109 protein-coding genes, 1 tRNA gene and 2 pseudogenes (1 of these 112 cut by a window edge) are annotated in these 112,111 nt (G+C 70.6%); 38 read left to right on the forward strand and 74 right to left on the reverse strand.

What is annotated here, in order from left to right; translation table 11 throughout:
* Positions 1-598: 598 nt before the first annotated feature.
* Positions 599-1,597, forward strand: a complete 999-nt coding sequence (gene trpS / locus ABZ707_RS19435; RefSeq protein WP_360176033.1) for a tryptophan--tRNA ligase — start codon at positions 599-601, stop codon at positions 1,595-1,597.
* 48 nt (positions 1,598-1,645) lie between these two features.
* On the opposite strand, the gene proC is transcribed toward trpS, so the two are convergent.
* The 6 genes from proC to ABZ707_RS19465 all read right to left on the reverse strand — a co-directional run bounded on the left by proC (position 1,646) and on the right by ABZ707_RS19465 (position 5,947).
* On the reverse strand, positions 1,646-2,455 hold the full coding sequence (proC, locus tag ABZ707_RS19440) for a pyrroline-5-carboxylate reductase (protein ID WP_360176036.1): 810 nt from the start codon (positions 2,453-2,455) through the stop codon (positions 1,646-1,648).
* A gap of 138 nt (positions 2,456-2,593) precedes the next feature.
* Positions 2,594-3,349 carry an ABC transporter permease gene (locus tag ABZ707_RS19445; protein WP_360176039.1) on the reverse strand — a complete coding sequence of 252 codons (756 nt, stop codon included), beginning with the start codon at positions 3,347-3,349 and terminating at the stop codon, positions 2,594-2,596.
* The gene (locus tag ABZ707_RS19450) at positions 3,346-4,113 is read right to left on the reverse strand and encodes an ABC transporter ATP-binding protein (protein WP_360176042.1); all 768 of its coding nucleotides are present in this window, start codon (positions 4,111-4,113) and stop codon (positions 3,346-3,348) included. Before ABZ707_RS19450 ends, ABZ707_RS19445 begins: the two co-directional genes overlap by 4 nt.
* Before the next feature lie 75 nt (positions 4,114-4,188).
* Positions 4,189-4,953, reverse strand: a complete 765-nt coding sequence (locus ABZ707_RS19455) for a class I SAM-dependent methyltransferase (protein ID WP_360176045.1) — start codon at positions 4,951-4,953, stop codon at positions 4,189-4,191.
* 85 nt (positions 4,954-5,038) lie between these two features.
* The gene (locus ABZ707_RS19460; protein ID WP_360176768.1) at positions 5,039-5,503 is read right to left on the reverse strand and encodes a hypothetical protein; all 465 of its coding nucleotides are present in this window, start codon (positions 5,501-5,503) and stop codon (positions 5,039-5,041) included.
* A 129-nt stretch (positions 5,504-5,632) separates the two neighbouring features.
* Positions 5,633-5,947: a peptidase gene (locus ABZ707_RS19465; protein ID WP_360176048.1), complete on the reverse strand. Its 315-nt coding sequence runs from the start codon at positions 5,945-5,947 to the stop codon at positions 5,633-5,635.
* Positions 5,948-6,085: 138 nt separating this feature from the next.
* On the opposite strand from ABZ707_RS19465, the gene ABZ707_RS19470 reads away from it, so the two are divergent.
* Positions 6,086-8,248, forward strand: a complete 2,163-nt coding sequence (locus ABZ707_RS19470; RefSeq protein ID WP_360176771.1) for a serine/threonine-protein kinase — start codon at positions 6,086-6,088, stop codon at positions 8,246-8,248.
* Positions 8,249-8,314: 66 nt separating this feature from the next.
* On the opposite strand, the gene ilvD is transcribed toward ABZ707_RS19470, so the two are convergent.
* The 4 genes from ilvD to ABZ707_RS19490 form a co-directional block, all read right to left on the reverse strand.
* Positions 8,315-10,165 carry a dihydroxy-acid dehydratase gene (gene ilvD, locus ABZ707_RS19475; RefSeq protein WP_360176051.1) on the reverse strand — a complete coding sequence of 617 codons (1,851 nt, stop codon included), beginning with the start codon at positions 10,163-10,165 and terminating at the stop codon, positions 8,315-8,317.
* Between the two features lie 91 nt (positions 10,166-10,256).
* Positions 10,257-10,868: a TetR family transcriptional regulator gene (locus ABZ707_RS19480; RefSeq protein ID WP_360176054.1), complete on the reverse strand. Its 612-nt coding sequence runs from the start codon at positions 10,866-10,868 to the stop codon at positions 10,257-10,259.
* Between the two features lie 16 nt (positions 10,869-10,884).
* Positions 10,885-11,799, reverse strand: a complete 915-nt coding sequence (locus ABZ707_RS19485) for a sugar phosphate isomerase/epimerase (protein ID WP_360176057.1) — start codon at positions 11,797-11,799, stop codon at positions 10,885-10,887.
* A 175-nt stretch (positions 11,800-11,974) separates the two neighbouring features.
* Positions 11,975-12,907, reverse strand: coding sequence for a Ppx/GppA phosphatase family protein (locus tag ABZ707_RS19490; RefSeq protein WP_360176061.1), 933 nt, complete (start codon positions 12,905-12,907; stop codon positions 11,975-11,977).
* A 40-nt stretch (positions 12,908-12,947) separates the two neighbouring features.
* Here ABZ707_RS19490 and ABZ707_RS19495 point away from each other — a divergent pair, with 40 nt between their 5' ends.
* Entirely contained in the window at positions 12,948-13,820 is an 873-nt protein-coding gene (locus tag ABZ707_RS19495) for a hypothetical protein (protein WP_360176064.1), read from the forward strand.
* Positions 13,821-13,860: 40 nt separating this feature from the next.
* Here the strand turns inward: ABZ707_RS19495 and ABZ707_RS19500 are convergent, their stop codons facing one another.
* Positions 13,861-15,822 (reverse strand): hypothetical protein, encoded by a 1,962-nt coding sequence (locus ABZ707_RS19500; RefSeq protein WP_360176067.1) that lies wholly within the window; start codon positions 15,820-15,822, stop codon positions 13,861-13,863.
* A 177-nt stretch (positions 15,823-15,999) separates the two neighbouring features.
* Here ABZ707_RS19500 and radA point away from each other — a divergent pair, with 177 nt between their 5' ends.
* A complete protein-coding gene (radA, locus tag ABZ707_RS19505) occupies positions 16,000-17,409 on the forward strand; it encodes a DNA repair protein RadA (RefSeq protein WP_360176070.1) in 1,410 nt (469 codons plus the stop codon).
* A gap of 44 nt (positions 17,410-17,453) precedes the next feature.
* Positions 17,454-18,578 (forward strand): DNA integrity scanning diadenylate cyclase DisA, encoded by a 1,125-nt coding sequence (gene disA / locus ABZ707_RS19510; RefSeq protein WP_319679691.1) that lies wholly within the window; start codon positions 17,454-17,456, stop codon positions 18,576-18,578.
* Between the two features lie 129 nt (positions 18,579-18,707).
* On the opposite strand, the gene ABZ707_RS19515 is transcribed toward disA, so the two are convergent.
* The gene (locus ABZ707_RS19515; protein ID WP_360176073.1) at positions 18,708-19,544 is read right to left on the reverse strand and encodes a hypothetical protein; all 837 of its coding nucleotides are present in this window, start codon (positions 19,542-19,544) and stop codon (positions 18,708-18,710) included.
* 312 nt (positions 19,545-19,856) lie between these two features.
* Between ABZ707_RS19515 and ABZ707_RS19520 the strand changes: the two genes are divergently transcribed.
* The 5 genes from ABZ707_RS19520 to cseC all read left to right on the forward strand — a co-directional run bounded on the left by ABZ707_RS19520 (position 19,857) and on the right by cseC (position 24,247).
* Positions 19,857-20,780: an A/G-specific adenine glycosylase gene (locus ABZ707_RS19520; RefSeq protein WP_360176076.1), complete on the forward strand. Its 924-nt coding sequence runs from the start codon at positions 19,857-19,859 to the stop codon at positions 20,778-20,780.
* Positions 20,781-20,948: 168 nt separating this feature from the next.
* Positions 20,949-21,563, forward strand: coding sequence for a SigE family RNA polymerase sigma factor (locus ABZ707_RS19525; protein ID WP_360176079.1), 615 nt, complete (start codon positions 20,949-20,951; stop codon positions 21,561-21,563).
* Entirely contained in the window at positions 21,551-22,216 is a 666-nt protein-coding gene (locus tag ABZ707_RS19530) for a hypothetical protein (protein ID WP_360176082.1), read from the forward strand. Before ABZ707_RS19525 ends, ABZ707_RS19530 begins: the two co-directional genes overlap by 13 nt.
* A 10-nt stretch (positions 22,217-22,226) precedes the next feature.
* A complete protein-coding gene (gene cseB / locus ABZ707_RS19535; protein ID WP_360176085.1) occupies positions 22,227-22,931 on the forward strand; it encodes a two-component system response regulator CseB in 705 nt (234 codons plus the stop codon).
* Positions 22,928-24,247: a two-component system sensor histidine kinase CseC gene (gene cseC, locus ABZ707_RS19540; RefSeq protein WP_360176088.1), complete on the forward strand. Its 1,320-nt coding sequence runs from the start codon at positions 22,928-22,930 to the stop codon at positions 24,245-24,247. The genes cseB and cseC overlap by 4 nt, the downstream gene beginning before the upstream one ends.
* 95 nt (positions 24,248-24,342) lie before the next feature.
* Here the strand turns inward: cseC and ABZ707_RS19545 are convergent, their stop codons facing one another.
* Entirely contained in the window at positions 24,343-25,911 is a 1,569-nt protein-coding gene (locus tag ABZ707_RS19545; protein ID WP_360176774.1) for an MDR family MFS transporter, read from the reverse strand.
* 137 nt (positions 25,912-26,048) lie between these two features.
* Here ABZ707_RS19545 and ABZ707_RS19550 point away from each other — a divergent pair, with 137 nt between their 5' ends.
* Complete coding sequence (locus ABZ707_RS19550) at positions 26,049-26,627, forward strand: helix-turn-helix domain-containing protein (protein WP_360176091.1); 579 nt, start codon at positions 26,049-26,051, stop codon at positions 26,625-26,627.
* Here the strand turns inward: ABZ707_RS19550 and ABZ707_RS19555 are convergent.
* A complete protein-coding gene (locus ABZ707_RS19555; protein WP_360176094.1) occupies positions 26,617-27,351 on the reverse strand; it encodes a M23 family metallopeptidase in 735 nt (244 codons plus the stop codon). The two genes, ABZ707_RS19550 and ABZ707_RS19555, sit on opposite strands and share 11 nt — an antisense overlap.
* Positions 27,352-27,953: 602 nt before the next feature.
* Positions 27,954-30,476 carry an ATP-dependent Clp protease ATP-binding subunit gene (locus ABZ707_RS19560; protein WP_319679700.1) on the reverse strand — a complete coding sequence of 841 codons (2,523 nt, stop codon included), beginning with the start codon at positions 30,474-30,476 and terminating at the stop codon, positions 27,954-27,956.
* A gap of 433 nt (positions 30,477-30,909) precedes the next feature.
* On the opposite strand from ABZ707_RS19560, the gene ABZ707_RS19565 reads away from it, so the two are divergent.
* Complete coding sequence (locus ABZ707_RS19565) at positions 30,910-31,500, forward strand: SCO3374 family protein (RefSeq protein ID WP_360176097.1); 591 nt, start codon at positions 30,910-30,912, stop codon at positions 31,498-31,500.
* Here ABZ707_RS19565 and ABZ707_RS19570 read toward each other — a convergent pair.
* The 10 genes from ABZ707_RS19570 to ABZ707_RS19615 all read right to left on the reverse strand — a co-directional run bounded on the left by ABZ707_RS19570 (position 31,479) and on the right by ABZ707_RS19615 (position 39,924).
* A complete protein-coding gene (locus ABZ707_RS19570; RefSeq protein ID WP_319679702.1) occupies positions 31,479-31,814 on the reverse strand; it encodes an Lsr2 family protein in 336 nt (111 codons plus the stop codon). The genes ABZ707_RS19565 and ABZ707_RS19570 overlap by 22 nt on opposite strands.
* 143 nt (positions 31,815-31,957) lie before the next feature.
* Positions 31,958-32,497: an amino-acid N-acetyltransferase gene (locus ABZ707_RS19575; RefSeq protein WP_360176100.1), complete on the reverse strand. Its 540-nt coding sequence runs from the start codon at positions 32,495-32,497 to the stop codon at positions 31,958-31,960.
* A 9-nt stretch (positions 32,498-32,506) separates the two neighbouring features.
* Positions 32,507-33,010, reverse strand: coding sequence for a BlaI/MecI/CopY family transcriptional regulator (locus tag ABZ707_RS19580; RefSeq protein WP_360176103.1), 504 nt, complete (start codon positions 33,008-33,010; stop codon positions 32,507-32,509).
* Positions 33,011-33,140: 130 nt separating this feature from the next.
* On the reverse strand, positions 33,141-33,326 hold the full coding sequence (locus ABZ707_RS19585) for a hypothetical protein (RefSeq protein ID WP_360176106.1): 186 nt from the start codon (positions 33,324-33,326) through the stop codon (positions 33,141-33,143).
* A gap of 14 nt (positions 33,327-33,340) precedes the next feature.
* A complete protein-coding gene (locus ABZ707_RS19590; protein WP_360176777.1) occupies positions 33,341-33,952 on the reverse strand; it encodes a hypothetical protein in 612 nt (203 codons plus the stop codon).
* 208 nt (positions 33,953-34,160) lie between these two features.
* Positions 34,161-34,958, reverse strand: a complete 798-nt coding sequence (locus ABZ707_RS19595; protein ID WP_360176109.1) for a type III pantothenate kinase — start codon at positions 34,956-34,958, stop codon at positions 34,161-34,163.
* Positions 34,958-35,989: a carboxylating nicotinate-nucleotide diphosphorylase gene (gene nadC / locus ABZ707_RS19600; RefSeq protein WP_360176112.1), complete on the reverse strand. Its 1,032-nt coding sequence runs from the start codon at positions 35,987-35,989 to the stop codon at positions 34,958-34,960. The genes ABZ707_RS19595 and nadC overlap by 1 nt, the downstream gene beginning before the upstream one ends.
* Entirely contained in the window at positions 35,986-37,791 is a 1,806-nt protein-coding gene (locus ABZ707_RS19605; RefSeq protein WP_360176115.1) for an L-aspartate oxidase, read from the reverse strand. The genes nadC and ABZ707_RS19605 overlap by 4 nt, the downstream gene beginning before the upstream one ends.
* On the reverse strand, positions 37,788-38,813 hold the full coding sequence (panC, locus tag ABZ707_RS19610; RefSeq protein WP_360176118.1) for a pantoate--beta-alanine ligase: 1,026 nt from the start codon (positions 38,811-38,813) through the stop codon (positions 37,788-37,790). The genes ABZ707_RS19605 and panC overlap by 4 nt, the downstream gene beginning before the upstream one ends.
* Positions 38,814-38,973: 160 nt before the next feature.
* On the reverse strand, positions 38,974-39,924 hold the full coding sequence (locus ABZ707_RS19615) for a DUF2520 domain-containing protein (protein ID WP_360176121.1): 951 nt from the start codon (positions 39,922-39,924) through the stop codon (positions 38,974-38,976).
* A gap of 132 nt (positions 39,925-40,056) precedes the next feature.
* Here ABZ707_RS19615 and ABZ707_RS19620 point away from each other — a divergent pair, with 132 nt between their 5' ends.
* Complete coding sequence (locus ABZ707_RS19620; RefSeq protein ID WP_360176124.1) at positions 40,057-41,268, forward strand: beta-eliminating lyase-related protein; 1,212 nt, start codon at positions 40,057-40,059, stop codon at positions 41,266-41,268.
* Positions 41,269-41,308: 40 nt separating this feature from the next.
* Here the strand turns inward: ABZ707_RS19620 and ABZ707_RS19625 are convergent, their stop codons facing one another.
* Positions 41,309-41,977, reverse strand: a complete 669-nt coding sequence (locus ABZ707_RS19625; protein WP_360176127.1) for a response regulator transcription factor — start codon at positions 41,975-41,977, stop codon at positions 41,309-41,311.
* 75 nt (positions 41,978-42,052) lie between these two features.
* A complete protein-coding gene (locus tag ABZ707_RS19630; protein WP_360176130.1) occupies positions 42,053-43,252 on the reverse strand; it encodes a sensor histidine kinase in 1,200 nt (399 codons plus the stop codon).
* A gap of 186 nt (positions 43,253-43,438) precedes the next feature.
* Here ABZ707_RS19630 and ABZ707_RS19635 point away from each other — a divergent pair, with 186 nt between their 5' ends.
* Together ABZ707_RS19635 and ABZ707_RS19640 are read left to right on the forward strand one after the other, a co-directional pair.
* A complete protein-coding gene (locus tag ABZ707_RS19635) occupies positions 43,439-44,449 on the forward strand; it encodes an SAM-dependent methyltransferase (protein ID WP_360176780.1) in 1,011 nt (336 codons plus the stop codon).
* On the forward strand, positions 44,446-45,597 hold the full coding sequence (locus ABZ707_RS19640) for an NADH-quinone oxidoreductase subunit D (RefSeq protein WP_360176133.1): 1,152 nt from the start codon (positions 44,446-44,448) through the stop codon (positions 45,595-45,597). The genes ABZ707_RS19635 and ABZ707_RS19640 overlap by 4 nt, the downstream gene beginning before the upstream one ends.
* 86 nt (positions 45,598-45,683) lie before the next feature.
* On the opposite strand, the gene ABZ707_RS19645 is transcribed toward ABZ707_RS19640, so the two are convergent.
* The 4 genes from ABZ707_RS19645 to ABZ707_RS19660 all read right to left on the reverse strand — a co-directional run bounded on the left by ABZ707_RS19645 (position 45,684) and on the right by ABZ707_RS19660 (position 49,455).
* On the reverse strand, positions 45,684-46,757 hold the full coding sequence (locus ABZ707_RS19645; protein ID WP_360176136.1) for a hypothetical protein: 1,074 nt from the start codon (positions 46,755-46,757) through the stop codon (positions 45,684-45,686).
* A 167-nt stretch (positions 46,758-46,924) separates the two neighbouring features.
* Positions 46,925-47,893, reverse strand: a complete 969-nt coding sequence (locus tag ABZ707_RS19650) for an ABC transporter substrate-binding protein (protein WP_360176139.1) — start codon at positions 47,891-47,893, stop codon at positions 46,925-46,927.
* A 42-nt stretch (positions 47,894-47,935) separates the two neighbouring features.
* On the reverse strand, positions 47,936-48,709 hold the full coding sequence (locus ABZ707_RS19655; protein WP_360176142.1) for an ABC transporter permease: 774 nt from the start codon (positions 48,707-48,709) through the stop codon (positions 47,936-47,938).
* 2 nt (positions 48,710-48,711) lie between these two features.
* A complete protein-coding gene (locus ABZ707_RS19660; protein ID WP_360176145.1) occupies positions 48,712-49,455 on the reverse strand; it encodes an ABC transporter permease in 744 nt (247 codons plus the stop codon).
* A gap of 154 nt (positions 49,456-49,609) precedes the next feature.
* On the opposite strand from ABZ707_RS19660, the gene ABZ707_RS19665 reads away from it, so the two are divergent.
* Positions 49,610-50,776 carry a betaine/proline/choline family ABC transporter ATP-binding protein gene (locus ABZ707_RS19665; protein ID WP_360176148.1) on the forward strand — a complete coding sequence of 389 codons (1,167 nt, stop codon included), beginning with the start codon at positions 49,610-49,612 and terminating at the stop codon, positions 50,774-50,776.
* Here ABZ707_RS19665 and ABZ707_RS19670 read toward each other — a convergent pair.
* Positions 50,769-51,881 carry an alpha/beta hydrolase-fold protein gene (locus tag ABZ707_RS19670; RefSeq protein ID WP_360176151.1) on the reverse strand — a complete coding sequence of 371 codons (1,113 nt, stop codon included), beginning with the start codon at positions 51,879-51,881 and terminating at the stop codon, positions 50,769-50,771. The genes ABZ707_RS19665 and ABZ707_RS19670 overlap by 8 nt on opposite strands.
* A 147-nt stretch (positions 51,882-52,028) precedes the next feature.
* Between ABZ707_RS19670 and ABZ707_RS19675 the strand changes: the two genes are divergently transcribed.
* The 6 genes from ABZ707_RS19675 (at position 52,029) to ABZ707_RS19700 (ending at position 57,196) form a co-directional block, all read left to right on the forward strand.
* Positions 52,029-53,918: a phosphatidylglycerol lysyltransferase domain-containing protein gene (locus ABZ707_RS19675; RefSeq protein ID WP_360176154.1), complete on the forward strand. Its 1,890-nt coding sequence runs from the start codon at positions 52,029-52,031 to the stop codon at positions 53,916-53,918.
* A gap of 145 nt (positions 53,919-54,063) precedes the next feature.
* Complete coding sequence (folP, locus tag ABZ707_RS19680; protein WP_360176157.1) at positions 54,064-54,927, forward strand: dihydropteroate synthase; 864 nt, start codon at positions 54,064-54,066, stop codon at positions 54,925-54,927.
* Positions 54,924-55,382 (forward strand): nuclear transport factor 2 family protein, encoded by a 459-nt coding sequence (locus ABZ707_RS19685; RefSeq protein WP_360176160.1) that lies wholly within the window; start codon positions 54,924-54,926, stop codon positions 55,380-55,382. Before folP ends, ABZ707_RS19685 begins: the two co-directional genes overlap by 4 nt.
* Positions 55,383-55,559: 177 nt before the next feature.
* Positions 55,560-55,919: a dihydroneopterin aldolase gene (gene folB, locus ABZ707_RS19690; RefSeq protein ID WP_360176163.1), complete on the forward strand. Its 360-nt coding sequence runs from the start codon at positions 55,560-55,562 to the stop codon at positions 55,917-55,919.
* Positions 55,916-56,512 carry a 2-amino-4-hydroxy-6-hydroxymethyldihydropteridine diphosphokinase gene (gene folK, locus ABZ707_RS19695; RefSeq protein ID WP_360176166.1) on the forward strand — a complete coding sequence of 199 codons (597 nt, stop codon included), beginning with the start codon at positions 55,916-55,918 and terminating at the stop codon, positions 56,510-56,512. Before folB ends, folK begins: the two co-directional genes overlap by 4 nt.
* Positions 56,513-56,701: 189 nt before the next feature.
* Entirely contained in the window at positions 56,702-57,196 is a 495-nt protein-coding gene (locus ABZ707_RS19700) for a DUF3180 domain-containing protein (RefSeq protein ID WP_360176169.1), read from the forward strand.
* 96 nt (positions 57,197-57,292) lie between these two features.
* Here ABZ707_RS19700 and folE read toward each other — a convergent pair whose 3' ends face one another.
* From folE to dacB, 6 genes are all read right to left on the reverse strand, one after another.
* Entirely contained in the window at positions 57,293-57,898 is a 606-nt protein-coding gene (folE, locus tag ABZ707_RS19705; RefSeq protein WP_360176172.1) for a GTP cyclohydrolase I FolE, read from the reverse strand.
* 112 nt (positions 57,899-58,010) lie between these two features.
* Positions 58,011-60,038, reverse strand: a complete 2,028-nt coding sequence (gene ftsH, locus ABZ707_RS19710) for an ATP-dependent zinc metalloprotease FtsH (RefSeq protein WP_360176175.1) — start codon at positions 60,036-60,038, stop codon at positions 58,011-58,013.
* Positions 60,039-60,279: 241 nt separating this feature from the next.
* Positions 60,280-60,840 carry a hypoxanthine phosphoribosyltransferase gene (gene hpt / locus ABZ707_RS19715; RefSeq protein ID WP_030354476.1) on the reverse strand — a complete coding sequence of 187 codons (561 nt, stop codon included), beginning with the start codon at positions 60,838-60,840 and terminating at the stop codon, positions 60,280-60,282.
* Between the two features lie 68 nt (positions 60,841-60,908).
* Entirely contained in the window at positions 60,909-61,922 is a 1,014-nt protein-coding gene (gene tilS, locus ABZ707_RS19720) for a tRNA lysidine(34) synthetase TilS (RefSeq protein WP_360176179.1), read from the reverse strand.
* A gap of 185 nt (positions 61,923-62,107) precedes the next feature.
* Positions 62,108-63,238, reverse strand: coding sequence for a zinc-dependent metalloprotease (locus ABZ707_RS19725; protein WP_360176182.1), 1,131 nt, complete (start codon positions 63,236-63,238; stop codon positions 62,108-62,110).
* A gap of 151 nt (positions 63,239-63,389) precedes the next feature.
* Complete coding sequence (dacB, locus tag ABZ707_RS19730) at positions 63,390-64,769, reverse strand: D-alanyl-D-alanine carboxypeptidase/D-alanyl-D-alanine-endopeptidase (protein WP_360176185.1); 1,380 nt, start codon at positions 64,767-64,769, stop codon at positions 63,390-63,392.
* A 177-nt stretch (positions 64,770-64,946) separates the two neighbouring features.
* Between dacB and ABZ707_RS19735 the strand changes: the two genes are divergently transcribed.
* On the forward strand, positions 64,947-65,441 hold the full coding sequence (locus tag ABZ707_RS19735) for an inorganic diphosphatase (protein WP_319679733.1): 495 nt from the start codon (positions 64,947-64,949) through the stop codon (positions 65,439-65,441).
* A 212-nt stretch (positions 65,442-65,653) separates the two neighbouring features.
* Positions 65,654-67,330: a threonine/serine exporter family protein gene (locus tag ABZ707_RS19740; RefSeq protein WP_360176192.1), complete on the forward strand. Its 1,677-nt coding sequence runs from the start codon at positions 65,654-65,656 to the stop codon at positions 67,328-67,330.
* 58 nt (positions 67,331-67,388) lie between these two features.
* Here ABZ707_RS19740 and ABZ707_RS19745 read toward each other — a convergent pair whose 3' ends face one another.
* Positions 67,389-68,102 (reverse strand): VTT domain-containing protein, encoded by a 714-nt coding sequence (locus ABZ707_RS19745; protein WP_360176195.1) that lies wholly within the window; start codon positions 68,100-68,102, stop codon positions 67,389-67,391.
* Positions 68,103-68,312: 210 nt separating this feature from the next.
* Between ABZ707_RS19745 and ABZ707_RS19750 the strand changes: the two genes are divergently transcribed.
* Both ABZ707_RS19750 and ABZ707_RS19755 read left to right on the forward strand, forming a co-directional pair.
* A complete protein-coding gene (locus ABZ707_RS19750) occupies positions 68,313-68,678 on the forward strand; it encodes a YbjQ family protein (RefSeq protein WP_360176198.1) in 366 nt (121 codons plus the stop codon).
* Between the two features lie 203 nt (positions 68,679-68,881).
* Positions 68,882-70,330, forward strand: a complete 1,449-nt coding sequence (locus ABZ707_RS19755) for a glutamate decarboxylase (RefSeq protein WP_360176201.1) — start codon at positions 68,882-68,884, stop codon at positions 70,328-70,330.
* A 43-nt stretch (positions 70,331-70,373) separates the two neighbouring features.
* Here the strand turns inward: ABZ707_RS19755 and ABZ707_RS19760 are convergent, their stop codons facing one another.
* The 3 genes from ABZ707_RS19760 to ABZ707_RS19770 form a co-directional block, all read right to left on the reverse strand.
* Positions 70,374-71,015 carry a PadR family transcriptional regulator gene (locus tag ABZ707_RS19760; protein ID WP_360176204.1) on the reverse strand — a complete coding sequence of 214 codons (642 nt, stop codon included), beginning with the start codon at positions 71,013-71,015 and terminating at the stop codon, positions 70,374-70,376.
* Between the two features lie 106 nt (positions 71,016-71,121).
* On the reverse strand, positions 71,122-72,588 hold the full coding sequence (locus ABZ707_RS19765; protein WP_360176207.1) for an aldehyde dehydrogenase family protein: 1,467 nt from the start codon (positions 72,586-72,588) through the stop codon (positions 71,122-71,124).
* Between the two features lie 54 nt (positions 72,589-72,642).
* Entirely contained in the window at positions 72,643-73,524 is an 882-nt protein-coding gene (locus ABZ707_RS19770) for a helix-turn-helix transcriptional regulator (RefSeq protein WP_319679741.1), read from the reverse strand.
* A 315-nt stretch (positions 73,525-73,839) separates the two neighbouring features.
* On the opposite strand from ABZ707_RS19770, the gene ABZ707_RS19775 reads away from it, so the two are divergent.
* On the forward strand, positions 73,840-74,334 hold the full coding sequence (locus ABZ707_RS19775) for an ATP-binding protein (RefSeq protein WP_360176210.1): 495 nt from the start codon (positions 73,840-73,842) through the stop codon (positions 74,332-74,334).
* 208 nt (positions 74,335-74,542) lie between these two features.
* Here ABZ707_RS19775 and ABZ707_RS19780 read toward each other — a convergent pair whose 3' ends face one another.
* From ABZ707_RS19780 to rpmG, 5 genes are all read right to left on the reverse strand, one after another.
* Positions 74,543-74,785: a DUF397 domain-containing protein gene (locus tag ABZ707_RS19780; protein ID WP_360176214.1), complete on the reverse strand. Its 243-nt coding sequence runs from the start codon at positions 74,783-74,785 to the stop codon at positions 74,543-74,545.
* 363 nt (positions 74,786-75,148) lie between these two features.
* Positions 75,149-75,391: a 30S ribosomal protein S18 gene (gene rpsR / locus ABZ707_RS19785; RefSeq protein ID WP_360176217.1), complete on the reverse strand. Its 243-nt coding sequence runs from the start codon at positions 75,389-75,391 to the stop codon at positions 75,149-75,151.
* On the reverse strand, positions 75,391-76,578 hold the full coding sequence (locus tag ABZ707_RS19790) for a GTP-binding protein (protein ID WP_360176220.1): 1,188 nt from the start codon (positions 76,576-76,578) through the stop codon (positions 75,391-75,393). Before ABZ707_RS19790 ends, rpsR begins: the two co-directional genes overlap by 1 nt.
* Positions 76,578-76,835 carry a type B 50S ribosomal protein L31 gene (locus ABZ707_RS19795; protein WP_360176223.1) on the reverse strand — a complete coding sequence of 86 codons (258 nt, stop codon included), beginning with the start codon at positions 76,833-76,835 and terminating at the stop codon, positions 76,578-76,580. The genes ABZ707_RS19790 and ABZ707_RS19795 overlap by 1 nt, the downstream gene beginning before the upstream one ends.
* 109 nt (positions 76,836-76,944) lie before the next feature.
* A complete protein-coding gene (gene rpmG / locus ABZ707_RS19800) occupies positions 76,945-77,109 on the reverse strand; it encodes a 50S ribosomal protein L33 (RefSeq protein ID WP_360176226.1) in 165 nt (54 codons plus the stop codon).
* Between the two features lie 52 nt (positions 77,110-77,161).
* Here rpmG and rpmB point away from each other — a divergent pair, with 52 nt between their 5' ends.
* Genes rpmB through ABZ707_RS19815 form a run of 3 tightly spaced genes read left to right on the forward strand, consistent with a single transcriptional unit; the run spans position 77,162 to position 78,233 of the window.
* Complete coding sequence (gene rpmB / locus ABZ707_RS19805; RefSeq protein ID WP_360176229.1) at positions 77,162-77,398, forward strand: 50S ribosomal protein L28; 237 nt, start codon at positions 77,162-77,164, stop codon at positions 77,396-77,398.
* The gene (gene rpsN, locus ABZ707_RS19810) at positions 77,398-77,703 is read left to right on the forward strand and encodes a 30S ribosomal protein S14 (RefSeq protein WP_360176232.1); all 306 of its coding nucleotides are present in this window, start codon (positions 77,398-77,400) and stop codon (positions 77,701-77,703) included. The genes rpmB and rpsN overlap by 1 nt, the downstream gene beginning before the upstream one ends.
* Before the next feature lie 38 nt (positions 77,704-77,741).
* The gene (locus ABZ707_RS19815) at positions 77,742-78,233 is read left to right on the forward strand and encodes a hypothetical protein (protein WP_360176235.1); all 492 of its coding nucleotides are present in this window, start codon (positions 77,742-77,744) and stop codon (positions 78,231-78,233) included.
* A 46-nt stretch (positions 78,234-78,279) separates the two neighbouring features.
* Here ABZ707_RS19815 and ABZ707_RS19820 read toward each other — a convergent pair whose 3' ends face one another.
* Complete coding sequence (locus ABZ707_RS19820) at positions 78,280-79,485, reverse strand: DUF2786 domain-containing protein (protein WP_360176238.1); 1,206 nt, start codon at positions 79,483-79,485, stop codon at positions 78,280-78,282.
* 268 nt (positions 79,486-79,753) lie between these two features.
* Here ABZ707_RS19820 and ABZ707_RS19825 point away from each other — a divergent pair, with 268 nt between their 5' ends.
* Positions 79,754-80,320: a sugar O-acetyltransferase gene (locus ABZ707_RS19825; protein ID WP_360176241.1), complete on the forward strand. Its 567-nt coding sequence runs from the start codon at positions 79,754-79,756 to the stop codon at positions 80,318-80,320.
* A gap of 25 nt (positions 80,321-80,345) precedes the next feature.
* Here ABZ707_RS19825 and ABZ707_RS19830 read toward each other — a convergent pair whose 3' ends face one another.
* On the reverse strand, positions 80,346-80,828 hold the full coding sequence (locus tag ABZ707_RS19830) for an ATP-binding protein (protein WP_360176244.1): 483 nt from the start codon (positions 80,826-80,828) through the stop codon (positions 80,346-80,348).
* Positions 80,829-80,965: 137 nt separating this feature from the next.
* On the opposite strand from ABZ707_RS19830, the gene ABZ707_RS19835 reads away from it, so the two are divergent.
* The gene (locus ABZ707_RS19835; protein WP_360176247.1) at positions 80,966-82,666 is read left to right on the forward strand and encodes a bifunctional 3'-5' exonuclease/DNA polymerase; all 1,701 of its coding nucleotides are present in this window, start codon (positions 80,966-80,968) and stop codon (positions 82,664-82,666) included.
* 44 nt (positions 82,667-82,710) lie between these two features.
* Here the strand turns inward: ABZ707_RS19835 and ABZ707_RS19840 are convergent, their stop codons facing one another.
* Positions 82,711-83,418 (reverse strand): GntR family transcriptional regulator, encoded by a 708-nt coding sequence (locus ABZ707_RS19840; protein WP_360176250.1) that lies wholly within the window; start codon positions 83,416-83,418, stop codon positions 82,711-82,713.
* Between the two features lie 669 nt (positions 83,419-84,087).
* On the opposite strand from ABZ707_RS19840, the pseudogene ABZ707_RS19845 reads away from it, so the two are divergent.
* Positions 84,088-84,135 (forward strand): annotated as a pseudogene (locus ABZ707_RS19845) (hypothetical protein); the annotation flags it as partial.
* Positions 84,136-84,376: 241 nt separating this feature from the next.
* On the opposite strand, the gene ABZ707_RS19850 reads toward ABZ707_RS19845, so the two are convergent.
* The 11 genes from ABZ707_RS19850 to ABZ707_RS19900 all read right to left on the reverse strand — a co-directional run bounded on the left by ABZ707_RS19850 (position 84,377) and on the right by ABZ707_RS19900 (position 90,679).
* Positions 84,377-84,655, reverse strand: a complete 279-nt coding sequence (locus ABZ707_RS19850; RefSeq protein ID WP_360176253.1) for a gas vesicle protein K — start codon at positions 84,653-84,655, stop codon at positions 84,377-84,379.
* Positions 84,652-84,882: a gas vesicle protein gene (locus tag ABZ707_RS19855; protein ID WP_360176256.1), complete on the reverse strand. Its 231-nt coding sequence runs from the start codon at positions 84,880-84,882 to the stop codon at positions 84,652-84,654. Before ABZ707_RS19855 ends, ABZ707_RS19850 begins: the two co-directional genes overlap by 4 nt.
* Before the next feature lie 3 nt (positions 84,883-84,885).
* A complete protein-coding gene (locus ABZ707_RS19860; protein ID WP_360176259.1) occupies positions 84,886-85,698 on the reverse strand; it encodes a GvpL/GvpF family gas vesicle protein in 813 nt (270 codons plus the stop codon).
* Entirely contained in the window at positions 85,695-86,108 is a 414-nt protein-coding gene (locus tag ABZ707_RS19865; protein WP_360176261.1) for a gas vesicle protein, read from the reverse strand. The genes ABZ707_RS19860 and ABZ707_RS19865 overlap by 4 nt, the downstream gene beginning before the upstream one ends.
* The gene (locus ABZ707_RS19870; RefSeq protein WP_360176264.1) at positions 86,105-87,169 is read right to left on the reverse strand and encodes an SRPBCC family protein; all 1,065 of its coding nucleotides are present in this window, start codon (positions 87,167-87,169) and stop codon (positions 86,105-86,107) included. Before ABZ707_RS19870 ends, ABZ707_RS19865 begins: the two co-directional genes overlap by 4 nt.
* 6 nt (positions 87,170-87,175) lie before the next feature.
* Positions 87,176-88,084 (reverse strand): histone protein, encoded by a 909-nt coding sequence (locus tag ABZ707_RS19875; RefSeq protein WP_360176267.1) that lies wholly within the window; start codon positions 88,082-88,084, stop codon positions 87,176-87,178.
* On the reverse strand, positions 88,077-88,343 hold the full coding sequence (locus tag ABZ707_RS19880) for a gas vesicle protein GvpG (RefSeq protein ID WP_360176270.1): 267 nt from the start codon (positions 88,341-88,343) through the stop codon (positions 88,077-88,079). Before ABZ707_RS19880 ends, ABZ707_RS19875 begins: the two co-directional genes overlap by 8 nt.
* A gap of 1 nt (position 88,344) precedes the next feature.
* On the reverse strand, positions 88,345-89,142 hold the full coding sequence (locus tag ABZ707_RS19885) for a GvpL/GvpF family gas vesicle protein (RefSeq protein ID WP_360176273.1): 798 nt from the start codon (positions 89,140-89,142) through the stop codon (positions 88,345-88,347).
* Between the two features lie 3 nt (positions 89,143-89,145).
* Positions 89,146-89,595: a gas vesicle structural protein GvpA gene (locus ABZ707_RS19890; protein ID WP_360176276.1), complete on the reverse strand. Its 450-nt coding sequence runs from the start codon at positions 89,593-89,595 to the stop codon at positions 89,146-89,148.
* Positions 89,596-89,648: 53 nt separating this feature from the next.
* Positions 89,649-89,969: a gas vesicle protein gene (locus tag ABZ707_RS19895; RefSeq protein ID WP_360176279.1), complete on the reverse strand. Its 321-nt coding sequence runs from the start codon at positions 89,967-89,969 to the stop codon at positions 89,649-89,651.
* 284 nt (positions 89,970-90,253) lie between these two features.
* Entirely contained in the window at positions 90,254-90,679 is a 426-nt protein-coding gene (locus tag ABZ707_RS19900) for an Asp23/Gls24 family envelope stress response protein (RefSeq protein ID WP_360176282.1), read from the reverse strand.
* Between the two features lie 295 nt (positions 90,680-90,974).
* On the opposite strand from ABZ707_RS19900, the gene ABZ707_RS19905 reads away from it, so the two are divergent.
* Both ABZ707_RS19905 and ABZ707_RS19910 read left to right on the forward strand, forming a co-directional pair.
* Positions 90,975-91,799, forward strand: coding sequence for a helix-turn-helix transcriptional regulator (locus ABZ707_RS19905; protein WP_360176285.1), 825 nt, complete (start codon positions 90,975-90,977; stop codon positions 91,797-91,799).
* A gap of 146 nt (positions 91,800-91,945) precedes the next feature.
* Entirely contained in the window at positions 91,946-92,689 is a 744-nt protein-coding gene (locus ABZ707_RS19910) for an SDR family oxidoreductase (protein ID WP_360176288.1), read from the forward strand.
* Positions 92,690-92,750: 61 nt separating this feature from the next.
* Here the strand turns inward: ABZ707_RS19910 and ABZ707_RS19915 are convergent, their stop codons facing one another.
* A complete protein-coding gene (locus ABZ707_RS19915; protein ID WP_360176291.1) occupies positions 92,751-93,377 on the reverse strand; it encodes a TetR/AcrR family transcriptional regulator in 627 nt (208 codons plus the stop codon).
* 365 nt (positions 93,378-93,742) lie between these two features.
* Here ABZ707_RS19915 and ABZ707_RS19920 point away from each other — a divergent pair, with 365 nt between their 5' ends.
* Positions 93,743-96,505, forward strand: coding sequence for an AAA family ATPase (locus tag ABZ707_RS19920; protein WP_360176294.1), 2,763 nt, complete (start codon positions 93,743-93,745; stop codon positions 96,503-96,505).
* 142 nt (positions 96,506-96,647) lie between these two features.
* Positions 96,648-99,428 (forward strand): AAA family ATPase, encoded by a 2,781-nt coding sequence (locus ABZ707_RS19925; protein WP_360176297.1) that lies wholly within the window; start codon positions 96,648-96,650, stop codon positions 99,426-99,428.
* 90 nt (positions 99,429-99,518) lie between these two features.
* Here the strand turns inward: ABZ707_RS19925 and ABZ707_RS19930 are convergent, their stop codons facing one another.
* The 9 genes from ABZ707_RS19930 to ABZ707_RS19970 form a co-directional block, all read right to left on the reverse strand.
* The gene (locus tag ABZ707_RS19930) at positions 99,519-100,382 is read right to left on the reverse strand and encodes an alpha/beta hydrolase (RefSeq protein WP_360176300.1); all 864 of its coding nucleotides are present in this window, start codon (positions 100,380-100,382) and stop codon (positions 99,519-99,521) included.
* 95 nt (positions 100,383-100,477) lie between these two features.
* Entirely contained in the window at positions 100,478-101,539 is a 1,062-nt protein-coding gene (locus ABZ707_RS19935) for an alpha/beta hydrolase (protein WP_360176303.1), read from the reverse strand.
* Positions 101,540-101,598: 59 nt separating this feature from the next.
* Positions 101,599-102,405 (reverse strand): SDR family oxidoreductase, encoded by an 807-nt coding sequence (locus ABZ707_RS19940; protein ID WP_360176306.1) that lies wholly within the window; start codon positions 102,403-102,405, stop codon positions 101,599-101,601.
* Positions 102,402-103,211: an alpha/beta hydrolase gene (locus tag ABZ707_RS19945; protein ID WP_360176309.1), complete on the reverse strand. Its 810-nt coding sequence runs from the start codon at positions 103,209-103,211 to the stop codon at positions 102,402-102,404. The genes ABZ707_RS19940 and ABZ707_RS19945 overlap by 4 nt, the downstream gene beginning before the upstream one ends.
* Positions 103,212-103,293: 82 nt before the next feature.
* The gene (locus tag ABZ707_RS19950; RefSeq protein ID WP_360176312.1) at positions 103,294-104,382 is read right to left on the reverse strand and encodes an MBL fold metallo-hydrolase; all 1,089 of its coding nucleotides are present in this window, start codon (positions 104,380-104,382) and stop codon (positions 103,294-103,296) included.
* Between the two features lie 570 nt (positions 104,383-104,952).
* Positions 104,953-105,228 (reverse strand): hypothetical protein, encoded by a 276-nt coding sequence (locus ABZ707_RS19955; protein WP_360176315.1) that lies wholly within the window; start codon positions 105,226-105,228, stop codon positions 104,953-104,955.
* A gap of 9 nt (positions 105,229-105,237) precedes the next feature.
* A complete protein-coding gene (locus tag ABZ707_RS19960; protein ID WP_360176318.1) occupies positions 105,238-105,978 on the reverse strand; it encodes a DUF1775 domain-containing protein in 741 nt (246 codons plus the stop codon).
* 28 nt (positions 105,979-106,006) lie between these two features.
* A complete protein-coding gene (locus tag ABZ707_RS19965; RefSeq protein WP_360176321.1) occupies positions 106,007-107,548 on the reverse strand; it encodes a hypothetical protein in 1,542 nt (513 codons plus the stop codon).
* A gap of 758 nt (positions 107,549-108,306) precedes the next feature.
* Positions 108,307-108,801 (reverse strand): sigma-70 family RNA polymerase sigma factor, encoded by a 495-nt coding sequence (locus tag ABZ707_RS19970; RefSeq protein ID WP_360176324.1) that lies wholly within the window; start codon positions 108,799-108,801, stop codon positions 108,307-108,309.
* Positions 108,802-109,083: 282 nt separating this feature from the next.
* On the opposite strand from ABZ707_RS19970, the pseudogene ABZ707_RS19975 reads away from it, so the two are divergent.
* A pseudogene (locus ABZ707_RS19975) lies at positions 109,084-109,552 on the forward strand (transposase); the annotation flags it as partial.
* A 431-nt stretch (positions 109,553-109,983) separates the two neighbouring features.
* Here ABZ707_RS19975 and ABZ707_RS19980 read toward each other — a convergent pair.
* From ABZ707_RS19980 to ABZ707_RS19990, 3 genes are all read right to left on the reverse strand, one after another.
* Positions 109,984-110,057: transfer RNA gene (locus ABZ707_RS19980), tRNA-Thr, on the reverse strand.
* 97 nt (positions 110,058-110,154) lie between these two features.
* Positions 110,155-111,708, reverse strand: a complete 1,554-nt coding sequence (locus ABZ707_RS19985; protein WP_360176327.1) for an alpha/beta hydrolase — start codon at positions 111,706-111,708, stop codon at positions 110,155-110,157.
* A gap of 92 nt (positions 111,709-111,800) precedes the next feature.
* On the reverse strand, positions 111,801-112,111 hold the 3' portion of the coding sequence (locus ABZ707_RS19990) for a DNA polymerase III subunit delta' (protein ID WP_360176330.1). The gene runs 895 nt beyond the window's last position; only the last 311 of its 1,206 coding nucleotides appear in the window; the start codon falls outside the window, past its right edge — the gene reads right to left on this strand; it ends in the stop codon at positions 111,801-111,803.

A 112,111-nucleotide genomic window follows, 5' to 3' on the forward strand; every position in this document is an offset into this window, starting at 1 on the left:
TCATTTCATTCTGTACTTCGTGTTCCCGACTCTATCAGATGCTTTCGTATCCGATTTCCCCGGCCGGCGGGGCCGCCTTCCCGGTTCCCGCTTTCACGTTTCCCTTTCCAGCGATTCCGACTCTACCAGATCCTTTCGGACCTGATTCCCAGTCAGCGGGCCTGTCTTCCCGGCCACTCGGGCCGTTCCGACGAGTGAGACTTTAGCGGAATCTCCGGCTCCGACGCTAATCGGGGCCCTGTCCCTTCGGACTCTGATTCCTCATTTCGCAAAAGCACATGTAAAACAATGCGACCAACGGCCGCCTGCTTGTCGTGTGTCCTGCGGAATGGCTGTCCGGGGACCGGCCTGAGCCGGTGCTCACGTCGGACAGCTCGGAGAACATTACGGATCTGTGTTTGGCGTGTCAACTCGGGGGAACACCGGCTAGCCTGGGCTCATGACAACGCATGCGTGCATCCTTCAGTGGTGGGCCGCCTGACGGCGGCCGCCAGACACGCATGCACTTCACGGCCGCCGCTTCGGCGGCCGTTCGCGTTTCTCCCCCGAGGAGCCCGGCCGCAGGAGGCGGCGGCTCCCATCAGGAGGGCGAGAAGAGATGACGCGGATCTTCAGCGGGATCAAGCCGACGGGGCATCTGACCCTGGGCAACTACCTCGGGGCCGTACGGGGGTGGGTCGATGTCGATCAGCACCGGGCCGACGCGCTGTTCAGCGTGGTGGATCTGCACGCCCTGACCGTCGAGCACGATCCGGCCCGGGTGCGCAGACTCAGCCGGCAGGCCGCCACGCTGATGCTGGCGGCCGGACTCGATCCGGACCTCTGCACCGTATTCGTGCAGAGCCATGTGGATGAGCACGCGCGGCTCTCGTATCTGCTGGAGTGCACGGCCACGGACGGCGAGCTGCGGCGCATGATCCAGTACCGGGAGAAGAGCGCGCGGGCACAGGCGTCGGGCCAGAGCGTGCGCTTCTCGCTGCTCTCGTACCCGGTGCTGATGGCCGCGGACATCCTGGCCTATCGCGCCGATGAGGTGCCGGTCGGTGAGGACCAGACCCAGCATGTGGAGCTCACCAGGGATCTCGCGGTGCGGTTCAACCAGCGCTACGGGCACACGTTCGCCGTTCCGAGGGCCACCCGGCCGGCGGTGGCGGCTCGCGTCATGGATCTCCAGGATCCGATGTCGAAGATGGGGAAGTCGCACGAGTCGGGTGCCGGCATCGTCTACCTGCTCGACGACGCCGATGTGGTGCGGAAGAAGATCATGCGGGCCGTCACCGACAGCGGGCGAGAGGTCGAGTACGACCGGAAGGCCAAGCCGGGCGTGGCGAATCTGCTGGAGATTCTCGCGGCGTGCGAGAACGGGAACCCGGACGAGCTGGCCGGTGCGTATGACTCTTACGGCGCGCTGAAGAAGGACACCGCGGAGGCCGTGGTCGAGCTGCTCCGGCCGTTGCGGGAGCGGCACGCGGCCCTGGCCGCGGACCCCAGTTATGTCGACGGAGTGCTGAAGGAAGGTGCTGAGCGGGCCAGGGCCATGGCCCGCCCGGTGGTGGACGCGGCCTATCGGGCGATGGGGCTGCTGCCGGCCGGCTGAGCCGCCCGCGCCCTGTCTGACAAAGGGGGCGGCGGGCCCGCTTACGGGTCAGCCGTTTCCGGAGGCCAGGGCGCGGCTGCGGTCGCGGGCCGCTTCGATGGCCGCGATCAGTGCGGCTCGTACCCCGTGGTTCTCCAGCTCCCTGATGGCGCTGATGGTGGTGCCGGCCGGGGAGGTCACGGCCTCGCGGAGCTTCACGGGGTGTTCGCCGCTGTCGCGCAGCATCACGGCCGCGCCGATGGCGGCCTGGACGATCAGATCGGCGGCCTGTGCCCGGGGCAGGCCGAGGAGGATGCCGGCGTCGGTCATCGCCTCGACGAGGAAGTAGAAGTACGCCGGGCCCGATCCGGAGAGCGCGGTGGCCGCGTCCTGCTGGGACTCGGGGACGCGGAGGGTCTTGCCCACGCCGCCGAAGATCTGCTCGGCGTGGGCGAGATGTACGGCCAGGGCGTGGCTGCCGGCCGAGATGACGGACATGCCCTCGTCGACAAGAACGGGGGTGTTGGGCATGACGCGTACGACGGGGGTGCCGGCGGCCAGGCGTTCCTCGATGAACGCGGTGGTGATACCGGCGGCGGCGCTGATGATCAGGCGGCTGCTGGTGATGTGGGGCGCGAGTTCTTCAAGGAGCTTGCCCATGTCCTGCGGCTTGACGGCGAGGATGAGGATGTCGGCGCGCTTGGCGGCGTCGGCGTTGGTGACGGTTTCGACGCCGTAGCGGTCGCGGAGCTCTTTCGCCCGGTCGTCGCGGCGCGTGGTGGCCAGCAGGTCCCCGGGGCGCCAGCCGGCCCGCATCATGCCGCTGAGCAGGGCCTCGCCGATCTTGCCGGTGCCGAGGACTGCGACTGTCTGGGCCATTTCGTGGTCACCTCGCCGGTGGGGTGGTGCGGCTGCCGTACGCAACCCATCCTCGCACCGGGGGCGGTCGGCGGACGTGAGGTGTCCGAGGGGCGGTACGGCGCACCGTCCCTGGCCGTGCGTACCCGCGGCGCCGCCCTACGCGGTGCGGCGGCGCAGGGTCGCGGCACCCAGGCCGAGGACAAGGAGGGCGCAGCCGGCGACGATCAGCGCGTCGCGGACGAAGCCGGCCGTGATGTCGGGGTGGGTCAGGACTTCGTTCATCCCGTCGACGGCGTACGACATGGGCAGGAGGGTGGAGAGCGTCTCCAGGACGGGCTGCATGTTCGGGCGCGGTGTGAACAGCCCGCAGAGCAGGAGCTGGGGGAAGATCACGGCCGGCATGAACTGCACCGCCTGGAATTCGGATGCCGCGAAGGCCGAGACGAACAGGCCGAGCGCGGTGCCGAGCAGCGCGTCGAGAAGCGCGACCAGCAGAAGGAGCCAGGGGGATCCGGCCACATCCAGGCCGAGGGCCCAGAGCGCGAGCCCCGTGGCGAGCGCGGACTGGACGACGGCGAGCAGTCCGAAGGCGAGGGCGTAGCCGGCGATCAGGTCGGTCTTGCCCAGCGGCATGGCGAGAAGGCGTTCCAGGGTGCCGGAGGTGCGTTCGCGCAGGGTGGCGATCGAGGTCACCAGGAACATCGTGATCAGCGGGAAGATGCCGAGCAGTGACGCCCCGATGGAGTCGAAGGCGCGCGGGCTGCCGTCGAAGACGTACCGGAGCAGGAAGAGCATGACGCAGGGCACGAAGATCATCAGCGCGACGGAGCGGGGGTCGTGGCGGAGCTGGCGCAGTACGCGGGCGGTGGTGGCCAGGGTCCGGGCGGCGGAGGCCGTGGTCGCGGTGGTCATCGGGCGCTCTCCTGGAGTGCGTCGGCCTGGTCGATCAGATGCAGGAAGGCCGCTTCGACGGTGTCCGCGCCGGTACGGGCACGGAGGGCGTCCGGGGTGTCGTCGGCGAGGATCGCGCCCTCGCGCATGAGGAGGAGCCGGTGGCAGCGCTCGGCTTCGTCCATGACGTGCGAGGAGACAAGGATCGTCACCGCTCGGTCGGCGGCGAGGCGGTGGAAGAGGTCCCACAGGTCCCGGCGCAGGACGGGGTCGAGGCCGACGGTCGGCTCGTCGAGGACGAGGAGTTCGGGTGTCCCGAGCAGGGCCACGGCGAGGGAGACGCGGCTGCGCTGGCCGCCGGAGAGCCGGCCCGCCAGCGAGTCGGTGTGGGAGGCGAGGCCGACATCCTCGATGGCGCGGCTGACCGTTTCCCGGCGGGCGTCGCGGCGGGACCGGCCCGGGTCGAGCACGGCGGCGAAGTAGTCGAGATTCTGATGGACAGTCAGATCGTCATAGACGGAGGGGGCTTGGGTCACATAGCCGATCCGGGCGCGCAGCGCGGCGTCGCCGGCGGGCCGGCCGAGTACGTCGAGCGAGCCGGTGACCTTGGCCTGGGTGCCCACCACGGTCCGCATCAGGGTCGACTTGCCGCAGCCGGAAGGCCCCAGAAGGCCGGTGATCCGGCCCGGCGGCACGGCGAAGTCGAGGCCCCGCAGCACGGTGCGGTCACCGCGCAGGACGGTGAGGCCGTGGGCGCGGACGGCGGCCCCCGAGTAATTCATCATGTGATGAATAATGTGGGCCCGGAGCACCCCCGTCAAGGGCGTCCGGCCATAGGGGGAAGGGGATATGAGAGGGATTCACGGGGCGGGCGTGCTGGGCGCGCGGAGCACGACGGTGAGCTCCACGGCGTACGCCTCTTCCACTGTCCCGTCCGGGAAGAGCGCGAGCAGTTCGGCGCGCTCCCGCTCCAGGAAAGAGGCCGTGGCCTCCTCGCCGAGCACCCGGAAGACCGAGTGGCTGGCGAGATTGGCGAGGTGGAGGTCGAGCGGGACACGGCGGCTCCAGGGCACCCGGCGCTCCCTGGGGGCCAGTTCGGGCGGGAGGTTCCGGCCCCGGCCGGGGGCGCTGTGGGCGCCGTCGCCGACCTGGCGGCGCAGGCGTTCGTCCTGGGCCGCGATCCAGGGCACGCCGCCGTCCGAGACGTTCCACCAGAGGGCCAGCGCGCCGCCGGGCCCGAGCACCCGCAGGGCCTCGGGGACCGAGCGGCGCGGGTCGGTCCAGTGCCACGCCTGGGCATAGGTGATCAGGTCCGCGCTGCCGTCGGCCAGCGGGAGGGCGTCTCCGAGGCCCCGGACGAGCGGCACGCCGGGGAGTGAGCGACGCAGCCGGTCCGCCATACCGGGCCCCGGTTCGACGGCGGTGACACGGGCGCCGCGCTCACGCAGCAGCCGGGTGGCGATACCGGTACCGGCGCCGACATCGACGACACGGGAGCCTTCGAGGGCGCGGCCGGTCAGTTCCTCGACGGCGTCGAAGAGAGCGGGCGGATAGCCGGGGCGGGCGGTGTCGTACTGGTCGGCGACGGCGTCGAAGGAGAGGGCACGATTCGTCATACCTCTCATCCTGACCCCGGAGACCGGACGAGGGGCGGCCGGGTGCGCCGCGCCCGAGGCGCCGCTGTCCGAGGCGGCGCGCGCGGGCCTCTTCTCAGCCGCGCTTGGGCTTCCTGCCCCTGCCTCCGCGCCGGGCTGCGGGGTTGCCCGCGCGGGCGGTCCTGCGGCGCTCGTACTGGGTGACGGCCGTCTCGTACTCGCCGCGGCGCAGCCCCTCCCCGGGGGCCTCGGCGAACGAGCGCAGGAAGTACGCGATCAGCGAGCCTATGAATCCGATCATCTTGAGAGTGCGCAGGGACTCCTCACGACCGGGATCGGCCGGCCGGCGCACGAAGCCCTCCCACGTCCTGCGGAACGCGATGGCACTGCACACCGCGAACATCACCACGACCAGCACATCGACGAAGGAGCCCACCTCCGCGGTCTCCAGCCCCTCGTACGCGAAGCGGAGCACGAGGCAGGAGGCGAGGGCGGCGGCCAGCGAGCCGAGGGCGGCCCCGACCCGCCGGAGCCCGTAGCCGCCGTCGTGCGCGACCCAGGTCGTACCGAAGAAACGGATCGGCTCGGGCTCCGGGCCGCCGCGGCCACGACCGCTCTCGGCGGCCGTGGCCGCGGCGGCGTCGGACTGCTCGTTCTGCTCGGGATGCTCGCTCACGGGGTCGATTATCCCTGGCGGATCGCCGACGGGTCAGGAGCAGCGCACAGCGATGTAGCCATCACTGCCGGTGTGCACATAGGCGTCCGAGACGTACTGCCCGTTGGCGATGTTGTCCCAGAGGTTGGAGGTCCCGTACGGACCTGAGACCCACTCCCCCGGCTTCTGGCAGTTGACCGGGACGCTCGCGTCGTACGCCAGCACCCTGACGAGCTGGTAGTTCGTGCCGGGACCGCTGCGGACGTTCACGCGATAGCCCGGCGCGACCGGGTAGCGCGTGGCCGCCAGCGTCTCGACAGCCGGCTCCGCCACATCCCCCGTGGTGCTCTCGACTTCTTCGACCGACATTCGTTCCTCCCCCAGTGAAGGTGCGCGCTCTGCTGAAGGCGCGCACGCCGCGCAGGCTAGCAAGCGGTGGCTGGATCGCACGCATCATCGACTAGGCTCCGTGCGTCGCGCTTGCGCACGAATACACGGGGGTGGGCGGTGCCACCACTGCGCAATACCGGTCAGGCTCCGGAAGCGGAGTGTCCGGAATACGCCGGTCGCTATCTGCTCGAGTCTGACCTGGGTTCGGGCGGAATGGGCGTGGTCCATCTGGCCACGTCCGCCTCGGGGTTGCGCCTGGCCATCAAGGTCATTCATGCCCATCACGCCTCGGATCCCGAGTTCAGGGCCCGTTTCAGGCAGGAGATCGCAGCCGCTCGCCGGGTGAGCGGGGCGTTCACCGCGCCGGTCGTGGACGCCGATCCGGAGGCGGAACGGCCCTGGATGGCCACGCTGTTCATCGACGGTCCCACCCTGTCCGAGCGCGTGAAGCGGAACGGCCCGCTGACGCCCGGCGAACTGATCGGACTCGGGGCCGGGCTGGCCGAGGGGCTGCGGGACATCCACCGCGCCGGCGTGGTGCACCGCGATCTCAAGCCCAGCAATGTCCTGTTGGCGGCGGACGGCCCCAAGGTCATCGACTTCGGTATCTCCCGTCCGGCGGACAGTGATCTGCGCACCGAGACGGGCAAACTGATCGGCACCCCGCCGTTCATGGCACCGGAGCAGTTCCAGCGGCCCCGCGAAGTCGGGCCCGCGGCCGATGTGTTCGCCCTGGGCGCGTTGCTTGTCCACGCGGCGACCGGACGAGGCCCCTTCGACTCGGACAGCCCCTATATCGTCGCCTATCAAGTCGTGCACGACGAGCCGGACTTGGCCGGTGTGCCCGAGGATCTCGTCCCCCTGGTCTCACGGTGTCTGGCGAAGAATCCGGTGGACCGGCCGACTCCTGACGAGTTGATGGCCGCGCTGCGTCCGTCACGCCGGGGGACGACGGCCCTGGTCACGGCGCAGCGCGGGCCGGGCCCCACAGCCGGAAAGACTCCCGCCACCCACCCCGGAGCCGCTCGCCCTCGCGGTGAACGGCCCTGGAGGACGGTCCTGACCGGCCGTCGCCGGCCCGCCCGCCGGACGGTGATCGGTGCGGTGGTGGCGGCGCTGGCCCTGGGCGGCTTCGCCGGTGTACGCGCCACGGGGGACGGCGGGAGCGCCGGCGTGCCCAAGGGACCGCACACGGCCTCGACCAGCCAGGCGTTTCGTCCCTGGCACCTCGGCCTGGCCACCGGCAGGGGTGAGAACAGGATGCCCGCCTGCTCGGCCGGCGGGCAGGGCGTCTACTGCACGGCTCCGGGCGTCAAGGCCGCCAGGATCGATCCGGTGGACGGCCGCGTCGAATGGTCGGTGAAGGACGGCCGCGCCGTGGCGGACGCCGCCGAAAGCGCCACGCCGGTCCTCTCCGGAGGGCTGCTGCATGTCGTCGTACCCGGCGAGGCCCGGCTGGAGGCACTCGACCCCGTCTCGGGCGCCACGCGCTGGGACGTGGACATCTCCTCGTACGCCGCTGTCCGCCACACCACGGATTCGGTGCTGCTCGTCAGCTACGACGGGCTGGTGCGATCCCTGGACAGTTCGACGGGGGCCGAACGCTGGACGGGGCGGCGGGGCGGGACGGGCTCCCTCTGGGCGGTGGCCGGCGGCGCGGGTGCCCCGCTGTTCGCCGTGACGCCGTCGCCGGACGGCACAGCCACCGAGGTGAGTTCCATCGACCCGGCGAGCGGAGCCGTGTGGTGGAAGCGGCGACTGGTCGGCACCCTGACCCCGGCGGGCGCCTCGCGCGGGGCGCTGTTCCTGCTCTCCACCGGCACCGCTGATCTGACCGACGCGGTGGTACGTCTCGACACGTCGAGCCGGGCCGTACGGCGTGTCCCCCTGCCGGTGCCGGTCGACCAGGCCCAGGCCGCCGTGGCCGGCGACACGGTGTATGTCGTCGGATACACGGGGTCGCTTCTCGCCGTCGACATGCGCGAGACCGCGCCGGCGGGATCGGCCCAGCTCTGGCGGCTGGAGACGTCGGTCACCCGGTCGTCGCGCCCGGCGGCCGAGGGCAAGCGCCTCTATCTGAGCGCGGGGGACGGACGTCTGCTCGCCGTGGACGCCGAGCACGGCGTACTGCTGGGACAGACGAAGCCCCGGATGGACGACGGCCGTTACACGTTCACCGGGTCCCTGCCCGCGCCCGTGACCGCCCCCGGCAGGGTCTTCGCCACCGCGCCCGACGGATCCGTGTTCGCCGTCGACAGCCGGGACCCCGCGCGCTGGTGAGCGCGGGCCGGACAGCCGCGCGCCCCGGATCCCTCGACGGGTCCGGGGCGCTACGGGACGCGGAGGTCAGCCCAGGCGCGTGACGTCCCGGACCGCGCCCTTGTCGGCGCTCGTCGCCATCGCCGCGTACGCGCGCAGCGCCGCCGAGACCTTGCGGTCGCGGTCGGCGGGGGCGTAGGTGCCGTTCAGGGCTTCGCGACGGGCCGCCAGTTCGTCGTCGGGGACGAGGAGTTCGATCGCACGGTCCGGGATGTCGATCCGGATCCGGTCACCGTCGCGGACCAGCGCGATCGTGCCGCCCGAGGCCGCCTCCGGCGAGGCGTGGCCGATCGAGAGGCCCGAAGTGCCACCGGAGAAGCGGCCGTCCGTGACCAGCGCGCAGGACTTGCCGAGGCCCCGGCCCTTCAGGAAGGAGGTGGGGTAGAGCATCTCCTGCATACCGGGGCCGCCGCGCGGGCCCTCGTAGCGGATGACGACGACATCGCCCTCGGTGATCTCCTTGCGGAGGATCTTGTCGACGGCCTCCTCCTGCGACTCGCAGACGACGGCCGGGCCCTCGAAGGTCCAGATCGACTCGTCGACACCGGCCGTCTTCACCACACAGCCGTCGACGGCGAGATTGCCCTTGAGCACCGCCAGGCCGCCGTCCTTGGAGTAGGCGTGCGCCACATCGCGGATGCAGCCGCCCGCGGCGTCGGTGTCGAGGGTGTCCCACCTCTCGGACTGGGAGAAGGCCTCGGCGGAGCGGACACAGCCCGGCGCCGCGTGCCACAGCTCGACGGCCTCCTCGGACGGTGAGCCGCCGCGCACGTCCCAGGTCTCCAGCCAGTCCTTGATGCTCGGCGAGTGGACGGTGTGCACGTCCTCGTTGAGCAGACCGCCGCGGTACAGCTCGCCGAGGATCGCGGGGATGCCGCCGGCCCGGTGGACGTCCTCCATGTAGTACGTCCCGCCGGGCGCGACGTTCGGCGCGACCTTCGCCAGGCAGGGCACCCGGCGCGAGACGGCGTCGATGTCGCCGAGGCCGTAGTCCAGCTCGGCCTCCTGGGCCGCGGCGAGCAGATGCAGGATGGTGTTGGTGGAACCGCCCATGGCGATGTCGAGCGCCATGGCGTTGTCGAAGGCCGCGCGGGTGGCGATGGCACGCGGCAGGACCGAGTGGTCGTCCTGCTCGTAGTGGCGCTTGGTGATCTCGACGACCGTGCGGCCGGCGTTCTCGTACAGCGCCCTGCGGGCGGTGTGCGTGGCGAGCACCGAGCCGTTGCCCGGCAGCGAGAGGCCCATCGCCTCGGTCAGGCAGTTCATCGAGTTGGCCGTGAACATGCCGGAACAGGAGCCGCAGGTCGGACAGGCGTTCTCCTCGATCCGGAGGATGTCCTCGTCCGAGACGTTCTCGTTGACCGCGTCCGAGATCGCGTTGATCAGGTCGAGCTTGCGGACCGTGCCGTCCACGAGCGTCGCCTTCCCGGCCTCCATCGGGCCGCCGGAGACGAAGACCGTGGGGATGTTCAGGCGCAGCGCGGCCATCAGCATGCCGGGCGTGATCTTGTCGCAGTTGGAGATGCAGATCAGGGCGTCCGCGCAGTGCGCCTCGACCATGTACTCCACGGAGTCGGCGATCAGGTCGCGGGACGGCAGGGAGTAGAGCATCCCGCCGTGGCCCATCGCGATGCCGTCGTCGACGGCGATGGTGTTGAACTCGCGCGGCACGGCGCCCGCCGCCTTGATCGCCTCGGAGACGATCCGGCCGACCGGCGCGAGATGGGTGTGGCCGGGCACGAACTCGGTGAACGAGTTGGCCACCGCGACGATCGGCTTGCCGATGTCCTCGCTCGCTACGCCCGATGCCCGCATCAGGGCGCGCGCGCCCGCCATATTGCGGCCGTGGGTGACAGTGCGGGACCTCAGCTCGGGCATCGTCGCTCGCTCCTTCAGCAGAAATGACTTCTTCGAGCGTACGCCCCGCCTCCAAGATCTGGACACTACGTCCGGCATACGGGACAGGCGTTCAGCTTTCGGTCAGGTAGCGCTGGAGCGTCGGCGCGACGATGGTGATGATCTCCTCGGTGTCCGCGGAGGCCAGCGGCTCCGCCTTGATCACATAGCGCAGGAACGCGATCCCGATCATGTGTGAGGCGGCCAGCTCCGCGCGGAACGTCGGATCCGGTACGTCGAGGTCCTCCGCGATCCGCGCCAGCAGCCGCCGCAGCACAAACACCCGCAGCACCTTCGCCGCCGCCTCATGGGTCAGCGCGGAACGGATCACCGCCAGGAGCGGGGCCCTGGTCGCCGGGTTCTCCCAGACACCGATGAAGTACCGGGCGAGGCGCTCGCCGACACCGTCCGGATCACCGGCCAGCAGCGCGGGCGCCACCAGGGCCGGTTCGAAGGAGACCTCGATGGCGGCCGCGAAGACCTCGTCCTTCGTACCGAAGTAGTGGTGGACCAGCGCGGGATCGACACCCGCGGCCTTGGCGATGCCCCGGACGGACGCCTTGTCGTAGCCCCGCTCGGCGAATTCCGTACGGGCCGACGCCAGGATCTTCTCCCGGGCGCCCGGACCCGTGCCCGTGTCCCCGCGGGCGGGCCGGCCGCGGCGGCGCGGGGCCGGACTTGTCATCGGTGCGCCGCGGTGGTCATGACGGCCGCGCGCCCGACGGGTCGGCTCCGGGGCCCGCCGAGGAGCCGGAAGAGGCACCGGAGACGGGTGACACCCGGCCCGCCGGCGCGGTGCGGGGCGCGGTCCCCGCGGAGGCGAGGTGCAGCCGGGCGAAGGCCAGCGCCTCCGCGAGATCCGCCTCACGCTCGGCCGCGGACATCGCGCGCCGGGTGTTGACCTCGATCACGACATGGCCGTCGAACCCGCTGCCCGCCAGCCCCTCCAGCAGCTCGGCACACGGCTGGGTGCCCCGGCCAGGCACCAGGTGCTCGTCCTTCGCCGATCCCCTGCCGTCCGCGAGATGGACATGCCCCAGCCGGTCGCCCATCCGGTCGATCATGGCCATGGCGTCGGCGCGGGCGGTCGCGGTGTGCGAGAGATCGACCGTGAAGTGCCGGTAGTCGTCCTTGGTGACGTCCCAGTCGGGGGCGTACGCGAGCATCTCGCGGTCCCGGTAGCGCCACGGGTACATGTTCTCAACGGCGAAGCGCACATCCGTCTCGCCCGCCATCCGCCAGATGCCGCTGACGAAGTCACGCGCGTACTGCCGCTGCCAGCGGAAGGGCGGATGCACGACCACGGTCGAGGCGCCCAGCCGCTCGGCCGCCGCCCGCGCCCGCTGGAGCTTCACCCACGGGTCCGTCGACCACACCCGCTGTGTGATCAGCAGACATGGCGCGTGCACGGCGAGTATCGGGACCTCGTGATAGTCGGAGAGCCGGCGCAGCGCCTCGATGTCCTGGCTGACGGGATCGGTCCAGACCATGACCTCGACGCCGTCGTATCCCAGGCGAGCGGCGATCTCGAAAGCCGTCGCCGTGGACTCCGGATAGACCGAAGCCGTCGACAGGGCGACCTTCGCATCCGGGACGCGCGTCAATGGTTCTGCCACGGGGACAGGGTACGGGCCGCGCCCGGGACCTGTGCGGCGGATCTTCGTCGGCTCGGATCACCCGGCGCCGCGCCGTCCGGATGGCCCGGACATGTGCGGCATGTGGGCATCCGGCCCTCGTACGACGCGCCCTCCGGACGCGGCTCGCCCGGCTCCGGGGAACGCCGGAGGGACCTCAGGTGGCCGGGAGTTGGTCGAGCCGGCGCAGGATGATCCCCTCGCGCAGCGCCCAGGGACAGATCTCCAGCACCTCCACCCCGAACAGGTCCATCGCCGCCTCCGCGACCAGCGCTCCCGCCAGTAGCTGGGAGGAACGGCCCTCGGAGACACCGGGAAGTTCCGCGCGCCGGGCCGCGTTCATGGTGGCCAGCCTGGGCACCCACTCCTCCAGCGAGGCGCGGCTCAGCTCACGCTGTACGTACAGGCCCTCGGCGGAGCGGGCGGCGCCGCCGAGCCGCGCGAGCTGCTTGAAGGTCTTGGACGTCGCGACCACATGGTCCGGCCTGCCGAACCGCGTGAACTCCCCGACGGTACGCGCGATCTGAGCCCGCACATAGCGGCGCAGCGCCTTGACGTCGACCGGGTCGGGCGGGTCGCCCGGCAGCCGGCCCGCCGTCAGCCGGCCCGCGCCCAGTGGCAGCGACACGGCGGCGTCCGGCTCCTCGTCGAGTCCGTACGAGATCTCCAGTGAGCCGCCACCGATGTCCAGGACCAGGAGTTTCCCGGCCGACCAGCCGAACCAGCGGCGGGCCGCGAGAAAAGTGAGCCGGGCCTCCTGCTCGCCGGTGAGGACCTCCAGGCCGATCCCGGTCTCGCTCTTGACCCGCGCGAGGACCTGCTCGACATTGCCGGCCTCCCGCACGGCGGACGTGGCGAACGCGAGGACGTCCTCGCAGCCCTTGTCCTCCGCGGCCTGGAGCGCGTCGGCGACCGTTGAGACCAGCCGGTCGACGCCCTCGGGGCCGATCGAGCCGTCCATGTCGAGGAGTTCGGCGAGTCGCAGCTCCGCCTTGTGCGAATGCGCGGGCAGCGGACGCGCGCCGCGGTGGGCGTCGACGGCCAGCAGATGGACCGTGTTCGAACCGACATCGAGGACTCCGAGTCTCATGGACCGAACGCTACTGCGACCGCGCGCATACGCTGGAGCTGTGCCAAAGACGAAAAAGGCGAAGCCGGGCAAAGCCGATGGCCCGAACAAGCAGGACCAGCAGCGCGAGGCGCGCAAGGCCCGCGGCAGGGCCCCGGACATCTCCCGGACCCGAGGTGTACCCGACGAGAAGGGCCTGGACTTCGCCCGTGCCTGGGTCGAATTCCCCGACCCGGCCGACGACGAGCAGGTCTTCCGCTGCGATCTGACCTGGCTCACCTCACGGTGGGCCTGCATCTTCGGCAGTGGCTGCCAGGGCATCCAGGCGGGCCGCGCCGAGGACGGCTGCTGCACCCTGGGCGCGCACTTCTCCGACGAGGACGACGAGAAACGGGTCGCCGGACATGTGGCACGGCTCACTCCGGAGCTGTGGGAGTTCCATGAGGAGGGCACCACCACCGGCTGGACGCAGACCGACGAGGACGGCGAGCGCCAGACCCGCCGCTGGCAGGGTTCCTGCATCTTCCAGAACCGTCCGGGCTTCGCGGCGGGCGCGGGCTGCTCGCTGCACATCCTGGCGCTGCGGGAGGGGCGTGAGCCCCTGGAGACAAAGCCGGACGTCTGCTGGCAGCTTCCGGTCCGGCGTACCTACGACTGGATCGAGCGGCCCGACGACACGCGTGTGCTCCGGGTGTCGATCGGCGAGTACGACCGCCGCGGCTGGGGGCCGGGCGGCCACGACCTGCACTGGTGGTGCACCTCCGCGACCTCGGCGCACGGCGCGGGCGACCCGGTCTACCTCACCTACCGGCCGGAGCTGACCGAACTGATGGGCGCGAAGGGGTACGAACGGCTGGCGGAGCTGTGCGAGCGGCGGATGGCGAGTGAGCTTCCGCTGGTCGCCCCGCATCCGGCGGACCCCGCAGGGGTCTGACCGGACCGGGTGGTACGCCGCCCCCTTCCCGCGCGACCGGTCAGACCGCCGCCGGCGGTGTCCCGGGGACGTCCTGCGGGTCCGGCGGCGCATCCGGCGGAACGGGTTCCACGGGACCGGTGTCCGGAGGGGCCGGTTCCGAGGGGCCAGGCTCCGGGGTGGCCGGGCCGCCGGGGTCCTGGCCGGGGGCCGAGGGGCCGGGGCCGCCCGGATGCGACGGTGTCGGACGGCCGGGCCCGGACGAGCCCGGATCCGGCGGGCCGGGACGGGTCGGTCCGCCGGGATGGGGATGCCCCGGGCGGCCCGGGTGTCCCGGCCGGCCGGAGAGCGGCGGCCTGGGGCCGAAGCCGTCGATCCGCACCACCGATCCCGACGGGCGCAGCGCGATCCGCGCGCTCCAGGGCCCGGCCGGCTGGCGCCCTCGGTCGACAACGACACGGATCGTGACGGATTCGCCGGGGGCGAGCGTGCCGCGGGTGCGGCTCAGCCACAGCCAGGACGCCCTGGTCCCGGCGGACCAGGAGACCGGCGCCGCGCCGGACGCCCGGAGCGTGATCAGCGTCGTGTCACCGGTCGGCCGGGCCTCGACCGTGAGCCGGCCCCCGGCGGGCTGTCCCGGCCGGGCCGGCGGCACGGGCGTGCCGTCGCTGATGACCTCGACCAGCACATCGGGCGTGTCGCCGCCTTCGGTGAAGCGCGCCCCGGGGCCGTTCTGCGCGTTGCCCGCGTTGGCATAGCGCTCGTAGCGCTCGAACGGCCGCCCGCCCGGGGCATGCGGCCCCTCGGCCTCGCCCGCGCTGATCGAGGAGCCGTCGTGGCCCTCCCCCGTCTGCGGTGTGTCCCGGTAGGTCGCCCAGAGCGCGAGCACGGGCGCGGCGACGACGGTCGCCACGACGGTGGTGGTCACCGCCCGCGCCCGGATCCTGCTCCGGCGGGCCGCCCGGTCCTTGGGATCCATGGGGAAACCGTTTCGGCCGAAGCGCGGGGCGCTGCCGCGCGTCCGCCGGACCCCGGTCATCGCGCGGTAGGCGGCCTCCCTCGGCGCCCGGACAAGCGGCAGGACGGCGGACGGGGTGCGCGCGGCGGACGGCGCGGGCATGGCGCCCGGGTCGGCGGAGGCCGCCGAAGCGGAGGAAGCCTCCCCGCCGGGCGACGCGGCCGGGGTGCGCGCCGCCGCGCCCGCCCCGCCGCCCGAGGCCGCCCGTGTCCCGGGCCACGGCCCCGCCGCCTCGGCGCGCTCGGCGGCGCGGCGGCAGCGCGGGCAGTCGTCGACGTGCCGGACCAGTTCGCGCCGGAGGACGGCGGAGAGCAGCACCTGGTTGTCGCCGGTGAGCCGGGCGACGGACGGGCAGTCGCCGGTCTCGACCACGGCCAGCGCGGCGCGGGTGCGCTCCACCTCGCAGGCGGCGGAGGCGAGCAGCTCACGGGCCGAGTGCAGCTCCATCGACAGGACGGCGGCGACCTCACCGGGCCCGAGCTGATGGCGTACGGCCAGCTCCAGCACCTCGCGCTGCTCGGGGGTCGTACCGGCGGCCTCGGGCCAGGCCAGCAGCGCGAGTTCACGCCGGTGGCCCTCGGCGGCCTCCGGCGCCGCCGTGTTCGCCGCGGGTCCCGGCTCCCGGTGGCCCGCGTGCGCCCCCTGGCGGTCCCTGCGCAGCTCGGTGAGTCTGCGCAGGCAGGCCCAGCGCGCGAGCGCGTACAGCCACGCCTTGCGCTCTCCGGCCTCCGACGGACAACGTCCGTACTGGCGCTCGGAGATGGCGAGGACGTCACCGAGCACCTCGGTCGCCGCGTCGTGGTCGCACAGCACGGAGAGGCAGTAGGTGAACAGGCCGTCCAGATAGGGCTCGTAACGCGCGGGAGGGCGCTGCGCCGCCGCACGGGGCGCACGACGGGAAGCGCGGAGTGCGCCGGTGGTGTGCACGGAGGTCTCAGGACTGCTGCTTGTCACCCGGCGAAGGTAGACAGGACAGCCCACGCCCTTCGCGCCCCTTGAGCACATTTAATCCTTACGGGTGAAGTTATCCCTCATAAGGGGACACGATGAGCGACCTTGGGCGAGTTTCAACGCCCGCATCCGGGCCACACGCCCGCGCGACCACGGCGGCGGCCTCCTGATCGGCCGGGGGTGGCCTCCGCCGTGGTCGGCGCTGTCGGTGGGCCCCTATACGGTGACGACATGGCTGCCCGTACGAAATCCGCCAAGGACAGGCCGTCCTACCGCTGCACCGAATGCGGCTGGACGACCGCCAAATGGCTTGGCCGCTGCCCCGAATGCCAGGCCTGGGGCACGGTCGAGGAGTACGGCGCCCCGGCCGTGCGGACCACCTCGGCCGGCCGGGTCTCCACCGCCGCGCTGCCGATCGGCCAGGTCGACGTCCGTACCGCCACCGCGCGCTCCACCGGTGTCGACGAACTGGACCGCGTGCTCGGCGGCGGGCTCGTGCCCGGTGCCGTCGTGCTGCTCGCGGGCGAGCCGGGCGTCGGCAAGTCCACCCTGCTCCTCGATGTCGCGGCGAAGGCGGCCAGCGACGAGCACCGCACGCTCTATGTGACGGGCGAGGAGTCCGCGAGCCAGGTGCGGCTGCGCGCCGACCGGATCAAAGCCATCAACGACCATCTCTATCTGGCGGCGGAGACGGACCTGTCCGCCGTCCTCGGCCATCTCGACGCGGTCAAGCCGTCGCTGCTCGTCCTGGACTCCGTACAGACCGTGGCCTCGCCCGAGATCGACGGAGCGCCGGGCGGCATGGCCCAGGTCCGCGAGGTCGCGGGCGCGCTCATCCGGGCCTCCAAGGAGCGCGGGATGTCCACCCTGCTGGTGGGCCATGTCACCAAGGACGGGGCCATCGCGGGCCCCCGGCTGCTCGAACACCTCGTGGATGTCGTGCTGTCCTTCGAGGGGGACCGGCACGCCCGGCTGCGGCTCGTCCGCGGCATCAAGAACCGCTACGGCGCGACCGACGAGGTCGGCTGCTTCGAGCTGCACGACGAGGGGATCACCGGGCTCACCGACCCGTCCGGTCTGTTCCTCACCCGGCGTGACGAGCCCGTGCCGGGCACCTGCCTCACCGTCACCCTGGAGGGCCGCCGGCCGCTCGTCGCCGAGGTACAGGCGCTGACCGTCGACTCACAGATCCCCTCACCCCGGCGCACCACCTCCGGCCTGGAGACCTCCCGGGTCTCGATGATGCTCGCCGTGCTGGAGCAGCGCGGCCGGATCAGCGCGCTCGGCAAGCGCGACATCTACAGCGCGACGGTCGGCGGGGTGAAGCTCTCCGAGCCCGCCGCCGATCTGGCGATCGCCCTCGCACTGGCCTCGGCGGCCAGCGACACCCCGCTGCCGAAGAATCTGGTCGCGATCGGCGAGGTCGGCCTCGCGGGCGAGGTCAGACGGGTGACGGGGGTCCAGCGCCGGCTCGCCGAGGCCCATCGGCTCGGCTTCACCCAGGCGCTCGTCCCGAGCGATCCGGGCAGGATTCCCGCCGGTATGAAGGTCACGGAAGTCGCCGATATGGGTGAGGCCCTCAGGGTGCTCCCGCGCCGGGGTCGCGCGGACGCCCCACGGGACGACAGCGCTCGCCGGTAGACTTTGCCCTGGTCTCGCCCATCCGTACGAGCCGGAGGAGTGCAGTGGCAGCCAACGACCGGGCATCAGCGCCCGGAAAGTCCGGCGCGGGCTCCGGCAACGAAGCGCTGATGCGCGCCTCCCTGAGCGCTGTCGCGCCGGGGATGGCCCTGCGCGACGGGCTGGAGCGGATCCTGCGCGGCAACACCGGCGGTCTGATCGTCCTCGGCATGGACAAGACCGTCGAAGCGATGTGCACGGGCGGCTTCGTGCTGGACGTGGAGTTCACCGCGACCCGGCTGCGCGAGCTGTGCAAGCTGGACGGCGCGCTCATCCTCGACAAGGACATCACCAAGATCCTGCGGGCCGGCGTCCAGCTCGTCCCGGAGTCCTCCATCCCCACCGAGGAGACCGGCACCCGCCACCGCACCGCGGACCGGGTGTCCAAGCAGTGCGGCTTCCCCGTCGTCTCCGTGTCGCAGTCGATGCGGCTGATCGCGCTGTACGTGAACGGCGAGCGCCGGGTCCTGGAGGAGTCGGCGGCCATCCTGTCCCGGGCGAACCAGGCGCTGGCGACCCTGGAGCGCTACAAGCTCCGCCTCGACGAGGTGGCCGGCACGCTCTCCGCGCTGGAGATCGAGGACCTGGTGACGGTCCGGGATGTGACGGCGGTGGCGCAGCGGCTCGAAATGGTGCGCCGGATCGCCACGGAGATCGCCGAGTACGTGGTCGAGCTGGGGACCGACGGACGGCTTCTCTCGCTCCAGCTCGACGAGCTGATCGCGGGCGTGGAGCCGGAGCGGGACCTGGTCGCCCGCGACTATGTCCCCGAGCCGACCGCGAAGCGGTCCCGTACGGTCGACGAGGCGCTCGGCGACCTGGATTCCCTGAGCCACAGCGAGCTGCTGGAACTGCCCGTCGTCGCGAGGGCGCTGGGATACAGCGGTTCCCCCGAGACGCTCGACTCCGCTGTCTCGCCGCGCGGTTACCGGCTGCTGGCCAAGGTGCCGCGGCTGCCGGGCGCCATCATCGAGCGGCTGGTCGAGCACTTCGGCGGACTGCAGAAGCTGCTGGCGGCGAGCGTGGACGATCTGCAGACGGTGGACGGTGTCGGCGAGGCGCGGGCCCGCAGTGTGCGCGAGGGCCTGTCGCGGCTGGCGGAGTCGTCGATCCTGGAGCGGTACGTCTGAGGCGTCCCCGCGAGGCGCTCCCCGGGACGGCCGGTACCGAAGAGGCCGCCCGGACAAGCACACAGACAAGACACACGGACGAGACACACGGATGCCCCGGCCGCACGGCCGGGGCATCTCGTCCGTCGCTCAGTCCTCTTCCAGGCGGATGGACTTCTGGCCCTGCCGGACCGTGGCGCCCGACGCCTTGGCCTCCACCAGATAGGTCCCGGGGCCGACCGCCCGCGGCGCCTTGGGGCACTGCGGTGTGCTCTGCTCGCGGTCCCACTGGACGGTGCGGGTGATCGTGCCGCCCGCCGGTACCTCCAGCAGCAGCGTGTCGGTCTTCGGGCAGTCCTTGGAGGACCAGACCTGGTCGTCGTCGGCGTCGGTGACCGTCAGCACCACGGCCCTGGGGCCGAAGTCCGCCTTGCAGGCGGTGCTGGAGGTGTTCGTGGCGATCACCCGGAACGCGGGCTTCTCGCCCGGATCGTAGGCGACCTTCGTGGTGTCCAGGCGGAGGGTGAGGAAGCCGGGGACGCAGTTGGGAAGGCCGGAGCCGACCGGCACCTGACGGCCCGAGGTGGTGCTGCCGCCGCCGCTCGCCGTACCGCCGTCGACCGCGCCGCCACCGCTGCCACCGCTGCCACCGACTGACGCGCCGTCCGTACCTCCCTGACCGGCGCCGTCCGCGCCGCCGGAAGCCGCGCCGCCCGCGCCACCGGTGCCGGCGGGGTCGCCGTTCTTGCCGCCGTCGTCGCCCGTACCGGCGTTCTCCTCGCCGGACTCGCCCGACTCACCGGACCCGCCCGACTCGTCACGCCCGCCGGGCTGTTCGCTGATGGCGGGCCCCGACCCGGAAGGCCCGGGAGTGATCGAGGTCGCGGGATTGGCGCCGTCGGAGGTGTCGCCGCCCTTTTTACCGCCACCCCCGCCGAAACTGACGACCCATACGACCGCCAGCGCGAGCAGCGCGAGCAGCGTCACCGCTACAGCTCTCCGTCGCCAGTAGATGGGAGAGGGAAGCGGCCCGACCGGATTGCGCAAAGATCCCACGTCGCAAACTCTACGAGAGATCGGCGCCAACTCCCGACCCACATGCCGCCCATCTTCGCAAGTTTTAGCGATCATCATCCCGGCTCGACTTGCGAGATGCTCCTCGCCGTGGTTCCCCGGCCCGAACGGGGCCGCCGGAGGGGTCCTCGGGCCTCCCGCCTCGCCCCACCGCGCGACAACCTCCGGCGTACCCCCGCACGCTGCACGGTCCGCACGCCTGAACGTGCCAGGATCGGTGATGCCATGACTGCTATCTCCGCGAATTCAGCAACCACGACGTCCACGGCCGCCGGCGATCCGGCCGCCCTCCACACCCCTGTCATCGCGTGGTTCGAGTCGAACGCCCGCGATCTGCCCTGGCGCCGGCCCGAGGCCGGTGCCTGGGGTGTGATGGTCAGCGAGTTCATGCTCCAGCAGACCCCGGTGAACCGCGTGCTCCCGGTGTACGAGCAGTGGCTCGCCCGCTGGCCCCGCCCCGCCGACCTGGCCGCCGAGACCCCGGGCGAGGCGGTCCGCGCCTGGGGCCGGCTGGGCTATCCGCGCCGTGCCCTGCGGCTGCACGGGGCCGCGCAGGCGATAACGGAGCGGTACGGCGGAGACGTACCGCGCGAGCACGCCCAGTTGCTCGCGCTGCCCGGGATCGGTGAGTACACGGCCGCGGCCGTGGCGTCGTTCGCCTATGGACAGCGCCATGCCGTGCTCGACACGAATGTGCGCCGGGTGTTCGCGCGCGCCGTCACCGGCATCCAGTATCCGCCGAACGCGACCACGGCCGCCGAGCGCAAGCTGGCCCGGGCGCTGCTGCCCGAGGACGAGCGGACCGCGGCGCGCTGGGCGGCCTCCTCCATGGAGCTGGGCGCCCTGATCTGCACCGCGAAGAACGAGAGCTGCGCGCGCTGTCCGATCGCCACCCGGTGCGCCTGGCGGCTGGCCGGAAAACCGGTGCACGACGGTCCGCAGCGGCGCGGTCAGACCTACGCCGGTACCGACCGCCAGGTGCGGGGCAGGCTGCTCGCCGTCCTGCGCGAGGCGGTCGCGCCGGTGCCGCAGCGGGCGCTGGACGCGGTGTGGGACGAGCCGGTGCAGCGGGCCAGGGCGCTCGACGGACTGGTCGCCGACGGACTGGTCGAACCGCTGGAAAACGGGGTCTACCGGCTGCCGGGCTGATCCGGCGGCCTTCCGGCCTCGCCCGGCCGTCGCACCACCGCCGTTACACAACCGATGGACAGCCGTGCGTCCCCCGACGGCTGTCCCGCACAACTCCGTGACAAGCGCTCCGTAATTTCACTGCCGTAAGCGAATGGCAGGTTGGTCACGGGGTCGGAGGCGGTTGGCATGGCGCAGGGCGAGGTGCTCGGATTCGAGGAGTACGTACGTACCCGGCAGGAGGCTCTGCTGCGGAGCGCCCGGCGCCTCGTGCCCGACCCAGTGGACGCGCAGGACCTGTTGCAGACCGCCCTGGCCCGGACGTACGGCCGCTGGGACGGCATCGCCGACAAGTCCCTCGCCGACGCCTATCTGCGCCGCGTCATGATCAACACGCGTACGGAGTGGTGGCGCGCGCGCAAGCTCGACGAGATCCCCACCGAGCAGCTGCCCGACGCCCGGGTCGAGGACGGCACCGAGCAGCGCGCCGACCGCGCCCTGCTGATGGACGTCCTGGGGGTGCTGGCTCCCAAGCAGCGCAGTGTGGTGGTGCTGCGACACTGGGAGCAGATGAGTACGGAAGAGACGGCCGCGGCGCTCGGAATGTCGGCGGGTACGGTCAAGAGCACGCTGCACCGCGCGCTGGCCCGGCTCCGTCAGGAGCTGGAGAGCCGGGCACGGGACGCCCGCGCGTCGGAGCAGCCTGATGGTCGTCAGGGCAGGGGTGACGGTCGGGGCGGCCATGACCAGCACGGCGGCCGTGACGGTCGCGAGGAGCGGGGGCGGGAGAGGTGCGCGGCCTGACAGTCCCCCACCGGTCGGGGGGCGGATCCCGTGCGGCGCGCGGTTCCGCGGTGGCCGGGCTCGCCGCTCTCGGGCTGCTCGCGGCCGCGTGCTCGACGGGCGGGACGGGGGCCAGGGACGAGGGCGCCGCGCCGACGGCGCCGGTGGAGCGGACCCTGCCCACCGCGGCGTCGGCCGCGCCGCCCGCCAGGACCGTCGACCCGGTACGGCTGCTCCGGCAGGACCCGGCGGTCAGCGCCAGGATCAAGGAGGGTCTCCGGCCGTGCGACGAGGACACCTATCCGGTGGACACCTCGTACGGGAATCTCACCGGCGGCTCCGGGCCCGATGTGGTGATCAATGTGATGACCTGCGGTGATGCCATCGGCGTCGGGACGTATGTGTACCGGGAGAAGAACAAGGTGTACCAGAGCGTCTTCGCGACCGAGGAGCCCGCGGTGTACGCCACGATCGACCGCGGCGAGCTGGTCGTCACCCAGCAGGTGTACGCGAAGGGTGATCCGGTGTCGTACCCGTCGGGCGAGGACGTGGTGACCTACAGCTGGGGCGGCGGCAAGTTCACCGAGCGGTACCGGGTGCGCAACACGTACAGCAGAGCGGTGGGCAACGGGGACGGAACCGCGCCCGTGCCGACCGCGCCGAGCGAGAAGTGAGAGTCGCGGGATGGCCGAGACCCATGTCCTGTTCGTCGAGGACGACGATGTCATCCGCGAGGCCACTCAGCTCGCGCTGGAGCGCGACGGTTTCATGGTCACCGCCATGCCGGACGGGCTCTCCGGCCTCGCCGCGTTCCGCTCGGACCAGCCGGACATCGCCCTGCTCGATGTGATGGTGCCGGGCCTCGACGGCGTCAGCCTCTGCCGGCGTATCCGCGACGAGTCGACCGTGCCCGTGATCATGCTGTCGGCGCGCGCCGACTCGATCGATGTGGTGCTCGGCCTGGAGGCGGGCGCGGACGACTATGTGACCAAGCCCTTCGACGGGGCCGTGCTGGTCGCCCGGATCCGGGCCGTACTGCGCCGCTTCGGACACGCGGGACGGCCGGCGGGAGAGCCGGGCGGACAGGAACGGGCCGACAGCCGCGGTGTGCTGTCCTTCGGCGATGTGGAGATCGACACGGAGGGCATGGAGGTGCGCAGGGGCGGCGACCCGGTGGCGCTGACCCCGACGGAGATGCGGCTGCTGCTGGAGTTCTCGTCCGCGCCCGGCACCGTGCTCTCCCGCGACACGCTGCTGGAGCGGGTCTGGGACTACGGCTGGGGCGGCGACACCCGGGTGGTCGACGTCCATGTGCAGCGGTTGCGCACCAAGATCGGCCAGGACCGGATCGACACGGTCCGCGGCTTCGGTTACAAGCTCAAGGCATGAGGCGGCTCGCGCTGCGCACCGGCGTCAGATGGAAGATCAGCATCGCGATCGCGGCGGTCGGGGCGCTGGTCGCGGTGGCACTGAGCCTGGTGGTGCACAACGCGGCCCGGGTCTCGATGCTCGACAACGCGCGCGAGGTGCAGCTTGAGCGGCTGCTGTTCGCCCAGCGGGTCTACGACTCCACCAAGGAGCCGAAGTTCGGCACGAAGATCAATGACGCCGCGCTGCCGCGCGATCTCCAGGAGAGGATGCGGCTCGGCCGGCGCGCGACCTATGTGCAGGAGAACGCCGACGGTGTGCCGGACGTCTGGGCGGCGGTCCCGCTGGGCAACGGCACGGTCCTCTCGCTGCACGACCGGAGCACCGACCACAGCACCACGATCATGAAGGATCTGGACCGCGCGCTGATCATCGGCTCGGTCGCGGTGGTCTTCGGCGGCTGCGCCCTGGGCGTGCTGATCGGCGGGCAGCTCTCCCGGCGGCTGCGCCGGGCCGCCGCGGCGGCGGGCCGGGTGGCGCACGGCAATACGGAGGTACGGGTCGGGGACGCCGTCGGCGGCGTCGTACGCGACGAGACGGACGAGCTGGCCCGCGCCGTGGACGCGCTCACCGACGCGCTGAACGAGCGGATCGAGGCGGAGCGCCGGGTCACCGCGGACATCGCCCATGAGCTGCGGACCCCGGTGACCGGACTGCTCACGGCGGCCGAGCTGCTGCCGCCCGGACGCCCCACCGAGCTGGTACGGGACCGGGCGCAGGCCATGCGGACCCTGGTCGAGGACGTCCTGGAGGTGGCCCGGCTGGACAGCGCGTCCGAGCGTGCCGAGCTCCAGGAGATCGTGCTGGGCGATTTCGTCGAGCGGCGGGTCGCCCTGCTGGACCCGGAGATCAGGGTCCGGGTGGTGGACGAGTCCTGGGTCAGCACCGATCCGCGCCGGCTGGAACGCATCCTGGGCAATCTGCTGGCCAACGCCGCCAAGCACGGCGGGACCCCGGTCGAGATCACGGTCGAGGGCCGGGTGGTCCGGGTGCGCGACCACGGCCCCGGCTTCCCCGAGGCGCTGCTGCGCGAGGGCCCGAGCCGGTTCCGTACGGGCGCGAGCGACCGGGCGGGACACGGCCACGGTCTGGGTCTGACCATCGCGGCCGGCCAGGCGCGGGTCCTCGGGGCGCGGCTGACCTTCCGTAACGCGGCGCCGGAGGGGGTGGCGGGACGGGAGGGCACCGGCGGCGCGATCGCGGTCCTCTGGCTCCCGGAACACGCCCCGACGACGACCGGCAGCTTCCCGATCCTCAAGCTGCCGCGCCAGACATAGCCCTGCCTCCCGGGATCCGCTTCCGCGTCACCGCCCGCGGCGACAGCCCCCGGCGCGGATGGGCGCGCCGGGGGCCGTGGGGAGGCGGGCGATCGTCAGGCGGACTGCGGAATCTTGCTGTCGGCCACCAGGGCCGCGTCGGCGGCCTTCTGGGGGCCGGCGCCCCGCAGCGGGACCTCCTTGACGAAGAAGGCCGCGACAAAGCCGATCACCGCGACCGCCGCGCCCAGCGTGAAGGCCGCGTGCGTACCGGACGAGACCGCGTGCTGGTACGCCTCGCGCACCACGTCCGGCAGCTTGGCCAGGCTCGCGGCGTCGAGCTGCGCGGACTGCTGGGTCGCGGCCCCGCCGCGACCCAGCGCGCTCATCTCGTCCTGCACCCGGCTGGTGAACAGCGCGCCCATGATGGCGACACCGAACGAGCTGCCGAGCGTACGGAAGAGAGTGGTCGAGGAGGACGCGACGCCCATGTCCCTCATCTCGACGCTGTTCTGCGCGACGAGCATGGTGATCTGCATCAGGAAGCCCATGCCGGCGCCCAGGACCGCCATATAGATCCCGGAGGTCAGCCGCGAGGTGCCGGTGTCCATCTGGGCGAGCAGGAAGAGGCCGACGACCATCAGCCCGCCGCCGATGATCGGGAAGATCTTGTACTTGCCGCTGTTGGTGGTGACGCGGCCCGCGATCAGCGAGACGACCATCATCGACAGCAGCATCGGCAGCAGCAGCAGACCGGAGTTGGTGGCCGAGGCACCCTGCACGGACTGCTGGTACAGGGGGAGGAACAGCACCGCGCCGAACATCACGAAGCCGGTCAGAAAGCCGATCACCGACATCAGCGTGAAGTTGCGGTTCTTGAAGATGTGCAGCGGCATGATCGGCTCGGCCGCCTTGGTCTGCACGTATATGAAGCCCACCAGCGCGACGACGCCGATCGCGATCAGCTCCATGATCCGCGCGGAGCTCCAGGCGTACTCCGTACCGCCCCAGGTGGTGACCAGCACGATCGAGGTGATGCCGACGGTCAGCAGCGCGGCACCGAGATAGTCGACCTTGACCTGCGACCGGTCCTTGGCGGGCAGGTGCAGGACGATGGTGATCATGGCGAGGGCCACCGCGCCCAGCGGCAGGTTGATGTAGAAGCTCCAGCGCCAGCCCAGGTGGTCGGTGATGGTGCCGCCGACCAGCGGGCCGCCGATCATGGCGAGCGCCATCACGCCGGCCATCATGCCCTGGTACTTGCCGCGCTCGCGGGGCGGAATGAGATCACCGATGATCGCCATGACGCCGACCATCAGACCGCCGGCGCCCAGCCCCTGGACGGCCCGGAAGCCGATGAGCTGGCCCATGTCCTGGGCCATGCCGCTGAGCGCCGATCCGATCAGGAAGATCACGATCGACGCGAGGAAGACGCCCTTGCGCCCGTAGATGTCGCCGAGCTTGCCCCAGATCGGGGTCGAGGCGGCGGTCGCCAGGGTGTACGCGGTGACCACCCAGGACAGATGCTCCAGGCCGCCCAGCTCACCGACGATCGTCGGCATCGCCGTACCGACGATCATGTTGTCCAGCATGGCCAGCAGCATCGCGATCATCAGCGCCAGCAGCACCACGCGTACGCTGCGCGCCTGCGGCTCTGCCTTCTCGGGCTTGCCCGTCTTTCCCATTGGCTGCGCGGTCGAACTCATCTTCCCACTCCCCTGCACTCCCCTGGCACTTACTTGCCGCCCGGCAAGTTGACTACACTGGGGAAAGTAGACCTTTACTTGCCGGGCGTCAAGTAAGTTATTCCTCGGGAGAGCACATGGGCAGCACACAGCACCCGCGGCGGGGCAACACCCGCCAGCGCATCCAGGACGTCGCCCTGGAGCTCTTCGCCGAGCAGGGATACGAGAAGACGTCGCTGCGGGAGATCGCCGAGCGGCTGGATGTCACCAAGGCGGCGCTCTACTACCACTTCAAGACCAAGGAAGACATCCTGATCAGCCTCTTCCAGGATCTGACCCGCCCGATCGACGAGCTGATCGTCTGGGGCAGAAGCCGGCCGCACACCCTGGAGGCCAAGCAGGAGATCCTGCGCCGCTACAGCGACGCGCTGGCGAGTGCGACCCCGCTGTTCCGCTTCATGCAGGAGAACCAGGCGACGGTCCGCGATCTGAGCATCGGCGAGACCTTCAAGGGCCGCATGCTCGACATGCTCGAACTGATCCAGGAACCGGACGCGTCCATGAAGAACCGGGTCCGCTGCGCCAGCGCGCTCTTCACCATGCACGCCGGGGTGTTCGCCCTGAAGGACGTCGAGGGAGACCCCGAGGAGAAGCGTCAAGCCATCCTTGAGGTCTCCATCGATCTGATGAGCCAGGCTCACCGGGTCACACCTTGACGCCCATGTGGTGCAGGAACGGCACGGGGTTGATCGCCGAGCCGTAGTTCGGGGTGCTGCGGATCTCGAAGTGCAGATGCGGGCCGGTCGAGTTTCCGGTATTGCCGGACAGCGCGATCCGCTGGTCCGTCGTGACGTGCTCCCCTACGTACACCTTGACCTTCGACAGGTGGGCGTACTGCGAGTACGTCCCGTTCTTGTGCTTGATCACGATCGCGTTGCCGTACGCGGGGCCGTCACCGGCGCCGTTCGGGCCAGCCTTGACCACGGTGCCGCTGTGGGCGGCGTGGACGGCGGTGCCGATCGGCACCGCGAAGTCCTGGCCGGAGTGCTTGTGCGCCCACCGGCTGCCGTCTATGCCGAAGCCCGCGCTGAGCCGGTAGTGGTCGACCGGGTCGGTCCAGGAGGCGGCCTTCCTGGCGTTCGCCCTGGCCTTGGCCTTCGCGGCCTTGACCTTGGCCTGTTTCGCCTTGACCTTCTTCAGGTGGGCTTCATGGGCCTTCGCCGCGGCCCCCGCCTGCGCGGCGGCCTGCTTCTGGACGGCCGCGGCGGCAGAGGCGCCGGTCGAGGTGCTGACCGGGGCGGCGGGCGCTCCGCCGCTGGTCGCGGCCAACGCGGCCCCACCGCCGCACGCCATGGACACTCCGAGTCCGGCGGCTACGACGCCGGCCCGGGTACGCAGGACGGCCGGGCGGGGCAGACGGGACAGGTTGCGCAGCGACATACGGGAAACCTCCGGATGTGAATGGACCCGGCGCAGGGACGCCGGGCTTGCCACACCTTGGTAACCCGAACCCCATCTCCTGCCAAAACACCTATCTACGACAATCCGTCGTAGGGATCTTCGCGACAATCCACCCCCAGACCATCCACCACACCCCGGCGCAGCGCGTGGAAAATAGACCGATTCGTACAGGTTTAACCCCATGTGGAGTACCGGGGAGCAAGAGATCTGACCTGCGGCAGAGACATCCGGAGCACCGAACGGGCCGGGAGCGCGCCACGGCCCGGCCGGGCATGCCGGGGAATGCCCCGGTTTCTCACTATTCAGGCTAGTAGGGCGCTATGGGCGTGTGCGCCTTGTCACGACCACCGGGCCGGAATGCCTTCCGATTCAGGACCAACGTCCCGGCCGGACCGGGGGCCGCCGGGGGCCTTCCGCCGCCGCGGGCGGGCCGGAAGCCGCCGCGGACAGCCGCGGACGGCCCGCGGCGGCGCAGACGGAAAACCGGAAAAACGAAAAAAGGGGCTGCCCCGGACCGTATGAAACGGTCCGGGGCAGCCCCTCGGTCAGTCAGCCCGCGTGGCGCGGGCCTGCGGAGCCCGTCACACGTCCTTCGTCAGGTTCGGGCCGCCGCCGGCCGCCTGCTCGATGGGAGGCGCGTCCGGCAGAGCCGACTTCTCCTCGCCGCGGAAGGTGAACTTCTTCGCCTCACCCTCGCCCTCGGTGTCCACGACCACGATGTGACCGGGACGCAGCTCACCGAAGAGGATCTTCTCCGAGAGCATGTCCTCGATCTCGCGCTGAATCGTCCGGCGCAGCGGCCGGGCGCCCAGCACGGGGTCGTAGCCCTTCTTGGCGAGGAGCGACTTGGCGGCCGGGCTGAGCTCGAGGCCCATGTCCCGGTCCTTCAGACGCTCGTCCACCTTGGCGACCATGAGGTCGACGATCTGGATGATGTCTTCCTCGGTGAGCTGGTGGAAGACCACCGTGTCGTCGACACGGTTGAGGAACTCGGGGCGGAAGTGCTGCTTCAGCTCTTCGTTGACCTTGTTCTTCATCCGCTCGTAGCTGCTCTTGGCGTCGCCCTGGGCGGCGAAGCCCAGGTTGAACCCCTTCGAGATGTCCCGGGTCCCGAGGTTGGTCGTCATGATGATGACCGTGTTCTTGAAGTCCACGACCCGGCCCTGGGAGTCGGTCAGCCGACCGTCTTCCAGGATCTGGAGAAGGGAATTGAAGATATCGGGGTGGGCCTTCTCGACCTCGTCGAAGAGGACGACGGAGAACGGCTTCCTGCGCACCTTCTCGGTGAGCTGACCGCCCTCTTCGTAACCCACGTATCCGGGGGGAGAACCGAAGAGACGGGAAACCGTGTGCTTCTCGCTGAACTCCGACATGTCGAGAGCGATCAGCGCGTCCTCGTCGCCGAAGAGGAACTCGGCGAGCGTCTTGGAGAGCTCCGTCTTACCGACACCGGACGGGCCGGCGAAGATGAACGAACCACCGGGACGCTTGGGGTCCTTCAGACCCGCTCGCGTACGGCGGATCGCCTGCGAGAGCGCCTTGATGGCGTCCTTCTGGCCGATGACGCGCTTGTGGAGCTCGTCCTCCATGCGGAGCAGCCGCGAGGACTCCTCCTCGGTGAGCTTGAAGACCGGGATGCCCGTGGCCGTCGCCAGGACCTCGGCGATCAGCTCCTCGTCCACCTCGGCGACGACGTCCATGTCGCCGGCCTTCCACTCCTTCTCCCGCTTGGTCTTCGCGGCCAGAAGCTGCTTCTCCTTGTCACGGAGAGAAGCTGCCTTCTCGAAGTCCTGGGAGTCGATGGCCGACTCCTTGTCGCGGCGGACGCCCGCGATCTTCTCGTCGAACTCACGGAGGTCCGGCGGCGCGGTCATCCGGCGGATCCGCATCCGGGAGCCGGCCTCGTCGATCAGGTCGATCGCCTTGTCCGGCAGGAAGCGGTCCGAGATGTAGCGGTCGGCGAGCGTCGCGGCGGCGACCAGCGCGGAGTCCGTGATGGACACCCGGTGGTGCGCCTCGTAACGGTCGCGCAGACCCTTCAGGATCTCGATCGTGTGCGGCAGCGACGGCTCCGCGACCTGGATGGGCTGGAAGCGGCGCTCAAGGGCCGCGTCCTTCTCCAGGTGCTTGCGGTACTCGTCGAGGGTCGTCGCACCGATGGTCTGCAGCTCGCCGCGGGCCAGCATCGGCTTGAGGATGCTGGCGGCGTCGATCGCGCCCTCGGCGGCGCCCGCACCCACCAGGGTGTGGAGCTCGTCGATGAACAGGATGATGTCGCCGCGAGTGCGGATCTCCTTCAGGACCTTCTTCAGCCGCTCCTCGAAGTCACCGCGGTAGCGGGAACCTGCGACGAGCGCGCCGAGGTCGAGGGTGTAGAGGTGCTTGTCCTTGAGGGTTTCGGGCACCTCGCCCTTGACGATGGCCTGGGCCAGTCCCTCGACGACCGCAGTCTTGCCGACGCCGGGCTCGCCGATGAGGACCGGGTTGTTCTTCGTACGGCGGGACAGCACCTGCATGACCCGCTCGATCTCCTTCTCGCGCCCGATGACCGGGTCGAGCTTGGACTCACGAGCGGCCTGGGTGAGATTCCGGCCGAACTGGTCGAGGACCAGGGACGTGGAGGGCGTGCCCTCGGCAGGACCGCCGGCGGTGGCGGCCTCCTTGCCCTGGTAGCCGGAGAGCAGCTGGATGACCTGCTGCCGCACCCGGTTGAGATCGGCGCCCAGCTTCACGAGGACCTGGGCGGCGACACCCTCACCCTCGCGGATCAGGCCGAGCAGGATGTGCTCCGTGCCGATGTAGTTGTGGCCAAGCTGAAGAGCCTCGCGGAGCGACAGCTCCAGGACCTTCTTGGCACGGGGGGTGAAGGGGATGTGACCGGAAGGAGCCTGCTGCCCCTGCCCGATGATCTCCTCCACCTGCTGGCGGACCGCCTCGAGCGAAATCCCGAGGCTCTCCAGGGCCTTAGCGGCGACACCCTCACCCTCGTGGATAAGGCCCAGGAGGATGTGCTCGGTGCCGATGTAGTTGTGGTTGAGCATCCGGGCTTCTTCCTGAGCCAGGACGACAACCCGCCGCGCGCGGTCGGTGAACCTCTCGAACATCGTTAATCGCTCCTCAGAGCGGTCAGGCAGTAAAGGGGTCGGTCCCCTCCCTGTCCTTCCGCAGCTTAGTCCCGCAAGCGGGGACCGCTCATTCCAACTGCCGACACCTGTCCCAGGCCTCCATGCCCCGAACGCCGGACAACAGCTCCAACCCGATGGTGCGAGACGATGTTCCCGCAGGCCAGGCAGATACCCTCACCATCAGTACGCCGATGGCGAACGTGAGACGCCCGAAACCGCGTGTCGCCCCTCCCCACTAGGAATGTCTTACCCGTAAGCAGTGACACTCCATGCGGCGCACCCCGGTTCACTCAGCTACGGGCGAACATCGCCGCGCTCCCGGAAGCGCCCTGGCGCCCCCTGGACCGGCACTCCGCGCAACGGAGGGCCGACACAGCGTAACTCCGCGCCCTCCCGGGGAGTTTCTCCGGGCATGGTCTTCACTGTCCCGCCTCCCCGCGCCCCGCTCGACGACGGCTGCGCGCAGTGGTACGAGAACGAACTCGGCTGGGCGACGGTGCCCGGACCGCCGGTCCAGCTCGTGACCGGGCTCCGCTTCGACGTGCTGGAGCTGCCCGCCGAGGCGGGCGTGGCCGTGCTGCGGCGGATCGGCCCGACGGGGCCCGTGGCGCGCTGCGGGCGGCGGATGCGGCTGCTGGTGGCCGCCGGGAGCGCGGACGAGCTGCCGGGGCTGCTCGACTGGCTCGAATGGGGCGGGATCGCGCTCGGTCTGACCGCCGCGGGCGTGGACGGGCGGATGACGGCGCCCGCGCCGCCGGGCCTGCCCCGCACCAGCGCGCAGGGGGCCGCCGTATGGCTGCGACCCCCCAAGCCTGGACGCGAGGTGGAGCCGACACTGCCCGCGCTCACCCCGTTCGGGCGCGGAACCGGCACCGGGGGCAGTGGTGGGGATACCCCCGATCTCGTACGGCTCGTGGACGCGGCGGCGACTGAGTGCCACCGGGTCCGGTTGCTGCGCGGAAATACGCCGCGTTCGAATGCTCAGCCGTTGGCCTTCTCGTAGGCTTCGCGGATCTCGGCGGGAACACGGCCGCGGTCGTTGACGCTGTAGCCGTTCTCCTTGGCCCACTTGCGGATTTCCGCGGTGTCCTTGTTCCCGCCCGCGGCGACACGGCCCTTGCCGCGTCCGCCCGCCGCGCGGCCACCGGTACGCCGGCCACTCTTCGCGTACGGATCGAGCAGACCCCGGAGCTTGTCCGCATTGGCGGTAGTGAGGTCGATCTCGTAGGTCTTGCCGTCAAGAGCGAACGTCACGGTCTCGTCCGCCTCGCCGCCGTCGAGGTCATCGACAAGAAGGACCTGAACCTTCTGTGCCACCGGATTTCCTTTCATCGAAAATGCAGTACGCGGAAAGGAAACCGCTTTTCTCAGGAAAACACAAACCCCCGGGAGAGGTTCAGTCTCTCAAGAACACGGGAAACGTGCGCGATTCGGACATAGGGCTCGGTGGCTTCCGGCGATCACAGGTGCAGAAGCATCCGGCTGTTGCCCAAGGTGTTCGGCTTCACCCGTTCGAGACCAAGGAACTCCGCAACACCCTCGTCATAGGAACGGAGCAGCTCCCGGTAGACATCTCCGTCAACCGGCGTCTCACCGATCTCCACGAAGCCGCGCTTGGCGAAGAACTCGACTTCGAAGGTGAGGCAGAATACGCGCCGCACTCCGAGCCAGCGGGCCGTCTCCAGCAGCTTGTCCAGGAGTTGATGCCCCGCGCCCACGCCCCTGACCGCGGGATCCACGGCGAGTGTGCGCACTTCGGCGAGGTCTTCCCACATGACGTGCAAGGCGCCGCAGCCGATGACGGCCGCGTCCTCGTCGCGTTCCGCGACCCAGAACTCCTGGATGTCCTCGTAAAGCGTCACCGGGGCTTTGTCGAGCAGGATGCCTTCGCTCACGTAAGGGTCCACGAGACGGCGGAGAGCCGGTACATCCCTGGTCCTGGCCCGGCGGACTGTGATGGCATTTGCTGAGGCATTGGGAAGCGGAAGCACTGAGGGCATGACAGGACGCTATCGCCCCGCCTCCTCCCGGCCCCCGTCGCCCTCGGCCGGCTCTTCCACGCGGTTGTCCGGCGCGCGGTTGTCTTCCGGCGGGCCGCCTTCCGGCCGGCCTGCTTCCGCGGTCTCGTCTTCCTTGTGGTCACCTTCCGGACTGTCCGCGTGAACCAGCCGGACAGCACCCTCGAGAGACTGGCGCTGCTCGGGCGACATCATGCCGAAGAAGGCGACAAGTGCGGCGGCCGGGTTGTCGCTCTTCGACCAGGCTTCGTTCATCAGTGCCGCCGCGTAGGCGGCGCGGGTGGAGACCGCCGTATATCGATAGGCGCGGCCCTCGACTTCCCTGCGCACCCAGCCCTTCTGATGGAGATTGTCCATTACCGTCATGACGGTCGTGTAGGCGATGGACCGTTCCCGTTGAAGGTCTTCGAGGACTTCCCGGACGGTGACCGGACGGTTCCATTGCCAGACGCGCGTCATCACGGCGTCTTCCAGGTCTCCCAATTGGCGGGGCACATCGCCACCATAGTGCGAGATGTCCGTAATGGCCGCTTAATTACGTAACAAAAGGACGTACGACTGATTTCAGTCGTACGTCCAGGTCATACGCGGAAGACGGCCGTCCGCCGGTCTTCCGCGCGTCAGCTCAGACGGTGTGCGCGTCCGGGGTGCCGCTCTGCTGCTGGGCCTCAGCGCGGGCGATCGCCGCGTCGACGGCGGCGTCCTCCTTGGCCTTGTTCGGGCCGCCCTGGCTCTTGATGATCGTCCTGACCAGTCCGATGAAGAACGCGGCCATCACCACGGGGGGCACAAGCGCGGATACGTAGTCCATGCCGTTCAGAGTAGCTATCCGGCGGCGAGCCGCTCCGGCGGGGGCGTGGGACGGCGGCGCGGCGGGAAGACCTCGGACGGCTTGGGCATCGGACGGTCGGGCCCCGGGCGCGGCCGCCGGCCGGGCCTCCCCGGCTCCTGAGGCTCCTGTGGCCGCTGCGGTTCCTGCGGCTCTTCCGGCTTGCGGGGCTCCCGGCGCCTCGGCGGGTCGTCGGCGGCGCGCCCGCCGGGCAGCGCGAGCAGCCTGGCCGGGGCGCGTACGGTGAGGCGCGCGCGTACGGACCGCTCCGCGAGCCCCCGGCAGCGGTCGAGCAGGGCCGCCGCGGCCGGATTGCCCCGCAGGGCGCGCAGCGCCGCGAGATCGTCGGGCCCCGGCAGGTAGTCGGCGTCCAGGGCGCTGTGGAGCAGCTCCAGATAGCCGGCGACGGAGCCGGGAAGGGCCTCGCGGTACCGGCGGAGATCGGCCAGCAGAAACGCCCGCAGCCGCCCGGCCTCGCGTACCGCTTCATCCACGGACTCGGCGAGCCGCAGGCAGGCCCGGACGTCCTCGTCGGAGAGCGGGGCGGGATGAAGGGCGACGGCGAGGGCGCGTCGGAGCACACACAGCTCGTCAGCACCGAACGCCATGCCGCCGCGGGATCCGTATGGCGTGGGCATGCGGCGACACTACGCGCCAAAGGGACAAAATCCGCTTAACGTCTCCCTTCGGGCGCGGCCCGGGCGCCGAACGGGGGACCGCCCCGGTGGGGCGGCCCCGGGCCGGTCCCGGCGGGAGCCTGCCGGTCCCTCCGGGCGCGGTCCGGCCGCTCCCGGGGCCGTCACAGCCCGCGAGACGTCACATGCGCGAGACGTTCCGCTCGTAGACCAGGCGCAGGCCGATCAGCGTCAGCCAGGGCTCGTGTTCGTCGATCACGGACGCCTCGCCGAGGACCATGGGCGCGAGTCCGCCGGTCGCGATCACCGTCACCTCTTCCGGGTCCTCGGCCAGTTCGCGTGCCATCCGCGTCACCACGCCGTCGACCTGGCCCGCGAAGCCGTAGAGGATGCCGGACTGCATCGCCTCGACGGTGTTCTTGCCGATCACGCTGCGCGGCCGGGCCAGTTCGATCTTGCGGAGCTGGGCGCCCTTGACCCCGAGGGCCTCGACCGAGATCTCGATACCCGGGGCGATGACACCGCCCGCGTACTCGCCCCGCGCGCTGACCGCGTCGAAGGTCGTCGCCGTGCCGAAGTCGACGACGATCGCCGGGCCGCCGTACAGCTCGACCGCCGCCACCGCGTTGATGATGCGGTCGGCGCCGACCTCCTTCGGGTTGTCCACCAGGATCGGCACGCCCGTCTTGATGCCCGGCTCCACGAGGACGGCGGGGACGTCGCCGTAGTAGCGGCGGGTCACCTCGCGCAGCTCGTGCAGGACGGAGGGGACCGTCGAGCAGATCGCGATGCCCTCGATGCCGTCGCCCAGTTCCTCGCCGAGCAGCGGGTGCGTCCCCATCAAGCCCTGGAGGAGCACGGCGAGTTCGTCGGCGGTGCGGCGGGCGTCCGTGGAGATGCGCCAGTGCTCGACGATGTCCTCGCCGTCGAACAGCCCGAGGACCGTGTGGGTGTTGCCCACATCGATGGTGAGCAGCATCAGGCGGCGACCTCTCGCAGGTCCAGGCCGATGTCCAGGATCCGGGAGGAGTGGGTGAGCGCCCCGACCGCGAGGAAGTCGACACCCGTCTCGGCGTACTCCCGGGCGTTGCCGAGGACGAGCCGTCCCGAGGACTCCAGCAGCGCGCGGCCACCGACGAGGGCCACCGCCTCCGCCGTCTCGCCCGGGGTGAAGTTGTCCAGCAGGATCAGGTCCGCGCCCGCCTCCAGGACCTCGCGCACCTGCTGGAGGGTGTCCGCCTCCACCTCGATCGCCAGATCCGGGAAGTGGTTCCGCACGGCCTTGAACGCCTCGGCGACGCCGCCCGCGGCGACCACGTGGTTGTCCTTGACCAGCGCCGCGTCGGAGAGCGACATCCGGTGGTTGACGCCGCCGCCGCAGCGCACCGCGTACTTCTCCAGCGCGCGCAGCCCGGGTGTGGTCTTCCGGGTGTCGCGGACCTTGGCCCCGGTGCCTTCGAGCACATCGGCCCAGGCGCGCGTGGCGGTCGCGATACCGGACAGCCGGCACAGCAGATTGAGCGCGCTGCGCTCGGCGGTGAGCAGATCCCGGGTGCGCGCGGTGACGCTCAGCAGCTTCTGGCCGGCCTCGACCCGGTCGCCGTCCTCGACATGCCGCTCGACCTCGAACTCGTCGGTGCAGACGACGGACAGAACGGCCTCGGCGATGTGCAGGCCCGCGACCGTGCCCGCCTCACGGGCCGTGAAGTCACCGGTGGCGACGGCGTCCTCGGGGACGGTCGCGATCGTCGTCACGTCCACACCGCCGTCGAGGTCCTCCTCGACGGCCACATGCGCGATGTCCTCGACCTGGACCGGGTCCAGGCCCGCGTCGGCCAGCAGCCGCGCGAGGGACGGGTCGAGCCCGCACTCCAGGTCGTCGGGGCCGTACTCCTCCCCGCCGCCACAGCCGCAGCCGTCGCCGCAGCCGCCACCGGCCGCGGCCGGGGCGCCGATCTGGATCAGCGGTACGTCCACGGGCTCGGGGCGCGATTCTTCTGGCGTGCTCACGGTTGGGGCTCCCTGGGTGCGTCGGCGGCTACGGGTACGTTCACAAGTACGGGGTCCACGGGCGGGAAGGCGGCCGTCGCGGTACGGCGGAGCGCCGGCGCGCGGTCGGGCATCAGGCGGACGACGAGATGGCGGCGCCATTCGGCGTCGTCGCGCTCCGGCCGGTCCTCTCGCCAGTGGCAGCCCCGGGTCTCCTCGCGCTCCAGCGCGGCCGCGACCAGGGCACGGGCGACACAGAGGAGGTTCGACGTCTCCCAGGAGTCGACGCCGGGCACGGCCGGTTTGCCGGGGCCCCCGCCGTCCCGCCCCGTGGCCCCGACCGCGTCGGGCTCGGCCTGAAGGGCGTTCCGGTGCACGGCTTCCAGCGCCCGGGCGGCCTCTTCCAGACTGCGGGCCGACCTGAGCACCCCGGCCCCCTCGGACATGATGCGCTGGATGCCGGCGCGCGCGTCGGGCGATATGAGCGGCAGCCGGACGGTGCCGGTGTCCGCGGGCTCCGCGGGACCGCGGCGCCGCGCTGGCCCGGCCGGGCCGCCGCGCGGCGCCGCCCCGGGACCCGCGGCGATGTCCGCCGCGATGCGCTCGGCGAAGACAAGGCCCTCCAGCAGGGAGTTGGAGGCCAGCCGGTTCGCGCCGTGCACACCGGTGCAGGCGACCTCCCCGCACGCGTACAGCCCCGGCACGGTCGTCCGGCCGCGCAGATCCGTACGGACTCCGCCCGACGCGTAGTGGGCGGCCGGGGCCACCGGGATCGGCTCGGTGACCGGGTCGATGCCGTGCGCGCGGCAGGCGGCCAGGATCGTGGGGAAGCGGTCCTCCCACATGCGCGCGCCGAAGTGCCTGGCGTCCAGATACATGTGCTCGGCGCCCTGCTCCAGCATTCTGCGGGTGATCGCCTTGGCGACGATGTCGCGCGGCGCCAGCTCCGCCAGTTCGTGCTGGTCGAGCATGAAACGGACGCCGTCCGCGTCGACGAGATGGGCGCCCTCGCCGCGTACCGCCTCGGAGACCAGGGGCTGCTGGCCCTCGGCCCCGGCGCCCAGGAAGAGCACCGTCGGATGGAACTGCACGAACTCCAGGTCCGAGACCTCCGCGCCCGCCCGCATCGCCAGCGCCACCCCGTCACCGGTGGAGACCGCCGGATTGGTCGTCGCGGAGTAGACCTGGCCCATGCCGCCGGTGGCGAGGACCACCGCGGGAGCGTGGACGGCGCCGACACCGTCGTGCTGCCCCTCGCCCATCACATGGAGGGTGACACCGGACGTACGGCCGTGCTCGTCCGTCAGCAGATCCAGGACCAGCGCGTTCTCGACCGTGCTGAGCGCGGCGTCCCGGACCGCTTCGACCAGGGCGCGGGAGATCTCGGCGCCGGTCGCGTCGCCCCCGGCGTGCGCGATACGGCGGCGGTGGTGGCCGCCCTCACGGGCGAGCTGGAGTTCGCCGCTCGCCGCGGTGTCGAAGTGCGCGCCCGTGCCGATCAGCCGGCGGACGGCCCCCGGGCCCTCGGTGACCAGGGTGCGGACGGCGTCCTCGTCGCACAGGCCCGCGCCCGCGACCAGCGTGTCGTCGAGATGCTGCTCCGGGGTGTCGCCCTCGCCGAGCGCCGCGGCGATACCGCCCTGGGCCCAGCGGGTGGAGCCGTCGTCGAGCCGGGCCTTGGTGACGACGACCGTACGGAGCCCGGCGGCGGTGCAGCGCAGGGCCGTGGTCAGACCGGCGACACCGGAACCGACCACGACGACATCGGCTTCGACGGCCCAGCCGGGTGCGGGGGCGGTCAGCCGTATTCCGGTTCCGGTCATTTCGGGACTCCGAACGTCAGGGTGATGTTGTCGATCAGCCGGGTGGCACCGACTTTCGCGGCGACGGCGAGGATCGCCTCGCCGGCGTGGTCGTCGGGGACCTCGGTGAAGTCGGCGGGATCGACCAGAGCCAGATAGTCGAGCGTCAGCGGTGGCACCGCCCGGGCTGCCTCGGCGAGGACGAGCCCGGCCGCGGCCCGTACGGCGTCGGCCCCGGGGGGCCTGGCCGCCGCCGCGGGGTCGCATGCCGCGGCCACCGCGTGGGTGTCGGCCGCCGCGCGGGTCTCGCCGAGGGCGGACAGCGCGGCGGCGCGGGCGCCGGTCACGGGCTCCGACTCGGCGCGGGCCCGCAGGGCGTGCTGGGCACCGAGGCGGTCCCGGGCCGCGAACAGCGCGGCGGAGAGGGCGAGCGCGGTACGGCGCTCCGGCCGGGACAGATACCTGTTCCGGCTGGAGAGCGCGAGACCGTCGTCCTCGCGGACCGTCGGTACGCCGACGATCTCGCAGGGGAAGTTCAGATCGCGGACCATCCGGCGGATCAGCGCGAGCTGCTGGGCGTCCTTGCGGCCGAAGAAGGCCACGTCGGGCCGGGTGAGATGGAGCAGCTTGGCGACGACCGTGAGCATGCCGTCGAAGTGCCCCGGGCGGGAGGCGCCTTCCAGCCGCTCTCCCATGGGTCCCGCGGCGATCCGGACCTGCGGGGCCCCGGAGGGATAGACCTCGTCCACGGACGGCGCGAAGACGGCGTCGGCGCCCGCCTTCTCCGCCACCCGGAGATCGGCGTCCAGCGTGCGCGGATAGCGGTCGAGGTCCTCGCCCGCGCCGAACTGGAGCGGATTGACAAAGACGGTGACCACGACGAAGCCCGCCGGCCCGGCATGGGCGCGGGCGGCCCGTATCAGGCTCGCGTGCCCGTCGTGGAGGGCGCCCATGGTCATCACCACGGCGGTGGGACCGGGGCCGGCGCGCCCCTTCAGGAGGCGGTCGAGGTCCGCGCGCTGGGAGGCGAGTTCGAAGGTCATCGGATGGTCTCTGTCTCTGTGTGCGCGGGACGCGCGGTCTCTGTCTGCGCGGGACGCGCGGCGGGCGCGGGACGGTGCGCGGAGAGCGGGGCTCTGTCTTCCAGGATCGCCCCGTCCGCGCACAGCGCGCCGTCTCCGGCGGCCCCGCGCGCGGCCGTGGTCATCGGCCGCCCCCGGCGCCGCCGATGTCTCCGGGGCGGTCCCCGTCCGCGAGGACATCGAGCAGGTCCGCCGCCAGCTCCGGCTTGAGCAGGCCGTGCGCGAGCGCCCGGTCCGCCGTCGTACGGGCCATCGCGAGGTATCCCGCGACGGCGCCGGGCGCGTGCTCGCGCAGCTCCGCGACGTGTGCGGCGACCGTCCCGGCGTCGCCGCGCGCGACGGGCCCGGTGAGGGCGGCGTCGCCGGAGCGCAGGGCGTTGTCCAGGGCGGCGCCCAGCAGCGGGCCGAGCATCTTGTCCGGGGCCGCGACCCCGGCCGTACGCAGCAGCTCCATCGACTGCGCCACCAGCGTGACCAGGTGGTTCGCGCCCAGAGCCAGAGCCGCGTGGTAGAGCGGACGGGATTCCTCCGCGATCCACTCGGGCTCCCCGCCCATCTCGATGACCAGCGCCTCCGCCGCGAGGCGCAGTTCCTCGGGCGCGGTGACCCCGAAGGAGCAGCCGGCCAGCCGCTGGACGTCCACCGAATTCCCCGTGAAGGTCATGGCGGGGTGCAGGGCGAGCGGCAGGGCGCCGGCGCGCAGGGCCGGGTCCAGGACCTTGGTGCCATAGCGCCCCGAGGTGTGCACCAGAAGCTGTCCGGGCCGTACGGCGCCGGTCTCGGCGAGCCCCTCGACCAGGCCGGGCAGGGCGTCGTCCGGGACGGTCAGCAGGACCAGATCGGCGCGCGCCAGCACCTCGGCGGGAGTGACCAGCGGGATGTCGGGCAGCAGCGCGGCGGCCCTGCGCACCGAGGCGTCCGAGACTCCGGAGACGGCGACCGGACGGTGCCCGGCGAGCCGGAGGGACGCGGCCAGCGCGGGCCCCACCCGGCCGGCCCCGACGACGCCCACGGTGAGCCGGGCCGGGCGGTCCCGGGGATCGAAGGATTCCTGTGCTGATGCTGGGTTCACTCGGCGGAGCCTTCCGTTCCAGTCCGCGGCGGGTACCGGACGATTTCCCGCCATGCTACGCCAGCGTCCGGCCCCCCATGAGGTTGTCCGGGGGCCCTGGGCGGCGGACGGCGGGTGGGCGATGATCTGCGCATGGAAGAGACGAGCGAGCAGGCCGCCGAGGTGTCCGGCGAGACGGCGGCGAAGGTACGGGCGCGGGACGAGCGGCGCCGCCGGCTGGCCGCGTGGCGGGCGTCCGGGCGGCAGTTGTGGCGGGCCTCCGCCGACCACCGGCTGGGCGAGCGGCTGGCCGCTCTCGCGGCGGACGCGGAATCCGTCTACGACCTGACCGACTGGACCGATGTCTACGGGGACGGGGTCGTCGCCGAGCTGGAGCGGCGGGTCGCCGGGCTGCTCGGCTTCCCGGCCGCGGCCTTCTTCCCGACGGGCACGATGGCGCAGCAGGTGGCGCTGAGGTGCTGGGCGGGGCGTACGGGCAACACCACCGTGGCGCTGCATCCGCTCGCCCATCCCGAGGTGCACGAGGGCGGCGCGCTCTCGTCCGTCAGCGGACTGCGTACGGTGCATCCGACCGGCGAGCCGCGCCTTCCGTCCGCCGACGAGATCCACGATCTGGCCGATCCCTTCGGCACCCTGATGCTGGAACTGCCGCTCCGGGACGCGGGCTTCGTGCTGCCGACCTGGGACGAGCTGGTCGCGACCGTGGAGGCGGCGCGCGAACGGGACGCGGTGGTGCACTTCGACGGCGCGCGCCTCTGGGAGTGCGTCCCGCACTTCGGGCGTCCGCTGGCGGAGATCGCGGGCCTCGCGGACAGCGTGTACGTGTCCTTCTACAAGTCTCTCGACGGCCTGTCCGGGGCCGTGCTCGCCGGCCCGGCCGGAATGGTCGAGGAGGCCCGGGTCTGGCGCCACCGCTACGGGGGCCAGCTCTTCCAGCAGTACCCGGCGGCCCTCTCCGCCCTGCTGGGCCTGGAGCGCGAACTCCCGCGGCTGCCCTCGTACGTGGCGCACGCCCGGGTGGTGGCGACGGCGCTCGCCGAGGGCTTCGCGGCGTCCGGGGTGCCGTGGTTCCGCGTCCATCCGGAGCCGCCGCACACGCATCAGTTCCAGGTCTGGCTGCCGTACCCGCCCGAGGTGCTGAACGAGGCGGCGGTCCGGCAGTCGGAGGAGACAAAGGTGACGCTGTTCCGCCGCTGGTTCGCCTCGGGCTCCGGCCCGCCCGGCGTCTCGGTCACCGAGGTCACGGTGGCGGAGCCGGGCCTGGAGTGGACGGCCAAGGACGTCCGGGCCGCGGTCGGGGACTTCCTGAGCCGGGTCGCGGAGGAGCAGCGGTCCGGCGGGTGAGCGGGCGCGCGGTGCCGCGGTCACGGCGCCGGCGGAGGGGTCAGCCCCCGCCGCCGGCCCGTACCAGGCCGGTCTCGTAGGCGAGAACGACGACCTGCACCCGGTCGCGCAGACCGAGCTTGGTGAGGATCCGGCCGACATGGGTCTTCACGGTCGCCTCGGAGAGCACCAGCCGCCCGGCGATCTCTCCGTTCGACAGCCCCTGGGCGACCAGCAGCATCACCTCGCGCTCGCGCCCGGTCAGCCGGTCCACCTCCTTGTGCTGCGGCTCGCCGCCGGTCGGGAGCATGGCGGAGAAGCGGTCCAGCAGCCGCCGGGTGGTCGACGGCGCGACCACGGCGTCCCCGCTGTGCACCGAACGGATCGCGCTCAGCAGTTCGCCCGGCGGCACGTCCTTGAGCATGAACCCGCTGGCGCCGGCCTTGAGTCCGGAGAAGGCGTACTCGTCCAGATCGAAGGTGGTCAGTATGAGCACCTTGGGCGGGTCGGGCTGGGCGCAGATCCGCCGGGTCGCCTCGACGCCGTCGAGCCGGGGCATGCGCACATCCATCAGTACGACGTCGACGGCGGTGGAGCGGAGGGCGTCGATCGCCTCCGCGCCGTCCCCGGCCTCCGCGACGACCTCCATGTCCGGCTGCGCGGCCAGCACCATACGGAAACCGGTGCGCAGCAGCACCTGGTCGTCGACGAGCATCACGCGGATCGGCATCTGCGGGTCCTTCCTGTGGGTTGTCCCGTAATCCCTGGTGGATCAGCGAGCCCGCCGGGGATGACGGGACGGCCCTCAGTGTGCGGGCTTCAGCGGCAGCAGCGCGCTGATCCGGAAGCCGCCGCCGGGCCGCGGTCCGGCGTCCAGCGTTCCGCCGACCATGCCGATGCGCTCCCGCATACCGATGAGCCCATGGCCGCGGCCGTCGGCCCCGCCGTCCTCGTACAGCTCGTGGGACGCCCCCCGGCCGTCGTCCTCGACAAGCAGTCCGAGCCCGTCGTCGAAGTAGACCAGCCGCACACTCGCCCCGACGTCCGGGCCGCCGTGCTTACGGCTGTTGGTGAGGGCCTCCTGCACGATGCGGTACGCGGTCAGCTCGACCCCGCTGGGCAGCGGCCTCGGGGTGCCCTCGATCTTGAAGTCCACGGCGAGACCGGCCCGGCGCACCTGCTCGACCAGGTCCTCTATCTGCCCGACATCGGGCTGGGGCACATACTCGCCGGTCTCCTTGGCGTCGCCGGTGCGCAGCACGCCCAGCAGCCGGCGCATCTCAGCGAGGGCCAGCCGGCCGGTGTGCGAAATGGTCTCCAGGGCCTGCTTGGCCTGGTCGGGCGCGGCGTCCAGCACATAGGCAGCGCCGTCCGCCTGCACCACCATCACCGAGACATTGTGCGCGACGACGTCGTGCAGCTCCCGGGCGATCCGGGCGCGTTCGGCGGCGACCGCCACCTTGGCCTGCGCCTCGCGCTCCTTCTCCAGCCGGGTGGCGCGCTCCTCCAACTGGCTGAAGTAGGCGCGGCGGGTGCGCATGGAGTCGCCCAGCACCCACGCGAGCACGAACGGCACGCTCATGACGACGGTGAAGAAGATCCGTCCCGCGGTGCTGGCCTCGTCCACGGGCCAGCGCACCTGCGATATCGGCGCGGCGAACATTCCGCCTATCAGGGCGAGCAGGGACGCCCAGCGTGGGCCGCCCTGCGCGGCCACGGTATAGATGACGACCAGCATCGCGAAGTCGGCCGGGTTGACCTTGACGTCCAGCACGACCTGCGCCGCGCCCAGGGCCGCCACGAGCAGCAGCGTCTTCTCCGGAGCCAGCCGGCGCAGCGCCACGGACAGGCTGAGCAGCATGACGACGGCCAGGGCCACCAGTCGCGGTCCCACACCGGTGTTCTCCTCGATCGCCCACAGCAGCGAGAACCCGAAGAGCAGGACAGCCCAGAAGCTGTCGACGCCCGTCGGGTGTCTGCGGAGGAAGTCGTAGAAGAGCTGCACGTAACCCAGCGTAGGGAGGCGGAAAAGGGCGGAGGGTCAACCGGAGGGCCGATCCGGTCGGCGGAAGCGTACTCCCCAAGGTGGAGACTTGACGCCGTGGCGGATGAGACGTGTAGGCCGGCGGGGGCACGGGGCAGAGGGCAGGGCTCCGCCGCGCGCCGGTGGCGCCAGGCGGCGGAGGCGGCGCTGTACGGCCCCGGCGGTTTCTATCTGCGCCCGGAGGGACCCGCCGGGCATTTCCGCACCTCGGTGCACGCCTCTCCGCTCTTCGCCGCCGCCGTCGCCCGGCTGCTGGCCGGCACCGCCCGGTCGCTGGGCACGGACGAGGTGGCGTTCGTGGACATCGGCGCGGGCCGGGGCGAGCTGCTGACCGGAGTCCTGGCCGCGCTGCCGGACGGGCTGGTGGTGCGGCCGTACGCCGTCGAGCGCGCGCCCCGTCCGCCCGGTCTCGACCCGCGTATCGCATGGCGCGCGGAGCCGCCGGCCGGGGTCAGCGGACTGCTCTTCGCCAACGAATGGCTGGACAACGTCCCCGTGGACATCGCCGAGACGGATCCCGACGGGGTCGTGCGGTATGTCCTCGTCCGGCCGGACGGCACCGAGGAGCTGGGTGTTCCGGTCGACGGGCCGGACGCGGAGTGGCTCGCCCGCTGGTGGCCCTCCGCGGGACCGGGCAGCAGAGCGGAAATCGGCCGCCCCCGCGACGAGGCGTGGACCGCCGCCGTCGCGACCCTGGAGCGCGGGCTCGCGGTCGCTGTCGACTACGCCCATACACGCGACGCCCGGCCGCCCTTCGGCACGCTCACCGGTTTCCGGGCGGGCCGGGAGGTACGTCCCGTGCCGGACGGAAGCTGTGATCTCACCTCCCATGTGGCGCTGGACTCCTGTGCGCTGCCGGGCGCGGAACTGACCGTCCAGCGCGAGGCGCTGCACCGCCTGGGCGTGAGCGGCGGCCGGCCGCCGCTGTCCCTCGCCGCCGCCGACCCGGCCGCGTATCTCCGGGCGCTCGCGGCGGCGGGCGAGGCCGGTGAGCTGACGGCTCGTGGCGGGCTCGGCGACTTCGGCTGGCTGGCGCAGCCCGTCGGTGTCGCCCTGCCGGACCTCATCGCTCCTCCCGGAACGCCCGCGAGCGCCGCCCGGGACCCCGGCACCGCTCGCGACGACCCCGGCACCGCTCTGAGAGACTGTCGCCCATGACGGAGACCACCCGGACGACGGTCGGCATCGGCGGCGCGGCGGAGAGCACCGACATGGTGCTCAACATCGGGCCCCAGCACCCCTCCACCCACGGTGTGCTCCGCCTCCGTCTGGTGCTCGACGGAGAGGTCATCCGGCAGGCCGAGCCGGTCATCGGCTATATGCACCGGGGCGCCGAGAAGCTCTTCGAGGCACGGGACTACCGGCAGATCGTGATGCTCGCCAACCGCCACGACTGGCTGTCGGCGTTCTCCAACGAGCTGGGTGTGGTGCTGGCCGTGGAACGGATGCTCGGCATGGAGGTGCCCGAGCGCGCCGTCTGGACCAGGACACTGCTCGCCGAGTTGAACCGCGTGCTCAACCATCTGATGTTCCTGGGCTCCTATCCGCTCGAACTGGGCGGTATCACCCCGGTGTTCCACGCCTTCCGGGAGCGCGAGGAGCTGCAGAGCGTGATGGAGGAGATCTCCGGCGGCCGGATGCACTACATGTTCAACCGGGTCGGCGGTCTCAAGGAGGACCTCCCGGCGGGCTGGCAGGGCCGGGCCAGGCACGCGGTCGCCGAGGTGCGTTCGCGGATGGACGTGTACGACCGGCTGGTCCTCGGCAATGAGATCTTCCGGGGCCGTACCCGCGGCGTGGGTGTGCTGTCCCGGGACGCGGTCCATGCCTATGGCGTGTCCGGGCCCATCGCCCGTGCCTCCGGAGTCGACTTCGACCTGCGCCGCGACGAGCCGTATCTGGCGTACGGCGAGCTGCGGGACACGCTGACGGTCGTCACCCGCGAGGACGGTGACTGCCTGGCGCGTTTCGAGTGCCTGCTGGAGCAGACGCACAACGCGCTGGCGCTGGCGGACGCCTGTCTGGACCGGATCGCGGAGCTCCCGCCCGGGCCGATCAACCAGCGGCTGCCGAAGGTGCTGAAGGCGCCCGAGGGCCACACCTACGCCTGGACCGAGAATCCGCTCGGCATCAACGGCTACTACCTGGTCTCGAAGGGCGAGAAGACGCCGTACCGGCTGAAGCTCCGTTCCGCCTCGTTCAACAACATCCAGGCGCTGACGGAGTTGCTGCCCGGGACGCAGGTCGCGGACATGGTGGCGATCCTGGGATCGCTGTTCTTCGTCGTCGGCGACATCGACAAGTAAGGGATTCCGGCCCCCGGGCGGCAACCGCCCGCCGCCGTACCGGCAATGGCGGGCGGAGGCCCGGCCCCCGCCCGCCACCGCTCGCGTCAGGAACTGATCGCGTCGCGCAGTCCGCCCAGTTCGAGCGGCTCGGTCTCGTCGTGCACGGTCAGATCGATCACCTGTCCCACGGCGCGGCCGTCGGCCCTGCGGCGCTCGGCGAGGACTTCCTCCCCGACCACGTCCGCGAGGTCCTCGCGCTCCTCCACGCCCGCCAACGGGGCGCCCGGCGCGGCCTCTTCGGCACCGGTGACCGTCGTGTCCCGCTCGGCGGCCTGGCCCTGGCCCCGGTCGTCCTCGGCGTCCTGCGGCGCGCTCTGCGCGGCCTGCGTACCGAAGAAGTCGAACCCGCCCTCCGGCCGGCGCACCGGGCGTCGCTCCGGGGAGTAAGGGACGATCGCGGACGCGACGGGCACCCGTGTCGCGGGGAGAGTGGACGAAGGACGGCTGTGCTGCTCTCCTCCAGCGGCCGCCGCGTGCTTCCCCTGTGGCTCCTCCGCCTCCGCGGCCCGCTCGGCGAGATCACGCTCGCGGGCGGCCTCCACGGTGCGCTTCGCCTGCTGCGCCGCGGCGTTGCGGGGCAGGCTGTCCAGCGCCCGCGCGGCGTCGGCGTACGCCGATTCCATGGCCGTACCGCCCGCGGCGGGCAGCGCCCTGGACTCGCCGGCAGCCTCCAGGGCGAGCCGGCGCCGGCCCTCCAGCGCGGTCGCCCGCTCCGTCTCCGCCGTGGCGTACCGCCGCAGCAGCGCGGCGTGTTCGCCCCGCAGTCCGGCCAGCTCGGCCCGCTTCGCGCGCAGTTTGCCTTCGAGCTTGCGGCGCAGCTCGCGCGACTCCTCGACATCGGCCTCGAGCTCGGCGACGCGCTCCTCGGTCCGCCACTGGTCGCTCTCGCGCCCGCGCGTCAGCTCGGCCACGCGGCGGCCCGCGCTCCGGTCCCAACTGCGCATGAAGACCGCGCCGGTGACGGCCACGGCGCCCGTCACGGCGACCAGACCGCGGAGCACCACGGGATCCGTGAAGACCCAGGCGCCCGCGGCACAGAGAACCGCGGCTCCGGCGACCGATGTCGGCGGCAGAAGCTTGTGGAGGGGTGGGGAATGGCGGTGGCGTCCACGTGGCATGGCCTGAAATTTACCGTGCGTGGGGGCCATATGGGGGGCCGGTCGGACAATCTTTCCCGGCCCGTTGCCGACTCCCCTCCCTTTCTTCTCCCGTTCCTCTGCGGAACTCCGTTTTGTCTGAGTGTTGTCCGAGTGGGTCTTGTCAGGCTCTCGACGCCGCCGGACGGCTACTTCTTGACCAGACCTTTGGACTCCAGATACTCCTTGGCGACGTCCTCGGGCTTGGCGCGCTCGGCGTCGACCTTGAGGTTCAGCTTCGCGAGATCGTCCGTTGTCAGGGCGGCGGTCAGCTTGCCCAGGACATCGGCTATCTCCTGCGAACCGGCGTCCTTGGCATTGACCACCGGAAGGACGTTGTCGGCGTTCTGGAGCTTCTTGTCGTCCTCAAGCACGACGAGTCCGAAACTGTCCAGCGTGCCGTCGGTCGTGGTGCTGAGGACCACCTGGTCCACACCGTCCTTGACGGCCTGCTTGGCCTGCGGGGTGCCGACGCCCTTGGGGTCGATGCCCGTCACATTGATGCCGTAGGTCTTCTTCAGGCCCGGCACGCAGAACGGCCGCACCTCGCACTCGTCACCTGCGGCGATCTTGACCTTGATCTTCGAAGCACCAAGATCAGAAAGCGTCTTGAGGTTGTTCTTCTCCGCGAATTCCTTGGTGACCGCGAAGGCATTCTGGTCGACGGCCTGGCCGACCGGCAGCACCTTCAGCCCGCGCGGCTCGGCGAGCTTCTTCAGCTCGTTGACCGTGGCGGCCGCGTCGCTGGACGCGAGGGGCTTCGCGTCGGCGCCGTTCACCTTGGCATTGAGGAATTCCGTGATCGTCGCGGCGTATTCCGGTACGACGTCGATCTCGCCCTTCTCCAGGGAGGGTTCGTACAGCTCACGGTTCTTCACCGTGGTGACGGACGTGGAGTATCCGGCGTCGCCGAGGATCTGGGAGTACAGCTCCGCCAGCACCTTGGACTCCGTGAAGGCCGCCGCGCCGATCACCAGCGTGCCCTTGTCACCGGAGCCGGACGCGGCGGCCGAGCCGCCCTTGTCCTTCTCCAGGCTGTCGCCGCCGCACGCGGCCAGCGAAGCGGTCAGAGCCACCGCTCCGAGGACCGCACCCGCGATGCGCGAGGTCTTGCTCATGAGGTTCACCATCTCCAAGAGGGAAGAAAAGGGGGTCGGTCGTCACACGGTCGTACGGGAGGAGGGCGTGCCGCCGGAGGGGTTCCCGGCACCGGACGCGCCGGACACATCGGTGACACCGGTGACACCGGACGGTCCCGAGGGGCCCGAGGCGATGGACGGAGCCGGATCGATCATCCGGTCCAGCGCCACCAGGACCCCCTCGACGAGCAGCGCGAGCAGCGCGACAAGCAGCGCGCCCGCGACCACCTGCGGAGTGTTGTACGTGTTGAAGCCCGCCGTGATGATCCGGCCCAGGCCGCCCTGGCCCACCATCGCCGCGATCGTGGCCGTGGCCACCACCTGGACGGAGGCCGACCTGAGTCCGGTCATGATCAGCGGATAGGCGAGAGGCAGTTCCACCCGCAGGAAAAGCTGCCGTCCGGACATGCCCATTCCCCGGGCGGCCTCCACCACCGCGCTGTCGACCCCGCGCATCCCGACATAGGCGTTGGTCAGCAGCGGCGGAACGGCGAAGAGCACCAGGGCGATGATCGTGGGCACATAGCCCGCGTTGCGCAGCGGCGAGACCATGAAGAGGGCCAGCACCGCGAAGACCGGGATCGCCCGGCCCACATTGGAGATATTGATGGCGAGCGCCCCGCCCTTGCCCACATGCCCCAGCCAGAGGGCCACGGGCAGCGCGACCGCGCAGGCCAGCGCGAGGGCGACACCGCTGACGTAGACATGCTCTCCGAGCCGGTGCCACACGCCGCTGTCACCGGACCAGTTGGCGCCGGTCGTCAGCCAGCTCCAGGCTTCTCCCAGGACACCCATGGTCAGCTCACCGCCTTCGCAGCGTCGACCGGGCCGGCCGCACCGGCCCCGGGTGCCTTACGGCGCGGGGTGCGCGTCGCACGTATGCGGGTCCAGGGCGTCAGCAGCCGCTGCACCCCGAGGAGCAGCAGGTCCGCGACGACCGCCAGCAGGACACAGAGCACGGACGCCGTCAGCACCTGGGCCTTGAAGAAACTCGGCAGCGCGTCCTCGATGAGATTGCCGAGCCCGCCCCGGCCGACGATCGAACCGACCGTCGTCAGGGCGATCGTCGACACCGTCGCTATCCGCAGGCCGGCCATGAGCGCGGGCAGCGCCAGCGGCAGCTCGACCTCCCAGAGCAGCCGCCCCGGCCCGTATCCCATCCCGCGGGCCGCCTCCCGCGCCTCCTCCGGCACGGATTCCAGCCCCGCGATGATGTTCCGCACCAGAATGGTGAGCGAATACAGCACCAGGCCGGTGATCACAAGACCGGCCGACAGCCCGAAGAGCGGCAGCAGCAGCGAGAACATCGCCAGCGAGGGAATCGTGTAGAGCAGCGTCGTCAGACCGAGCACCGGCCCGGCGAAAGAGGGCCTGCTCCGCGCCAGCAGGGCCAGCGGAAAAGCGACCAGCAGCCCGATGGCGACCGAGATCGCGGTGATCCACACATGCTGGATCGTGGCGTCGGTGAGCTCCTGGGCCCGGGAGCGGAGGTATTCCCCGCAGATCCAGTCGTTCGCCGCCAGGCATCCTCGCGTGTTCATCCGTCCCCACCTCCCCCGTCTTCCCGGACGTATGTCTGGAACTCATGTCTGAAACCTTTGCCTCGCGACCCTAACCCCGAGCACTGACATTCGCGGAAGCCCGCCACATTCCAGCAACATGGCCTTCACACAACACGGCCCACAATGGGGAATCATGATCCGATTCGAGCACGTCACCAAGAGGTACCCGGACGGCACGACCGCCGTCGACGACCTCTCCTTCGAGGTGTCCCAGGGCGAACTGGTCACGCTCGTCGGACCGTCCGGCTGCGGCAAGACCACCACCATGAAAATGGTCAACCGCCTCATCGAGCCGACCGGCGGGCGAATATTCCTCGACGGCGAGGACATCTCCGCCGTCGATCCGGTCCAGCTCCGGCGCCGCATCGGCTACGTCATCCAGCAAGTAGGACTTTTCCCACACAAAACGGTCCTGGAGAACACCGCGACCGTCCCCCACCTGCTCGGCTGGCAGCGGCGCAAGGGCCGCGAGCGCGCCGCCGAACTCCTCGACCTGGTCGGACTCGACCCGTCCGTCTACGGCGACCGCTACCCGGAGCAGCTCTCCGGCGGCCAGCGCCAGCGCGTCGGCGTGGCCCGCGCCCTGGCCGCCGACCCGCCCGTGCTGCTGATGGACGAGCCCTTCGGCGCGGTCGACCCCGTCGTGCGCGAGCACCTCCAGAGCGAGTTCCTCCGGCTCCAGGCCGCGGTCCGCAAGACTGTGCTGTTCGTCACGCACGACATCGAGGAGGCCGTCCGGCTCGGCGACCGGATCGCCGTCTACGGGCAGGGCACTATCGAACAGTTCGACGCGCCGGCCGCCGTGCTCGGCGCCCCGGCCACTCCGTATGTCGCCGACTTCGTCGGTGCCGACCGCGGCCTCAAGCGGCTCTCCGTCACCCCCATCGAGGAGGGCGACCTCGAACAGCCGCCCGTCCTCCATCTCGACGACCCGCTGCGGAACGCCGCGGCGAAGCTCGCCGAGGAGGGCGCGCGCTGGGCCGTCGTCCTGGACTCCCAGGACAATCTGCACGGATGGATCTCCACCGAGCAGACCGCCTCGTCGGGGACCGTACGCGAACACGCCCGCCGGATGGAGGCGTGGCTGCCCGTCGGCGCCTCCCTCAAGCAGGCGTTCGCCACCATGCTCCAGCACGACGCCGGCTGGATCGCGGTGATCGACAAGGAGGAGACCGGGCGGTTCCTCGGGGTCCTCACCCCGGCCCGGCTGCACGAGGCGCTGCGCCGGTCGATCGACGCGGACGCCCAGGCCATCCCCCGTACCGAGGTCGAGCTGGAGAGCGTCAGCCAGGTCAGTTAGGCCGGAGCCTGCCGCCCATCCACTCCAGGACCGGAGAGACCTCCCGTCGCCAGGTGTTGAAGTTGTGCCCGCCGCTGTCCAGGATGATCGAGGACACCTTCGCGGGCGCCTTCACCTTGTCGATGAACTTCCGCGTGGCCTTGAGATTCCCCTCGCCCTTTCTGGAACTGGTCACAAGGAGGGACGACGCGCCCTGGGGCAGATGGTCCAGACTCCACATCAGATCGGCCCGGTTCCGCAGATCGCGGTTGCCGCGGAAGAGATCACCGGTCGTCGGGTCGACGGCCGCCTTGTAGTACGCGGAGAGACCGGCCGCCGCCGAGAACCGGTCCGGGTGGTGCAGGGCGATCTTCAGCGCGCAGTAACCGCCGGTGGAGTTGCCGATGAAGCCCCAGTTCCGCGGGGCCACCCCGACCCGGTACGCCCCCGACACCGCGCTGGGCAGATCCTTGGCGAAGAAGGTCTCGGTCTGCGGACCACCGGGCACGTCCACACACTCGGTGTCCCGCGGCGGCACCACCGTGGGCCTGAGCATCACCAGGATCATCGGCTGCATCCTGCCCTGCCTGGAGAGTTCCCAGGCCGTCTTCGGATAGCGGAGACCCGTGATCAGGTTCTCCGCCGTGCCCGGATAACCGGTGAGCACCACGGAGGCCGGGAAGGTCTTGCGCGCGTACTCCGGCCGGAAGTACTCGGGCGGCAGATAGACGAACGCGGTGCTGTCGATCCCCGACTTCCGGCCGCCGACGACGACCTTCTGGATCTGGCCCCCGGCCATCGGCCGCGAGCCGCCCGGCACCGGCGACCGCTGCTTCTCCACGATCTTGAGCTGTCTGCCGACGGTCGAGTGGTCCATGACCGCGCCGAGATCCTGCTGCCGTCCGAAGAGGTCGGCCCAGGAACCGTAGAAGAGAAACGAGTGGTTGGCGGCGAGGCCGACGGCGGCGAAGACGGCCAGTTGGGTGGCGAACAGCAGGCCGACCCGGCCGAACACCGCGCGTGACGTACGCCGGGACAGCCGCGGCCACAACCAGATGGTGGCGAAGAACAGCAGCGCGGCCAGCAGTACAGCCAAGGCCAGGACTTTACGACTGGTAAGACCCATGTCGACCGAGTTTTCTCCCGTGAGATTTCCCTGCAGGCTGAGGAACCCACTTCTCGAAAGCCCCGTCCTAGAGATCGCAAAATGTCCGGAGCCGAGAAGAAGAAGCGGACTCGGGCACCACGATCTCTCACCGAGCCACGGGAAGCGATGTCTGTGACGCTAGATGGGGATAAATCGTCATCGGTTCCTGTTTCGGCCTTGTCACCGGGGATATCGCCGGTCCGGCTGACACGCCGTCTGCTTCTCCGGACACAGCGTCTGTTCCACGGCCCCCGGGCCGAGTCCGTCCCCTCGCTGGTCGGCACCGCCTGCACTTTCATCGGTCTGATCGACATCGCCGCCGGTGTCTTCCCCCGCTTCCGCCACAGCCGGATGCACAGCCTCGCCGAGGTGCTGCCCGGAGCGCTCGGCCCCTTCGCCGCCGCGCTCTCGCTGAGCGCCGGCGTCCTCCTGCTGTTGCTCGCCCATGGCCTCAAACGCCGTAAACGACGCGCCTGGCGCGCGGCCGTCGTGCTGCTGCCGGCGGGCGCCGTGGCGCAGTTCGGCTACCGGCACTCACTCCTCGGCGCCGTGCTCTCGGCCGTCCTGCTCGCCCTTCTGCTGCGCCATCGCGGGGAGTTCGCGGCCCTGCCCGATCCGCGCAGCCGCTGGCGGGCCCTGGCGAACTTCGTCCTGATGGGCGCGGGATCCATCGGACTCGGCCTGGTCATCGTCAGCGCGCACCCCCACCGCACCGTCGGCAGCCCGGGTCTGACGGACCGGCTCGAACATGTGCTGTACGGCCTCTTCGGCATGGCGGGCCCCGTCGGCTACAGCGGCGGCGCCGACGGCGTCGTCGGTGACTCCCTCGGCGCGCTCGGCCTGCTCACCGCCCTCACCACCATCCGTCTCGCCCTGCGGCCCGAACACCCGGCGGCCCGCCTCACCGAGGAGGACGAGCGGCGGCTGCGCGCCCTGCTGGCCCGGCACGGCGGCCGGGACTCCCTCGGCCATTTCGCCCTCCGCCGCGACAAGGGCGTCGTGTTCTCTCCCAGCGGCAAGGCCGCCGTCTGCTACCGCGTCGTCGCCGGGGTGATGCTCGCCAGCGGCGACCCCATCGGCGATGTCGAGGCCTGGCCCGGCGCCATCGAACGGTTCATGGACGAGGCCGCCGCTCATTCCTGGACCCCGGCCGTGATGGGCTGCAGCGAAACCGGCGGCGAGGTCTGGACGCGCGAGACGGGACTCGACGCGCTGGAGCTGGGTGACGAGGCGGTGGTGGATGTGCCGGATTTCTCCCTGCACGGACGCGCCATGCGGAACGTACGCCAGATGGTGAAGCGCATCGAGCGCGGTGGCTACGAAACACGGGTAAGGCGCGTCCGTGACCTCTCCGGGGCCGAGCTGGAACGGATCCGGCGGGCCGCCGCAGACTGGCGCGGCACCGATACGGAACGGGGTTTCTCCATGGCTCTCGGCCGGATCGGCGACCCGGCCGACGGCGATTCGGTGATCGCCACCGCGCACGGGCCGGGCGAGGACGCGCCCGGCCCGTACGGCGACCTGAGGGCCGTCCTCCACTTCGTCCCGTGGGGGACCGACGGCATGTCGCTCGATCTGATGCGCCGCGACCGCTCCGCCGACCCCGGGATGAACGAGCTGCTGATCGTCGCCGCCCTGGGCGCCGCCCCCGGCCTGGGTGTGGCGCGGGTCTCGCTCAACTTCGCGATATTCCGCTCGGCCCTCGCCCGTGGTGAACGGCTGGGCGCGGGGCCGGTGCTGCGCTGCTGGCGGGGCCTGCTGGTCTTCCTCTCCCGCTGGTTCCAGATCGAATCGCTGTACCGCTTCAACGCCAAGTTCCGGCCACGCTGGGAGCCGCGTTACGTAATCTTCCGGAGCCCCCGCGAACTGCCCAGGATCGGCTACGCGGCGATGCGGGCGGAGGGCTTTGTGACGATGTCCCTGCCCCGCGTCGGGCGGGGCCGCCGCCCGCGTCCGTGCGCGCACCTCGGCCGGTCCTCCGGCGACCGCGAGGTCCGTACCGCCCGGCTGTCCTGAGCACGCACGCCGGTCACCGCGCCGCCGGTCACCCGCGGGGGTAGTGACCACGGCCGGAAATACCCGCCCCGGGGATCCGCGTCCGGTCCCGGCGAGGGCGTGCCGGGCCCGGCGGTATCCGTAAAGCAGGCCCTAGGGTGGGCGTATGAGTACGTTGCGCGGACGCGGCACGGTCGAGGGCCTGCCGGAGTGGGACCGGTGTGCGGTCATGGGCGTCGTCAATGTGACGCCCGACTCCTTCTCCGACGGCGGCCGCTGGTTCGACACCACCGCCGCCGTCAAACACGGCCTCGACCTGGTCACCGAGGGCGCCGACCTGGTCGACGTCGGCGGCGAGTCCACTCGTCCGGGTGCCTCCCGGGTCGACGAGGACGAGGAACTGAGACGGGTCGTACCGGTCGTGCGGGGGCTGGCGGCCGAAGGCGTCACGGTCTCCGTCGACACCATGCGCGCCGCCGTCGCCGAGCGCGCGGTCGCGGCCGGCGCCGTCCTGGTGAACGACGTGAGCGGCGGCCTCGCCGACCCTGCCATGGTGCCCACCGTCGCCGCCGCCGGGGTGCCGTTCGTGGTGATGCACTGGCGCGGTTTCAGCCAGGAGATGAACAGCCGCGCGGTCTACACGGACGTCGTCGCGGAGGTCGTGGCCGAGCTGCGCGAACGGATCGACGCCGTCGTCGCCGGCGGAATCGCGCCCGAGCGCCTGGTCATCGACCCGGGCCTCGGCTTCGCCAAGCAGGCCGAACACGACCTCGCCCTCCTCGCCCACCTGGCCGACCTGCGCGACCTGGGCCGCCCGCTGCTGGTCGCCGCCTCCCGCAAACGCTTCCTCGGCCGGGTCCTCGCGGGCGGCGAGGGCTCCCCGCCGCCCGCCCGCGAACGCGACGCGGCCACCGCGGCGGTCTCCGCGATCGCCGCCCATCAGGGCGCCTGGGCGGTCCGGGTCCACGAGGTACGGGCGACGGCGGACGCCGTACGGGTGGCGCGCGCGGTCGAGGGCGCCGGCCGGTGACCGCGCTGACGGACAACGAGCAGGTCGAGCTGGCCAACACCACCTTCTACGAGGCCGTGGAGCGCGGTGACCTGGATTCGCTGTCCGGACTCTGGCTGGACGGCGAGGAGTCCGGGGTCTCCTGTGTCCACCCCGGCTGGCCCGTGCTCACCGGCCGGGGCGAGGTGCTGCGCTCGTACGCCCTGATCATGGCGAACACCGAGTACATCCAGTTCTTTCTCACCGATGTGGTGGTGTCCGTCTCCGCCGACACCGCCCTGGTGACCTGCACGGAGAACATCCTCAGCGGCGGACCGGCCGAGAACGGCGGCGAGCTGGGGCCGCTGGTCGGCCAGCTCGTGGTCGCCAGCAATGTCTTCCGGCGCACGCCGGAGGGCTGGAAACTCTGGTCGCACCACGGTTCACCCGTACTGGCCGAAACCACCGAGGAAACGGACGACGAGACTCCCGAGTGAGCGACCCGGGTGATTGTTCCGCGGAGCCCCGGGGTAGGGGCGGCTACCAGCAGCCCCACCCCCCATGGCCCCCACAGAAGAGCAGCACCGGAGCCCGCAGGTAGATTCGAAGAGGGCACCGGGCCGCCCGTCGACAGCCGGGTGCCCCGACGACCAACGACAGCAGGAGTGATTCGCGTGGATCGTGTCGCGCTGCGCGGCCTCAAGGCCCGCGGGCACCATGGCGTCTTCCCCCGGGAGCGCGAAGAGGGTCAGACCTTCATCGTAGATCTGGTGCTCGGCCTCGACACCCGCCCCGCGGCCGCCGCCGACGACCTGGCGAAGACCGTGCATTACGGGGTCGTGGCCGAGGAGGTCGTGGACATCGTCCAGGGAGAGCCCGTCGATCTCATCGAAACGCTGGCGGAACGCATCGCCCAGCAGTGTCTCAAGCACGACGGCGTCCACGAGGTCGAGGTGATCGTCCACAAACCCGACGCCCCGATCACCGTGCCCTTCGACGATGTGACCGTCACCATCACCCGGAGCCGAGTATGAACACACAGAGCGACCCGACCGTCCAGCCGGTGCCCGCCTCCGTGGTCGCGCAGGTGGACGCCGCGGATGTGACCCTCTCCAATCCCCAACGGGCCGTGGTCTCCCTCGGTTCCAATCTCGGCAACCGGCTGGAGACGCTCCAGGGCGCCATCGACGCCCTGGAGGACACGCCGGGCCTGCGCGTCAAAGCGGTCTCCCCGGTGTACGAGACCGAGCCCTGGGGCGTCGAACCCGGCACCCAGCCGTCGTACTTCAACGCGGTCGTCGTGATCAAGACGACGCTGCCGCCGTCCTCCCTGCTGGAGCGCGGCCAGGCCATCGAGGAGGCCTTCGACCGGGTCCGCGACGAGCGCTGGGGACCGCGCACCATCGACGTCGACATCCTGGCCTACGCGGACGTCGTCTCGGACGACCCGCTGCTCACCCTGCCGCACCCCCGGGCCCATCAGCGCGCCTTCGTCCTCGCCCCGTGGCACGACGTCGATCCGGAGGCGCAGGTGCCGGGCCACGGTCCCGTGGCCGAACTGCTGGCCGATGTCGGCCAGGGCGGTGTCCACCCCCGGGGCGACCTGGAACTCCGCCTGCCCGAGTAGTCGTTAGGCTCTGCGGGTCGGTACGGCGGTGACCGCCGGCCGGCCCGCGCGGTACGGACCGCCGCGACAGAGGTCCACCCGGCACGGAACGACGCGGCGGACAGCGATGACGCAGGACACATCGATACGGGTACAGCACATGCCGGTACGGCGCCGGCCGGTACAGCGAGGCGAAGGGCGGCTTTCTCGGTGAAGCAGTTGAGGATCGGCGTGCTGGCCGGCCTGTTCGTGGTGGCCGGGGTGCTCTCCTGGGCCGGTGCCCGGCTGTGGGACTCCATGGGCACGCTGCCGAGTGTGCCGCTCGCCGCGCCCATCGTCCTCGCGGTGATCGCCGTCATCCTCACCGCCACCGCGCTCTCGCTGCGCTCCCGGCTGCGGGCCCAGCGGGAACGGCGTCAGGACGCCAAGGGCGTGGATCCGCTGATGGCCGCGCGCGCGGTGGTTTTCGGCCAGGCCAGCGCGCTGGTCGCGGCGCTGGTCTCCGGCGTGTACGGCGGCACGGGCGTCTTCCTGCTCGGCTCCCTCGACATCCCCGCCCGCCGCGACCAGGCCATCTACGCCGGCTTCTCGGTGCTGGCGGGCATCGCCGTGATCGTGGCGGCCTTCTTCCTGGAACGCGTCTGCAAACTGCCCGACGACTCGGACGACGACAAGAGCGGCGCGGCCCCCGCGGGTCCCGTCTGACAGCCGTCCCGTCCGACAGCCACCACGGCATACGCCGGCCGGCCGCCACCTCGGTGACGGCCGGCCGGTGCGTCGCGGGTCCTCGCTGACCAGGTGTCAGCGGGCGAGGATCAGACTCATCGCCTCGGCACGCGTCGCGGCGTCCCGCATCTGACCGCGCACCGCCGACGTGATCGTCTTCGCTCCCGGCTTTCGGACACCGCGCATCGTCATGCACATGTGCTCGCACTCCAGAACCACGATCACCCCGCGCGGCTCCAGGATCTGCATCAGGGAGTCGGCGATCTGCGTCGTCAGCCGCTCCTGCACCTGGGGCCTGCGCGCGTAGACGTCCACCAGCCGGGCCAGCTTCGACAGCCCGGTGATCTTGCCGTCGGCCGACGGGATGTAGCCGACGTGCGCGACCCCGACGAACGGTACGAGGTGGTGCTCGCAGGAGGACATCACCTCGATGTCCTTCACCAGGACCATCTCGTCGTGGCCGAGATCGAACGTCGTGGTCAGCACGTCCTCCGGTGTCTGCCACAGACCGGCGAATATCTCCTTGTACGCGCGCGCCACCCGGCCGGGGGTCGCTCGGAGTCCCTCACGGTCCGGATCCTCCCCCACCGCGATCAGGAGCTCGCGGACGGCGTTCTCGGCCCGCTTCTCGTCGAATTCACGGATCGGGCCTTCGCCGTCCAGCGTCACCGGGTCGGTCATATGTGCCTCGTTCCTGTGCCGTCCTTCTGGGCGGGCATACGAATGCCGCGCCCCCACAGGCTAAAACCTGGGAGGCGCGGCATCCATTCCGGGCCAGGTGAGGCGCCCGGGATCAGCTCTCGGGACGGTCCTCGGGCAGCGACTCGGTACCCGCGTCGCCGTTTGTCACCCCGGGCAGCCCGCCGTTCGAATTGATCGCGCCATTCGTCAGCGACAGCTCCTTGGGCGAGAGCACCGGCGGCCGCGTCGACGGTGTACGACGCGACGAACCGGTCCACGCCGGACGGGACGGACGCTTGACGATCGTCGAGAAGATCTCGGCGATCTGCTCCTTGTTGAGGGTTTCCTTCTCCAGGAGCGCGAGGACCAGGTTGTCGAGAACGTCGCGGTTCTCGACGAGGATCTCCCAGGCCTCGTTGTGCGCGGTCTCGATGAGCTTCTTGACCTCTTCGTCGACCAGCGCCGCGACCTCTTCCGAGTAGTCGCGCTGGTGCGCCATCTCACGGCCCAGGAACGGCTCGGTGTTGTCACCGCCGAACTTGATCGCGCCCAGCCGCTCGGTCATGCCGTACTGCGTGACCATCGCCCGCGCGGTGGCCGTGGCCTTCTCGATGTCGTTGGCCGCGCCCGTGGTCGGGTCGTGGAAGACCAGTTCCTCGGCCGCCCGCCCGCCCAGCATGTACGCGAGCTGGTCGAGCATCTCGTTACGCGTGGTCGAGTACTTGTCCTCGTCGGGCAGGACCATGGTGTACCCCAGGGCCCGGCCGCGCGACAGGATCGTGATCTTGTGCACCGGGTCGGAGTTCGGAGACGCGGCCGCGACGAGGGCGTGGCCGCCCTCGTGATACGCCGTGATCTTCTTTTCCTTCTCGGACATGATCCGGGTCCGCTTCTGCGGGCCCGCCACGACGCGGTCGATCGCCTCGTCCAGCGAGTGATTGTCGATCAGCTTCTTGTCGCTGCGCGCCGTTAGGAGCGCGGCTTCATTCAGCACGTTCGCCAGATCCGCGCCGGTGAAACCGGGCGTACGGCGGGCGACGGCACCCAGGTCCACGTCCGGGGCGACCGGCTTGCCCTTCTGGTGGACCTTGAGGATCTCCAGCCGGCCCTGCATGTCCGGGCGGTCGACGGCGATCTGCCGGTCGAACCGGCCCGGGCGCAGCAGCGCCGGGTCGAGGATGTCCGGCCGGTTGGTGGCGGCGATCAGAATGACGCCGCCCTTGACGTCGAAACCGTCCATCTCCACAAGGAGCTGGTTCAGCGTCTGCTCGCGCTCGTCGTGGCCGCCGCCGAGACCCGCACCGCGGTGCCGGCCGACGGCGTCGATCTCGTCGACGAAGACGATCGCCGGGGCGTTCGCCTTGGCCTGCTCGAAGAGGTCACGCACGCGGGAGGCACCAACACCGACGAACATCTCGACGAAGTCGGAACCGGAGATCGAGTAGAACGGGACCCCGGCCTCACCCGCGACAGCACGGGCGAGCAGCGTCTTGCCCGTACCGGGCGGACCGTAGAGCAGCACACCCTTCGGGATCTTGGCGCCGACGGCCTGGAACTTCGCCGGCTCCTGGAGGAACTCCTTGATCTCGTGGAGCTCCTCGACCGCCTCGTCGGACCCCGCCACATCGGCGAAGGTCGTCTTGGGGGTGTCCTTGGTGATCAGCTTGGCCTTGGACTTCCCGAACTGCATGACCCGGGAGCCGCCGCCCTGCATCTGATTCATCAGGAACAGGAAGACCACGACGATCAGGACGAAGGGCAGCAGCGAAAGCAGCACCGATACGAACGGGCTCTGCTTCGACGGCGAGACCGTGTATCCCTTGGTGATGTCGCCGTTCTGGAACTTCGTCTGCAGCGTCGAGGCCAGATTGGCGCCCTGGTCACCGATGTAGCTGGCCTGGATCTTGTCGCTGCCATTGATCTTCTGGCCGTCCTTGAGGTCGACCTTGATGATCTGTTCGTCGCCGGTGGTCAGTTTGACCTGTTCGGCGCGGTTCTTGTCGATCGCCTGGACAACCTGACCGGTGTCCACCGTCTTGTAGCCGCCCGACGAGCCGACGACCTGCATCAACACGACCACGGCGAGGACGGCCAGCACGATCCACATGACCGGCCCACGGAAGTATCGCTTCACGTCCATCCATACGGAGCGAAAACGCCCCGTCCCTCCTGCCCGTAGGTAAATGCTGCTATGAGAAAAGACTGTTCTTGGGACGGTACCCCAGCATTGTCACCCGCGACCGCAGTGGACTGGCGACAAACCCGTCTTCCCATGCTCCAACGCCGGGAGGGGTGCTGGGGTTCCCGTCGCGGCGAAGCCTTTCCCGGAGACTTCGCCGCTCCGCGCGGGCGCCCACGGGGCTTCCGGGGCACCGACACGCTCAGCCGCCGTAGACGTGCGGCGCGAGCGTGCCGACAAAAGGCATGTTGCGGTACTTCTCCGAGTAATCCAGGCCATATCCGACGACAAACTCATTCGGAATGTCAAAGCCGATCCACTTGACGTCGATCGCGACCTTCGCGGCATCCGGCTTGCGGAGCAGAGTGCAGACCTCCAGCGAGGCCGGCTCCCGGGAACCGAGATTCGAGAGCAGCCACGACAGGGTCAGACCCGAGTCGATAATGTCCTCGACGATCAGGACGTGCTTGCCCTTGATGTCGGTGTCCAGGTCCTTGAGGATCCGGACCACGCCGGAGGACTGGGTGCCGGCCCCGTAGGAGGAGACGGCCATCCAGTCCATCGTCACGGGGGTGGACAGCGCGCGCGCCAGGTCCGCCATGACCATCACGGCGCCCTTGAGGACCCCGACGAGAAGCAGATCCTTGCCCGCGTACTCCGCATCGATCTTCGCGGCCAGTTCGGCCAGCTTCGCGTCGATCTCTTCTTTGGTGATGAGCACCGACTGGAGGTCGTTGCCCATGTCCTTGTCGTCCACCCGCATCACTTTCGTTGTCGGCCAGGGGTCCGGGGCTTGTGGCCCGGGAGACACAGCCGTAGTGCTTGAGCGCTTCAGCCCTGCCGGACGACCAGTCTGCCACCCTGCCTCCTGGCCTCCACGCGGCCGGGCAGGTTGATGGCTCCCTGGCCGCGCCAGCCCGTGATCAGGCGGTCGACCTCTTCGATGTGCCGGGCGAACAGGGAACCCGCGGGGGCGCCCGCAGCGATGAGCGCGCGCCGCAGCACTCTGCGGCGGACCGCGGGCGGCAGCGCGTACAGCTTGGCGCACTCGAGCTGCCCCGCGCCGTCCCGTACGCGGCTGTCCGCCTCGGTGGCCCAGGCGTCCAGGGCGTCGGCGTCGTCGCGGGAGAGCTGGGCCGTACGGGCCAGGGCCTCCACGACGCCCTTGCCGAGCGCCTTCTCCAGGGCGGGCAGGCCCTCGTGCCGCAACCGCGAGCGGGTGTACGCGGGGTCGGCGTTGTGCGGGTCGTCCCAGACCGGGATCGACTGGACCAGGCATGCCTTGCGGGCGGTCTGCCGGTCGAGCTGGAGGAAGGGGCGGCGGTAGCGGCCGGCCGGTCCCGAGACGGCCGCCATCCCGGCCAGGGAGCGCGTGCCGGAGCCGCGCGCGAGCCCCAGCAGCACGGTCTCGGCCTGGTCGTCGCGGGTGTGCCCGAGCAGCACCGCGGCGGCACGGTGGCGCTCCGCGGCGGCGTCGAGAGCGGTGTAGCGGGCGTCGCGGGCGGCCGCCTCGGGCCCGCCCTCCCGGCCCACGGTCACGGCGACGGACTCGACGGGGTCGAGCCGCATGGCTCCGAGCCGGGCGACGACCTCGGCGGCGCGGAGCTCGGAGCCGGCCTGCAGGCCGTGGTCGACGGTGACGGCGCCGGCCAGCACGGAGAGTCTGGGGGCTTCGAAGGCCAGTGCGGAGGCGAGCGCCATGGAATCGGCGCCGCCGGAGCAGGCGACCAGCACGAGCGGCTGCCCGCCGGAGGCGGGGGGCGTCTCGGAACGCTCGGTGAGGATGTCGTGGAGTACGCGGCGTACCGCCAGGCGTATCGCCGCGACCGCAGGATGGGGACCCATATCCGGTGCCCTTCGTGATGTTTTTTGGGGGTGCCTCGGTCGGAGTCAGGACGGGGAGCGTCACTCAGAGTGCGTCGATGGTGACAGAACCGAGCCATTACCCGAGCATTGCACGCCTATCCCTCACTCACGGTCCCTCGGATGGGTGATACCTCCGGCGCTCTTCCGCCCCGGCCGGAACCCGCTCAGGAATCCGCCTTGCGGTGCACCCGCGCGATCCAGTCCGCCGGTTTGGCGATCTCCGCCTTGGTCGGGAGGGTGTTGGGCGAGGTCCAGACGCGGTTGAAGCCGTCCATGCCGACCTCCTCGACCACGGCCCGTACAAAACGCTCCCCGTCGCGGTACTGGCGCAGCTTGGCGTCCAGCCCGAGGAGCTTGCGCAGCGCCTGGTCGAGACGGCTGGCGCCGCGGGCCCTGCGCTGCTGGAACTTCTCCCGGATCTCGGCGACCGTGGGCACGACCTGGGGCCCCACCCCGTCCATCACATAATCGGCGTGGCCTTCGAGCAGGGACATCACGGCGGTCAGCCGGCCCAGGACCTCGCGCTGGCCCGGGGTCTGCACCAGTTCGACGATGCTCCGGCCCTTCTCGTCCTCCTCGCCCTCGGGACGGCCCCCGGAGAGCGACTGGGCGGCCTCGCGAAGGCGTTCGAGCACGGTCATCGGATCGACATCTGTCTCGTCGAGGAATGACTGGATTTCGCCCCGCAGATGGTCCCGCAGCCACGGCACACCGGTGAACTGCGTGCGGTGGGTCTCCTCGTGGAGTGCGACCCAGAGCCGGAAGTCGTGCGGGTCGACGTCCAGTTCGCGCTCGACGTGCACGATGTTGGGCGCGACGAGAAGGAGCCGGCCGCCGCCGGTCCCGGCGGACGGGAGATCGCCGCCCGCGGGCGCGAATGTCTCGTACTGGCCGAGCACCCGGGACGCCATGAAGGACAGCAGCATGCCCAGCTCCACGCCGGTCACCTTGCCGCCGACCGCTCCGAGCACGGCGCCGCCCGGCGTGGCCGAGCGGCGTTCCTGCATCTTCTCGAAGAGCGGCTTGAGCAGTTCGCGGAAGCCCGCGACGTTCGCCTTCACCCAGCCGGCCCGGTCGACGATCAGGACCGGGGTGTCCTGGGGCCGGTGGCCCTCGGGGATCATCCGCGTGTAGCCGCGGACGTGCAGCTCCGAGGACTTGGCGTGCCGTCGCAGCTCGGCGACGATCTCGCGCGCCTCGTCCCTGGTCACTTCAGGACCGGGCCGTACCAGCCGGGTCGCGGTCGCCACCGCGAGATTCCAGTCGACCATCTCGGCACCACCGATGCTCGTCATGCGTCAACCGTACGTGGTCGGCCCGGGATGCGGAGTGGTGGCGACGGCCCTGTTCCCGTCCCGTCCCGTCCTCCGGGCGCCCCGGGCGGCCCGGAGCCATGCGGCGGAAGCCCCCGGAGCGGCCCCGGGCGCGGTGGGCCGTCAGGGAACGTCAGGGAACGAGGGCCGCGGAGAGCCGGTCCAGGGCCGCCTGGGCGGCGTCGGGCGCGGGGGTGGCTCCGGCCATGAAGGCGAACGCCAGCAGCCGTCCTCTGGTGTCGACGACCGTACCGGCGAGCGTGTTCACCCCGGTGAGCGTGCCGGTCTTGGCCCGGACGAGTCCGGTGGCGGGCGCGGCGTCCGCGTACCGGCTCTGGAGGGTGCCGCTGAATCCGGCGACCGGCAGCCCGGTGAGGACGGAACGCAGCTCGGGCCTGGCCGGGTCGGCGGCGCGCGCCAGCAGCGCGGTGAGCAGCGCCGCGCTGGCCCTGTCCTTGCGGTCGAGACCGCTGCCGTCCGCGAAGCGGGCCCCGCCGAGCGGCAGTTTGAGCTTCTTGAGCCGCGCGGTGACGGCCCGTTCCGCGCCGGCGAAGCTCGCGGGTTCGCCCGCCGCGATGGCGGTCTGGCGGGCCAGGGCCTCCGCCGTGTCGTTGTCGCTGTCGGTCAACGCCCGTTCGACCAGGGCGGCGAGGGGGCGCGAGTACGTCCTGGCGACGGGCTTGGAGCCGTTCGCGGGCCGGTGCGGAGCGGAGGCGGCGGACGTCTTGATGCCGCGGTCGCGCAGCAGCCCGGCGAAGGCGTCGGCGGCGTCACCCGCCGGGTCGCCGCTGCGGGGCGCGGGCCCCCGGGTGGACTTGTCGAGACGGCCCTGTCCCGACATCAGCGCGGTGACGGGGGCGATGTTGTCGTTGGGTCCGATGGGATGCAGACGCGGTCCCGAGTAGAGGGAGACGTCGTAGCCGACCTTGACGGTGGTGACACCCCGGTCGCGCAGGGCCCGCGCGGTGTCGTCGGCCAGGGCGCGCAGTCCAGTCGCGTCGAGTGTGGCGTCGCCGCCGCCGACCAGGGTGACCGCCCGGCTGTCCCGGGCCGCCACGACCGTGGTGGCGATGCGGTGGTCGGGGCCGAGTGCGGAGAGCGCCGCGACCATGATCGCGATCTTGACCGTGGAGGCCGGTGTCATCGGGGTCCCGGCGCTCTTGCCGTACAGCTCCTTGCCCGTCGCGACATCGACGACCGAGGCCGTACGGGTACGGCCGAGCGCGGGGCTGTCCAGGAGCGGGCCGAGCTTCTTGCCGAGCCCGGCGGGCGCGGTGCCGGGAACGCCGACCGCGGCGAGCACCGCGGGCGCGCTGGGAGCGGCGTCCGGGGCGCCGGGGGCCGCCGTGTCGTGATGTGCGCCACCCGTGCGGCTCTGGACTGCCGCCCACTGCCGCTCGGCCCTACGCTGGCCGGAGTCCCACGGGCCGGCCGCGGCCACCGCGCCGGCGGCGAGCGTCAGACCGACAACGACGGCACCTGCCGTGAGCTGCCACACTTTCGGCTCAAGCACGGCTGAACAGCCCCTTTCGCGATCACACAGCTGCGTGGGGGACACTTAATCACTGCGCCTTGCCACGAGCATGGCACCCCGGTCGGCAGCGGGCCTGTCAGGCCGGGGTCCGGGGGGTCCTTCTCCACGGAGACGCAGCATCACCGGACATATGTGTTGATCATGGAGGAGCCTCCCGTGGAGTTCGACGTCACCATCGAGATCCCTAAGGGTTCGCGGAACAAGTATGAGGTGGACCACGAGACCGGTCGGATCCGACTTGACCGTCGTCTCTTCACCTCGACCAGCTACCCGGCCGACTACGGCTTCGTCGAGAACACCCTCGGCGAGGACGGCGACCCGCTGGACGCGCTGGTCATCCTGGACGAGCCGACCTTCCCGGGCTGCCTCATCAAGTGCCGCGCCATCGGCATGTTCCGGATGACGGACGAGGCCGGCGGCGACGACAAGCTGCTGTGTGTCCCGGCGTCCGACCCCCGGGTGGAGCACCTGCGTGACATCCACCATGTCTCGGAGTTCGACCGCCTGGAGATCCAGCACTTCTTCGAGGTCTACAAGGACCTGGAGCCCGGCAAGTCCGTCGAGGGCGCCGACTGGGTCGGCCGCGCCGAGGCCGAGGCCGAGATCGAGGCCTCGTACAAGCGCCTTGAGGCACAGGGCAACGCGCACTGAGCGCGTACCGCGTATGACCGGCGGACAGCCGGACGGACGACGGGCGGCGCACCCTTCCCGGAGGGTGGGCCGCCCGTCGTCCGTGTGGGTGCCCGCCCATGTCCGTGCCCATACTGGGCAGACGCGGACCCGGACGAAGATCGATCGCACGGACCGCTGATCGGGGCGGATGACTGACGGGGCCGGCACAGCAGGGAGTGAGGACGTGAACAGTGGTCGCCGAGCCGCACGGTGTTGAGGACCGCAAGCCGCTGTCGGACGAGGCACACAGCGCGTTCACTCCCCCGCTCGGGGTGGAGCGGCCCCCGGTCCCCGAGGACGACCGGCCGACGTCGGAGTTCGCGGTCCCGGACGGGCTGAACGCGGAGCCGTCGGCGGAGACCGAGAGGTCGGCGTTCGAGTCACCGGGCGGCGCGCGGACCGGCCACCCCTCCCGGCTGTCGCCTCCCGCGTTCACTCCCGCCCATGGCGTCCCTCTGGCCGGGCTGACCAACGAGGCCCCCTGGCAGGACCGGATGCGCACGCTGTTGCGGATGCCGGTCGGCGAACGCCCGGTGCCGGAGCCGGTGCAGCGGCACGACGACGAGGGGCCCGCGGTGCCCCGGGTGCTCGACCTGACGCTGCGTATCGGTGAGCTGCTGCTGGCCGGCGGCGAGGGCGCCGAGGACGTCGAGGCCGCGATGTTCGCGGTCAGCCGGGCGTACGGGCTGGACCGCTGCGAGCCGAACGTCACCTTCACCCTGCTGTCGATCTCCCATCAGCCGTCGCTGGTCGAGGACCCGGTGACCGCCAGCCGGACGGTACGCAGGCGGGGCACCGACTACACCCGGCTGTCCGCCGTCTACCGGCTCATCGACGACATCACCACCGAGGACACGGACGTCACCCTGGAGGAGGCGTACCGGCGGCTGGCGGAGATCCGCCGCAACCGGCATCCGTATCCCGGATGGGCGCTGACGGTGGCGAGCGGGGTCCTGGCCGGGTCCGCCTCCGTGCTGGTCGGTGGTGGCCTGGTGGTGTTCGTGGCCGCGGCACTCGGCGCGATGCTCGGGGACCGGCTGGCATGGGTGTTCGCCGGCCGCGGGATGCCGGAGTTCTATCAGTTCGTGGTGGCCGCGATGCCGCCCGCCGGGATGGGAGTGGCGCTGACGCTGCTGAGCGCCGCCGCGCAGTGGGAGGTGCGGCCCTCGGCGGTGATCACCGGCGGGCTCTTCGCGCTGCTGCCGGGACGGGCCCTGGTGGCCGGTGTGCAGGACGGTCTGACGGGCTACTACATCACCGCGTCCGCCCGGCTGCTGGAAGTCATGTACTTCTTCATCGCGATCGTCATCGGCGTGCTGATCGTGCTCTATCTGGGTGTGCAGCTCGACGCGCAGCTCAATCCGGACGCGGCCCTGCACACCGCCGAACGGCCCGTGGTGCAGATCCTCGCCGCGGTGGTGCTGAGTTTCGCCTTCGCGATCCTGCTCCAGCAGGAGCGTTCGACGGTGCTGATGGTGTCCCTCAACGGCGGCGTCGCCTGGACGGTCTACGCGGCGATGCATGACACGGGCGACATCTCGCCGGTGGCCGCGACGGCGGTCGCGGCCGGTCTGGTGGGGCTCTTCGGGCAGCTCTTCTCGCGCTACCAGTTCGCGTCGGCGCTGCCGTACGTCACGGCCGCGATCGGGCCGCTGCTGCCGGGATCCCCGACGTACTTCGGCCTGCTGGGCATCGCGCAGAACAATCTGGACCGCGGGCTCGCGTCGCTCTCCAAGGCCGCGGCGCTGGCCCTGGCCATCGCCGTGGGGGTGAATCTCGGTGGCGAGATCTCCAGGCTGTTCCTCAGGGTGCCCGGCGCGGGCCGGGCTTCGAGCCGCCGGGCGGCGAAGCGGACGCGCGGTTTCTGAGAGCCGTACGGCGAGCCGCGCGGCGGGGCCGGTACCGGCCCCGCCGGATTCGCCCGGGTCAGCGCTTGGCGTGACGTCCGCGCGGGCCGCCGGGCGGGGTCTCTGAGGACACGGACGTACCGTCGGCGCCGTCCGCCGTCCGCGCGGCCTTCTTGGACTTGGAGCGCGCCCGCAGGAATTCGATCACGATCGGCAGCACCGAGATCAGCACGATGGCGATCAGGATCATCTCGATGTTCTTGTGGACGAACTCGATCTTGCCCAGCGCGGCACCCAGCAGGGTGACGCCCACGCCCCAGAGCGTGCCGCCGACGATGTTGAAGATGATGAACGACCGGTAGTTCATCCGGCTCACACCGGCGATGATCGGCGTGAACGTCCGGACGACCGGCACGAAGCGCGCCAGGACCAGCGACTTGGGGCCGTACTTCTCGAAGAACTCGTGCGCCTTCTCGACGTTCTCCTGCTTGAAGAGCTTGGAGTCGGGCCGCTTGAAGAGCGACGGGCCGACCTTCCGGCCGAAGAGATAGCCGACCTGGTCACCGATGATCGCCGCGAGCGCCACCAGCGTGCAGACGAGCCAGAGCGGGGACTTCAGCGTGCCGGATGTCACCAGCAGGCCGGTGGTGAAGAGAAGGGAGTCACCCGGCAGGAAGAAGCCGATGAGGAGGCCGGACTCGGCGAAGACGATGACCAGGACACCGATCAGTCCGAAGGTCCCGATCAGATAGTCCGGATCCAGCCAGCTGGGGCCGAGCGCAAGGGTGGTCACGGGTTCCGGACTCCTGTGTCGATAGTCGGTCGATCGTCGATTCGGCGTGGTCGGCCGCCCACAAGCTATCAACGCCCGGCCGCCGCTCCAGGTTCCACCCGTCCCTTCGACATGGGCTCTACGCATACCGGTACAAAGCTTTGCGTCACCAGGCTTCGGGCGGCCGTCCGGCCCCCGGAGGGCACCGGTCCCCGGGGAAGGCGGACGCACATGGGCATCGAGGAGTACGGCGGCGGACAGCGGTCCTGGTCCGACGTTCTGGTCGTCACCACCAATGACGTTCCCGGCCATCAGGTGCTGAAGGTCATCGGTCAGGTCTTCGGCCTCAGCCTCCGGTCACGGCATCGGGGCGGCCAGCTCGGCGCCGGACTCAAGTCGATGATCGGGGGTGAGCTCAAGGGCGCCACGAAGACCCTCGTGGAGAGCCGCAATCAAGCGATGGAACGTCTGGTCGAGCAGGCACGCTCGCGCGGTGCCAACGCCGTGCTGATGATGCGCTTCGACGTGACCGAGGCGTCCGACGCGGGCACGGAGGTGTGCGCGTACGGCACGGCCGTCGTGATCAACGAGCCATAGCGGGCCCGGCCCGACCACCCCCGGCGCGACCACCCCCGGCCCGGCGCCGGACCGCTCACCCGGTCCGGCCCTACTGCGGCGGCGCCGCCGTGAGCCGAACGGCACACACCCCACGCACCCGGCGAGCCGATCACCCCATTTGTCCGTATCGTCAGCCTCGTCAGCGTGGCCAGCGTCGGACACGGAGCGAGGACGGGAAGCCGATGTCACTTCACCGAGGCGGGTACCGCGCCGCGAGCGGCTCCGCCGAAGAGTCCGAGAGCGAGCGCGCCGAGCGGCTCAGACTGTCGCTCAACCCCTTCTTCGGGGAGGCCGATCCGGTCAGCGGGATGGCTTCCGCCCCGCCCACGCACCGGCTTCCCGACGGCCCCATGCCGCCCGCCACGGCATATCAGCTCGTCCATGACGAGCTGATGCTCGACGGCAACGCCCGGCTCAACCTCGCCACGTTCGTGAGCACCTGGATGGAGCCCCAGGCCGAGCGGCTGATGTCGGAGTGCTGGGACAAGAACATGATCGACAAGGACGAGTATCCGCGCACCGCCGAACTGGAGCGGCGCTGTGTGGCGATGCTCGCCGACCTCTGGAAAGCTCCCGACCCGGCGGCGGCCGTGGGCTGTTCGACGACCGGCTCCAGCGAAGCCTGCATGCTCGCCGGAATGGCGCTCAAGCGCCGCTGGAGCAAGCGCAACGCGTCCCGCTATCCGGCGAGCGCCCGGCCCAATCTCGTCATGGGTGTCAATGTCCAGGTGTGCTGGGAGAAGTTCTGCGCCTTCTGGGAGGTCGAGGCGCGTCAACTGCCCATGGAGGGCGACCGCTTCCACCTCGACCCGGAGGCCGCCGCCGGCCTCTGCGACGAGAACACCATCGGGGTCGTGGCCGTGCTGGGCTCCACCTTCGACGGCTCGTACGAACCGGTCGCGGAGCTGTGCGCGGCGCTGGACGCGCTCCAGGAGCGCACGGGCCTCGACATCCCCGTCCATGTCGACGGGGCCTCCGGCGCCATGATCGCGCCGTTCCTCGACGAGGATCTGCTCTGGGACTTCCGGCTGCCGCGCGTCTCCTCCATCAACACCTCCGGGCACAAGTACGGGCTGGTCTATCCGGGCGTCGGCTGGGCGCTGTGGCGCTCGCAGGCCGAGCTCCCCGAGGAGCTCGTCTTCCGTGTGAACTACCTGGGCGGTGATCTGCCCACCTTCGCGCTGAACTTCTCCCGGCCGGGCGCACAGGTCGTCGCGCAGTACTACACCTTTCTGAGGCTCGGCCGGGACGGCTTCCGGGCCGTCCAGCAGACGGCCCGGGACATCGCGGGGAAGCTTGCCGCGCGGATCGAGGACCTGGGCGACTTCCGGCTCATCACCCGGGGCGGCGAACTGCCCGTGTTCGCCTTCACCACCGCGCCCGGCGTGCGGAACTACGACGTCTTCGACGTCTCCCGGCGGCTGCGCGAGCACGGCTGGCTGGTGCCCGCCTACGCCTTCCCCGCCAACCGCGAGGACCTCACCGTCCTCCGGGTGGTCTGCCGCAACGGCTTCTCCGCCGACCTGGCCGATCTGCTGGTGGCCGATCTGAGCCGGCTGCTGCCGGAACTGCGCCGCCAGCCGCGCCCGCTGAACCGGGACAAGTCCGTCGCCACCGCCTTCCACCACTGAACGGGCCCCCGCCCGGGGCTCCGCCCTGCGGGGGCAGGCGTGATCAGTGGTGATCCCCTTCATGGGGGATCCCGGTCGCGTACGGGTTCTCCTCGCCCTCGGCGAGCACACCCGCAAAGGTCTCGCCCTCCCCGGCGAAGGTGTACGCGCCACCCTCGATGCGCTTGATCAGGCCCCGCGTCCACGCCGCCCCGGCGTCCGCGGAATGGACCCACAGATTCATGATCTCGCCGATGTGCCCGAGCTGCTCCGGCCCTTCCTCGGGCACATAGTGCTCGGTGACCGAGGCCCGCCACGCCTCGATCGCGCGCACCCGCTCGCCGAGCAGCTCGACGGCCTCGGAACGCGGCAGATCGACGACGAAGCCGATCCCCGCCGACAGCACGTCCATCTTCTGGTCGTACGACGTCAGCGACTCACGCAGCAGCCTGAAGTACTCCTCGCGGCCCGCGTCGGTGACCTCGTACTCGGTCCTCGGCGGCCCGCCCGCCGTGCTCGGCGCGACCTCGTGCGCCAGCAGCACGCCCTGCTTCGCCATCTGCTTCAGCGCGTGGTAGATCGAGCCGGGCTTCGCGTTGGACCACTCATGGGCGCCCCAGTACTCCAGGTCGTTGCGGACCTGGTAGCCGTGGGCCCGCCCGTGCCGTCGGACCGCCCCGAGCACGAGCAAACGGATCGCTGACATTCCCCCAGGCTAAGGGCTGTCCCGGTCACGGCCCCCGGGCCTCTCGCCTCTCCGTGCTCTGGCGCGGCGCCCCCGCCTCACCCCCGGTGCGCCAGGGACGTACCGCTCAGAAGCGGAACTCCGTGCGGCCGTGCTGCACCGAGATCCACTTCTGGGTCGTGAAGGCCTCCACCGTCGAGTCCCCGTTGATCCGCCCGAGCCCCGAGAACTTCTCGCCGCCGAACGCCACCAGCGGCTCGTCCTGCACGGTCGAGTCGTTGACGTGCATCATGCCGGTGACGATCCGCCTGGCGAACCGCACGCCCCGCTCCACGTTCGAGGTGTGCACGGCCCCGCTCAGCCCGTACGGGGTGTCGTTCGCGAGCCGTACCGCCTCTTCCTCACCGTCGAACGGAATCAGCAGGACCACCGGCCCGAAGATCTCCTGGTGCATCAGCGGAGAGGTCTCGGGCAGCCCCGTGAGCACCGTCGGCTCCACGAGATTGCCGCGCGTGCGCCCCCGTACCAGCGCCGTCGCGCCCTCCGCGAGCGCCTGGTCCACCAGCGCCGTCAGCGCGTCGGCCTGGAACGTGTTGATGACCGGGCCGATCTGGGTCTCCGGGTCACGCGGGTCGCCGGTCCTGAGCGCCGCCACCTTGGCCACGAACTTCTCGGTGAACTCCCGCTCGACACTGCGGTCCACCAGGATCCGGTTGGCGGCCATACAGACCTGCCCCTGATAGATGAACCGGCTGACCACCGCCGCGTCCACCGCGTAGTCGATACCCGCCTCGTCGAGGTCGTCGAGGACCACCAGCGCGCTGTTGCCGCTGAGTTCGAGTATCGCCCGCTTGAAGTTGCCGCCCGCGACCGCGCCGACATGGCGGCCCACCCGGTCGGAGCCGGCGAACGAGATCACCTTGGGGACGGGATGCTCGATCAGCGCGTCGCCGATCTCCGCTATGTCCGTCACCAGGACGTTGAGCAGCCCGGCCGGCAGCTCCGCGTCCTCGAAGAGCTTGGCTATGAGCCCGCCGCCGACGACGGGCGCGTTCTGATTGGGCTTGACCACCACGGCGTTGCCGAGGGCCAGCGCCGGCGCCACCGCCTTGATCGTCACCAGGAAGGGGTAGTTGAAGGGGGTGATGACTCCGATGACACCGACCGGAAGCCGGTAGACCCGGTTCTCCCTGCCGTCGACCGCGGACGGCAGAATCCGGCCCTCGGGACGCAGCGCGAGCTGTATGGCCTCACGCAGGAAGTCCTGCGCGGCGTGGACCTCGTACAGCGCCTTGAGCCGCGTACCGCCCAGTTCGTCGACGATCGCCTCGACGATGTCTTCCTTGCGCTCGTCGATCAGCCTGAGCACCCGCTCGAAGACGAGCCTGCGGACATACGGATTGGTCTCGGCCCAGGCCCGCTGCGCACGCTCCGCCGCGCGATACGCCTCGTCGACCTCTTCGACGGTGGCGATCGTGATGGCGGCGAGCTTCTCCCCGTTGTAGGGATTGAAGTCGATGATGTCCCACGAGCCGCTGCCGGTCCGCCACTCGCCGTCGATGTACTGATGGGCCAGGTCGGTGAAGTAGGACATGCGATCCCTTACTGCAGGTGCAAACTCCTGATGCGAATTCATCGTACTGATGCCTCAGATAAGTTGGAGCAGGCCGCGGAGCACATCTCGGCTCTCCTCGGAACCCGGGCTGTCTCCTTGTAGTCGCTCCATCACCCGTTCGTACTGGGCGACCTCTTCGCGCTTGTCGAGATAGAGCGCGCTGGTGAGCTGCTCCAGATAAACGACATCGGAGAGATCCGACTCCGGGAAGCGGAGCATGGTGAACGCTCCGCTCTCGCCCGCGTGCCCTCCGAAACTGAACGGCATCACCTGAAGCGTGATGTTCGGCTGTTCCGAGATCTCGATCAAATGCTTCAACTGGCCCTGCATCACGGAGCGGTCGCCGTACGGCCGGCGCAGCGCCGCCTCGTCGAGGATGGCGTGGAAGCGGGGCGCCCGCTCGGACACGAGGACCTTCTGCCGCTCCAGACGGAGCGCGACCCGGCGGTCCACCTCGGCCTGGGGCGCGTCCGGAATCCCCCGGGTGACCACCGCGTGCGCGTACGCCTCGGTCTGCAACAGACCGTGCACGAACTGCACCTCATAGATACGAATCAACGAGGCGGCGCCTTCGAGACCGATATAGGTCTGGAACCAGCCGGGCAGCACATCGCCGTAGCTGTGCCACCAACCCGCGACATTGGCCTCCCGGGCGAGGCCGAGAAGGGCCCCGCGCTCGCCCTCGTCGGCGACACCGTAGAGGGTCAGCAGGTCCTCGATGTCTCTGGCCTTGAAGCTCACCCGTCCCAACTCCATACGGCTGATCTTGGACTCGGATGCGCGGATCGAGTAGCCGGCGGCCTCGCGTGTGATGCCGCGCGTCTCGCGCAGTCGCCTCAGCTGTGAGCCCAGCAGGATGCGCCGCACCACGGAACCGCCCGATTCGGCTGCGGTCACGTCTCCAACCCTCCCCATCGCATGTGGTTCTCCCAGGAGCACCCCCGAGCCCCAAGTGCCGGATTCTGCCACCAAAACGCTTCAGCCCGTACTCATTCGATTACGGAAATAAGAAGGCTTTGCGGAGGGAGCGAAACTGGTCACAGGGAGAAATGCGAAAGAAGCACCCAGGACGGTGCAGTCCGGGCGCGTGCACGTGCATCTGCCCTTGCATCTGCCCTACGCATTCGGAACCATGGTCCCCGCGCACCCGCGTGCTCGATCGTGATTGACGTGTTGTGACGCTGGACCATCGCAGTATCGCTACGGCCGCGAATCCTGGGAGTGCCTCGCATGGGGACGAATGGATCGACCATGCTCGAGCCGTTAAGGCAGGGGCTTCCCCCCATCGACGCCGCGGGCGCCGCCAGTTCGGCGTCGTGCGCGCTGCCGGCCCGCTACGAGGCGGTGCGTGGGGCACGACAGTTCACCAGGACCACACTGGGTCAGTGGGAGCTGAACGACCGCTTCGACGATGTCGCGCTGGTCGTCTCCGAGCTTGTGACCAACGCGCTGCGGCACGCCCTGCCGGCCGACACTCCGCGCGAGCCGCAGGAGCATCCGGTACGGCTGCATCTGATGCGGTGGACGTCCCGGCTGATCTGCGCGGTACGGGACCCCAGCCACTCGGGCCCGATGACGCGCCAGACGGACGAGGACTGCGCGGCGGAGTCCGGCCGGGGGCTGTTCCTGGTGGATTCCTTCAGTGACACCTGGGGCTGGCACCCCTTGACGGGGGCACTGTCCGGCAAGGTGGTCTGGGCGCTGTTCCAATTGCAAGGTGACTGATTCCGGCCGCTTCGAGGCCCCGCGCGAGCGTCCGGGGCCTCGAACAGCGCGCGTCCATTCAGCCATGATCTCGTAAAAATCGGCGTGAACTGTACGCTCCACAGGGCCGCACACCGAGAAAAAGCACCGGGGCGGCAGATTGACGCCACTCCGCCGCCCTAGGTCCGCGCGCGGTCCGCCCGACACCGGCCGTCCGGTGGGAGCGCGCTCAGCCGCCCGCCGTCAGATGGTCGAACTCCCCGTCCTTGACGCCCAGCAGCATGGCTTCGATCTCGGCCGTGGTGTAGACGAGAGCAGGGCCGTCGGGGTGGCGTGAATTCCGCACCGCCACCTCCCCGCCCGGCAGTTTGGCGAACTCCACACAGGACCCCTGGGAGTTGCTGTGCCTGCTCTTCTGCCAGACAACTCCGTGAAGCTCTGTGGCCGTTATGCCGTTGTACACGTGGTGCACAGGTCGCTCCCCGAGTTGCAAGGTGCAGGTGTCAACTTTCCCGGATCATAGCTGTGTTCATGTGCCAATGCATGAGCAGATGCACGTGCACGCGGGGTGTTCCCTTGGTTACAGACACTCGGACCGGCTGAATGTCCCGGCTTGGATCCCCCCGTGCCTAAAGAGAGACGCATTCCGCGGTCTTTTGGCTCCAGTGTCCAGGCAATGGTCGTGTCCCCGGCATCCGGGCCCGTACACAACCCGCCTTGTCCGTTTCTCCCGCCGGGCCCCGCCGCGCGTACGCCGACAGCCAGAAGACTCCCGTCCGTCACGCGGGGGGAGTCTTCTGGCTGTCGGGGCGCGGCCCGCCGTAACGCCCGGCGGTCAGCGCGGCGCCGAGCGATACGGCAGCAGAGCCATCTCGCGGGCGTTCTTTATCGCGCGCGCCAGCCGCCGCTGCTGCCGCACGCTCACACGCGTCACCCGGCGGCTGCGTATCTTGCCGCGGTCCGAGATGAACTTCCGCAGCAGATCGGTGTCCTTGTAGTCGATATAGGTGATACCCGCGCGGTCCAGCGGATTGGCACGGGCGGCGGGCGGCTTGCGGTCCTCACGGCGGGCGGACATCAGACCTCCAGAAGGGAGTCGAAGGCGGGCGGCAGACGCTTCCAGGCCGCGCGGCCCCCGGCGTACTCGGCATCGGTCAGCAGGCAGGAGTCGAGGAGCCGTTCGATCCCCTCACGGTCGAGGCCCGGCGAGATGAAGACCAGGTGCTGGCAGCGGTCGCCGTGCTCGGGATGCCAGTCCAGGGCGGCGGCGGCCCGGCGCAGCGGCGGGACCGTCTCCCAGTCGGCGTCCGGCAGCGACGCCAGCCAGGGGCCCGCGCCCTCCACACAGAGGGCGCCGCCCGCCGCGTCCCAGGCCAGCAGGGTGTCGGGCCGGTCGGCGAGCCAGAAACGACCGCGGCTGCGCGCCGCCGAGCAGGTCAGATCCTCCAGCGCGCGGTAGAGCCGCTCCGGGTGGAAGGGGCGGGCGCGGTGCCAGACATACGTACCGACTCCGCATGCGTCGGCCTCCTGGGGCAGCAGCGCGCAGGCCGGATGCTGCCGCGCGGCCGCGGCCTCCACGTCGAAGCCGGCGAGCGCGGCGGCGGCCAGCTCCGCGGCGCCGTCGATCGGCACCTGCCGCGCCGTCGGGTGCAGTTGGGCCAGCAGCGCGCGGTCCTCGTCGTCCGCGAGCGGGCTGTCGGCCACGGCGAGGACCGACGCGTACTCCAGTTGCCGCGCCCAGGTGTCGGCGATCGTCCGCCGGTCGGACGCGGCGGCGGCGAGCCCGGCGTCCGCGAGGTCGTCGCCGTTGCCGAGATACGCCAGCGTGAGGGCCGGGTCGACCGCGGTCAGCACCGATGTGACGGTCAGCCGCTCGCCGTACGCGGCGACGACCTCGGCCATCCCCCTCGGCTCGACGGAGTCCCACAGCTCGACGATCGCGAGCCGGGTCAGTCCGTCGTCCGCGAGCCGCTCCAGCTCGGGCACCAGGTCTTCGCGCAGCGCGCAGCAGGCACAGTCGTTGACCAGCGGCGCCTCGCCGTGGCTGAGCACTTCGGTGGCGTCGCGGACCGTGCGTACGACGGTGCCGCGCTCCGCCGTCGACAGGTCGTGGTGGAGCGCGACGCTGCCGGGCACGGTGGCGAGCAGGCGCCGCACGGTCGCCTCGCGGGCCTCGGAGTGCAGCCCGCCGACGATCGCGACGGGCAGTCCGCCGCGCGTGGCGTACGGCTCTGCCGGGTCGTACGGATCGTCCGCGCCGGCCATCAACGGGCCTCGGGCCGGCGGCCGTAGCGGCGCTCGAAGCGCTCCACGCGGCCGGCGGTGTCCAGGACGCGGGCGGTGCCCGTGTAGAAGGGGTGGCTCGCCGAGGAGATCTCCACGTCGACCACGGGATAGGTGGCGCCGTCCTCCCACTCGACCGTCTTCTCGCTGGTGGCCGTCGAACGCGTCAGGAACGCGAAGTCGGCGGCCCTGTCGCGGAAGACGACGGGCCGGTACGCGGGGTGGATTCCGGGCTTCATCTCGGTCCTCCTGGTCCTCTTTGTTCGTCTGTCTCGGTTGTGCTCGGTTGTGCTCGGTTGTGCTCGGTTGTCTCGGTTGTTCTCGGTGCCGGCGGGTGCGCCGGGCCGGTCAGCGTTCTTCGCGGAAGTCGACATGCCGGCGCGCGACCGGGTCGTACTTGCGCAGGGTCATGCGGTCGGGGTCGTTCCGGCGGTTCTTGCGGGTCACATACGTGTAGCCGGTCCCCGCCGTGGACCGGAGCTTGACGATCGGGCGTAGTTCATTGCGAGCCATGGGGCTAGTATATGGAAATGATTTCCATTACCAAAGTGAAGGGTGCCCATCCATGTCCGCTCACTGCCAACTGACCGGCGCCAGACCCGGCTTCGGCAACCGGATCTCCCACTCCCACCGGCGCACGTCCCGCCGCTTCGACCCGAACATCCAGCGCAAGCGCTACTGGGTGCCGAGCGAGGGCAGGCATGTCCGCCTCACGCTCAGCGCCAAAGCGGTCAAGACCATCGACACCATCGGCATCGAGGCCGCCCTCGCCCGCATCCGTGCTCGCGGGGTGAGGGTCTGATGGCGAAGAAGAGCAAGATCGCCCGCAATGAGCGGCGCAAGGAGGTCGTCGAGCGGTACGCGGCGCGGCGGGCCGAACTGAAGGAGCTCCTGCGACGCCCGGACACTCCGGAGGACCAGCGGACCGCGGCGCGGCGGGAGCTGGGGCGCCAGCCGCGCGACGCGAGCGCCACCCGGATACGGAACAGGGACAGCGTGGACGGCCGTCCGCGCGGGCATCTCAGGAAATTCGGGCTGTCCAGGGTCCGGCTGCGTGAGCAGGCGCACGCCGGATTCCTTCCCGGGGTGCGCAAGTCCTCCTGGTAGCTTGGCGCTGCTCCGGCAACCGACAGGGGGACTCGAACGTGCGCAGGCTGGTACGGACCACCGTCACCGCGGCCGGGCTGGTCGCCGCGCTCGCACTGACCGGCTGCGGCGCCGGCGACAGCGGTGACGGCTCGGGCAAGGCACCGGGTGGCGACGCCGCCTCGGGCGGGGCCACGACCGGTGCCCCGGACTCCGGCGCCGGTTCCGGCGGGGACGCCGCGAGCGGCGCCATCGACGGGACATGGGCCGCGCTGACCGACGGCAAGGCCGTCGCGCTGTCGGTCAAGGACGGCAAGGTCGCGCTCGTCGCGGACCAGCATGTCTGCCAGGGCTCGGTGGAGGACATGGGCGAGCCCATGCTCTCCCTCACATGCGCCGACGGAAACGCCGACCGCGCGATGGGCACGATCGAGTCCAACGACGGCAAGACCCTGGTGATCTCCTGGGGCTCCGGCAGGAAGGACACCCTGACGAAGACCGTGGACGGCAAGCTGCCGGGCGGGCTGCCGACCAGCGTCCCCTCGCTCTGAGCGCGGGCCGGGACCGGCGCGCCGTCCTCCCGGCGGCCCGGTCCCGTCAGCCCGCGGGGCGGATCCGGCCGCGGCGGTCACCGGCGGCCGGACCGCCCGGCACCCGCGCCGAGTCCGCCGCCGAGACGCCGTGCCGCCACCCCTCGGCGTCCGTCACGCCCCGCACCCGGGTCGCCACCGTCTCGGGGAACATCCGGTCCGTGCGGTCGGCCACCGCCACGTCCCTCGCGGCGAGCACCGGCAGCAGACCGCCGCTGGCCCCGTCCGCCGCCATCCGCCCGGTCGCCTGTTCCGCCGCCGTGGCCAGGCGCTCACCGATCCGGTGGGCGTAGGCCATCAGGAACGACTGCCGGAAGGTCTTCGTCCGCTTGCGGCCGCCCGCGCGCTGGCCGGCCTCCGCCCTGGTCATCGCCGCCGTGCCCTGCACCAGCAGGGAGGTGTGGAGCAGCTCGACCGCCTCCAGGTCCGGTTCGAAGCCGATGACCGTCGAGAATCCGTACGCGCTGTTCCACACCGCGCGGCAGCGGTTCGCGGAGGCGACGGCGTCCAGCAGGATCGCCTTCGCGGTCTCGTACGGAGCGTCCACGCCGATCCGGCACGCGCCGGGCACATCGCCCCGGTGCGTGCGGTCGGCGAGCAGGGCCTCGTCGATGCTGTGCCGCGCCATCAACTCCTGCGCCTTGGCCGTGAGCGCCTCCGCCTCCTGCGGATAACCGGTCCCCTCCGCCTTGGCGAGCAGCGCGCGGATCCGGCTGAGCATGCGCGGTTCGCCGTCGACCGGAGGCAGATGCACGGGCGTGCCCGGCACCGGCCCCACCGGCTCGAGCGCGGGCAGCCGGATCAGCAGGACATACAGCTCCAGCACGGTGGTCGCGGCCGAGAAACGGTCGGTCCCGGCCGGTCCGGACCGTGGCTCCGGCTCGGCGGCCAGCTCCGCGAGCTGGGCGGCCCAGCGCGGGGCGAGCCGCTCGTACCGGCGCGCCTCCGCCGTTATCAGCTCGGCCACCAGCCGCACATGCGGGACGCCGAGGTCACGGCGGACGAGCCGGACGACATCGGCGGGCTGCCAGCCCCGCTCCCAGGCCAGACGTATGAGCTGCTCGCCGCGCCGCCGCAGCGCGGCGTCGGCGGCCGGATCGGCGGCGAGCAGGGAGGCGCCGAGGTCGATCCCGTCCGCTTCCGTGGACAGTACGGCCGCGAGAGCCCGCTCGACGGTGCGGGAACCGGGGTCGGCGCCGCTCGCGTCAGTCATGCCGCGACCGCCGTGTGCTGCGCGGGCCGGGTGGGCTCTGCGGGCTGTGTGCGCCGCACATACATGCGCGTGCCTCCTGAGACGTACTCCCTGTCACGCGTCCGATGATCCCAGGTCCGGCCGGGCGGTCCCGGCGGTCGCACACGGGAATCAGTCGTCCACAGCCTGTGGATATCGAACTCCCGCTCTGCCTGGGCGAGCGGGATTCTGTCCACAGGGGAGGATGCCCGACTACCGTGGCTGCCCCGGCGCGGAGGAGAGGACGTCCATGGGCGAAAACGGAAACAAGGAGCGCATGCTGGCCGGCGAGTGGTACATCGCCGACGACGAGGAACTGGCCGCGGACACCGAACGCCGCTTCTCGCTCTGCGCCGCGTACAACGCGCACGGCGGCGCCGCCCCGGCCGAGCGGTCCGGGATCCTCGCGGAGCTGCTCGGCTCGGTGGGCGAGGACGTCCGCGTCAGGCCGCCGTTCCAGTGCGACTTCGGCAGCTACATCAGCATCGGGGACCGAACGTTCGTCAACTTCAACGCGGTCTTCCTCGACTCGGCGCCGATCACCATCGGTTCCGATGTGCAGATCGGCCCGAACGTCCAGCTCCTCACCCCGCTCCATGAACTCGACACCGAGCGCCGCCGCGCCGGCTGGGAGAAGGCCGCGCCCGTGACGATCGGGGACAACGTCTGGCTGGGCGGCGGGGTGATCGTCTGCCCGGGGGTGACCATCGGCGAGAACACGGTGGTCGGCGCGGGCTCGGTGGTGACGAGGGACCTTCCGGCGGGCGTCCTGGCGGTGGGAAATCCCGCCCGGGTGATCCGGACGCTGACGGACTGAGCGGGGCCGGCCCGGTGCGCGGCCCTCAGCCGAGGCGGTCAGCGGCCGGGACCGTGAATTCGCACCACACCACTTTTCCCCGCGGCCGCCGCGCGTGGTCTCCCCAGTCCGCCGCGAGGCTCGTGACCAGCAGCAGCCCGCGCCCCTCCTCCGTCTCCGCGTCGACCGACTCCACCCCCGTCGGCCATCTCGGCGGCGTACGGGACGGGTCCGCCACCTCGACCCGCAGCCGGCCGCCCGTCCCCATCAGGGCCAGGGACACCGCGCCACGGGTGCAGCCGCAGAGGCATACGCCGTGCCGCACCGCGTTGGTGACCAGCTCGCTGACCACCAGCTCGACGGAGGCGGCCAGGTCGCCCTCCACCCCCAGGGCGGCGAGGACCTCGCGGACGTGGCCGCGCGCTCTCGGGGCCGCCTCCGGCTTGTGCGGGAGCGGGACACGGGTGAGCGGGAGCCAGGCCCGGCCCAGGGCGTCGACATCGTGCGCACGTCCATGGTCAGTGAGCATCGTTACTCTCAGGTATCAGTAGGTCACTGAAAGCAACCCATGGTGCCCGAGAGGAGCCCTGTTGTGCCACACCGCCGTCCCCCGGCCGTGCCGGATCCGCCCGGCCGTTGTCAGACTCCCCTGCGACACTCGCCATCATGACCGAACGATGGGCTCTGGCCCCCGCGGAGGGCGCCGGTGCGCTGCTGGCTCCGCTGCGCCCGGACGGGGCGCCCTCGGGGCCGGTCCTGAAGGAGCCCGATCTGGTCGAGGCGGTCCGGGCGCGGCTGCCGGACGTCGTGCGCTGGGTGTGGCGCTCCACCGCCGAGATGTATCCCCGGCTGCTCTCGGCGGGGGTGCGGATCGAGCGGTGTTACGACATCGAGGCGGCGGAGCTGCTGCTGCTCGGCCATGAGGGACGGCTGGGCGAGCCGCGGTCGGCCGCCGCGGCCCTGGCCCGGCTGCGGCACGGCCCTGTGCCGCCCGATCCGCCGCAGCGATCGGCGGTGCCGGGCTCGCAGTCCTCGCTGTTCGAGCCGCACGCGGGGACGGAGGTGCCGTTCGAGGGGCTGCTGGAGGTGTACGCGGAGCAGCAGCGACGGCATACGGCGGCCGAGCACCCCGGCCGGATGCGGCTGCTCACCGCGTCCGAGTCGGCGGGGATGCTGGTGGCCGCCGAGATGCACCGGGCGGGGCTGCCGTGGCGGGCGGACGTCCACCGGGAGGTGCTGGGCGAGTTGCTCGGAGAGCGCTACGCGGGCGGTGGCGAGCCACGGCGGCTGGCAGAGCTGGCGGACGCGGTGTCGGAGGCGTTCGGGCGGCGGGTGCGGCCCGATCTGCCGGCGGATGTCGTGAAGGCGTTCGCGGGGGCCGGCATCAAGGTGAGATCGACCCGGCGCTGGGAGCTGGCGGAGATCGACCACCCGGCCGTGAAGCCGCTGATCGCGTACAAGAAGCTGTACCGGATCTGGACGGCGCACGGCTGGAGCTGGCTTCAGGACTGGGTGCGGGAGGGGCGCTTCCGGCCCGAGTATCTGCCGGGAGGCACGGTCTCGGGCCGGTGGACGACCAATGGCGGCGGCGCCCTGCAGATCCCCCGGGTGATCCGCCGGGCGGTCGTCGCCGACGAGGGCTGGCGGCTGGTGGTGGCGGACGCCGATCAGATGGAGCCCCGGGTGCTGGCCGCGATCTCCCGCGACCCGGGGCTGATGGAGGTCGCCGGGCACGACGGCGATCTCTACACCGCGCTGTCCGACCGGGCGTTCTCCGGCGACCGCGACCACGCGAAGGTCGCGCTGCTGGGCGCGATCTACGGTCAGACCTCCGGTGACGGGCTGAAGAATCTGGCGGCGCTGCGCCGCAGGTTCCCCCGGGCCGTGGCGTATGTGGACGAGGCGGCCCGGGCGGGCGAGGAGGGACGGCTCGTACGGACCTGGCTGGGGCGGACCAGCCCCCGCGCGGCCGGGGCGGAGGACGACGACGAGGCCGGGCTTCCGCAGGAGACGGCGGAGGGACCGGACGGACCCGCCACCGGCGGCGAGTTCACGCCGGGTTACGCGTCGTCCAACGGCCGGGCCCGGGGCCGCTTCACCCGGAACTTCGTTGTCCAGGGCAGCGCGGCCGACTGGGCGCTGCTGATGCTGGCCGCCCTGCGGCGGGCGACCTCCGGGATGCGGGCGGAGCTGGTCTTCTTCCAGCACGACGAGGTGATCGTGCACTGCCCGGAGGAGGAGGCCGAGGAGGTGGCCGAGGCGATCCGCGCCGCCGGGGAGCTGGCCGGCCGGATCGCCTTCGGGGAGACACCGGTGCGGTTCCCCTTCACCACGGCCACGGTCGAGCGGTATTCCGACGCGAAGTGAGGACGCCGGCCCGCCGGGTCACCTTCGGGGTGACCGGGCGGGACTCATTCCTCAGGCCGGTTGCGCTGGCGCTCCAGGCTGCGCCGCAGGTGTTCCGTCATCGCCTCGGCGGCCCGATCCGCGTTGCGGCGCAGGATGGCCCGGAGAATGCGGTCGTGTTCGGCGAGCGTGAGAGGGCCGGCGCTCGGGAGGCTGCTCAGCCGGAAGATGTGCAGATGGGAGTGGAGACGGCTGACCGCCTCCGCGAGCAGCGGCCGGCCGGCCGCTGCGGTGATCGCTTCGTGGAACCGCTGGTCGGTGGCGGCGAACTCGCTGTACAGGACATACGTTTCGCCGGATCCGGGGCGCTCCCGCATCTCCTCGACAAAGCTCTCGATGCGGTCGAGCTGCGCCTCGTCCGCGTTGGCCGCGGCCAGGGCCGCCGCTCGCGGTTCCAGCAGCAGCCGCATCTCGAAGAGCTCTTCAAGTCCCTGGGGCGTGAGCAGTTCGGTGGCCCGGTAGCCCGCCAGCGAGCGCTTGGTGACCAGATCTTCGGACTCCAGCCGGGCCAGCGCCTCCCGTACCGGAGTCGGTGACACATCGAGCGTGCGGGCGAGGGCCTCGATACCGACCCGGGCGCCCGGCTGGATCTCATGGTCCATGACCATCGCCTTGATGGCCTCGTACACGCTGTCGGCCAGGACCTGCCGAGGCGGCTTCGGGACGCCGCCGTCGTACGGGCTTCCGAGCTGATCGGCAGGGGTGTCCGACAACGTCCGGCCTCCTCTGACCCGTCCGGTCCGGCCGGTCCGGAATTCGCGAGCCGTTGCCCCGCATTCTATAGGGCCGTTATCAACGGGTCTGGCCGGATACGGGCACCCGGTGCCCCGCCCCGCTCCCTGACACGGACCTGCCCTATCGGCGCCCACCGGCCTCCTGGGCCCGCCCGGGGACCGGCTCCCAGCAGGGGCCCGCCAGCTTCCACCGTGAAAACCTATAGGAAAACCAGAAATCTAAGAATCTCCTCCCCCGCCGTCATGGCCCAGCCGAGCGTGGGGATTCGGAAAAACCATGGCTCCGACCGCTTGACGGTCGACCGGGGAGCATGACTAACCTCCAGACGTCTCAGATTTCCTATAGGAAAATCCGGCTGTCCTGGAGGCGTGCCATGGCCGACCCCGCCCTGCCCACCAGCACCCCGGCGCGTCCGGCCGCCGGGGAACCGGCCGCCGCGCCTCCGCCCCTCCCCCGGTTCGTCAAGGCCGTCGCCGTGCTCGGCGGCATGGCCGGACTGCTCTACGGCTACGACTCCGGCGCCATCGCCACGGCGCTGCCCTTCGCGACCGAGCGTTTCGGCCTGTCCTCGACCGAACAGGGCCTGGTCACCAGCCTGATCCTGCTCGGCGCGCGAGCCGCTCGACATCGCCTGGTTCGAGGAGCCGCTGCCGGCCGAGGACGTCGCCGGCCACACCCGGCTCGCGCGGTCCACCACCGTGCCCGTCGCCGTGGGCGAATCGGTCTACAGCGTGGGGCACTTCGCCGAATACCTTCCGCGGGCTCGGAGCCATCACCCGCAGCGCGCTGGTGATCAGGGACGGCTGCGTGGTGCCGCCGGAGAGCGCCGGGCTGGGCATCGAGTGGGACGAGGCGGCCATCGCGGACCTGCGCGTCGCCTGAGACGCGCCGCCGTCCTGGTACCGCGCGGGTACCGCGCGTCCGTCGCGCCGTGCGTCAGTCGCGGGGCAGCAGTGTGCCCAGCGGGCCGAGATCAAGATTGAGGTCTTCGGCGGTGAGCCCATGCTGTTCGCAGAGTTCACTCATCCGCTCGTCCAGCAGCATCAGCGTCGTACCGATCCGGTCCACCTGGTCGTCCGTGAGGTCGCCCTGGTCGATGCGGCGGATCGCCTGCCGCTCCATGAGCTGGCGCAGCAGCTCCACCACCGTCAGGACCAGCGCGACAAGGTCCCGGCCCGTCTGATCGCGGTCCACATCGAATCGTGTGCCGGTCACAGCGGGCCCCCGTCCGCCCAGGGAGCCGGGACGCGTTCGTTGACCGAGGACAGCAGCGCGTGCAGCGACAGCCGTACCAGGGGCACCTCGGCGATCGCGATGACAAGATCACCACTCACCACCACACCGGTCCCCAGCACCCGGTCGAGAAGATCGACCAGGGGCACTCCGATGGGACCGGCCAGCGGCTCCGGTGAGTCCCACGGAACTGTCTCGTGTGCTGTCATCGCTCACACCTCGCCCGCGAAGGAGTAGGGCACCCACGGTCCTGACATCTCGATGTGCGCCCCGGTCAGCCGGCGCAGGGAGCGCACCGCACCGGTGATCTCTTCGGTCCGGTCCGCGGCGACCAGATAGGCGGCGTTGAGCACCTGCGCGCCCCGGGCCCCCGTCGATTCCTGGCCATGGGTGCGCAGCCGCCGGGACGCCGCGGCCAGCGCGCGCAGCGCCGTGTCGACGGTGTCGGCGGTACGAAGCGCCTCGTCGTGCTGGTGTTCGCGCCGTCGCTGAAGACCTCGTTTACGGTCCAGATAGGCGCGGCCCGCGCCAGGACCGGGCCCGCTGCCGCCCGCCGGCGCGAGTGGTGGTGCGGCAGGCGCGGGGGGCGCCGTCGCCGCGTACACCTTCACTCCCCACTCGACGCGTCCCTCGATACGCCGCAGAGCGGTGTGGAAACGGTCGGCGTCCTCCTGAAGTGCCTGGCCGGCCCGTTCGTCACCACGGTAGAGAGTGGCCAGCGCGAGCGGCACCGTCGGCCCGCAGGCGGCGGCCGCGGACACCACCTGGTGATGCGCCCGCGCGCAGCGCTCCAGCTCGTACTCGTCCGACAGGCGTTCCTGCCAGGCTTCCGCGGTGAAGAGTGCGGCCTCGACATGCTGGACGACGGCCGTGAGCGGCCCGAAGCGCAGAGCGCGCACGGGCGTGTTTCCGGTGAGACCGGGCAGGGCCGTCAGGACGGCCGGATCGAGCTCGCGGCACACGGCGAACACATAGGTGGCGATGGTGTCCGGGGCGCCGGGCGGATCGGAGTCGAGCGTGCTCATGCCCCTTGTCTCTCCTTTGTCCGGGCCCGGCGCGGAGCCGGCTCCGTGTCCTCGCCGGAGCGCGAAGCCTCCGTGCCGTCAGGAGCGGATTCGGGGCCGGACCCGGATTCGAGGGCGTCCAGGCGCTCGCGCAGCCGATGGTTCTCGTCCTCCAGGGCGCTGCGCGCGGCCCGGGAGCTGAGGGCCGGGTCCGTCTCCCACCAGTCGATACCGGCCTTCTTGGCGGTGTCCACGGACGCCACGAACAGCCGCAGCCGGATCGTCAGCAGCTCGATGTCGAGCAGGTCGATCTTGATGTCACCGGCGATCACGATGCCCTTGTCGAGGACGCGTTCGAGGATGTCGGCGAGGTTGGTGGTGCTCGGGCCGGGAACGAACGTGCCGTCCCGTCTGAAGTCGACATCGGTCACTTGGCCACTCGCTCCTCTTCGGCGTCCTCGGCGTCTTCGGCGTCTTCAGCTTCCTCGCCGTCCTCGGCCTCCTCGCCGTCCTCCTCTTCGTCCTCGTACTCCCACTCGCCGTCTTCGGCGTCCTCGGCGTCTTCGGCGTCTTCAGCCTCCTCGCCGTCCTCCTCTTCGGAGTACGCGTCCTCGGCGTCCTCGGCGCCGTCTTCGGCCTCGTAGCCCTCTTCCTCCTCCTGCGCCGCCTCTTCCTCCTCCATCGCCTCCTCGTGGGTACGGACGACCTCGCCGTCGCGGATCTCTCCGCGCCACGCCTCCGGCTCCTCGTTGGTGAGCGTGACGTGCCGCTGGAAGTGCTTGAAGTCCAGGCGCAGCCGGCGGCCCTGGGCTCGCCACAGGTTGCCGGTCTTCTCGAAGAATCCGGACGGGTAGTACTCGACCACCAGGACGATGCGGGTCAGCGTCGGTCCGAGTTCGTGGAAGCTGACGGCCCCTCGCGTCGTGCCCTTGGCACCTTCCGAGGTCCATACGATGCGTTCGTCCGGCACCTGTTCCTGAACGGTCGCCTTGAAGCCACGAGTCGACGGGCCGACCTTGGCCTTCCAGTCGCTCGTCATCTCGTCGCTCTGCGACACGTTGCGCACGCCCTTGGTGAAGCTGCTGAACTTGTCGTACTGCGTCCAGTGGTCGTACACGGTGCGCAGCGGCAGACCCACATCGAGGACCTCGATGATGTTCGTGACCTTGGTGTCGCCGCCCTTGCGTCCGCTCTTGCCCTTCCCGAAGACGCCCTTGACCTTGTCCACGACGTTGTCCTTGATGCCCTTCGCCTTCTCGGAGAAGAAAGCCTTCATGGGCGACTCGCCCTTGAGGACGCGGGCGCCGATCGCGGGCAGTTGTCCGCCGTTCTCCGCGATGCCGGTGAGATGCCCGGTGACATCGGTCAGTTTGTCGCCGGCCTTCCCGGCCAGACGTTCCACCTGCGCGCTGAGGTAGTGGGTGAGTTCCTCGCGCAGCCGGCCGACGCCCGATTCAGGAGCGTCGGCGGTGTCCTGTTCTTTCCCTGCCATGACTGGCTACCTCCGGCGATCAGCGCGCGTGGATGGCCTCTTGGCCGCCCTCTTCGATGGTGAAGCCGTTTTCTTCGCAGCCGTTTTCTTGGCCGGAGCGCTCTTCTTGGCCGGAGCGCTCTTCTTGGCGGCGGTCTTCTTGGCCGGAGCCGTCTTCTTGGCCGCGCTCTTCGCGGGCGGGGCCGACTTCTTGGCGGGGGCGGACTTCTTGGCGGGCGCCGGGCGCTTCGCCGGTGTCTTCTTGGCCCTCTCGGCGGGAGGCGTCCTCTTCTCCGCCGTCTTGCGCGGCCCTTGCCCGGGAGCGCGCTCCCCGGAGCCCCTGCGGCGGCGCCGTGGCGGCTCTTCCTCTTCCGGCTCTTCTTCCTCCTCCGGCTCCTCTTCCTCCTCTTCCTCCTCTTCCTCGTATTCGTCCTCGGCCTCCTCGGGCTCGGGCTCCTCCTCGTCCTCTTCTTCGTCGTCGTACTCGTCCTCGGCCTCCTCGGGCCCCCCCTCTTCCTCGTCCTCTTCTTCCTCGTCGTACTCGTCCTCAGCCTCCTCGGGCCCTGCCTCCTCCTCGTCCTCGTCGTACTCGTCCTCGTCTTCGTCCTTGGCCTTCTTGCCCTTGGCGCCGAGGCTGAGCGTGCGATCGCTGATCGCGTCGGCGAGGGAGCCCATGCCGCGGTTGGCGACGGACGACAGCGCGTTGCGGGCCGCGTCGAGACCTTCGGACCTGAGCTGCTCCTGGAGTTCCGCGACCTGCGGGACCTCACCGAGCTTGCGCACGCCCGCGGCGACCAACTGCTTGGGTTCGAGACCGAAGCTCTTGCCCGCCAGATAGGTCGCGACGCTCAGGGCGAACCGGCCTTTCTTCGTACGTCCCAGCACATAGCCGCCGATGACTGCGGCGGCCAGAGCCACCTTGGTTTGCTCATTCATGAGTGCGCCACCTTTGATCGCTCGTCCGGTCCGGCCGGCCTTCGTAGAGCCGGTCGAGTAGTCGTTCCTCCTCGGCCTCGAAGGCATCGAGGCTGAGATGTCCGTCTTCGAATTCCTCGTTCAGCGCCGCCAGTTGCGACCGGATCACGGCCGGGTCGTGCACCTGACGGTCCGCGGCGTCCAGGAGTTGCTCGGCGACCCAGGTCACTCCGCGTACCGGCGCCAGCGGCAGGGTGAGGATTCCACTGATCAGTCCCATGTCAGGCCCCCGCGCTCACGAGCGGGCCCGGGCCCTCGGGCGTGACGAAGCTGTAGCAGGGCAGCGGTCCCGCGACACGCAGCTCGACATGATCACGCCGGAGCTCGGCAAAGTCCCGCGCCGCCGTCCGGAACCGGTCGCTGGCCGCCCTGTCCACGAGAAAGGACGTGTTGAGCACGCAACCGGAGACCTCCGGCCCGGCGGCGACGGCGCGGGCCAGAGGTGTCAGCTCCAGTACGGCGCGGCGGCCGGCCTCCGCCGCCCTGCGCGACAGCGCCGTGACAACCGCTTCGCCCAGGCGCAGATTCGCCTCGTACCCGGGGTGCCGCCTTGCGGCCCGCAGGAGTTGCTGAATCATGTCGTCTTCCCGCACCAGGCCGGCCAGCGCGTCGGACGGCGGGAGCGCCTTCAGATTGAGCTCGACCCGGTCCGCCAGCCGCTCCAGCGCCTTCAGATGGCGGGCGCCGGCGGCGGCCAGTTGTGCGCGGACCGTCGCCTCGTCCGGCGCGACCATGCCGAACCGCATGGGCAGGACAGGCCCGCTCTCCGAGAGACGGAGCAGGAGTTCCTGGTGCGCGAGCAGGTCCCGGCGCCGGGCCCGCAGCCTGGGCGGGGCCTCGCTGACGACGGCCGCGACCGGTCCCTCCGTCAGCACACGGACGGACGCGGGCGGGTTTCCCACGCCGCCGATCCCGGCCGGCGGCTGCTGCCCGGCCGGGACGACGGCGTAGACGTACACGCCGTCGTCGCAGGCGCTGTCCTGGTACGCGCGGCCCGGGTACGCACCGCCGGCGGACACCGCTCAGTCCTCCGAGCGACGGCGGCGGGCGCCGCTACGGGCCGGGGCACGCCGTGCCGGGCGCGCCTCCTCTTCCTCTTCGTCCTGGTCGTCGGAGTCGCCTCCGCCACCGACCGCCTGGCGCACCGTGGATCCGATGGACTCGGCCGCGCTCTTCACCTTGCGCTTGCCGACGGACCTGGCCATCCCGCCACCGATCAGCTCGGGGACGGTGGTGCTGCCCGAATCCCGCTCCAGGTCCAGCCGGTTGCACGCCTCGGCGAACCGCAGGTAGGTGTCGACACTCGCCACCACGATACGGGCGTCGATCTTGAGGATCTCGATGCCGACCAGGGAGACCCGGATGAATACATCGATCACCATGCCCCGGTCCAGGATGAGTTCCAGCACGTCGTACAACGTGCCGGCGCGCGGCGGGCACACGACCTCGTCGGAGTAGGTGGTCGTTCTCATGGAGCGGTCCTCTCAGTCGCCTTGCCACGGTCGGTGCCGGTCGACTCGCCACTTCACTCGTCGGCGGCGCCTCTTCGATAGCGGCGGATCCTGCGGTACTCCAGGAGTTCGCCGTCCTGAGTGAGCTGCACCTCGTACGAAGCGAGCAGGCTCGTCGTGTCCGGAATACGGGGGACCTCCAGGACATCGACGACAACGCACCATCCGTCGTCGGTGCGCCGTACCCCCGACACGCCCTCCGGACGGTGGCCGATCAGGCCGGCCAGCCGCTCACAGGCAGCACGCGCGGCGCGCTCCGGCCCCCGCTCCGAAGGGGCGCGCCGACGGGTCGTCGTAGAGGTGGGCCGAGGCCGCGTTCGACGTTCTTCTGCCATACGACAAGTCTGATCACTATCGCGCCGGCCGCATCCGGAGCGGGCCTCTCGACGTACCCGCCGCGAGCCTCTCGCACGGGATGATTCCCGTGCTGAAAGCGCTTGTTGGGCGCTGGGCTGTCCGAGGCCGGGCGGCCCGGGGAAGCCGTTCACGGGACCCGGCGCGGGCCGCGCTCGGTCCCACGGAAATCGGGCTCTTCAGGACGCCGTGCCTCGGGGGAACACACACCGGAGCCGCCGCGGGAGAGCCGATCCTGAGTCTCCGCACGGCGGTCGCACCGGAGTCACCGCACGCGGCTCTCGCCCGGCGAACTCTCCTTGCTTCCCTCGTCGGGTCCCGGCACATGGACGTCGAGGACGCTCACATTGGCCTCCACGACTTCCAGTCCCGTCATGCTCTGCACCGTGTCGGAGACATTGGACCGGATGTTCCCGGCCGCTTCGGCGATCGGCGTTCCGTACTCGACGACGATCTCCAGATCGATCGCCGCCTGCTTCTCGCCCACTTCGACCTTCACGCCCCGCGTGGCATCCTCCGAACTGGACACCTTGTCGCGCATGGAACCCAGGGTGCGGGCCATGCCCCCGCCCATCGCGTAGACGCCGGACGTCTCGCGGGCCGCGATACCGGCGATGGTGGAGACGACCGAGTCGGAAATGGTCGTCTTTCCCTTGACCGAACTGTTTCCGCCGGTAGCTGCGGATGTCATCGTGGATTCATTGGCTGCCATGAGGGATTTCCCTTCCAGAAGAAGAACTTTCGCCCAGGCTCCTGCTGAGGGAAGCGGAAGCGAAAATGCGCCGGGCCGCGAGAACGCGCTGCTCACGGCGGTGTCCCCTTCTCCCACTCTGCCCGGCATGCCCCCGTGACGCCATTCGAGTGAGTCGCGGCCCGGAAACCGGCTGTCGGGCTTTTGACGCGACGCGCACCGCCCGCTTTCCCGGCACAACCCGGGCTCTGGCGGGGCCGGGTGGTGACCGGGCCGCGCTCGGTAGAATTTCGGCATGTCCGGTACGAACAGCAACAAGCTCGGGGAGTTTCTCCGCGCCCACCGCGCGCGCCTCGATCCCGCCGAAGCGGGGCTGGCCGGCGGCGGAAACCGCCGGGTCGCCGGGCTGCGGCGGGAGGAGGTCGCCGTTCTCTCCGGCGTCAGCGCCGACTACTACGCCAGGCTGGAGCAGGGCCGGGAACGAAACCCCTCGGCTCAGGTGCTCAGCGCGATCGGCAGGGCCCTGCGCCTCGACGCCGATGCCCGGGGCCATGTCCACCGGCTGGCCGGGCTGACTCCCGGCCTGAGCCCCGGCGGCCCCCGCGATGTGGTCCACCCGGCGCTGCTGAGCCTGCTGGACTCATTTCCCTCCGCCGCCGCCTATGTCCTCAGCCCGGCGTTCGACGTACTGGCGACCAATACCGTCGCGGCGGCGCTGCTGGCCCCTTTCAAAGGGACCGACAACATGATCCGGGTGCTGTTCGAGCATCCCGCCGCGCGGACCGTGTTCGTCGAATGGGACGCGGTGGTGGCGAATACGGTCCACGCGCTGCGCCTGAACGCCGGATACAGCCCGGCCGACCCGGCGATCCAGGGGCTTGTCGAGGAATTCCTGGCCTCGTCCGACGAATTCCGCCGGCTCTGGAACGACCAGACCGTGGGCGGCCTGACCCGGGCCTACAAGGTCTTCGCCCATCCTCGGGCCGGCCGGATCGAGTTGACGTACCAGACCTTCGACGTACGGGACGCTCCCGGCCAGCAGCTCCTGGTAGGCACGCCCGAGCCGGGCTCGCCGAGCGCCGAAGCGGTCGCCCTCCTCCGCTCCCGCGACGCGGCCTGAGATCTCCGGCCGCGCGGGTACGGGCCGCTCCGCCGTTCCTGGGTGCCGCACACCCAGGAAGTCTCGGCCTTCCGCCGGGTCACCGGGGGTCGCACGCTGGTCGAGGCGATGAACGGCGTCGCCGGAACCACCGGAGCGGAACACATATGTCGAACTTCACCAGCGGTGACCCCAAGATCGTCCTGATCACCGGAGCGAGCAGCGGAATCGGCGAGGCCACGGCCCGGGTCGCCGCCGCGGCGGGCCACCATGTCGTCCTGGGCGCACGGCGCACCGAACGCCTCGCCGCCCTCGAACGGGAGATCCGCGGCGCGGGCGGCCGGGCCGATCACCAGCGGCTCGATGTGACGGACCTGGCAAGCGTGCGAGCGTTCGTCGACCATGCCCACCGGCTCCACGGCCGTGTGGACGTACTCGTCAACAACGCGGGCGTCATGCCGCTCTCACCGCTGCACGCGCTGCGCGTCGACGAGTGGAACCAGATGATCGATGTGAACCTGCGCGGCACGCTCAACGGCATCGCCGCCGTACTGCCCCTGATGCGGGAGCGCGGCGCGGGGCACGTCGTCAACGTCGCCTCCACCTCGGCGCACCGGGTGGACCCGACGGCGGCCGTGTACTGCGCGACCAAGTACGCGGTCCGGGCCCTTTCCGAGGGGCTCCGGCAGGAGAACAGCGACATCCGTGTGACTGTCGTCAGTCCCGGCTTCACCACGAGCGAGCTGACCCACCGGGGAGGAGACGCCGAGGCCCAGGCGGCCGCCCGCGCCGCCGCCGACGTACTCGCCATCCCCGCCGAGGCGATCGGAGAGGCGATCGTCTACGCGATCGGCCAGCCGGACGCCGTCGATGTCAATGAGCTCGTCATCCGTCCCACCGCCCAGGGATGACGATCCCCCGGCCGGCATCGTGGCTCCGGGCACCCGGCCGGTGAGCCCTGTGCGGCGCCGCTCAGCCCTGTGCGGCTCCACCGGATTCCCGGCTCTGCTGGTCGACGATGGCCCGCGCGGTGCGGGCGGCCCGTTCCTCGGTGGCCGGCAGGGACGTCTCCGCCGCGCCGAAGACGCCCTGCTGGAGGAAGAGCGCCAGACCGTGGGCGGCCGAGGCGACGCGTACCAGCAGGTCGAAGGCGGCGGTCCGGTCGGGGTCGACGCGGCTGGTGACGGGCATGAGGGTGTCGAAGAGTGAGGTCCCCGCCGCCACCAGCTCGGGGTAACGGGACTTGTCCAGGCCCGCGTTGAACGTGACGTCGAACAGCGCGCGCTCCTCGGCGGCGAAACGTACATACGCCGCGGCGAAGGCGGCCAGTTGCCCGGCGGGGTCCTCGCTCGACAGGACGGCGGCGCTGAAGCGCCGGTGCTGCTCGCGGTAGCCCTTCTCGGCCAGCGAGGCGAGCAGGGCGTCACGGTCGGCGAAGTGCTTGTACGGCGCGGAGACGCTCACCCCGGCCCGGCGGCACGCCTCGGCGAGCGTGAAGCCGTGCGGGCCACGCTCCGACACAAGCGTGAGGGCCGCTTCCTCCAGGGCGTTGCGCAAGTCGCCGTGGTGCTGCCCGCTGGGGCGTCGTTTGACAGTCACACCCTCGAAGTTAACACTGCTCACCATGGCAGGGGCGGCGAGACCTACCTGTGGTGTCGCGGGGTGCCGACCCATGACGTCTCCGCTGATCGGAGCAGGTGCGACGGACCGGGCCGAGCCGGCCCGCGGTGCACCGTCCACCGACGTCTGTCCACCTGCTGTCCACCGACCGGGGGGCCACGCCCGCCGCATGGTGACCCTCTGCTGACTCCCCGGCACCACGGGTGGCTCGTCTAGCTGGATCACCGTCATATGACGCTCGATGACGACATCACCGCACGCCTAGCGTCTTCTCCCGTCAGGGTCTCGATGACAGGGGATTTTCCATGGTGTGGCGCGGGTCTCGTTCCGGGACGGTACGGCCGATGGTCGGCCGCTTCGCCGAACGCGAAGCGATCGGACAACTGCTGGACGCGACCCGGGAGGGACTCAGCGGCGTACTGGTGCTCGTGGGCGAAGCCGGGATCGGCAAGACACGGCTGCTGGAACACGCGGCGGCCCGAGCCAGCGGTGTCGGGCTGACGAGGCTGGTTGGCGTCGAAGCCGAGCAACCCCTGGGCTACGGCGCGCTGCACCGGCTCCTGCGACCGCACCTCAACCGCATCGACCGCCTTCCCGCCCGGCAACAGGACGCGTTGAACGCCGCGTTCGGCCTGGCCGACACCTCGCACTCGGACCGCTACCTCGTCGGTCTGGCGACCCTGGCGCTGCTGTCCTCCGCGGCGTCGGAGCTGCCGATGCTGTGCCTGATCGACGACGTCCACTGGCTCGACCGGGAGTCGGCCGAGACATTGGCCTTCGTCGCCCGGCGGCTGCACGCCGACTCGGTGGGCTTGATCTTCGCGGCCAGGGACGACCTCGGCGACCACAGACTGTTCGACGCCCTGCCTTCCCTGCGCGTCGACGGACTGACCGCCGCCGACGCGAGGGAGCTGCTGTCCCACGCCGTTGCCGGGCACCTGGACACGGCGGTCGCGGACCGCATCGTGGCCGGCACCGGGGGCAATCCGCTGGCGCTCATCGAACTGTCGGCGCATCTCGGCGCCGAGCGGCTGGCCGGGGTCGCGCCGATGCCCGAGCCGCTGCCGGTGAGCAGGCTCCTGGAGGAGCACTTCCGGCAGTCGGTGGCCGCGCTGCCGCCGGACACCCGGATGCTGCTCCTTCTCATGGCCGCGGCACCGACCGACGACATGGCGGTCGTCTGGCACGCGGCGGGCGTGCTGGGCCTGTCGGCCGCGTCCGCCGCCGCGGCGGTCGACGCCGGGATCCTGGACCACGGTGCCGGCCTCGGATTCCGGCATCCGCTCATCCGGTCGTCGGTCTACGCGGCGGCTTCCGGGAACGACCGGCGGCGGATCCACGCCGCCCTGGAGGCGGCCAGCGATCCGGCCCGTGTCCCCGACCGGCGGGCCTGGCATCGTGCCCAGGCGGCCCTCGGCCCCGACGACGCGGCGGCCGCGGACCTGGACGCGGCGTCGGACTGGGCCCGGGCCAGGGGTGGATATTCCGCTCAGGCGCTGTTCCTGTCCAAGGCCGCGGAACTCACCATCGAGCCGGCCAAACGCGCGGAGCGCTACCTCGCCGCGGCCCAGGCCCACCTGACCTCCGGCGACCACGCCGCGGTGCACCCCCTGCTCGACCTCGCCGTACCCGGCCTCCAGCAGCCCGCCGCCCGCGCCCTCGCGCTCCGGATCCGGGCCTCGGCAGAGCTGTTCAACACCGGCAACGACCGCGTCCCCGCCATGATGCTCGACGCCGTGGCCGAACTCACCGACGCGAATCCCGGCATGACCTGGGAACTGCTCTACGAGGCCATGCACGCCGCCGTCATCGCCCGGGACCCCATACATCGCACGACCTTGGCGGACGTGGCCAAGGTCACGATCGCCACCCCGCACCGCCCGGACGCCCCGGCCTGGAGCCCCGACGAGCTGATCAAGGGCCTGGCTCTCCGTACGGCCCACGGCTACGAGAGCAGCGTGAGGACCATCCAGGAAGCCCTGGCGAAGCTGCGCGCCTCAGCCGAACTGCACGACATGGCGAGCCCGTTCAGCATCATCGTGAGCATCGCGGCGGACGACGTGTGGGACATCGAGGCATTCGTCGAGATCGTCGGCCGGCTCGCTGCCGCGGACCGCGGCCAGGGAGCGCTGTACGGCCTCAGCCTGTCCTTGTCGGTCCTGGCGTACACCGAGATCTGGAACGGGCGGCTCACCGAGGCCGACGCGCTCTTCGCCGAGGCCCATGACTACGCCACGGCCATCGGACTGACAACGCAGGGAGATCTCAACCGGGCCCTGCTGTACGCGTGGATGGGCAGGGAGAGCGATGTGCGCGCCGTGGTGGCGATGATGGACGTCGTCGCCACGACCTACGGCCTCGGCATGCTGCGCCAGCTCGCACTCCACGCCCTCTGCATTCTCGACCTGGGCAGGGGGCGCTATGACGAGGCGCTGCGCCACGCGCTGCCCACCTACGAGGAGGACATGCCGTCGCAGGGCAATCTCGTACTGCCGCTTCTCGTGGAAGCCGCCGTCCGCGCGGGCGACCGAGACACGGCGGCCCTTGCGCTGAAGCGGCTCGAAGACCGCGCTCAGCTCGCCGGAACGCCCTGGGCGCTGGGCCTCCTGGCCCGGTGCCGGGCCCTGATGGACGAGACCGCCGACGCCGAGAACTGGTACCGGGAGTCGCTCGACCTGCTGGCATCCGTCCCCCTCGCCGCAGAACACGCCCGGTCTCGCCTGTTGTTCGGCGAGTGGCTCCGCCGGCGCAAGCGCCGGTCCGAGGCCAGGGTCCAGCTACGCGCCGCGTATGAGTCCTTCGACGCCTGGGGCGCGTCGCTGTTCGCCGAACGAGCCCGGATCGAGCTGCTCGCGACAGGGGAGACAGCGCGCAGACGCGTCCCAGAGACCAGATTCGATCTCACGCCCCAGGAACGGCAGGTGGCCCTGCTGGCGGCCTCGGGACTGACCAACGCCGAGATCGCCTCCCGGCTGTTCATCACGACCTCGACGGTCGAGTTCCACCTGAACAAGGTGTTCCGCAAACTCGGCCTCACCTCGCGGAGGCAGATCGCCGCCGCACTCGGCCGGCTGGGATTCGACGGCGGTCCCGCAACGTCCGGATAGGGGCTGTCCCGCAATGACGTCCGGATAGGGGTTGTCCCGTCATTCGCGAGCCCGCCAGAACTCGCGAGCCCGCCGGGCGTTACGGGACAGCCCTTAAGGATCCTTGGTGGACAGCGGGCACTGTCGATCAGATGATCGTTTCGTGAGCACCACCAATGGCCCGCGTCTCGTCGGGCGCCGCGACGAGCTGCGATCCCTGTTCGGATACCTGGACGAGGTCGATTCCCGGGGGCGCGCGATCGGGCTCTTCGGAGAACCCGGGGTGGGCAAGAGCGCTTTGCAGGCGGAGGTCGTGGAGCACGCGCGGTCTGCCGGATTCACCGTGCTCACCGCGCGGGGCAGTCAGTCCGAGACGCGCCTCCCGTTCGCCGGCCTCCATCAGTTGCTGCGGCCCCTGCTGCCCCGCGTCGACCGGCTTCCGGCCGTGCAGCGCGACGCGCTCTTCGCCTGCTTCGCGATGAGCGATTCGACCGAGGTGCAGCCGTTCTTCACCTCCCTGGCGGTTCTGGAGCTGCTCGTCGACGCCGCGGGTCAGACGCCGGTCCTCGTGTGCCTCGACGACCTCCACTGGATGGACCAGCCGTCGATCGACGCGCTGGCCTTCGTCAGCCGTCGCATCGCCAGTGAGCGGGTGATCGTGCTGTGCACATCGCGACCCGCGTCGCTGCCGTTCACCGACGCCCACACGATCGAGTGGGTGGAGCTGGCAGGCATCGACGAGGCCGCGTCGGCCTCGTTGCTGAACGCGCGGGCGCCGCACCTGGCTCCGACCGTGCGCGATCGCGTACTGCGGGAGGCCCGCGGCAATCCGCTCGCCCTGCTCGAATTCGCCAGTGCGCTGGAGTCGGGGCGGTACTCGTGGACCGAGTTCGACGAGGACCTGCCCATGACCACACGCCTTGAACGCACGTTCGCCACGCATGCGGAGCATCTCGCCCCGGCCGTGCGCGCGGTGCTGACCGTTGCCGCGGTCGACGACGGCGACGACCTCAACGATGTCCTCGCGGCCGCGGGGATACTGTTCGGTTCGCCGGTCGACCTCGTCATGGCGCAGCCGGCCCTCGACCACGGGCTCCTGACCGTGCTCGGCGAGCGGTACCGGATTGCCCACCCGCTGGTCGGTTCTGCCCTTCGGCAGGGCATGCCGCTGGCCACACGCCTGCGGGCGCACGCGGCGCTCGCACATGTCCTGGCCGATCATCCGGATCGCGCGACGTGGCACCGGGCCTCCTCGGTGTCAGGACGCGACGAACACATCGCGGCCGAATTGGAACGGGCGGCCGAGAACGCCCAGCGCCGCGGTGCGGTCGCCTCGGCCGCCGCGTGGCTAGAGCGAGCGGCCGCGCTGAGTCCGGACCCGCGGTCACAGGCCGCGCGTCTGATCAGCGCCGCGGAACTCGGGTATCAGCTGGGCCGGTTCCGCCAGGTCGAGCAGATCAAGGCGCAGGTCACGGGCATGACGCTCCGGCACCGCGATCAGTCGAGGCTGGCCGCGCTCGAGGGCGTCTTCCACGACGGCTCCACCGGTGAGCCCGCGGAAGTACGTCACCTGGTCGGCCTGGCGGAGCACGCCGGCGGCGCACAGGACATCGGCCTTGCCATGCACCTGCTGATCGGCGCGGCCCGGAGGGCGTGGTGGCGCGATCCCGGTGCGGAGGTGCGGCATGAGATCGTCCGGGCCGCCCAACAGATGGGTGTACCCTCCAGCGACCCAGGGCTGCTGGCCGTTTACGCGCTTTCCCAGTCCGACGAGCAGAGGCCGGAGGTCATCGAGCAGCTCGCGCGGTGGCCGGCGGACGCCGGCGGACGACCGGATCAGGCCGGCCTGCTGGGCATCGCCGCGTTTTGCACGGGCGATTTCCGCCATGCCGTCGCCTTCCTGTCCACCCCCGTCCGGGAGCTCCGCGCGCAGGGCCGTATGAGTCTGCTTGCCGAGGCGCTCGCGATACGGGCCTGGGCCGAGGTCTACCTGGGGGTCTTCGACGCGGCACGCTCGGCCGACGAGGCCATGCGGCTCGCGGACGAGACGGGCCAGTCGCTGTGGGCCGCCACCGCACGCATCGCCGTGGCGTTGATCGACGCGGTCCGCGGAGGTCCGGACACCCGCCACGATCTGCTCTCGGAGGCCGAACACGTGGCGCTGCGGACCCCGAATGCCGCGTCGTCCCTGCTGGCCGGCGTGCAACTGACCCGTGGTGTCACCGAGTTGGGCGCGAACCGGCACGAGCGGGCGTACGGCGAGCTTCGTCGGATGTTCGTGCCCGGCGACCCCGCGTTCCAACGGGTGCAGCAGGTGTGGGCGCTCAGCTACTTGGCCGAAGCCGCCGTCCGCGCCAATCACCGGGCCGAGGCGAGATCCCTGTTGACGTCCATCGAGCAGATCGCGGGTGCTCGCCCTTCCACCGGTTCGGTCATCGCGCTGGAGTACTCCAGGGCGGTGCTGGCCGACCGCGGCTCGGCGGAGTCGCTCTTCCAGGCAGCCATGGCCGGCGCGGCTCGCGAGCTCCCCTGGCACCGGGCGCGCATCGAGCTGGCTCACGGCTCGTGGCTGCGTCGGCAACGGCGCGTCGTCGAGTCCCGTGGGCCGCTGCGGGCGGCGAGGGCCACGTTCGACGCCGTGGGTGCTCGCACCTGGGCGCGGCGAGCCGACCAGGAGCTCCGTGCGACGGGCGAACGCGGGTGGCAGCCGACGTCGAACCCGCGCGAGCTGCTTTCGCCGCAGGAGACCCAGATCGCCGAGCTGGCGGCGCAGGGGTTGTCCAACCGCGAGATAGGACAGCATCTGTTCCTGTCGCACCGGACGGTCAGCTCGCACCTGTACCGGATGTTCCCGAAACTCGGAATCGCCTCCCGCAATCAGCTCGCTGCCGCGCTGACCCGGCACGGCGGTCAGTCCGCGCCACGGCCGCCTTCGGTCGGTTGACGTCACTTCTCGGGCGGGGTCGTTCTCCTTCCTGACGGAGTCGGCGGGACCGCGCGTTGCCGTGTGGTCCCGCCGACCGGTGTCACCGGGTCACCCGGTGGCCCGCGCCGCCGCCCCGACGAGGTCTGCGACGGCTTCCGGGTGAGAGACCGACACGGCGTGCGAGGCGCCCGGAACGGTCACGGTGTGCGCATGGGCGCGCCGGGCCATGGCCCGCTCGGCCGCCGGCGGGATGGCTTGGTCGGCGGCGGCGACCAGGTACCAGGACGGGATGGTCCGCCAGGCCGGTGCGCTGCTGGGCGCTGCCAACGCGGCCACCGCGACCGGGCGTTGCCCGGCCGCCAGGAGGCGGGCCTCGCGGGCCGGCACGTCGGCGGCGAAGACCTTCCGGAAGGCTGACGGGTCGATGTAGGCGTCCTGGCCGCCGGGGAACGGCCGCACCACGAGGGACGACGGCAGTTGGCTGCCCGGATACTCCCCGGTGATTCCCAGGCTGCTCTCGCCCTGGTCGGGCGCGAAGGCCGCTATGTAGACCAGTGCCCTGACGTTGGCGTGTCCCGCGGCGGCGTTGGTGATGACCGCGCCCCCATAGGAGTGCCCCACCAGGACGACGGGCCCGGGAATGGTGTCCAGGACGCTGGACAGGTAGGCGGCGTCGCCGGCCAGGTCGCGCAGCGGGTTCGCCACGCCGAGGACGGGGTAGCCCTCGCGCTCCAGCCGGGCCACGACGCCGTCCCAACTGGAGGAGTCGGCGAAGGCGCCGTGCACCAGGACGATCGTCGGCTTGGCCGCCTTCACGGCGCCGGCCGCCGGGCCCGCCGGGTTCACGGCGGCCACGGAGCTCGCCGGGATGGCGAGCAGGGCCGCGGCCACCAGCGCGGGGATCACAACGCGCGTGCGCCGCAGCAGGGCCCGGGCGGACGGCGCGGACGGCGCGGACTTGGTGTATGTCATGTCGGCCTCCTTCAAGGTCTCGGGGTCTCGGGGGTCCGTCACAGCGCCGGGGGCGGCACTTCTGATCATGACTGTTCCCAGCAAAGTCGTTCGGTTCAGGGGCGGTTGAGGAAGTCGAGCAGCATGGCGGTCAGCTCCTCGGGGTGTTCTTCGTAGATCCAGTGACCGGAGTCGGGGATGACCGCGCCCGTGACGTCCGAGGCGTACTGCTCGGCCTGGTCTCCCACCGTTCGGCCGAGGCTGCCCGAGGCGCCGATGGCGAGCACCGGCATCCGGAGCGGGGTCTTCTGGAACCGCGCGTTGTCGCGTATGTCCTCCGGGAACACCCGGAACCAGCCCAGGCTCGCCTTCAGGTGGGCGGGGTCGCGCAGGTAGTGGGCGTACACCCGGATGTCGGCCGGGGTCACCGCGCCCGGGACACGCTCGAACCCGCCGATGAAGCCGGCGGTCCAGGCGACCTCACGCCCCCTGATCATGTTTTCCGGCAGGCCGTCGGTCAGGTTGAAGAACCCGAAGTTCCAGACGCCGGGCCCCTGCGCGGTCAGCGAGGGGATGCTGTAGATACTCAGGTCCGGGATCGGCGCCTCGCTCAGGACGAGTTTGGTGACGGTGGCCGGGTACTGGGCGGCGTAGGAGTAGGCCACCATCGTGCCGATGTCATGGCCGACGATCCGTACGTCGTCGTCCTTGTCGAGCGATGCCAGGAGCGCGTGCAGTTCGGCGGCCATCGTCTTCTTGTCGTAGCCGGAGGCCGGGGCATCACTCTGTCCGGCGCCGGGCAGATCGGGGGCGATGACCGTGTAGTGCTCGGCGAGGGCGGGCATGATGCGGTGCCACTCGTACCAGGTCTGGGGATAGCCGTGCAGGAGCAGCAGCGTCGGTCCGCGGCCGCCGATGACGTAGTGCAGGCCGATGCCGGCCACGCGGGTCTTGTGCTCGCTGAATCCCTTGGGCACCCGCTCGCCGGCGGACGATGCCGACGCGGGGACAGCGGGGGCAGCGGGAGCAGCGGGGGCAGCGGGAGCAGCAAGGGTTGCGGGGGCAGCGGGAGTCGCTGCCGCGGTGATCGTGGTCGCGCCCACGGCGACGGCCAGGGCAGCGGCCAGGGCGACGGCCACGCCGAGCACGCGGCGGTTTTCGGGCAGGGGGTAGCGCATTCGGTGCTCCAGTTTCAGGGACGGGTGACGATCCGGCGGGGCGGGACGACGTGCCGGGATCAGAGGGTGTCGGTCATGCCGCCGTCGATGACGAAGTCGGCGCCGGTGACGTTGCCCGAACGTCGGCCGGCCAGGAACACGACCAGGTCGGCCACTTCGGCCGGCAGGGTGAAACGGCCGGTGACCGCGTCGGCCGCGGCGGTCTCGGCGACGGTGCGCGGATCGACGCCCAGGCCGGCGCCGACGGTCGCGGCCACCCCGGCCGCGCCCTTCCACAGCGGGGTCTCGACCGGGCCCGGGCTCACCGAATTGACGCGCACACCCTGCGGACCCACCTGCTTGGACAGCGCTTTGCAGAAGTTGGACAGGGCCGCCTTCGCGGCGCTGTAGTCGATGACCAGCGGGTCGGGAAGCCGGGCGTTGACCGAGGAGACGGTGACGATCCGGCCGTCGCCGGTGGCGATCAGGTGGGGCAGGGCGCTGCGGGTGGCCCGTACGGCGGCCATCACGTTGATCGTGAACGTCCACTCCCAGTCCGCGTCGGTCGTGGCCAGGAAACCGTCGACCCGGGGACGCACCGCGCCGACGTTGTTCACCAGGACATCGAGGCCGCCGTGCAGCTCGGCCGCGGCGGCGACGAGCGAACCCGGGCCGTCGGGGGTGGCCAGGTCGACCTCCATGACCGTCAGGTCGGCGCCCCCCTTGACCAGGTCGTCGAGTGCCTCGGTACGGTCTCTCGTCCCGGCGACGACGCGGGCGCCGGCTGCCAGCAGACCCTCGGTGACCGCCAGGCCGATGCCCCGGCCGGCGCCGGTCACCACGGCACGCTGACCGGCCAGGCCGTGGTCCCATGCGGAGACGGTCACCGCGTCAGCTCCAGGCTCTGCCGCCGCAGCCAGGCCAGGGCCGCGTCCGCGACCTCGCGCCAGCCGCCGTCGATCGTCAGGGAGTGCCCGCGGTCGGGGAAGGTCATGAAGTCGGTGACGGCCTGGGAGTGCCGGTACTGCTTGAGCGTGGCGCGCGTGACGGTCTCCGGGACGGTGTGGTCCTTGCCGCCGGACATCAGCAGCATCGGCCCACGCCCGGAATTCGCGGTGTCGACCCTCGCCGGCGAATGGGGGTTGAAGTTCGCCGCGGCGGCCTCGAACAGCGGCTTGCCCGGCGCGGGAATGGTCCACCGCTCGTACAGCGCGTCGGACTCCTCCTGGGTCAGGGCGTTGCCGAACGCGAAGCGGAACTGCTCTGCGGTCAGGGACACGGCGCGGTGCTTGTTCGCCGGGTTCTTGAACACCGGCAGCGTCGACCGCAGCGCGGACAGCGGCAATGGCAGCACCCCCTTGATCTGGGCCGCGTCGATCGCCACGGCGGCCGCGGCCAGATCCAGGCCGAGGAGCTTCTGGGCGATCATGCCGCCGAAGGAGTGGCCGATGAGGATCGGGGGCGTCTCCATGCCCCGGATGATGTCCGTGTAGTGCTCGACGACGTCGTCGATGCCGTGGTCGGCGATGCTCTCCGGGCTCTCCCGCGCCTCCTCCACGGTATCGGGGTCGCCGGGCCAGCCCGGCGCGGACGGGGCGTAGCCCTCCTGCTGGAACAGGTCGATCCACGGCTGCCAGGAGGTGCTGTGCAGCCACAGACCGTGGATGAAGAGGACTGGGGTGGGCCTGGTCATGACGGTGGAGCCTTTCTCGCACGTCTCGTGAACGACATCAAGGGATGGGGGCAGGAAGGTAGAGATATGGAGGTCACGGGGTTCAGGGGCGGGGGTTCAGGGGGGGGGTGCCGAACGGACCGAGCAGCCCGGCGTCGATGCGGAACGACTCGACCAAGGTCGCCGCGTTGTCGAGGGTGAAGACATCGGCGGCGGCGAGTACGCCGGTGTATTTCGCGGCCACCGGCGCGGCGGCCTGCACCGCCACCGCGTCGAGGTACGTCTTGAAGATCGCCCACGCGTTGCCCTGCGGGCCGTACTTGTCGAAGTAGGGCGTGGGGTCCAGGTTCATCGACGCCCGCGTGGAGGCTTCGAGGTCGGCCATGTAGGCACGCTGGAGGTCGCCGTCCGCGCGCACGCCGAGCCGGCCGAGATGCCCGCCGACCAGGGTCCGCCAGGGGTACCCCATGGCGATGTCCTGGGCCCGGAGCCAGGCCGGAATGTCCTGGGAGACAGCGATGTTCTTGAACGGCACCCAGCCCGGGTACAGGATGTCGACAACCATCAGGGTCTTGTGCTCCGGGGCATGGATGAAGATGTTGTCCGGGCTGTGGTTGGGGCCGTGGTAGGCCAGTTCCAGGCGCTCGCCGCCGACCAGGAGCGTGTAGCGGTCCTCGAACGTGACGGAAGGTGCCGGACGGTTCGGGTCGTTGGCGCGCAGCAGCAGGCGCCGGCATTCGGCATGGCCGATGCGCACGACGTCCCTACCGAAGATCGACGAGGCCCCGATGTGGTCGGCGTGCGAGTGCGAGTAGACCAGGTGCGTCACCTTCGCCGGACGGCCGTTGGCCCGCGTCACCTCGGCGATCGCCCGCAGGAGGTTGTGCCCGATCGTCGGCGGCGCGTCGACCAGGACGACGCCTTCCCGGGTGCTGAGGAACATCGCCTGGTAGAAGCCGTCGGTCACCCAGTGGAGGTTGCCGTTGATCCGGCCGACGAAGTAGCCCGCCTCGTTGGGTACCGGCCCCTTCGCCGCGTCCGGGACCGGTGCGAAGTCGGGAAGACCGGAGGCGTCGGCCGCCGCGGCCGTACCCTGCAGGGCGCCGCCGACGACGACGGCGACGGGCAGCGCGGCGGCCGAGCGCAGCACAGTCCGGCGGTACTGCGGGGTGTTCCAGGGCATCGGTTTCATGGAGCTGCCTTTCCGGGTCAGAGGTGCGGCGCCCAGGGGTTCAGGCACTCGCGGCGGACCGCCCGCCGCGCCGAGCCGATCGCGCCACCGCGGGCCAGGCCGCTGTGAGGCCCACCACGGGCGTCGATGTCGTCGGTGCTCCACTGGACTGCCGACAGGACAACATCCGGCCCGGTCCGTTCGAACCGGGGTCACACCCCTGTCCTGGCACGCCGCGGCCGCGTGGCACCGCTGGGGATCTGCCCCGGTGCGAGCCGAGGCGGGCTGTGGTGCGGTGATCCTGACCCGCGCCGGGCGGCGCGCCGCATCGGCCCCGGCGCGCACCCGGAGAGGGGAAGGGGGACCGATGTCCCTGTCCCAGGTCGAGGGGGGTCTGAGTGCTCCCAGCCCTCGTACCGAAGGTCCTTACGGAAATCCGCCCACTTGCCGACGACGTTCGAGGGCATGGGCGGCGGAGGCACAGTCGGGACGTCTACCGGCCTGAAGGCGTAAACGGGCTGGAGCTTACGGGTGTCGTAGGCGGTCTTGACCAACTTGCCGAGAGCAGCGGCTGCCTGAGCGGCACGCAGTTCACCCCACTCGTGCTCCTGCCGTCAGCAGTGCACCGGCTCCTGCCAGGAACTCACGTACAACGCGTTCGGTTGCTCGGGATTCGGCAAGGGTCTCCTCTTCGTAACCGCTGTTCCAGATCCACCCACAGTGATCGTTGCGGAGCTCGGAGATCGAGATGAACTTCTGGGTGGCGTCAACCGATTCGGCTGCCGTCACGAACGTGCCCACCTTGCTGTCCAAACCACGCTGGGCATCGACCGCCAAACGGTCGAACCCGGTGCGCAAATCCGTCACGGTCTCACGTTATGGGCGCAATGTCCTATTGTGCCTGCGCCGGCGGCGCAATACTGCAGCGCTGATCGCGGCCACCACGACCATTCCTCCTCCGATCGCTGCCAACATCCCAGCGGATGATGCCGTCTGTGCAGCGTCGGCGAACGTTCCGGTGACGGATGGGGTGGGGATGGCCCCGGAGCCGGGCTCGGGGGGCTGCGTAGTGGTTGGCTGCCTCGGTGCTCCGGACCGGACGGGTGATGCCGGGGCGTCAGGGTTGATGACGAGGACCGGTGCGGGGTAGGGCGGTTCTTCGCTGCCGGTCTGCCTCTGATCCCAGGTGGCGATCGTCCCGTTGGAGTAAGTCTGCTCGGTGTCGAAGCTGACGGATCGCTGGTTGGGCAGAGGGCCCACCCGTACCGTGAAGCTCAAGTGATTGTCGGGCTTGATCTCGTGCCCTGGCTTCGCCGTCCAGATCAATTGGGTGACCTGCTTGGCGGACCCCGCGATAGTTTTCTCGGTCCACCCGTCGAGCAGAGGAACCGCAGTGACGGACAGATCGGACGGAATGGCGACGGCGACCCGCACGGTGGTGGCGTCGGCCAGCTCACTGGGGACGCGGAACTGGAGGGTGGCGGGTTGTCCGGGCCTGGCCTCAGCGATGACCCGTACGTGAGCCGAGGCAGGTCCGGCGAGAAGAAGGACTGCTCCCGCCGCATTTGCGGTGGCAGTGAAGAAGGTGGCGAGGTGCCGTCGAGTGCGGCGGGGCATGAATGGTCCTCTCAGCTCGGCGTCGGAGTCAGCAGCAGTCGCAGTACACGAGATCAGCGATCTGGACCGCATGGCCGTGCATGCTGCCCTGGTTAGCGAGTGCGGCCGTCTGGACGGGAGTTGCGGCGCCCTTGGCTGAGATGGAGACGCTCTGGCCGTCGAAGGCGCTGAAGCCGAGCACCATGGGAGCGTTGCCGTTCGCGTCGGTAGTGAAGGAAAGTGCCGGGGTCTTCCGGCCGTCGGCGGCGACGGAGTACGCCTGGTAGACAGTGCTGGGACTGAGACGGCGTGCCTGGAGCTGGATCATGTCCAGTCCGCCCACAGGACGGATGGTGGCTTCCAGAACGCGGCCCTTTACCGGGTCCAGGGTCTCGCCGGCGGTGCCATCCGGCAGGGTGGTGGGAACGTTGTGGGCTTGCTGGTCGAGCCCCTGGCGGCCGAGATTGGAGGCATCGCCGGCAGCGGCCGCCCTGGGTGCGTAGACGACAGCCTGCGGTTCCTGCCCTGTCTTGATCGTGTTGGTCACTTTGTTGGTAGCGGTGTCGATGACGTCCACCGCATCGGACTTCTCCAGGCCGACGTACAGCCGGGAGCCGTCGCCGCTGGCCCAGGCACCGTGCGGGGCGTGCCCGCTGTTTTTGATCTTGGCTACCAGGACCGGTGCACTGTTGTTGAGACGGTATGCCCAGGTCTCGTCCAGCCCGCCCATGGTCACGTAGGCGTAGTTCCCGGTGGAGGTATCGGCGAACTGGGGGTGGTTGGTGTCAGGTCCGGTGGCGAGGACGGTGGCAACTTTGTGGTGGACCAGGTCCACCACGGAGACCTTGCCGGCACGTTTGTGCGCCGCCCACAGTTCCTTGCCGTCAGGCGAGATCGCCTGGTCGGAGGAGAAGTCGTCGCCGAGACCAGTGATGCGGTCCTCTACCTTGCGGGATGCCACGTCGATCACGGTGATTTCCGGCATGCTGATGTGGTTCACGTACGCATGCTTGCCGTCGGGGCTCATCACCACTTTTGACGGACCCTGGCCGACGGGGACATTGGCGACGACCCCGCCGTGTACGGCATCGACGATGGTGACCGTGTTCCGGCCCCGGTTCGCCACCCAGAACTGCTTGCCGTCGGCGGTGAAGCTGCCCTCGTGGGAAGCGCGGCCGACATCGGTCGTGCTGGCGACCTTGTTGGTGGTTGTGTCGACGATGTCGACCGTGTTGCTCGTGACGCTCACCACCGCCAGGCGCTGACGGTCCGGTGAAAACGCCAGGCCGTGCACGCCGACATCACCGAGGTACTGGGGACTCAGGGTGCCGCCGATCCGCTGGTCGCCAAGCTTGATCGTGCCCAGTGTCCTGTTGGAGGAAGGATCTATCACCGAGACCGTGTTGGATGTCTGATCGGCCGTGTACACGCGATCCTGGCCCGAGATGGGAATCGTCTCGTGGCGGGTGGCCGAAGCGGTTGCGGCTGCGGGCTCGGGGCTGGCCTGCGCCAGGGACGTGGCAGCCAGCGTTCCACCTCCGACCCCCAGTGTGGCGATCAGCACCCAGGTGGCACGACGTACAGAAGACATTTTTTCTCTCCATGATTATTATTTTTCGGGCATGGCGGATCGCCTGATCGCCCGAGGGAACTAAGCGGCAGGAAGTGTTGGTGTCAGCTTTCAGACAGACGGGGGTGGTGTCACGGGAATGCGAGCCACGACCCGGCCCTCCTGGTTTTCTACGATCAGAGCCGTGATGGTGTCGCGACGCATTGCGGTCACCATGCGGGTGGAGACCTGCTTGTCACTCACGGCCCGAACGCTGCCCCCAGAGGCACGTACACCGGCAGCGTTGACGGTCATCATGCGGTAGACCTTTCCCGACTGGAGCCCGGACAAGGCCACCGGCACCTCAGTGCCTCCGGGGCGAGTGACCATTTGGCCCTGGCGGACCAGTGCCACGGCTTCGGCAGGCGCTTGGTCCTGTTTCGTCGCGAGCGGTACGACCACTGCAGCGGCGGCAAGGAAGGCCGTAGCCACGCTCAGGGTGATCCGCCTTCGGATCCTGGGCCGCGCAGCTTGCCCCCCGGCAATGTCTTTGGCGATGTCTCCGCGAATTCGGTTTCCGAGATCTTTGGATGGCCGTCCATCGGTTGCTGCCGGGTGTGCGCCTGCACACTCGGAAAGTGAGTCTGCCCGACGTAGTGTCCGCAGCACATCACCGAACTCGGACAGCTCGCGAGTGCACTCTGCACACCGGTCGAGATGCCAGGCCGACTCCCCAGTCAGGGGAATTCCGAGAAGCAGGCGCTCGGTCAGCAGGGGCCGAAAAGAGAAACATTCCTGATTCATTGCACCAACCACCCGTTCTCTTCCAGGATGAGTCGCAGAGCGCGCACGCCGTAATAGAGCCGGCTACGCATGGTGGAAGCCGAGATGTTCAGCTCCTCGCCGATCTCCGCGCAGGTCCGGCCACCGAAATACACCTCGACGACGGCCTCGCGGTGCTGCGGGCTCAGCCGATCCAGGGCTTCCGTCAGCTGAATCCGCTCAAGAAGCTGGTCGACCGGGTCGAACCCCGAAGCTGACTCCGACACTGCATCCCACGACGAGTCGGGTGCCTCGCGAACCTTGCGCCTCCGAATGGCGTCCGTAACACCGTTGCGCGCGATGGCGAACAGCCAGGTCCGCATGCTGCCTTGGTCCGGATCGAAGCCCCGGGGGGATCGCCAGGCGCGGACGAAGGTCTCTTGCACCACATCCTCGGCGAGTTGCCGGTCGTCCAGTGCCCTGTAGGCGAACCCGAACAGCGCTCCGCCGTAGAGCTGGTAAGCGGCATGCACTTCCCGCTCCGTTCTCAGTCCCGCAGGCTCCGAGCCCGTCGGCCGGGCGGACCGGCGCAACCACCGCAGGGGACTACCGCTTACAGCCACGGTCACCCCCATCCGTTCCCGCGCCAGATTGCCATGGTGCTCCCAACCCCAGAGAAGACATATTCACCAGGGGATACGCACGACCTGTTGCGAGTGTTGAAGGACCAGGAAGAATCGTTCGGAAGATCTCGCGGAACCGGGTAGCCCGGCTCGGCGAGATCTTCCGAATTCATCGTGCCCCGCACCGTCGGGCAGACCTGCGTGGTCCACCTGCTGCGGAATTTCTTCTGCCATGCCGCCCGCCAGGACTGGGACAAGATCGCGAAGGTACTCAAGCCCGTCTCACCGCGGCGACCGAGGAAGCCGCACTCGAGCGGTTCGCGGAGTTCGCCGACGCGTGGGGCAAGAAGTATCCGGTGATCGTCCGGCTCTGGGAGAATGCCTGGGAGGAGTTCACTCCTTCCCTCCGCTTCGACACCGAGATCCGCCGCATCGTCTGCACCACCAACGCGATCGAGTCCGTGAACGCACGGATCCGACGGGCGGTGAAAGCCCGCGGCCACTTCCCGAACGAGCAGGCAGCGCCGGAGTGCGTCTCCATGGCGATCATGTCGCTGGGCCCGACCGGCAAGGGCCAGCCCGCTGGACCATGCGCTGGAAGACCGCCCTGAATGCCTTCGACATCACCTTCGACGGCCGACTCTCGGCAGCCCGCCAGTAACCCTCAACAACCCCAGTTACACCGCTCGTTTGACAGACCCGGACAACGCCCAGCGGCGAGCCGCGATCGAGGAGTTGGGAAACGTGCCGTGGAAGGGAGCGGAGAACCGCGCCCGCCGCAAGGCGATGAAAGCCGCGATCGACGAAATGCCGCAACGCGGCCGAGGCCACCGCCAGGCTGGTCCCGCTTCAGCGGAAGACCGAGGCGGAGGAGGCCCGTAAGGCCGCCAAGACAGCCAAGGACAAGGCGAAAGCCGAGGCCAGGGCCAAGAAGAAGAGCAAGCGGAAGAAGCCGAAGAAGTAGGGCACCGGAGCGGACCGCTCACGCATCGCTCACGCAAGCCATCTCGCGGCACCCCGGCCGTGTCATGCGTCATGCCCCGGGCATGAAAAAACCCCAGGTCACGGCGAGTGAGTCCTGGGGTCATTCCGAGCCGCCTTCGGGATTCGAACCCGAGACCTACGCATTACGAGTGCGTTGCTCTGGCCAACTGAGCTAAGGCGGCGTGCCGTGTGCACCATGGTGCGATCAGCAGCGCGGCCAAGTCTACACAGTTTCCGGGGGTGCTCCGCACACCCTCGGCGCGAGGGGCTTCTCGCAGGTCAGGAGCACTTCTTGCCGTCCTTTGGAGGGGTGCCCTCCAGGAGATAGGTGTTGATGGCGGTGTCGATGCAGTCGCTCCCTCGGCCGTAGGCGGTGTGCCCGTCGCCGTCGTAGGTGAGGAGCGTGCCGGAGGAGAGCTGGCGGGCCAGGGACTGGGCCCACTTGTAGGGGGTCGCCGGGTCGCGGGTGGTGCCGACGACGACGATCGGGGCCGCGCCCTTCGCCTCGATCCGGTGCGGGGCGCCGGTGGCCTTGGTGGGCCAGTAGGCGCAGTTCAGGGAGGCCCAGGCGAGGCCCTTGCCGAAGACCGGGGACGCCTTCTCGAAGGACGGGGTCGCGGCGGTGACCTCGGCGGAGTTCGCGAAGGCGGGCGGCAGGTCCAGGCAGTTCACCGCGGAGTTCGCGAACATCAGGTTCGCGTACGAGCCGTTGCTCTCGCGCTCGTAGTACGAGTCGGCGAGAGCGAGCAGGCCGGCGCCGTCGCCGTCCATCGCGCTGGTGAGGGCGCCGCGGAGCTGGGGCCAGGCCGATTCGTCGTACATCGCGGCGATCACGCCGGTCGTGGCGAGGGACTCGCCCAGTTCACGGCTCTCGCCGGTCGGGACGGGTTTGGCGTCCAGGGTTGCGAAGAACGCCTTCATACGGGTCGAGACCTCGGCGGCGGACTCCGTACCGAGCGGGCAGTCGGCCTGCTTGACGCAGTCCGTGGCGAAGGAACGGAAGGCGGTCTCGAAGCCGGCGGTCTGGTCGCGGTTGAGCGTCCGGGCCGGGAGGGAGGGGTCCATCGCTCCGTCGAGGACAAGACGGCCGGTGCGCTTGGGGAACAGCTCGGCGTAGGTGGAGCCGAGGAAGGTGCCGTACGAGGCACCGACGTAGGACAGCTTCTTGTCGCCCAGCACGCCTCGGGCGATGTCCATGTCACGGGCCGCGTCGACCGTGGAGACATGCGGCAGGATCGCGCCGGAACGCCTCTCACAGCCCTGGGCGAACCGCTTGAAGGACGTCGCGAGCCGGTCGGTCTCGGCCTTGTCGTCGGGCGTCTGGTCGACCTGGGTGTAGGCGTCCATCTCCTTGCCGCTGAGACATTCGACGGGCGTACTGCGGGCGACGCCCCGCGGGTCGACGGCCACCATGTCGTATCTGGCCCGGACCGGGGCCGGGTAGCCGATGCCCGCGTATCCCTGGAGATAGCCGACGGCGGAGCCGCCGGGGCCGCCCGGATTGACAAGGAGGGAGCCGATCCGCTTGCCGGGGCCGGTGGCCTTTTTCCGGGCGACGGCCAGCTTGATCTGGGTGCCGTCCGGTTTCGCGTAGTCGAGCGGGGCCTTCATCGTGGCGCACTGGAAACCCGCGACACCGCATGCCCGCCAGGCGAGCTTCTGCCCGTAGAACTTCTTCAGGGCCGCCGGATCCACCGCCGCCGAGCCCGAGCCGGAGGCGGAGTTCGAAGCCGACGCCTCGGACGACGGGCTGCCTGAGCTACAGCCGGAGATCAGCAGACCGGCCGCCACGAGCGCGGTGGCGGAGATACGGAACAGGTGCCTGGTGTCCATCCAGGGAGCGTAGCGGCCGGGCGAGGTGTACGGCCTGTCCTTACTCGTACGGGTGAGTCCGTATTCGAGCCAATCATGCGGTCCGCGCGGATTCAGCCCGCCCGCAGCGACACCGCCATCGCCTCCACCGCCAGCAGCGGCGCCACATTGCGGTCGAGCGCCTGGCGGCAGGCGGCGATCGCCTCTATCCGGCGCAGCGTCCGCTCCGGGGTCGAAGCACGGGCGACTCGGTCCAGCGCGTCCCGTACGTCCCCGTTGGCCAGCGCGACCCGCGACCCGAGCTGGAGCGCCAGTACATCGCGGTAGAAGCCGGTCAGATCGGTGAGGGCGAGGTCGAGGCTGTCCCGCTGGGTCCTGGTGGAGCGCCGTTTCTGACGATCGGCCAGCTCCTTCATGGCACCCG

It is taken from the genome of Streptomyces sp. NPDC006923 (assembly GCF_040635655.1).
GTDB lineage: Bacteria > Actinomycetota > Actinomycetes > Streptomycetales > Streptomycetaceae > Streptomyces.

Excerpts from the sequence above, each read along its gene's own strand:
- ABZ707_RS19525 (WP_360176079.1), top strand. The coding sequence starts at position 20,949 with ATGGCGCAGGGCGAGGTGCTCGGATTCGAGGAGTACGTACGTACCCGG.
- ABZ707_RS19870 (WP_360176264.1), bottom strand. The coding sequence starts at position 87,169 with ATGGCAGGGAAAGAACAGGACACCGCCGACGCTCCTGAATCGGGCGTC.
- ABZ707_RS19965 (WP_360176321.1), bottom strand. The coding sequence starts at position 107,548 with ATGTCTTCTGTACGTCGTGCCACCTGGGTGCTGATCGCCACACTGGGG.
- ABZ707_RS19900 (WP_360176282.1), bottom strand. The coding sequence starts at position 90,679 with ATGACATCCGCAGCTACCGGCGGAAACAGTTCGGTCAAGGGAAAGACG.
- ABZ707_RS19760 (WP_360176204.1), bottom strand. The coding sequence starts at position 71,015 with ATGTCAGCGATCCGTTTGCTCGTGCTCGGGGCGGTCCGACGGCACGGG.
- ABZ707_RS19795 (WP_360176223.1), bottom strand. The coding sequence starts at position 76,835 with ATGAAGCCCGGAATCCACCCCGCGTACCGGCCCGTCGTCTTCCGCGAC.
- ABZ707_RS19930 (WP_360176300.1), bottom strand. The coding sequence starts at position 100,382 with ATGACATACACCAAGTCCGCGCCGTCCGCGCCGTCCGCCCGGGCCCTG.
- radA (WP_360176070.1), top strand. The coding sequence starts at position 16,000 with ATGGCTGCCCGTACGAAATCCGCCAAGGACAGGCCGTCCTACCGCTGC.
- ABZ707_RS19605 (WP_360176115.1), bottom strand. The coding sequence starts at position 37,791 with ATGACCGGAACCGGAATACGGCTGACCGCCCCCGCACCCGGCTGGGCC.
- ABZ707_RS19775 (WP_360176210.1), top strand. The coding sequence starts at position 73,840 with ATGGGGACGAATGGATCGACCATGCTCGAGCCGTTAAGGCAGGGGCTT.
- ABZ707_RS19625 (WP_360176127.1), bottom strand. The coding sequence starts at position 41,977 with ATGCCGATCCGCGTGATGCTCGTCGACGACCAGGTGCTGCTGCGCACC.
- ABZ707_RS19920 (WP_360176294.1), top strand. The coding sequence starts at position 93,743 with ATGGTCGGCCGCTTCGCCGAACGCGAAGCGATCGGACAACTGCTGGAC.
- ABZ707_RS19880 (WP_360176270.1), bottom strand. The coding sequence starts at position 88,343 with ATGGGACTGATCAGTGGAATCCTCACCCTGCCGCTGGCGCCGGTACGC.
- ABZ707_RS19445 (WP_360176039.1), bottom strand. The coding sequence starts at position 3,349 with ATGACCACCGCGACCACGGCCTCCGCCGCCCGGACCCTGGCCACCACC.
- ABZ707_RS19835 (WP_360176247.1), top strand. The coding sequence starts at position 80,966 with ATGACCGAACGATGGGCTCTGGCCCCCGCGGAGGGCGCCGGTGCGCTG.
- rpsR (WP_360176217.1), bottom strand. The coding sequence starts at position 75,391 with ATGTCCGCCCGCCGTGAGGACCGCAAGCCGCCCGCCGCCCGTGCCAAT.
- ABZ707_RS19830 (WP_360176244.1), bottom strand. The coding sequence starts at position 80,828 with ATGCTCACTGACCATGGACGTGCGCACGATGTCGACGCCCTGGGCCGG.
- ABZ707_RS19585 (WP_360176106.1), bottom strand. The coding sequence starts at position 33,326 with ATGGACTACGTATCCGCGCTTGTGCCCCCCGTGGTGATGGCCGCGTTC.
- ABZ707_RS19875 (WP_360176267.1), bottom strand. The coding sequence starts at position 88,084 with ATGAATGAGCAAACCAAGGTGGCTCTGGCCGCCGCAGTCATCGGCGGC.
- ABZ707_RS19645 (WP_360176136.1), bottom strand. The coding sequence starts at position 46,757 with ATGCCACGTGGACGCCACCGCCATTCCCCACCCCTCCACAAGCTTCTG.
- folP (WP_360176157.1), top strand. The coding sequence starts at position 54,064 with ATGAGTACGTTGCGCGGACGCGGCACGGTCGAGGGCCTGCCGGAGTGG.
- ABZ707_RS19770 (WP_319679741.1), bottom strand. The coding sequence starts at position 73,524 with ATGGGGAGGGTTGGAGACGTGACCGCAGCCGAATCGGGCGGTTCCGTG.
- ABZ707_RS19855 (WP_360176256.1), bottom strand. The coding sequence starts at position 84,882 with ATGACAGCACACGAGACAGTTCCGTGGGACTCACCGGAGCCGCTGGCC.
- ABZ707_RS19565 (WP_360176097.1), top strand. The coding sequence starts at position 30,910 with ATGGTCTTCACTGTCCCGCCTCCCCGCGCCCCGCTCGACGACGGCTGC.
- ABZ707_RS19890 (WP_360176276.1), bottom strand. The coding sequence starts at position 89,595 with ATGAGAACGACCACCTACTCCGACGAGGTCGTGTGCCCGCCGCGCGCC.
- rpmG (WP_360176226.1), bottom strand. The coding sequence starts at position 77,109 with ATGGCTCGCAATGAACTACGCCCGATCGTCAAGCTCCGGTCCACGGCG.
- folE (WP_360176172.1), bottom strand. The coding sequence starts at position 57,898 with ATGACCGACCCGGTGACGCTGGACGGCGAAGGCCCGATCCGTGAATTC.
- ABZ707_RS19465 (WP_360176048.1), bottom strand. The coding sequence starts at position 5,947 with ATGTCGGTCGAAGAAGTCGAGAGCACCACGGGGGATGTGGCGGAGCCG.
- ABZ707_RS19660 (WP_360176145.1), bottom strand. The coding sequence starts at position 49,455 with ATGAACACGCGAGGATGCCTGGCGGCGAACGACTGGATCTGCGGGGAA.
- ftsH (WP_360176175.1), bottom strand. The coding sequence starts at position 60,038 with ATGGACGTGAAGCGATACTTCCGTGGGCCGGTCATGTGGATCGTGCTG.
- ABZ707_RS19640 (WP_360176133.1), top strand. The coding sequence starts at position 44,446 with ATGACGGAGACCACCCGGACGACGGTCGGCATCGGCGGCGCGGCGGAG.
- ABZ707_RS19590 (WP_360176777.1), bottom strand. The coding sequence starts at position 33,952 with ATGGCGTTCGGTGCTGACGAGCTGTGTGTGCTCCGACGCGCCCTCGCC.
- ABZ707_RS19725 (WP_360176182.1), bottom strand. The coding sequence starts at position 63,238 with ATGACGAGCATCGGTGGTGCCGAGATGGTCGACTGGAATCTCGCGGTG.
- ABZ707_RS19820 (WP_360176238.1), bottom strand. The coding sequence starts at position 79,485 with ATGACTGACGCGAGCGGCGCCGACCCCGGTTCCCGCACCGTCGAGCGG.
- ABZ707_RS19755 (WP_360176201.1), top strand. The coding sequence starts at position 68,882 with ATGTCACTTCACCGAGGCGGGTACCGCGCCGCGAGCGGCTCCGCCGAA.
- ABZ707_RS19665 (WP_360176148.1), top strand. The coding sequence starts at position 49,610 with ATGATCCGATTCGAGCACGTCACCAAGAGGTACCCGGACGGCACGACC.
- ABZ707_RS19765 (WP_360176207.1), bottom strand. The coding sequence starts at position 72,588 with ATGTCCTACTTCACCGACCTGGCCCATCAGTACATCGACGGCGAGTGG.
- rpmB (WP_360176229.1), top strand. The coding sequence starts at position 77,162 with ATGTCCGCTCACTGCCAACTGACCGGCGCCAGACCCGGCTTCGGCAAC.
- proC (WP_360176036.1), bottom strand. The coding sequence starts at position 2,455 with ATGGCCCAGACAGTCGCAGTCCTCGGCACCGGCAAGATCGGCGAGGCC.
- ABZ707_RS19620 (WP_360176124.1), top strand. The coding sequence starts at position 40,057 with ATGGAAGAGACGAGCGAGCAGGCCGCCGAGGTGTCCGGCGAGACGGCG.
- ABZ707_RS19960 (WP_360176318.1), bottom strand. The coding sequence starts at position 105,978 with ATGCCCCGCCGCACTCGACGGCACCTCGCCACCTTCTTCACTGCCACC.
- ABZ707_RS19550 (WP_360176091.1), top strand. The coding sequence starts at position 26,049 with ATGGGCAGCACACAGCACCCGCGGCGGGGCAACACCCGCCAGCGCATC.
- folK (WP_360176166.1), top strand. The coding sequence starts at position 55,916 with ATGAACACACAGAGCGACCCGACCGTCCAGCCGGTGCCCGCCTCCGTG.
- ilvD (WP_360176051.1), bottom strand. The coding sequence starts at position 10,165 with ATGCCCGAGCTGAGGTCCCGCACTGTCACCCACGGCCGCAATATGGCG.
- tilS (WP_360176179.1), bottom strand. The coding sequence starts at position 61,922 with ATGGGTCCCCATCCTGCGGTCGCGGCGATACGCCTGGCGGTACGCCGC.
- ABZ707_RS19490 (WP_360176061.1), bottom strand. The coding sequence starts at position 12,907 with ATGAGACTCGGAGTCCTCGATGTCGGTTCGAACACGGTCCATCTGCTG.
- ABZ707_RS19500 (WP_360176067.1), bottom strand. The coding sequence starts at position 15,822 with ATGTGCTCAAGGGGCGCGAAGGGCGTGGGCTGTCCTGTCTACCTTCGC.
- hpt (WP_030354476.1), bottom strand. The coding sequence starts at position 60,840 with ATGCGGGTGGACGACAAGGACATGGGCAACGACCTCCAGTCGGTGCTC.
- ABZ707_RS19545 (WP_360176774.1), bottom strand. The coding sequence starts at position 25,911 with ATGGGAAAGACGGGCAAGCCCGAGAAGGCAGAGCCGCAGGCGCGCAGC.
- ABZ707_RS19790 (WP_360176220.1), bottom strand. The coding sequence starts at position 76,578 with ATGGCCGGCGCGGACGATCCGTACGACCCGGCAGAGCCGTACGCCACG.
- rpsN (WP_360176232.1), top strand. The coding sequence starts at position 77,398 with ATGGCGAAGAAGAGCAAGATCGCCCGCAATGAGCGGCGCAAGGAGGTC.
- ABZ707_RS19945 (WP_360176309.1), bottom strand. The coding sequence starts at position 103,211 with ATGACCAGGCCCACCCCAGTCCTCTTCATCCACGGTCTGTGGCTGCAC.
- ABZ707_RS19910 (WP_360176288.1), top strand. The coding sequence starts at position 91,946 with ATGTCGAACTTCACCAGCGGTGACCCCAAGATCGTCCTGATCACCGGA.
- ABZ707_RS19455 (WP_360176045.1), bottom strand. The coding sequence starts at position 4,953 with ATGAGAGGTATGACGAATCGTGCCCTCTCCTTCGACGCCGTCGCCGAC.
- ABZ707_RS19670 (WP_360176151.1), bottom strand. The coding sequence starts at position 51,881 with ATGGGTCTTACCAGTCGTAAAGTCCTGGCCTTGGCTGTACTGCTGGCC.
- ABZ707_RS19480 (WP_360176054.1), bottom strand. The coding sequence starts at position 10,868 with ATGACAAGTCCGGCCCCGCGCCGCCGCGGCCGGCCCGCCCGCGGGGAC.
- cseC (WP_360176088.1), top strand. The coding sequence starts at position 22,928 with ATGAGGCGGCTCGCGCTGCGCACCGGCGTCAGATGGAAGATCAGCATC.
- ABZ707_RS19450 (WP_360176042.1), bottom strand. The coding sequence starts at position 4,113 with ATGATGAATTACTCGGGGGCCGCCGTCCGCGCCCACGGCCTCACCGTC.
- ABZ707_RS19675 (WP_360176154.1), top strand. The coding sequence starts at position 52,029 with ATGTCTGTGACGCTAGATGGGGATAAATCGTCATCGGTTCCTGTTTCG.
- ABZ707_RS19860 (WP_360176259.1), bottom strand. The coding sequence starts at position 85,698 with ATGAGCACGCTCGACTCCGATCCGCCCGGCGCCCCGGACACCATCGCC.
- cseB (WP_360176085.1), top strand. The coding sequence starts at position 22,227 with ATGGCCGAGACCCATGTCCTGTTCGTCGAGGACGACGATGTCATCCGC.
- ABZ707_RS19555 (WP_360176094.1), bottom strand. The coding sequence starts at position 27,351 with ATGTCGCTGCGCAACCTGTCCCGTCTGCCCCGCCCGGCCGTCCTGCGT.
- ABZ707_RS19825 (WP_360176241.1), top strand. The coding sequence starts at position 79,754 with ATGGGCGAAAACGGAAACAAGGAGCGCATGCTGGCCGGCGAGTGGTAC.
- ABZ707_RS19985 (WP_360176327.1), bottom strand. The coding sequence starts at position 111,708 with ATGGACACCAGGCACCTGTTCCGTATCTCCGCCACCGCGCTCGTGGCG.
- ABZ707_RS19655 (WP_360176142.1), bottom strand. The coding sequence starts at position 48,709 with ATGGGTGTCCTGGGAGAAGCCTGGAGCTGGCTGACGACCGGCGCCAAC.
- trpS (WP_360176033.1), top strand. The coding sequence starts at position 599 with ATGACGCGGATCTTCAGCGGGATCAAGCCGACGGGGCATCTGACCCTG.
- ABZ707_RS19895 (WP_360176279.1), bottom strand. The coding sequence starts at position 89,969 with ATGGCAGAAGAACGTCGAACGCGGCCTCGGCCCACCTCTACGACGACC.
- ABZ707_RS19520 (WP_360176076.1), top strand. The coding sequence starts at position 19,857 with ATGACTGCTATCTCCGCGAATTCAGCAACCACGACGTCCACGGCCGCC.
- ABZ707_RS19560 (WP_319679700.1), bottom strand. The coding sequence starts at position 30,476 with ATGTTCGAGAGGTTCACCGACCGCGCGCGGCGGGTTGTCGTCCTGGCT.
- ABZ707_RS19950 (WP_360176312.1), bottom strand. The coding sequence starts at position 104,382 with ATGAAACCGATGCCCTGGAACACCCCGCAGTACCGCCGGACTGTGCTG.
- panC (WP_360176118.1), bottom strand. The coding sequence starts at position 38,813 with ATGACCTTCGAACTCGCCTCCCAGCGCGCGGACCTCGACCGCCTCCTG.
- ABZ707_RS19595 (WP_360176109.1), bottom strand. The coding sequence starts at position 34,958 with ATGCTGCTCACCATCGATGTGGGCAACACCCACACGGTCCTCGGGCTG.
- ABZ707_RS19650 (WP_360176139.1), bottom strand. The coding sequence starts at position 47,893 with ATGAGCAAGACCTCGCGCATCGCGGGTGCGGTCCTCGGAGCGGTGGCT.
- ABZ707_RS19750 (WP_360176198.1), top strand. The coding sequence starts at position 68,313 with ATGGGCATCGAGGAGTACGGCGGCGGACAGCGGTCCTGGTCCGACGTT.
- ABZ707_RS19905 (WP_360176285.1), top strand. The coding sequence starts at position 90,975 with ATGTCCGGTACGAACAGCAACAAGCTCGGGGAGTTTCTCCGCGCCCAC.
- ABZ707_RS19575 (WP_360176100.1), bottom strand. The coding sequence starts at position 32,497 with ATGCCCTCAGTGCTTCCGCTTCCCAATGCCTCAGCAAATGCCATCACA.
- ABZ707_RS19935 (WP_360176303.1), bottom strand. The coding sequence starts at position 101,539 with ATGCGCTACCCCCTGCCCGAAAACCGCCGCGTGCTCGGCGTGGCCGTC.